The 91,948-nt window shown below is 59.5% G+C and carries 83 protein-coding genes and 1 tRNA gene; 25 read left to right on the plus strand and 59 right to left on the minus strand.

The genetic code is table 11. The features are described 5' to 3' along the window. Positions 1–118: 118 nt before the first annotated feature. Both A7K61_RS07260 and purL read right to left on the minus strand, forming a co-directional pair. Positions 119–430: an NGG1p interacting factor 3 protein, NIF3 gene (locus A7K61_RS07260; RefSeq protein WP_044268045.1), complete on the minus strand. Its 312-nt coding sequence runs from the start codon at positions 428–430 to the stop codon at positions 119–121. Positions 431–434: 4 nt separating this feature from the next. Then, positions 435–4,331: a phosphoribosylformylglycinamidine synthase gene (purL, locus tag A7K61_RS07265; RefSeq protein WP_069557273.1), complete on the minus strand. Its 3,897-nt coding sequence runs from the start codon at positions 4,329–4,331 to the stop codon at positions 435–437. A 286-nt stretch (positions 4,332–4,617) separates the two neighbouring features. Here purL and mltF point away from each other — a divergent pair, with 286 nt between their 5' ends. Next, on the plus strand, positions 4,618–6,078 hold the full coding sequence (gene mltF, locus A7K61_RS07270) for a membrane-bound lytic murein transglycosylase MltF (RefSeq protein ID WP_003193988.1): 1,461 nt from the start codon (positions 4,618–4,620) through the stop codon (positions 6,076–6,078). 136 nt (positions 6,079–6,214) lie between these two features. On the opposite strand, the gene A7K61_RS07275 is transcribed toward mltF, so the two are convergent. The 5 genes from A7K61_RS07275 to treP all read right to left on the minus strand — a co-directional run bounded on the left by A7K61_RS07275 (position 6,215) and on the right by treP (position 13,812). Continuing rightward, entirely contained in the window at positions 6,215–6,493 is a 279-nt protein-coding gene (locus A7K61_RS07275; RefSeq protein WP_069557274.1) for a PTS transporter subunit EIIB, read from the minus strand. Positions 6,494–6,495: 2 nt separating this feature from the next. Next, complete coding sequence (gene ptsP / locus A7K61_RS07280; protein ID WP_069557275.1) at positions 6,496–9,030, minus strand: phosphoenolpyruvate--protein phosphotransferase; 2,535 nt, start codon at positions 9,028–9,030, stop codon at positions 6,496–6,498. A gap of 183 nt (positions 9,031–9,213) precedes the next feature. Further along, positions 9,214–10,434 (minus strand): carbohydrate porin, encoded by a 1,221-nt coding sequence (locus tag A7K61_RS07285; RefSeq protein ID WP_044268053.1) that lies wholly within the window; start codon positions 10,432–10,434, stop codon positions 9,214–9,216. Between the two features lie 166 nt (positions 10,435–10,600). Next, positions 10,601–12,247, minus strand: coding sequence for an alpha,alpha-phosphotrehalase (gene treC / locus A7K61_RS07290; protein WP_069557276.1), 1,647 nt, complete (start codon positions 12,245–12,247; stop codon positions 10,601–10,603). A gap of 122 nt (positions 12,248–12,369) precedes the next feature. Further along, positions 12,370–13,812, minus strand: coding sequence for a PTS system trehalose-specific EIIBC component (treP, locus tag A7K61_RS07295; protein ID WP_069557277.1), 1,443 nt, complete (start codon positions 13,810–13,812; stop codon positions 12,370–12,372). A 254-nt stretch (positions 13,813–14,066) separates the two neighbouring features. Between treP and treR the strand changes: the two genes are divergently transcribed. Both treR and A7K61_RS07305 read left to right on the plus strand, forming a co-directional pair. Further along, positions 14,067–14,771: a trehalose operon repressor gene (treR, locus tag A7K61_RS07300; protein ID WP_032895407.1), complete on the plus strand. Its 705-nt coding sequence runs from the start codon at positions 14,067–14,069 to the stop codon at positions 14,769–14,771. A 14-nt stretch (positions 14,772–14,785) separates the two neighbouring features. Continuing rightward, entirely contained in the window at positions 14,786–15,556 is a 771-nt protein-coding gene (locus tag A7K61_RS07305) for an APH(3')-II family aminoglycoside O-phosphotransferase (RefSeq protein ID WP_083263060.1), read from the plus strand. Between the two features lie 219 nt (positions 15,557–15,775). Here A7K61_RS07305 and A7K61_RS07310 read toward each other — a convergent pair whose 3' ends face one another. From A7K61_RS07310 to A7K61_RS07340, 7 genes are all read right to left on the minus strand, one after another. Next, entirely contained in the window at positions 15,776–16,681 is a 906-nt protein-coding gene (locus tag A7K61_RS07310) for a LysR family transcriptional regulator (RefSeq protein WP_069557278.1), read from the minus strand. A gap of 151 nt (positions 16,682–16,832) precedes the next feature. Beyond that, the gene (locus tag A7K61_RS07315) at positions 16,833–17,606 is read right to left on the minus strand and encodes an SDR family oxidoreductase (RefSeq protein WP_069557279.1); all 774 of its coding nucleotides are present in this window, start codon (positions 17,604–17,606) and stop codon (positions 16,833–16,835) included. Positions 17,607–17,722: 116 nt separating this feature from the next. Further along, positions 17,723–19,177: a TrkH family potassium uptake protein gene (locus A7K61_RS07320; RefSeq protein WP_069557280.1), complete on the minus strand. Its 1,455-nt coding sequence runs from the start codon at positions 19,175–19,177 to the stop codon at positions 17,723–17,725. A gap of 244 nt (positions 19,178–19,421) precedes the next feature. Continuing rightward, positions 19,422–20,999 carry a glutamine-hydrolyzing GMP synthase gene (gene guaA, locus A7K61_RS07325; RefSeq protein ID WP_003193997.1) on the minus strand — a complete coding sequence of 526 codons (1,578 nt, stop codon included), beginning with the start codon at positions 20,997–20,999 and terminating at the stop codon, positions 19,422–19,424. An 80-nt stretch (positions 21,000–21,079) separates the two neighbouring features. Beyond that, positions 21,080–22,549: an IMP dehydrogenase gene (gene guaB, locus A7K61_RS07330; RefSeq protein ID WP_069557281.1), complete on the minus strand. Its 1,470-nt coding sequence runs from the start codon at positions 22,547–22,549 to the stop codon at positions 21,080–21,082. 218 nt (positions 22,550–22,767) lie between these two features. Further along, complete coding sequence (locus tag A7K61_RS07335) at positions 22,768–23,316, minus strand: sugar ABC transporter ATPase (protein WP_069557282.1); 549 nt, start codon at positions 23,314–23,316, stop codon at positions 22,768–22,770. Positions 23,317–23,453: 137 nt separating this feature from the next. Continuing rightward, positions 23,454–24,221, minus strand: coding sequence for a sulfite exporter TauE/SafE family protein (locus A7K61_RS07340; RefSeq protein WP_044268074.1), 768 nt, complete (start codon positions 24,219–24,221; stop codon positions 23,454–23,456). A 101-nt stretch (positions 24,222–24,322) separates the two neighbouring features. Between A7K61_RS07340 and A7K61_RS07345 the strand changes: the two genes are divergently transcribed. From A7K61_RS07345 to leuA, 6 genes are all read left to right on the plus strand, one after another. After that, on the plus strand, positions 24,323–25,213 hold the full coding sequence (locus A7K61_RS07345) for a LysR family transcriptional regulator (RefSeq protein WP_069557283.1): 891 nt from the start codon (positions 24,323–24,325) through the stop codon (positions 25,211–25,213). 10 nt (positions 25,214–25,223) lie between these two features. Beyond that, on the plus strand, positions 25,224–26,603 hold the full coding sequence (gene xseA, locus A7K61_RS07350; protein ID WP_044268078.1) for an exodeoxyribonuclease VII large subunit: 1,380 nt from the start codon (positions 25,224–25,226) through the stop codon (positions 26,601–26,603). A 3-nt stretch (positions 26,604–26,606) separates the two neighbouring features. Next, positions 26,607–27,428 (plus strand): M23 family metallopeptidase, encoded by an 822-nt coding sequence (locus A7K61_RS07355; protein ID WP_069557284.1) that lies wholly within the window; start codon positions 26,607–26,609, stop codon positions 27,426–27,428. A 285-nt stretch (positions 27,429–27,713) separates the two neighbouring features. After that, on the plus strand, positions 27,714–28,928 hold the full coding sequence (locus A7K61_RS07360) for a hypothetical protein (protein WP_069557285.1): 1,215 nt from the start codon (positions 27,714–27,716) through the stop codon (positions 28,926–28,928). Between the two features lie 410 nt (positions 28,929–29,338). Then, complete coding sequence (locus A7K61_RS07365; protein WP_256557719.1) at positions 29,339–33,313, plus strand: membrane-targeted effector domain-containing toxin; 3,975 nt, start codon at positions 29,339–29,341, stop codon at positions 33,311–33,313. Positions 33,314–33,678: 365 nt separating this feature from the next. Next, positions 33,679–35,358: a 2-isopropylmalate synthase gene (gene leuA, locus A7K61_RS07370; protein WP_014719812.1), complete on the plus strand. Its 1,680-nt coding sequence runs from the start codon at positions 33,679–33,681 to the stop codon at positions 35,356–35,358. Between the two features lie 200 nt (positions 35,359–35,558). Here the strand turns inward: leuA and A7K61_RS07375 are convergent, their stop codons facing one another. The 22 genes from A7K61_RS07375 to trmJ all read right to left on the minus strand — a co-directional run bounded on the left by A7K61_RS07375 (position 35,559) and on the right by trmJ (position 54,509). Further along, entirely contained in the window at positions 35,559–36,350 is a 792-nt protein-coding gene (locus A7K61_RS07375) for an amidohydrolase (RefSeq protein WP_032897777.1), read from the minus strand. After that, entirely contained in the window at positions 36,338–37,486 is a 1,149-nt protein-coding gene (locus A7K61_RS07380; protein ID WP_069557287.1) for a pyridoxal phosphate-dependent aminotransferase, read from the minus strand. Before A7K61_RS07380 ends, A7K61_RS07375 begins: the two co-directional genes overlap by 13 nt. A gap of 134 nt (positions 37,487–37,620) precedes the next feature. Next, a complete protein-coding gene (gene der, locus A7K61_RS07385) occupies positions 37,621–39,090 on the minus strand; it encodes a ribosome biogenesis GTPase Der (protein WP_003194008.1) in 1,470 nt (489 codons plus the stop codon). A gap of 21 nt (positions 39,091–39,111) precedes the next feature. Next, a complete protein-coding gene (locus tag A7K61_RS33090) occupies positions 39,112–39,285 on the minus strand; it encodes a hypothetical protein (RefSeq protein WP_153475168.1) in 174 nt (57 codons plus the stop codon). A gap of 65 nt (positions 39,286–39,350) precedes the next feature. Further along, the gene (bamB, locus tag A7K61_RS07395) at positions 39,351–40,502 is read right to left on the minus strand and encodes an outer membrane protein assembly factor BamB (protein WP_003194009.1); all 1,152 of its coding nucleotides are present in this window, start codon (positions 40,500–40,502) and stop codon (positions 39,351–39,353) included. After that, the gene (locus A7K61_RS07400) at positions 40,495–41,136 is read right to left on the minus strand and encodes a YfgM family protein (RefSeq protein WP_032895393.1); all 642 of its coding nucleotides are present in this window, start codon (positions 41,134–41,136) and stop codon (positions 40,495–40,497) included. The genes bamB and A7K61_RS07400 overlap by 8 nt, the downstream gene beginning before the upstream one ends. A gap of 41 nt (positions 41,137–41,177) precedes the next feature. Continuing rightward, positions 41,178–42,467, minus strand: a complete 1,290-nt coding sequence (hisS, locus tag A7K61_RS07405; RefSeq protein ID WP_032895392.1) for a histidine--tRNA ligase — start codon at positions 42,465–42,467, stop codon at positions 41,178–41,180. A gap of 23 nt (positions 42,468–42,490) precedes the next feature. After that, complete coding sequence (ispG, locus tag A7K61_RS07410) at positions 42,491–43,600, minus strand: flavodoxin-dependent (E)-4-hydroxy-3-methylbut-2-enyl-diphosphate synthase (RefSeq protein WP_003175952.1); 1,110 nt, start codon at positions 43,598–43,600, stop codon at positions 42,491–42,493. Between the two features lie 2 nt (positions 43,601–43,602). Beyond that, positions 43,603–44,598: a RodZ family helix-turn-helix domain-containing protein gene (locus tag A7K61_RS07415; RefSeq protein ID WP_069557289.1), complete on the minus strand. Its 996-nt coding sequence runs from the start codon at positions 44,596–44,598 to the stop codon at positions 43,603–43,605. After that, positions 44,598–45,356, minus strand: coding sequence for a type IV pilus biogenesis/stability protein PilW (gene pilW / locus A7K61_RS07420; protein WP_069557290.1), 759 nt, complete (start codon positions 45,354–45,356; stop codon positions 44,598–44,600). The genes A7K61_RS07415 and pilW overlap by 1 nt, the downstream gene beginning before the upstream one ends. Positions 45,357–45,368: 12 nt before the next feature. Continuing rightward, on the minus strand, positions 45,369–46,517 hold the full coding sequence (gene rlmN / locus A7K61_RS07425) for a 23S rRNA (adenine(2503)-C(2))-methyltransferase RlmN (RefSeq protein WP_003194014.1): 1,149 nt from the start codon (positions 46,515–46,517) through the stop codon (positions 45,369–45,371). A 29-nt stretch (positions 46,518–46,546) separates the two neighbouring features. Next, a complete protein-coding gene (gene ndk / locus A7K61_RS07430; RefSeq protein WP_003175956.1) occupies positions 46,547–46,972 on the minus strand; it encodes a nucleoside-diphosphate kinase in 426 nt (141 codons plus the stop codon). A gap of 92 nt (positions 46,973–47,064) precedes the next feature. Next, a complete protein-coding gene (gene iscX, locus A7K61_RS07435; protein ID WP_014719820.1) occupies positions 47,065–47,265 on the minus strand; it encodes a Fe-S cluster assembly protein IscX in 201 nt (66 codons plus the stop codon). A 14-nt stretch (positions 47,266–47,279) separates the two neighbouring features. Continuing rightward, positions 47,280–47,621 carry an ISC system 2Fe-2S type ferredoxin gene (gene fdx / locus A7K61_RS07440; RefSeq protein ID WP_069557291.1) on the minus strand — a complete coding sequence of 114 codons (342 nt, stop codon included), beginning with the start codon at positions 47,619–47,621 and terminating at the stop codon, positions 47,280–47,282. A gap of 3 nt (positions 47,622–47,624) precedes the next feature. After that, a complete protein-coding gene (hscA, locus tag A7K61_RS07445; RefSeq protein WP_032895387.1) occupies positions 47,625–49,487 on the minus strand; it encodes a Fe-S protein assembly chaperone HscA in 1,863 nt (620 codons plus the stop codon). A gap of 51 nt (positions 49,488–49,538) precedes the next feature. After that, positions 49,539–50,060, minus strand: coding sequence for a co-chaperone HscB (hscB, locus tag A7K61_RS07450; protein ID WP_032895386.1), 522 nt, complete (start codon positions 50,058–50,060; stop codon positions 49,539–49,541). 8 nt (positions 50,061–50,068) lie between these two features. Then, on the minus strand, positions 50,069–50,392 hold the full coding sequence (gene iscA / locus A7K61_RS07455) for an iron-sulfur cluster assembly protein IscA (RefSeq protein ID WP_003175963.1): 324 nt from the start codon (positions 50,390–50,392) through the stop codon (positions 50,069–50,071). A 28-nt stretch (positions 50,393–50,420) separates the two neighbouring features. After that, positions 50,421–50,807 (minus strand): Fe-S cluster assembly scaffold IscU, encoded by a 387-nt coding sequence (iscU, locus tag A7K61_RS07460; RefSeq protein ID WP_003175965.1) that lies wholly within the window; start codon positions 50,805–50,807, stop codon positions 50,421–50,423. 99 nt (positions 50,808–50,906) lie between these two features. Continuing rightward, a complete protein-coding gene (locus tag A7K61_RS07465) occupies positions 50,907–52,121 on the minus strand; it encodes an IscS subfamily cysteine desulfurase (protein WP_003194019.1) in 1,215 nt (404 codons plus the stop codon). A gap of 50 nt (positions 52,122–52,171) precedes the next feature. Beyond that, positions 52,172–52,663, minus strand: a complete 492-nt coding sequence (iscR, locus tag A7K61_RS07470) for a Fe-S cluster assembly transcriptional regulator IscR (protein ID WP_003194020.1) — start codon at positions 52,661–52,663, stop codon at positions 52,172–52,174. A gap of 287 nt (positions 52,664–52,950) precedes the next feature. Continuing rightward, positions 52,951–53,736 carry a serine O-acetyltransferase gene (gene cysE / locus A7K61_RS07475; RefSeq protein WP_034128028.1) on the minus strand — a complete coding sequence of 262 codons (786 nt, stop codon included), beginning with the start codon at positions 53,734–53,736 and terminating at the stop codon, positions 52,951–52,953. A gap of 2 nt (positions 53,737–53,738) precedes the next feature. Further along, positions 53,739–54,509 (minus strand): tRNA (cytosine(32)/uridine(32)-2'-O)-methyltransferase TrmJ, encoded by a 771-nt coding sequence (trmJ, locus tag A7K61_RS07480; RefSeq protein ID WP_044268108.1) that lies wholly within the window; start codon positions 54,507–54,509, stop codon positions 53,739–53,741. A gap of 145 nt (positions 54,510–54,654) precedes the next feature. Here trmJ and suhB point away from each other — a divergent pair, with 145 nt between their 5' ends. Next, positions 54,655–55,470 (plus strand): inositol-phosphate phosphatase, encoded by an 816-nt coding sequence (gene suhB, locus A7K61_RS07485; protein ID WP_005791195.1) that lies wholly within the window; start codon positions 54,655–54,657, stop codon positions 55,468–55,470. A 205-nt stretch (positions 55,471–55,675) separates the two neighbouring features. Here suhB and A7K61_RS07490 read toward each other — a convergent pair whose 3' ends face one another. The 6 genes from A7K61_RS07490 to queA form a co-directional block, all read right to left on the minus strand. Continuing rightward, entirely contained in the window at positions 55,676–56,218 is a 543-nt protein-coding gene (locus A7K61_RS07490; protein ID WP_003194023.1) for a glycine zipper 2TM domain-containing protein, read from the minus strand. Positions 56,219–56,341: 123 nt separating this feature from the next. Next, positions 56,342–57,256: a protein translocase subunit SecF gene (gene secF / locus A7K61_RS07495; protein WP_032895384.1), complete on the minus strand. Its 915-nt coding sequence runs from the start codon at positions 57,254–57,256 to the stop codon at positions 56,342–56,344. Between the two features lie 9 nt (positions 57,257–57,265). Next, positions 57,266–59,134 (minus strand): protein translocase subunit SecD, encoded by a 1,869-nt coding sequence (gene secD, locus A7K61_RS07500; RefSeq protein ID WP_003194025.1) that lies wholly within the window; start codon positions 59,132–59,134, stop codon positions 57,266–57,268. Positions 59,135–59,196: 62 nt separating this feature from the next. After that, positions 59,197–59,535 (minus strand): preprotein translocase subunit YajC, encoded by a 339-nt coding sequence (yajC, locus tag A7K61_RS07505; RefSeq protein WP_003175975.1) that lies wholly within the window; start codon positions 59,533–59,535, stop codon positions 59,197–59,199. 43 nt (positions 59,536–59,578) lie between these two features. Continuing rightward, positions 59,579–60,694 (minus strand): tRNA guanosine(34) transglycosylase Tgt, encoded by a 1,116-nt coding sequence (gene tgt / locus A7K61_RS07510; protein WP_032803964.1) that lies wholly within the window; start codon positions 60,692–60,694, stop codon positions 59,579–59,581. A 5-nt stretch (positions 60,695–60,699) separates the two neighbouring features. Continuing rightward, the gene (queA, locus tag A7K61_RS07515) at positions 60,700–61,749 is read right to left on the minus strand and encodes a tRNA preQ1(34) S-adenosylmethionine ribosyltransferase-isomerase QueA (protein ID WP_044268117.1); all 1,050 of its coding nucleotides are present in this window, start codon (positions 61,747–61,749) and stop codon (positions 60,700–60,702) included. A 108-nt stretch (positions 61,750–61,857) separates the two neighbouring features. Here queA and A7K61_RS07520 point away from each other — a divergent pair. Both A7K61_RS07520 and A7K61_RS07525 read left to right on the plus strand, forming a co-directional pair. Next, a tRNA-Leu gene (locus tag A7K61_RS07520) sits at positions 61,858–61,942 on the plus strand. Positions 61,943–62,025: 83 nt separating this feature from the next. Further along, positions 62,026–62,355, plus strand: coding sequence for a hypothetical protein (locus tag A7K61_RS07525; protein WP_069557292.1), 330 nt, complete (start codon positions 62,026–62,028; stop codon positions 62,353–62,355). Here A7K61_RS07525 and A7K61_RS07530 read toward each other — a convergent pair. Together A7K61_RS07530 and A7K61_RS07535 are read right to left on the minus strand one after the other, a co-directional pair. Beyond that, a complete protein-coding gene (locus A7K61_RS07530) occupies positions 62,326–62,964 on the minus strand; it encodes a LysE/ArgO family amino acid transporter (RefSeq protein ID WP_069557293.1) in 639 nt (212 codons plus the stop codon). The two genes, A7K61_RS07525 and A7K61_RS07530, sit on opposite strands and share 30 nt — an antisense overlap. A 26-nt stretch (positions 62,965–62,990) precedes the next feature. Next, positions 62,991–63,797, minus strand: a complete 807-nt coding sequence (locus tag A7K61_RS07535; protein ID WP_069557294.1) for a 2OG-Fe(II) oxygenase family protein — start codon at positions 63,795–63,797, stop codon at positions 62,991–62,993. A gap of 228 nt (positions 63,798–64,025) precedes the next feature. Here A7K61_RS07535 and A7K61_RS07540 point away from each other — a divergent pair, with 228 nt between their 5' ends. Next, positions 64,026–64,718: an NBR1-Ig-like domain-containing protein gene (locus A7K61_RS07540; RefSeq protein WP_032895378.1), complete on the plus strand. Its 693-nt coding sequence runs from the start codon at positions 64,026–64,028 to the stop codon at positions 64,716–64,718. An 8-nt stretch (positions 64,719–64,726) separates the two neighbouring features. Here A7K61_RS07540 and A7K61_RS07545 read toward each other — a convergent pair whose 3' ends face one another. Next, positions 64,727–65,362, minus strand: coding sequence for a LysE family translocator (locus A7K61_RS07545; protein ID WP_044268262.1), 636 nt, complete (start codon positions 65,360–65,362; stop codon positions 64,727–64,729). Positions 65,363–65,518: 156 nt separating this feature from the next. On the opposite strand from A7K61_RS07545, the gene A7K61_RS07550 reads away from it, so the two are divergent. After that, positions 65,519–65,890, plus strand: coding sequence for a PH domain-containing protein (locus A7K61_RS07550; RefSeq protein WP_044268264.1), 372 nt, complete (start codon positions 65,519–65,521; stop codon positions 65,888–65,890). A 266-nt stretch (positions 65,891–66,156) separates the two neighbouring features. Here the strand turns inward: A7K61_RS07550 and A7K61_RS07555 are convergent, their stop codons facing one another. From A7K61_RS07555 to A7K61_RS07565, 3 genes are all read right to left on the minus strand, one after another. Further along, positions 66,157–66,420, minus strand: coding sequence for a hypothetical protein (locus tag A7K61_RS07555; protein ID WP_371861806.1), 264 nt, complete (start codon positions 66,418–66,420; stop codon positions 66,157–66,159). Positions 66,421–66,667: 247 nt separating this feature from the next. Beyond that, positions 66,668–67,042 carry a cytochrome c family protein gene (locus A7K61_RS07560; RefSeq protein ID WP_044268267.1) on the minus strand — a complete coding sequence of 125 codons (375 nt, stop codon included), beginning with the start codon at positions 67,040–67,042 and terminating at the stop codon, positions 66,668–66,670. Between the two features lie 30 nt (positions 67,043–67,072). Next, complete coding sequence (locus tag A7K61_RS07565; RefSeq protein ID WP_044268269.1) at positions 67,073–67,504, minus strand: VOC family protein; 432 nt, start codon at positions 67,502–67,504, stop codon at positions 67,073–67,075. A 162-nt stretch (positions 67,505–67,666) separates the two neighbouring features. Between A7K61_RS07565 and A7K61_RS07570 the strand changes: the two genes are divergently transcribed. The 8 genes from A7K61_RS07570 (at position 67,667) to A7K61_RS07605 (ending at position 76,740) form a co-directional block, all read left to right on the plus strand. Continuing rightward, the gene (locus A7K61_RS07570; RefSeq protein ID WP_044268271.1) at positions 67,667–68,029 is read left to right on the plus strand and encodes a response regulator; all 363 of its coding nucleotides are present in this window, start codon (positions 67,667–67,669) and stop codon (positions 68,027–68,029) included. A gap of 212 nt (positions 68,030–68,241) precedes the next feature. Continuing rightward, complete coding sequence (locus A7K61_RS07575; RefSeq protein WP_044268276.1) at positions 68,242–68,856, plus strand: biliverdin-producing heme oxygenase; 615 nt, start codon at positions 68,242–68,244, stop codon at positions 68,854–68,856. Next, positions 68,853–71,081, plus strand: coding sequence for an ATP-binding protein (locus A7K61_RS07580; protein WP_069557295.1), 2,229 nt, complete (start codon positions 68,853–68,855; stop codon positions 71,079–71,081). The genes A7K61_RS07575 and A7K61_RS07580 overlap by 4 nt, the downstream gene beginning before the upstream one ends. A 141-nt stretch (positions 71,082–71,222) precedes the next feature. Beyond that, the gene (locus A7K61_RS07585; RefSeq protein WP_047711738.1) at positions 71,223–71,408 is read left to right on the plus strand and encodes a hypothetical protein; all 186 of its coding nucleotides are present in this window, start codon (positions 71,223–71,225) and stop codon (positions 71,406–71,408) included. A gap of 115 nt (positions 71,409–71,523) precedes the next feature. Further along, a complete protein-coding gene (locus A7K61_RS07590; protein WP_069557296.1) occupies positions 71,524–73,425 on the plus strand; it encodes an alkaline phosphatase D family protein in 1,902 nt (633 codons plus the stop codon). A gap of 137 nt (positions 73,426–73,562) precedes the next feature. Beyond that, entirely contained in the window at positions 73,563–74,576 is a 1,014-nt protein-coding gene (locus A7K61_RS07595; RefSeq protein ID WP_069557297.1) for a sensor domain-containing diguanylate cyclase, read from the plus strand. 109 nt (positions 74,577–74,685) lie between these two features. Next, the gene (locus tag A7K61_RS07600; RefSeq protein ID WP_069557298.1) at positions 74,686–75,939 is read left to right on the plus strand and encodes an aspartate aminotransferase family protein; all 1,254 of its coding nucleotides are present in this window, start codon (positions 74,686–74,688) and stop codon (positions 75,937–75,939) included. An 84-nt stretch (positions 75,940–76,023) separates the two neighbouring features. Continuing rightward, a complete protein-coding gene (locus A7K61_RS07605) occupies positions 76,024–76,740 on the plus strand; it encodes a hypothetical protein (protein ID WP_020302011.1) in 717 nt (238 codons plus the stop codon). Between the two features lie 49 nt (positions 76,741–76,789). Here A7K61_RS07605 and A7K61_RS07610 read toward each other — a convergent pair whose 3' ends face one another. The 3 genes from A7K61_RS07610 to A7K61_RS07620 form a co-directional block, all read right to left on the minus strand. Next, positions 76,790–78,091, minus strand: a complete 1,302-nt coding sequence (locus A7K61_RS07610; protein ID WP_256557721.1) for an MFS transporter — start codon at positions 78,089–78,091, stop codon at positions 76,790–76,792. Between the two features lie 73 nt (positions 78,092–78,164). Continuing rightward, positions 78,165–78,836 (minus strand): helix-turn-helix transcriptional regulator, encoded by a 672-nt coding sequence (locus tag A7K61_RS07615; protein WP_050499472.1) that lies wholly within the window; start codon positions 78,834–78,836, stop codon positions 78,165–78,167. A gap of 121 nt (positions 78,837–78,957) precedes the next feature. Beyond that, positions 78,958–80,040, minus strand: a complete 1,083-nt coding sequence (locus A7K61_RS07620; RefSeq protein WP_069557299.1) for a pyridoxal phosphate-dependent aminotransferase — start codon at positions 80,038–80,040, stop codon at positions 78,958–78,960. Between the two features lie 211 nt (positions 80,041–80,251). On the opposite strand from A7K61_RS07620, the gene A7K61_RS07625 reads away from it, so the two are divergent. Continuing rightward, positions 80,252–80,857 (plus strand): helix-turn-helix transcriptional regulator, encoded by a 606-nt coding sequence (locus A7K61_RS07625; RefSeq protein ID WP_083263061.1) that lies wholly within the window; start codon positions 80,252–80,254, stop codon positions 80,855–80,857. Continuing rightward, positions 80,844–81,707: a queuosine precursor transporter gene (locus A7K61_RS07630; RefSeq protein WP_044268316.1), complete on the plus strand. Its 864-nt coding sequence runs from the start codon at positions 80,844–80,846 to the stop codon at positions 81,705–81,707. Before A7K61_RS07625 ends, A7K61_RS07630 begins: the two co-directional genes overlap by 14 nt. Before the next feature lie 107 nt (positions 81,708–81,814). On the opposite strand, the gene queC is transcribed toward A7K61_RS07630, so the two are convergent. From queC to hmpA, 8 genes are all read right to left on the minus strand, one after another. Beyond that, positions 81,815–82,513, minus strand: coding sequence for a 7-cyano-7-deazaguanine synthase QueC (gene queC, locus A7K61_RS07635; protein ID WP_044268318.1), 699 nt, complete (start codon positions 82,511–82,513; stop codon positions 81,815–81,817). 153 nt (positions 82,514–82,666) lie between these two features. Then, complete coding sequence (gene cyoE / locus A7K61_RS07640) at positions 82,667–83,554, minus strand: heme o synthase (protein WP_003194050.1); 888 nt, start codon at positions 83,552–83,554, stop codon at positions 82,667–82,669. 11 nt (positions 83,555–83,565) lie between these two features. Beyond that, positions 83,566–83,901, minus strand: coding sequence for a cytochrome o ubiquinol oxidase subunit IV (gene cyoD, locus A7K61_RS07645; RefSeq protein WP_003194051.1), 336 nt, complete (start codon positions 83,899–83,901; stop codon positions 83,566–83,568). Beyond that, positions 83,901–84,527: a cytochrome o ubiquinol oxidase subunit III gene (locus tag A7K61_RS07650; protein WP_003194052.1), complete on the minus strand. Its 627-nt coding sequence runs from the start codon at positions 84,525–84,527 to the stop codon at positions 83,901–83,903. The genes cyoD and A7K61_RS07650 overlap by 1 nt, the downstream gene beginning before the upstream one ends. Before the next feature lie 3 nt (positions 84,528–84,530). After that, positions 84,531–86,549 carry a cytochrome o ubiquinol oxidase subunit I gene (gene cyoB, locus A7K61_RS07655; RefSeq protein ID WP_003194053.1) on the minus strand — a complete coding sequence of 673 codons (2,019 nt, stop codon included), beginning with the start codon at positions 86,547–86,549 and terminating at the stop codon, positions 84,531–84,533. A 3-nt stretch (positions 86,550–86,552) separates the two neighbouring features. After that, complete coding sequence (cyoA, locus tag A7K61_RS07660) at positions 86,553–87,494, minus strand: ubiquinol oxidase subunit II (protein ID WP_003194054.1); 942 nt, start codon at positions 87,492–87,494, stop codon at positions 86,553–86,555. A gap of 794 nt (positions 87,495–88,288) precedes the next feature. Beyond that, positions 88,289–88,795: a disulfide bond formation protein B gene (locus tag A7K61_RS07665; protein ID WP_047711744.1), complete on the minus strand. Its 507-nt coding sequence runs from the start codon at positions 88,793–88,795 to the stop codon at positions 88,289–88,291. Positions 88,796–89,031: 236 nt separating this feature from the next. Then, positions 89,032–90,213, minus strand: coding sequence for an NO-inducible flavohemoprotein (gene hmpA / locus A7K61_RS07670; protein ID WP_044268327.1), 1,182 nt, complete (start codon positions 90,211–90,213; stop codon positions 89,032–89,034). 147 nt (positions 90,214–90,360) lie between these two features. On the opposite strand from hmpA, the gene norR reads away from it, so the two are divergent. Beyond that, positions 90,361–91,908 (plus strand): nitric oxide reductase transcriptional regulator NorR, encoded by a 1,548-nt coding sequence (norR, locus tag A7K61_RS07675; RefSeq protein ID WP_069557300.1) that lies wholly within the window; start codon positions 90,361–90,363, stop codon positions 91,906–91,908. Positions 91,909–91,948: the final 40 nt, after the last annotated feature.

The following is a 91,948-nucleotide window of genomic DNA, read 5'->3' on the forward strand; positions in this document are numbered from 1 at the left end:
ACCGTTGGGGCGCTACAGAGTTGTGTAGATACCTATGCCGCGATGAGGCCCTTGCAGACAACAAAAAACCCGCCGGCCAAACTGGCCCAGCGGGTTTCTTGTTTATGCAGCCAGCCGATCAAAAATCCGCCAACTGCCACACCTCATACGCCGGTGTCTCATACGGGTGACTGAGTTTCAAAGCAGCCACAACAGCCGCAATCAACTCATCCGCCACCACCAGCTCAACCTTCCACTCTTCAACCACTTCAACCTGGCCCACCTGCCCGATAAACGGCTGGCTGCCGTCCAACGCGCGGAATTGGCCCTGGCCCAGCACTTGCCAGGCGCAGCTGTCGTAGTCGCCGATGCGCCCGCCGCCAGCGGTGAAGACGGCGGTTTTCACCGTCTCTACATGGCTGTCGGGCACGAAGAAGGCGAGCTTGTACACGGCCTTAGTTCACCCACACGCGGGCGTTGCGGAACATGCGCATCCAGGCGCCGTCTTCGTTCCACTCTTCCGGGCGCCACGAGTTTTGCACGGCGCGGAATACGCGCTCCGGGTGCGGCATCATGATGGTCACGCGGCCGTCGCGGCTGGTGAGGCCGGTGATCCCGCGCGGCGAGCCGTTCGGGTTGGCCGGGTAGTTTTCGGTGACCTTGCCATGGTTATCGACAAAGCGCAGGGCCACGGTGCCGGACAGGTCGGCTTCAAGCAGCGCTTCTTCGCTGCTGAATTCGGCGTGGCCTTCACCATGGGCGATGGCGATTGGCATGCGCGAACCGGCCATGCCCTGCAGGAAGATGGAGTTGGATTCCTGCACCTGCACCATGGCAACACGGGCTTCGAACTGCTCGGAACGGTTGCGCACAAAGTGCGGCCAGAACTCGCTGCCCGGGATCAGTTCACTGAGGTTGGACATCATCTGGCAACCGTTGCACACACCCAGGGTGAAGCTGTCGTTGCGTTCGAAGAAGCCCTGGAACGCGTCGCGGGCACGGCTGTTGAACAGGGCCGACTTGGCCCAGCCTTCACCGGCACCCAGCACGTCGCCGTAGGAGAAACCACCGCAGGCCACCAGGCCTTTGAACTCGTTGAGGTCAACGCGACCGGCGAGGATATCGCTCATGTGCACGTCGATCGCATTGAAGCCGGCACGGTCGAACGCGGCCGCCATTTCCACCTGGCCGTTGACGCCCTGCTCACGCAGCACGGCAACCTGTGGGCGGATGCCCTTCTTGATGTAAGGCGCGGCGATGTCCTGGTTGACGTCGAAGCTGAGCATGGTGCTCAGGCCCGGGTTGTCTTCTTCCAGGATCACGTCGAATTCCTGCTCGGCGCAGTCGGCGTTATCACGCAGACGTTGGATCTGGTAGCTGGTCTCGGCCCATTGGCGTTGCAGCAAGCGGCGCTGACCGGTAAAGACCGTGTCGCCGTTGAACGAGATATTGACTTCGCCGTTGTTGATCGGCTGGCCAATCACCGCCACGCACTCGGCCAGGCCAGCGGCGCTGAACTGCGCGAGCACGTCTGGGGTCGCGTCCTGGCGCACCTGGATCACCGCACCCAACTCTTCGTTGAACAGGATGCCGTTGATTTCGGCAGCATCCTCGGCAACGCTGTCGAGCACGATGTTCAGGCCGCAGTGACCGGCGAAGGCCATTTCGACAACGCTGGTCAGCAAACCACCGTCGGAACGGTCGTGGTAAGCCAACAGGTGGCCGTCGGCATTCAGGCCCTGGATCACGGCAAAGAAGGCTTTGAGGTCTTCGGCGTCATCGACGTCCGGGGCCTGCTTGCCGAGCTTGCCGTGGGTTTGCGCCAGGATCGAGGCGCCCATGCGGTTCTGGCCACGGCCCAGGTCGATCAGGATCAGGTCGGTGGTGCCCTTGTCCATGCGCAGTTGCGGGGTCAGGGTCTGGCGGATATCGGTGACCGGCGCGAAACCGGTGACGATCAACGACAGCGGCGACGTGACGCTCTTGTCGGTGCCGTCTTCGTTCCAACGGGTGGCCATGGACATAGAGTCCTTGCCCACCGGAATGGTGATACCCAGTTCCGGGCACAGCTCCATGCCCACGGCTTTGACCGTGTCGTACAGGCGCGCATCTTCACCCGGGTGGCCGGCAGCGGACATCCAGTTGGCCGACAGTTTGATGTCGGACAGCTTGCCGATGCGCGAGGCGGCGATGTTGGTGAGGGTTTCACCAATGGCCATGCGGCCCGACGCCGGAGCGTCCAGCAGGGCCAGCGGTGTGCGCTCGCCCATGGCCATGGCTTCACCGGTGTACACGTCGAAGCTGGTGGCGGTGACGGCAACGTCGGCAACCGGCACTTGCCATGGGCCGACCATTTGGTCACGGGCAACCAAGCCTGTGATGGTGCGGTCGCCGATGGTGATCAAAAAGCTTTTGCTCGCCACGGCCGGGTGATGCAGCACGCGTTCGATGCTGTCGGCCAGGTCCAGCGTGCTTGGGTCGAAATCATCGCCCAGTTCGCTTTCACGTACCGCCGAACGGTGCATACGCGGGGCCTTGCCCAGCAGCACTTCGAGCGGCATGTCCACCGGGCTATTGCCGAAGTGGCTGTCGGTGACGGTCAGCTGCGGCTCGGCAGTGGCTTCGCCGACCACGGCAAACGGGCAACGCTCGCGTTCGCAGATGGCCTGGAAGCGTGCGAAGTCTTCAGGGCCGACGGCCAGTACGTAGCGTTCCTGGGATTCGTTGCTCCAGATTTCGTGCGGGGCCATGCCCGGCTCGTCGTTTGGAATGTTGCGCAGTTCGAAACGGCCACCACGGTCGCCGTCGTTGACCAGTTCCGGGAAGGCGTTGGACAAACCACCGGCGCCGACGTCATGGATGAAGCTGATCGGGTTCTTGTCACCCAACTGCCAGCAACGGTCGATGACTTCCTGGCAGCGGCGCTCCATCTCAGGGTTTTCGCGCTGTACGGAAGCAAAATCCAGGTCTGCCGAGCTGGTGCCGGTGGCCATGGAAGAAGCCGCACCGCCGCCCAGGCCGATCAACATCGCCGGGCCGCCGAGCACGATCAGCTTGGAGCCAACCAGAATCTCGCCTTTCTTGACGTGTTCTTCACGGATGTTGCCCATGCCGCCGGCCAACATGATCGGTTTGTGGTAACCGCGCACTTCATCGCCACGCGGGGTGGTGATGGACTGCTCGAAGGTCCGGAAGTAGCCGGTGAGCGCCGGGCGCCCGAATTCGTTGTTGAACGCGGCGCCGCCCAGCGGGCCTTCGATCATGATGTCCAGCGCGGTGACGATGCGCTCAGGCTTGCCGTACGGCACTTCCCACGGCTGTTCGAAGCCCGGGATCTGCAGGTTGGACACGGTGAAACCGGTGAGGCCCGCCTTGGGCTTGGCGCCACGGCCGGTGGCACCTTCATCGCGGATTTCGCCACCGGAACCTGTGGCTGCACCCGGGAATGGGGCAATCGCGGTCGGGTGGTTGTGGGTTTCAACCTTCATCAGGATATGCACCGGCTCCTGCACCGCGCCGTATTGGCGGGTTTCAGGGTCGGGGAAGAAACGGCCGGCGACGAAGCCGACGATCACCGAGGCGTTGTCCTTATAAGCCGACAGAACGCCTTCGCTGTGCATCACGTAGGTGTTCTTGATCATGCCGAACAGGCTTTTTTCCTGGCTTTGGCCGTCGATGTCCCAACTGGCGTTGAAGATCTTGTGACGGCAGTGCTCGGAGTTGGCCTGGGCGAACATCATCAGTTCGATGTCGTGGGGGTTGCGCTTCAAGCCGTTGAAGGCGTTGACCAGGTAGTCGATCTCGTCTTCGGCCAGGGCCAGGCCCAGCTCGGTGTTGGCCTTCTCGAGGGCGGCGCGGCCACCGCCCAGCACGTCAATGGCGGTGAGCGGCTTGGGTTCGGCGTGGCTGAACAGGCCGGCAGCCTGTTCCAACTGGCTGACGATGATCTGGGTCATGCGGTCGTGCAGGCTGCTGGCGATCAGCTCGGCCTCGGCGTCGCTGAACTGGCCAGCCACGTAGAAGGCGATCCCACGTTCCAGGCGCTGGATTTTATCCAGGCCGCAGTTGCGGGCGATGTCGCTGGCCTTGCTTGACCAGGGCGAGATGGTGCCGAACCGCGGCAGAACCAGGAACAAGCGGCCAGTCGGCTCTTGAACGGGAACGCTTGGGCCGTACTTCAGAAGGCGTGCCAGCACTTGCTGTTCGTCGGCGGTCAAGACGCCGGTTACGTCGGCGAAGTGAGCAAATTCAGCGTACAGGCCTGTAACAGCTGGAACCTTCTGGCTCAGTTGCTCAAGGAGTTTGCTGTGGCGAAAGGCAGAAAGGGCAGGAGCGCCGCGCAGGATCAACATCTTCGGGACAGCCTCGGGAAGGGGTGTGCTTTGAGGCCGTGCATTCTAGCGTAAACCTTCGCCAACGGCACCCGAAACGCTACCGGTGGCCGCCGCCGAACGTCAGTTGGCACGCTTTGCCTGCGATCACGGCGTTATCCAGGGCATTGGGCGCAGTTATTTTAACCGTCACAAACGCTCGCCAACCCCCGTTTCTGCGGGCTGCAGCACAGTTTTGCGCTGGCTAGCAGACAAGTGCGCCGCTGTCGAGATATGGCGCCGTGAGCCGTTTGCGTATACTGCGCAGATGTTCTTCCCAACTGTTTCGCGCCTGCGATGCGTCAAATGGCTCATCGCCACCTTGCTCTTCCTGATGCTCAGTGCCTGTGTTGATAAACCCAGCACACTGGAGCGAATCAAGGAGGATGGCGTATTGCGGGTGGTCACTCGCAACAGTCCCGCGACGTATTTCCAGGATCGCAACGGTGAAACCGGCTTCGAATACGAACTGGTCAAGCGCTTTGCCGACGACCTGGGCGTGAAACTGGAAATCGAGACGGCCGACAACCTTGACGACCTGTTCAACCAGTTGAGCAAACCCAACGGCCCGGTGCTCGCCGCCGCCGGCCTGGTGAGCAGCGATCAGCGCCAGCAGCAAGTGCGCTTTTCCCACCCGTACCTTGAAGTCACCCCGCAGATCATCTACCGCAACGGCCAGTCGCGCCCGACCAACGCCGCCGACCTGGTGGGCAAGAAGATCATGGTGCTCAAGGGCAGCACCCACGCCGAACAACTGGCAGCGCTGAAAAAACAGAACCCGGCGATTGAATACGAAGAATCCGACGCCGTTGAGGTGGTGGATTTGCTGCGCATGGTCGACGAAGGGCAAATCGACCTGACCCTGGTGGACTCCAACGAAGTGGCCATGAACCAGGTGTACTTCCCCAACGTGCGCGTGGCCTTCGACCTTGGCAATGCCAGCAACCAGAGCTGGGCGGTGGCGGCCGGTGAAGACAACAGCCTGCTCAACGAGATCAACAGTTACCTGGACAAGGTCGAGAAGAATGGCACCCTGCAGCGTCTGAAGGATCGCTACTACGGGCATGTCGATGTCCTCGGCTATGTCGGCGCCTATACCTTTGCCCAGCACCTGCAACAACGCTTGCCCAAGTACGAGAAGCACTTTCGCGCCTATGCCAAGGCCGAGAAAGTCGATTGGCGCTTATTGGCAGCCATTGGTTACCAGGAATCGCTGTGGCAACCCACGGTCACGTCCAAGACCGGCGTGCGCGGCCTGATGATGCTGACCCAGAACACCGCCCAAGCCATGGGCGTGTCCAACCGCCTGGACCCCAAGCAGAGCATCATGGGCGGCGCCAAGTACCTGGCCCGGATCAAGGATGAGCTGGACGACAAGATCGCCGAGCCCGACCGCACCTGGTTCGCCCTCGCCGCCTATAACGTGGGCACCGGCCATCTGGACGACGCGCGCATCCTGGCGAAAAAAGAAGGCCTGAACCCGAACAAGTGGCTGGACGTGAAGAAGATGCTGCCACGCCTGTCGCAGAAGCAGTGGTACAGCAAGACCCGCTACGGCTACGCCCGCGGCGGCGAGCCGGTGCATTTTGTGGCGAACATCCGGCGTTACTACGACATCCTCACCTGGGTGACCCAGCCGCAGTTGGAAGGTAACCAGGTGGTGGAAGGCAACCTGCATGTGCCGGGCGTGGACAAGACCAAGCCTGCGCAAGACACTCCGCAACTCTGATCACGACAGCCCGAACACTGCAAATCCCTGTGGGAGCCGGGCTTGCCCGCGATGGCGGCCTGACAGTCAAGGTATTTAGCGCCTGACACACCGCTATCGCGGGCAAGCCCGGCTCCCACATTTGATCATCGTCGCCTTATAGGCCGGTGAGCAGGTGGGCCACGCCGCCCGGCAGTACCATCACGGCGGGTATACCCGCGGCCTTCAACGCCGACTCATCCAAACGCCCCGCCTCCCGCAACTGCACCCGCACCCGCGTGAGTGCCACGCGCTGCTGTGACGTGACGTTGCCCTCCCCGCCCAATGCACTCAGCATCTCGGCCGACAACAGACTGGGGGTCGACGCGGTAACCGTCTCGGCCACCATATCAGGCGTCAGGGCTTTCCAGAACGCCCGCTGCAATTTCTCGAACATGCTCAGTGCTCCACGACAGGTGAGGTTTCAACGGTGGCCGCGTGGTACAGGCGCAGGGCCTCGCGCACTTGGTCGGCTTCTTCCAGGCCCAGCACCTGGCGGGCGATGATCTGGCAGTCGTGCAGGTCCAGCTCGCGCACGGTGGCCTTGATGGTGGGGATCAGCGGCACACTGACCGACAGCTCATCCACGCCCAGACCGATCAACACCGGCACCGCCATGGTTTCGGACGCCAGCGCACCACACACGCCCACCCACTTGCCGTGGGCATGGGCGGCCTTGACGGTGATGTCGATCAGGCGCAGCACCGCCGGGTGAAAACTGTCGGCCTGGCTGGCCAGCCGCGGGTGGTCGCGGTCCATGGCCAAGGTGTATTGGGTGAGGTCGTTGGTGCCGATGGAGAAGAAATCCACATGGGGCGCAAACACATCCGCCATCAACGCCGCGCTCGGCACTTCGATCATGATGCCCAGCTTGGGCAGTTCGCTCAGGCCAAGGGCCTGTGCTTCCTCTTCGAGCATTTTGCGCGCCAGGTGCAGCTCCGACAGCAGGCTGACCATCGGCAACATGATATGCAGCCGCGCCAAGCCGGCGCTGGCAAGAATCGCACGTAACTGTTCACGCAACAGTTCGGGGCGTTCCAGGCACAAGCGGATACCGCGCAGGCCTAGGAACGGGTTGGTCTCGCTGTCCATCGGCACATAGGCCAAGGGTTTATCGCCGCCCACATCCAGGGTACGTACCACCAGATTTCGTTCGGTGCCGAGGGCGCGGTCAATGGCGCTGTAGGTGTCGGCCTGCTCCTCTGCGCTCGGCGCACGGTTACGTTCCAGGTAGAGGAACTCCGAACGCAGCAGGCCCACGCCTTCACCGCCCAGGGTCAGGGACTGCTCCACTTCCTGCAACGAGGCGACGTTGGCCGTGACCTCGACGTGGTGACCGTCGCGGGTGACCGCTGCCTGTGAGGCCTGTGCCACTTCACGCTGCAGCCGCAGCTTTTGCTGTTGGCGCACCGCCTGCAGTTGTTCGATTTCGGCCAGGTTCGGCTCCAGCTGCAGCTCACCTTTGTCGGCATTGAGCAGTACCCGCTTGCCGTTGGCCAAGGCCAGTACTTGACTGGGTACACCGCAAAGGGATGGCAGGCCGAGGGCCCGGGCGAGGATGGCCACGTGACTGGTAGCGCCCCCGGCGACCGTGACAAAGCCCAGCACTTTGCTGGTATCCAGGCCGGCGGTTTGTGAGGGTGTCAGTTGTTCAGCGACCAGGATGGCGCACTCCGGCAGCTCCATGGACCGCTCTGGCACGCCCAGGATCAACTTGAGTACGCGCTGGCCGACGTCGGCCAAATCCGCCGCACGCTCAGCCAGCAGCGTTTTACCCAAGCCTTCGAAGAGTCTGGCGGTCGCCACTGTGGCGGTGTTCCAGGCAAAGGCCGCGCTCTTGCCTTCGGCCAGCAGGCTATGGGCTTGCTCAAGCAGGGTCGGGTCTTCGAGCAACTCCTGATGGGCGCGGAAGATCTCGGCCTGGGCGCTGCCGGCCGCCTTGGCCTGCAACGCTTGCAACGCCTCGTTTGCCGCCCGCAGGCCACGCGCCAATGCGGTACGTTCGAAGGTTTCTCCGGCACCGGCTTCGGGAATCTCAAGCGCCGGTTCAGCCACTTGGACCACCTGGCCGAACGCCGAGCCAGGCGAGGCACAGATGCCTCGCAACACGGACGCCGAAGAAGCAGGCGCAGCGGGTTTGTTGATCGTCTCGACCGCTACCGGCAGCGTCTCGCCACAGCCGTCGAGCAACAACGCCACCAGCGCCTGAATCGCCGCCTCGGCATCTTCCCCCGCCGCGCTCACTTGCACACTGTCGCCCTGGGAGGTCTGCAGCGCCATGATCGCTACAAGCGACTTGGCATTCGCGCTCAGGGTTTGCTTGTGCAGGAAAATGCTGGAACTGAACCCCTTCGCCGCCTGGGCAAACACCGCCGCAGGGCGGGCGTGCAAGCCGCTGGCATTGGGCAGGGTCACTGGCTTGGAAAACAGCGCATTGCCCTCCTCCTCGTCCACCTCAGCTTTCATCGGCCCCGGCGAGACCTGCAACAGTGGCTGGCCGGACTCGACCAGCGCCTGACCGGCCACCAACGGCACAAACGGCTCGCCGCTCACAATGAGCATCAAGGTCAGCAGGCTGCGTGCATTGAGCGCGACATAGTCGGCATCGAACTCGATCAGCGGCTGTCCGGCCTCCACCCGTTGGCCCTCCTCGACCAGCCGGGTGAAGCCCTGGCCCGCCAGGTTCACGGTATCCAGGCCAATATGCAGCAGCACCTGCACACCGTTATCGGCGGTGACACTGACCGCATGGCCGCTGTCCTGAATGTTGCTGATCACCCCGGTCAACGGCGCGCAGAGGGTTTGCGAGGTGGGGTCGATGCACAGGCCATCGCCAATCACGCGGCCGGAAAATACCGGGTCGGGCACCTGGTCCAGCGCCAGCAAAACCCCGGACAAGGGTGCCAGCAGTTCCAGGGGTTGAGATGTGGTCATGACTTCACCTGTTTGTGTTGTTCTTTAAAAATCGTTGAGTCGATGCAAGGTTGAGGATGACGAAGGTCAGTGTGGGAGCGGGCTTGCTCGCGAATGCGTTGTATCAGGCGACACATTCACTGACTGCCCCACTGCATTCGCGAGCAAGCCCGCTCCCACATTAGCCCGCGTACTCCCTCCTGATTACTTCCACCAATATTCGACCTGCATGCCTATGTTCGAGCCATGCCGCGCCGTGCCATAGGCGCCGGTGTCGGACAACGCCGAGCCCGCCGCCAGCTCATTGGCCGCACGCTTGGCCGCTTTGTTCCAGGATGCATAGGTGTAATACAACCGCACCTCCGGCCGCGCCCAGAATTCAGGGCCTTTGGGCGACCAGGTCGGGGCGAAGGTAAATTTGCTCAATTTGCGCGTACCGCCTGTGGCCTCGACCTGATCGTGCCCCAGCTCAGTGACCAGTTTGAATTGCTCGCTGAGCGCATACGCCGGGCGCACACCCAGGGACATCCAGTTCTGGTCCTGACGCCCTGGGCGCACATCTTTCTGGTACACCGCCTCGACTTGCCCGCCGAAACGCGGCGTTACCTGCCAATCAAAGAACTCCACCGCGCGGTAACTTTTGCTGCTCTTGTCCAGCGCGGTATTGCCGGTGTAGCCCAGGCCGGTGCCGGGGCCTTCGCCGTACTGCAGGGCAAACTTGTTCTTGCCGCCCAGGAAGGCCGCTTGCACATGCTGCGCCGTCAGCGCCCAGCCGCTGTTTGTGTCACGGCCACCGGCCTTGGCGATGTAGCTCAAGCCCAGTTCCAGCTCGCCACCGGGGTTGGTCTTGAAACCTGCGACGTTGAAGTCGTGACGGGTGGCGTATTCCTTCTGGTACAGGTTGTCTTTGCGCGACAGCGCGTAGCTGTATTTCAATCCGCCGATCAGCACGTCCTCGATCCCGCCACCGGTGGCGCTCTGGTTCCAGTAGTAGAAGTCGGAGATATGGATGTCGTTACGCTTGTAGTAACGCCGCCCGGCCCACAGCGAACCGCCATTGAGGCTGGGCAGGTTGGACCACTGCGCATACATCTGTGGCATGCGCGCCGAGCCGTTGTTTTCGCCCTGGAACTTCAGGGCGCGGTCGTACTTGTTGTAGAGGGAAGCCATGGCATCGACGCTGAGCACCGAACCATCGTCAAGGGTCAGCAAATCCTGACGCAGTTCCAGCTCGGCGTACTGCTCGCATTCGTTACCCAGGCGGTATTTGGTTTGCGCACCCGGCAGTTGGAAACATTGCTGCTTGCCACTTCCGGTTGACGTGCCCACACCGCTGCGCAAATACCCGGCAAACTCCAGGGCTTGGGCGCCGAAAGGCACCGTGAGGCAGGACGCTATAAGGCCCAGCTTGATTGTTGTTTTCATGAAGCGCTCCTTTTATTTTTATTGTTTTTTCTTACGGTCTTGCGTGACGCGATCACCTGTAGGAGCGAGCTTGCTCGCGAAGAACTTGCAGCCTCCACGCAACACCTGGAGGGGCGCGTTTTCGTTGGCGATCTTCGCGAGCGAGCTCGCTCCTACAGGGGGTGTTTCAACCCGTCAGGTGCAGCACGAAGGATTCATAAGGGCGTAGCACCAGCGTGCTCGTGCGCGGTGGGCAGTCGGGGTAGTTGCTGATCAGCAGGCGTTGCTCGTTCGCGGCGTTGATCACGCCTTCGGGCAGTTGGATCTCGCACGGTGATCCATAGAAGTTGTTGACTACCAACAAGCGCTCGCCGTGACCTTCACGCAGGTACGCCCAGACCTGGAGATGGTCTTGCAGCAACGGGCGGTAAACGCCTTGCTGTATCAGCGGTTCGCGGCGGCGCAAGTCGATCAGCCTGCGGTAGTGATGCAGCACTGAATCCGGGTCATCCATCTGGCTTGCGACGTTGATCTGCGCGGCATTGGCGGGGATGCCGATCCAGGGTTCACCGCGACTGAACCCCGCGTTCGCTTCGGTGCTCCACTGCATGGGCGTACGCCCGTTGTCGCGGGACTTCTGCATGATCGCCGCCATGCTCGAGGCTTCGGACTCGCCCGCATCGCGCTTGAGCCGGAAGATGTTCAGGGTTTCCACATCACGGTACTGCGAGATGCTGTCGAAGCCGGGGTTGGTCATGCCCAGCTCTTCGCCCTGATACACATACGGCGTGCCCTGCAGAAAGTGCAGCGCCGTGGCGAGCATCTTGGCCGAGACCACGCGATATTCGCCGTCGTCACCAAAACGCGAAACCACCCGCGGCTGATCGTGGTTGCACCAGAACAACGCATTCCAGCCGCCACCGGCCTGCATGCCCATCTGCCAGTCGGAGAAAATCTGCTTGAGTTGCAGGAAGTCGAAGTCGGCCTTCACCCACTTCTGCAGGTTCGGGTAATCGACTTTCAGGTGATGGAAGTTAAACGTCATCGACAGTTCTTTAGACGCTGGATTCGAGTAGCGAATGCAGTGTTCCAGGCGGGTGGATGACATCTCGCCCACGTTGATCAGGTCATGGTCTTCAAAGACTTCGCGGTGCATTTGCTGCAGGTATTCATGCACGTTCGGGCCGTCGGTGTAGAAGCGGCGGCCATCGCTGTTGTCCTCGGGGAAATCGGCGGGCTTGGAGATCAGGTTGATCACATCCAGGCGGAACCCACCCACGCCTTTGTCGCGCCAGAAGCGCATCATCTTGAATACTTCGGCGCGCACCTGGGGGTTGTCCCAATTGAGGTCGGCCTGGGTGTGGTCGAACAGGTGCAGGTAGTACTGGCCGGTCTGCGCTTCGTATTCCCAGGCCGAACCGCCGAACTTGGATTCCCAGTTGTTCGGCTGGTCGCGCCAGATATAGAAGTCGCGGTAGGGGTTGTCGAGGCTGCTGCGCGCCTGCTGGAACCATTCGTGTTCGATGGAGGTGTGGTTGACCACGATGTCGAGCATCAGCTTGATGCCACGCTTGGCGGCTTCGCTGATCAGCAGCTCGCAATCGGCCATGGTGCCGTAGCTGGGGTCGATGGCGTAGTAGTCGCTGATGTCGTAGCCGTTGTCGCGCTGGGGCGAGCGCAGGAACGGGGTGACCCACAGAAAATCCACGCCCAGCCACTTGAGGTAGTCGAGTTTGTCCACGATGCCCAACAGGTCACCGGTGGCGTTACCCGCGTGGCTGTGGAAGCTTTTGGGGTAGATCTGGTAGATCACCGAGTGTTGCCAGGTTTGCATGGTGGGTTCCTTCAGTAGAGTTGGGGGCTGGCCCTTCTGGCCTCATCGCAGGCAAGCCAGCTCCCACATTTGAATGTGTTCACAAATCACTGTGGGAGCTGGCTTGCCTGCGATAGCGACCTTCAGGCGACCCGGTAACCAGGCCGAACGATCTTCATGCTCAACACGCACGTCAGCGCAAACGGCACGACCATCGCCACGACCATGCCAATCACGAACATCGGAATGGCGCTCGGCACAATCGAGATAAACCCGGGCAGCCCACCGACGCCGATGGCCGAGGCCTGCACCTTGTTCAACGACAGGAAAATACTGCCCAGCGCCGAGCCCAGCAGCGCGGCATAGAACGGAAACTTGAAGCGCAGGTTCACGCCGAACATCGCCGGCTCAGTGATGCCGAAGTAAGCGGAAATCGCCGAGGTCGAGGCCATGCTTTTGTCCCGCGCGTTGCGGGTCATGTAGAACACCCCAAGGGCGGCGCTGCCCTGGGCCAGGTTGGACATGACGATCATCGGCCAGATAAAGGTGCCGCCCTGGGTGGAAATAAGCTGCAGGTCGACCGCCAGGAACATGTGGTGCATGCCGGTGATCACCAGCGGCGCGTAGAGCAGGCCGAAAATCGCGCCGCCGATCATCGGGGCGATCTCGAACAGCGTCACCAAACCTTCGGTGATCAGGATGCCGAGGTGACGGGTCACCGGGCCGATGATCGCCAGGGCGAGCACACCGGTGACGACGATGGTGGTGATCGGCACGACCAGCAGTTGGATGGCATTCGGCACCCTCGCCCGCAGCCACTTTTCGATCACGCTCATGACAAAGGCCGCCATCAGGATCGGCAGGATCTGCCCTTGATAGCCGACTTTCTCGATCTGGAACCAACCGAAGATATCGAAGTACGGCAGGCTCTGGCCGTCGAGGCCAGCGACCGCCTTGCCGTAGTTCCAGGCGTTGAGCAGGTCCGGGTGCACCAGCATCAGGCCCAGCACGATGCCGAGGATTTCACTGCCGCCGAACCGCTTGGCCGCCGACCAGCCCACCAGCGCCGGCAGGAACACGAAGGAGGTGTTGGCCATCAGGTTGATCAGGCTCCACAGGCCATCCAGGTTCGGGTAGGCCTCCAGCAGCGTCTTGCCTTCGATGAACATGCCCTTGGCGCCCATCAGGTTGTTCACGCCCATCAACAGGCCCGCGATGATCAGCGCGGGCAGGATCGGCATGAATACATCGGAGAACACCCGCACCAGACGCTGCATGGGGTTGGTCTTGTCGCCGCCGGCCTTCTTGACGTCGGCAATGGTCGAGGCGGCCAGGCCGGTCAGTTCGCGCAGGGCGGCGTAGACCTTTTCCACTTCGCCGGGGCCGATCACCACCTGGAACAGGCCACCGGTAAAGAACGACCCTTTGACCAGGTCTACCTGGTTCAGCGCACTGCTGTTGACCAGGCTGGGGTCCTTGAGCGCCAGGCGCAGGCGGGTCACGCAATGGGCGGCCTGCTCAAGGTTTTCGCGGCCCCCGAGGTTGTCGAGAATCTCGCGGGCAATCGTTGAATAGTCGTGGCTCATGCTCGTTTTCCACTGTGATTGTTTTTATGGGTGGCAGTCGTTGGCAGCACGCCGAGAAGGGAAAAGTACTCGTCTGTACGAGTTAAATCAACAACTCGTCTGTACGAGTTACACTTTTGTTTATGCCTGCGAGCTTTCTGTCAGATTTTTCCCCAGCTCGCACCGCTGTCCAATGGACAAACCCCACCTCTGCCACTATGGTTCCTGCCTTGAACGCGCAGTCCACCTTCATAACGCCGGGCAAGAGCCATCCCATGAGCAAATACAACCAGATCTATACGGATCTGCTTGCCAGCATCACCACCGAACGCCTGCAACGCGGTACGCGCCTTCCCTCCGAAACCGAATTGATGGACGCCTACCAGGCCAGCCGTGGCACCGTGCGGCGCGCCATCGAGCAGTTGCAGGAACGCGGCTTTGCACAAAAAATCCACGGCAAGGGCACCTTTGTGTTGTCGCCCAACCCGATTGAGTTCCAACTGGGCGGCATCGTCAGCTTCCACGAGACCCACGCCGACCTGGGTGATGACGTACGCACCGAGGTGGTCGAGTTCACCCAGATCCCACTGGAAGGGTCACTGCTGCAACACATCGAGGCCGAGCCCGGCACCCTGATCACGCGCATCAAACGGGTACGCCGCATCGGTGGCAAACGGGTGATCCTGGACATCAACCATTTCATCAGCGACCTGATTCCCGGCCTGGACCGCGACATCGCCGAGCAGTCGATCTACGCGTTTATCGAGCAAACGCTGCAGCTGCAGATCAGCTACGCGCAACGCACCATCGAAGCCTTGCCGCGCAGCAAGGACGACCAGGCGCATCTGGATCTGGATGGGCAAAGCCATGTGATTGTGGTGAGCAACCAGACGTTTTTGCAGGATGGAAGGCAATTCGAGTACACCGAGTCGCGGCATACGTTGGATAAGTTTTACTTTTCGGATGTGGCGCGGCGCTAAAGCCAGAGACAGCGATGAATATCCCCCAAAAATGGCGTGAACAATTCCCCCATGCGCTGATTGAACAACAGGCCATTGGTGAATCGCGCGCTGACGTCTTTCGCCTGCACCAAGACAGTGGCACGGATCTGTTCCTGAAATCCGAGCCCCTCGAGGAACACGGTGAGTTGGCAGACGAAATTGATCGGCTTAGGTGGCTGCAGCACATGGGTCTGTCGGCGCCTGCGGTCTTGGATGAAGTTAAAGAGGTCCATCGCCATTGGTTACTGATGACCGCCGTACCGGGACGGGACCTGGCCAGCACCAACGAGCTTCCTGCCGGGCAAATCATTCACATCCTGGCGACCGCGCTGCGTGCTTTACACCAGTTACCCGTGGCCCTCTGCCCCTTCGATCACTCCCTTGAGCTGCGCATTGCACGCGCACGGGAGCACGTCAGTGCCGGCCTCGTGGACGAGGCAGACTTCGATGACGAGCGACTGGGGCAAAGCGCTGAGGATGTGTTTGCCGAACTGGTGGCGACTCAGCCAAAGACTCATGATCTGGTAGTGACCCATGGCGACGCGTGCCTGCCGAATTTCATGGCAGCAGAGGGTTGCTTCAGCGGCTTCATCGACTGTGGACGCCTCGGGGTCAGCGATCGGTTCCAAGACCTTGCCCTGGCAGCACGAAGTATTGAACGCAACTTGGGGCAGGAATGGGTGAAGCCATTTTTCGAGGTTTATGGCGTTGAGCCCGATGAGCAGCGTATGAAGTTCTATTGTCTGCTGGATGAGTTTTTCTGACACTGAGCGTACTGTCGATACCCTCTCTACACCCTCAGTTTAAGTCGTAGTGCCGCCACTTACAGGACACAAAGCAACCCGTGGCGAGGGAGCCTGCTCCCGCTGGGTCGCGAAGCGCCCCCTCTTTTGTTACCCCAACTGGCACAGACGGTGTTTGCGCCTGATCAAGGGACAACACCGTTCGATACGGATTTGATTCGATCACTACTTCTCTAATAATCAGCGGTCAAGGTGAGGTTGCACCAAGCCCTGGAACCACTCGAGGAATGCGTTAAGACGACGCGAACGTTGCCTGCGGTTCGGATAGACAAGCGATACCTGCATCGGCGCGGCACGACAGTCGGGCATAACCTCAACCAGTTCGCCTGCGTCGAGCAGGTGCTGAACGTCAAATCTGGGAATCTGGATCAATCCCACCCCCGAGACGCAACAGGCGATGTAGCTTTCAGCGTTGTTGACAATCACCCGACTGGGTACGACAAGCTGCCGCTCCTCACCCGACACATAGCAGTCCCAGGGAAGCTCCCGCCCTGTGGAAGGCGAGGCATACCCCACGCAAAAGTGTCCTTGCAGCAGATCATCCGGCTTGGCCGGCACACCATGCTCGTGCAGGTAGCCTGGGCTGGCGCAGTTGATCAATGCGATATGACCCAAGGGAAGCGCGACCAGACTGCTGTCGTGCAGCGCTCCAATCCGCACGGCACAGTCAACACCCTCCTGCACCAGATCAATCGCGCGATCGGTCGAACCCAACGCCAACTGGAGGCGAGGATAGCGGCGCAAAAAGCCTGGCAACGCAGGGGCAATCAGCCGACGAGCAATACGGCTAGGCACGTCCACATTCAGACGCCCCGAAATCTTGCGTTGGCTGGCATGAAATAACTGATCAATGTCTTCCGCGTCGCAAAGGAACAGACGCACCCGTTCCAACAATTGCACACCATCAGCGGTCAGCCGCACATGTCGCGTCGTTCGGTGCAGCAAGCGCGTGCCCATGGTCGATTCGAGTTGCTGCACAGCAGCCGACACCGACGCCCGCGGCACTTGCAGCGCATGGGCAGCGTTGATGAAACTGCCCATCTCGGCAACCTGAACAAATATGCGGTACTGATCGAGCCTATCCATTCATCCCTTTCCATAGCGCCCGCTCTAACTGAGGAGGCGCAACACCCCCTCATCCAGCAAAACCAAGGCATTCATCGTACTCGCACCCCGCCACCGGGGTGCTGTCCGTTGGTGATTTTTCCTTATATCGGCAAAACGGTGCCGCCGCGGCTTATTTGGTGGTGTACCCACCATTAATGAGGATGGTCTGTCCAGTAATCCACCATCCGTCGCTTACCAAGTGCCGAATAAAGGGCACTACATCCTGGATGTCGGTCAGGCCAGTTTTGCTGGATGTTGAAAGCGCCGCAGCCGTCTTGTGATACGCCACTGCATCGGCACCCTCGGCCGGATAGAAAAATGGCGTGTCCATCGGGCCTGGGCCGACCGCCGTCACCGAAATACCGCGCGCACCGAACTCCTTGGAGGCGGCGCGAGTGAAATGCTCCACGGGCGCTTTTGTGCCTGCGTAGGCGGCATAGAACGGCGTAAAAGCGCCCAGCAGCGAGGTCACTACGGTGCAGATCTTGCCGTTGTCGTTGAGGTGCTTGCCGGCTTCCTTGAGAAAAAAGAAAGCGGTCTTCGAATTGACTGCCGTCATCTCGTCGTACTCCGCCTCGCTGATTTCGGCCATTGGCTTCTTGAGCACCTTACCGACGGTATTGATGGCGATGTCGGGCTTGCCGACAGCAGCGACAGCATCGGCGAACAGTTTTTCGACGGCGCCGGCCGTTGTCAGGTCGCCCTGCAACGCCACAGCCTGCGCACCGCTGGCTTGCACTGCGGCGACAGTTGCATCGGCATCGACCTTGGACGCCGCGCTGTTGTAGTGGATCGCGACAGCCTTGGCGCCCTGAGCGGCCAGGTCGCGCGCGATCAACCCCCCAAGATTCTTGGCGCCGCCAGCGATTAGAACGACTTTGCCTCGGATGGAATGGTCTGTCATGGGGGAATCTCCTTCTTCACGATTCGATGGAGAGTTCAGCTTAGGCGGCTTCACCCAGCGCGATAAACCACCGCTGGCTGGATGAATAATCCAGAAAAACAACCTAATCCAGAATTTCAGTACCTTCTGAAAACCGGAGTTATGAGTACCAGCACCGTCAGGATTTCCAACCTTCCCAGAAGCATTCCAACGGTAAGTAACCATTTGGCCGCATCCGGCAATGATGAAAAATTGCCGGCCGGCCCAATGATGGTGCCCAGGCCTGGCCCGACGTTACACACCGCCGTGGCGGCGCCGCTCAACGCGGTTATCCAATCAAGCCCAATGAGAGCAAGGCCCAAAGCGATAACGGCAATCGTGATGGTGAAGAAAAACGAAAAGGTTAAAAGCGAGCGCACAATCTCCTCGTCGATAGGATGGCCGTTGTATTTTTTCTGAATCACGGCTCGAGGATGGATCAACTGCTTCAAGCTGCTGACCAGCAGAGCGGCAGCTACTTGAAATCGGAAGATTTTAAGACCGCCTGCCGTTGAGCCGGAACAGCCTCCGACAAAGGTTAAATAGAAAAACAGCAAGACCGCGAAGCTGCCCCACAAGGTGTAGTCGCCCACCGCAACGCCAGTGGTCGTGACCACCGAGGTCACATTGACGGCCACGATACGAAACGCATCCCACCATCCATGATCGCTGTGAACGTGCAGCCAGGTACCCACAGCCAGCGATGTGATGAGCAAGAATCCAATAAATCCGCGCACCTGGTGATCCCTGATCAACGCACGCCGATTACCTCGCAATGTTGCAACGTACAAGGTGAATGGCAGGCTGCCCAGAACCATGATGGCTACTGCCACCCAGTGAATCGCTGGTTGCGTCCAATGCCCAAGAGAGGCGTCCGAGGTTGAGAATCCTCCGGTAGAGATCAGCGACATCGCATGGTTGACCGCTTCAAATGGCGTCATTCCAGCGAGCCAGAGCGACAGGGTTCCGAGGCCCGTAAGCCCCAGATAGAGCAAAAGAATGTACTTGGCTGCCACATGGGAGCGAGGGGTCACTTTCTCAGACCAATCTGAGGACTCTGTCTGGAACAGACGCATCCCGCCGATGCGCAAAAGTGGAAGAATCGCCACAGCCATGCCGATAAAACCGATGCCGCCCAACCAATGGAGCATCGAACGCCAGATCAGCAATCCGGGAGATGCACTATCCAGACCGCTGAGTACGGTCGAGCCAGTGGTTGTGATGCCAGACATCGTTTCAAAGAAGGCGTCGGTGTAACTGATATGACTGATGAATACCATGGGTAACGCGGCGAACGTGCACACAACTACCCAGCTTGCGGTAGCCAGCAAGTACATGTCCCTTGGGCGAAGATGGCCAGTATCGGGGCGCCCTCGCACGATCAACAGAAGACCGCAAATAAGCGTAATCAAACTCGCCCAGAGGAAGGCCGAGAGATCGTCGCTGCGCTCATAGACCACCAGCGTAATCATGGGAATAGCCATGCTGACGGCCAGCGTGATCAAAAAAATACCTAAGATGAAGCCGATTAGCCGAATTGCTGCGAGTGACATCACAGTAGCGTTCCGAAATGAGCACCGCGCAGTATCGGATGCCCCCCCCAAACAGGCTGCGTAAATTCTCCGTAAAATTTTTACGCGCAATCCGTCAGGCGACGTGTGTCAAAGGGGCAGCCGCCCATACCTGGAGATGCACAAAGCGGCTGAAAGTGCCAACCCCAAAAAGCCAAAAGCCCGCAATTACGCGGGCTCCAGGGCATTTTTTGCTAGTGGGTGCCGGACAATGCCGGGCGTCCCATCATTCCCACTCAATCGTCGCCGGCGGCTTGCTCGACACGTCATAGGTCACGCGGGAAATACCTTCGATCTCATTGATGATACGGCCGCTGACCGTCTCCAGCAGTTCGTAAGGCAGGTGTGCCCAACGCGCTGTCATGAAGTCGATCGTCTCTACGGCACGCAGTGCAACAACCCACGCGTAACGGCGGCCATCGCCGACAACGCCAACCGATTTCACCGGCTGGAACACCACGAATGCCTGGCTGACCTTGTGGTACCAGTCGGCCTTGCGCAGTTCTTCGATGAAGATGTGGTCGGCGCGACGCAGCAGGTCGGCGTATTCCTTTTTCACTTCACCCAGGATACGCACGCCCAGGCCCGGGCCTGGGAATGGGTGGCGGTAGACCATGTCGTACGGCAGGCCCAGTTCCAGGCCCAGACGGCGGACTTCGTCCTTGAACAGCTCGCGCAGCGGTTCTACCAGCTTGAGGTTCATTTCCTCAGGCAGGCCACCCACGTTGTGGTGGGATTTGATCACGTGGGCCTTGCCGCTCTTGGCGCCGGCCGACTCGATCACGTCGGGGTAGATGGTGCCCTGGGCGAGGTACTTGATGTTGTCCAGTTTGGTGGACTCGGCATCGAATACGTCGATGAAGGTGCGGCCGATGATCTTGCGCTTCTTCTCCGGGTCGGACTCGCCGGCCAGGTTGTTGAGGAACTGGTCCTCAGCGTTGGCGCGGATCACCTTGACGCCCATGTTCTCGGCGAACATGGCCATCACTTGCTCACCTTCGTGCAGGCGCAGCAGGCCATTGTCGACAAATACGCAGGTCAGCTGGTCGCCGATGGCCTTGTGCAGCAAGGCCGCCACAACCGAGGAGTCAACGCCGCCGGACAGGCCGAGCAGCACGTTGTCGGTGCCGACCTGGGCGCGCACCTGGGCGATGGCGTCTTCAGCGATTTTCGACGGGGTCCACAGGGCTTCACACTCGCAGATGTCGAGGATGAAACGCGACAGGATGCGCCCACCTTGCTTGGTGTGGGTCACTTCCGGGTGGAACTGCACGCCGTAGTAGCGACGCTCGTCGCTGAACATGCCAGCGATCGGGCAGCTTGGGGTGCTGGCCAGGATGTGGAAGTCTTCCGGCATCTTGGTGACCTTGTCACCGTGGCTCATCCACACGTCGAGGCCGAACAGGCCGTCGGCGTCGATGTGGTCTTCGATGCCATCCAGCAGGCGGCTCTTGCCAACCACGTCGACACGGGCATAACCGAATTCACGCAGCTCGGAACCTTCAACCTTGCCGCCCAGTTGCTCGGCCATGGTCTGCATGCCGTAGCAGATGCCGAACACCGGCACGCCCAGGTCGAATACCGCTTGCGGGCAGCGCGGGCTGTTGGCTTCGTGAACGGACTCGGGGCCACCGGCGAGAATGACGCCTTTAGGTGCGAATTCGCGGATCGCTTCATCGTCCATGTCGAACGGGTGCAGTTCGCAGTACACGCCGATTTCACGCACGCGGCGGGCGATCAGCTGGGTGTACTGGGAACCGAAGTCGAGGATCAGGATGCGGTGGGCGTGAATGTCGAGGGCCATGAAGTCAGTCTCGTCTAATGAATCAGAAACAACTCGGGGCTGAAGAACAGCCCCGGTTACTTAACATTTTGCTGGAAGGCTCAACCTACACGGTAGTTTGGCGCTTCCTTGGTGATCTGCACGTCGTGGACATGGGACTCAGCCATGCCGGCGCCGGTGATCCGCACGAACTCTGGCTTGGTGCGCATTTCTTCGATGTTGGCGCTGCCGGTGTAGCCCATCGAGGAACGCAGGCCGCCCATCAGTTGGTGGATGATCGCGCTCAGGGTGCCTTTGTACGGCACACGGCCTTCGATGCCTTCCGGTACGAGCTTCTCGGCGCCTGCCGAAGAGTCTTGGAAGTAACGGTCGGAAGAGCCCTGCGCCTGGGACATGGCGCCCAGCGAACCCATGCCACGGTAAGCCTTGTACGAACGGCCCTGGAACAGTTCGATCTCGCCTGGCGCCTCTTCGGTACCGGCAAACATCGAGCCCATCATCACGCAGGAGGCACCGGCAACGATGGCCTTGGACAGGTCACCGGAGAAACGGATGCCGCCGTCGGCGATCAACGGTACGCCTGTGCCTTCAAGGGCAGCGGCAACGTTGGCGATGGCGCTGATCTGCGGCACGCCGACACCGGCAACGATACGCGTGGTGCAGATGGAGCCTGGGCCGATACCGACCTTGACTGCATCGGCGCCCGCTTCGGCCAGGGCCTTGGCGGCAGCGCCGGTGGCGATGTTGCCGCCGATCACCTGCACGTCAGGGAAGTTCTGCTTGACCCAACGCACACGGTCGATCACGCCTTTGGAGTGGCCGTGGGCGGTGTCGACCACCACCACGTCAACACCGGCAGCGACCAGGGCCGAGACGCGGTCACCGGTGTCTTTACCGGTACCGACCGCAGCGCCAACGCGCAGACGACCTTGGTCATCCTTGCTGGCCAGCGGGTAAGCCTTGGCTTTTTCGATGTCGTTGACGGTCATCATGCCTTTGAGGGCGAATTTGTCGTCGACGATCAGCACGCGCTCGATGCGGTGCTTGTGCAGCAGTTCGCGCACATCGTTCTTGTCGGCGCCTTCCTTGACGGTGACGAGGCGCTCTTTAGGCGTCATCACTTCGCGGACGGTGACTTCAAGGCGGTTCTCGAAACGCACGTCACGGGAAGTGACGATGCCGACCAGGTCGCCATCGTGCAGCACCGGAACGCCGGAGATGTTGTGCATGCGAGTGAGTTCGAACAGATCACGCACGGTGGCCTCAGCTTCGATGGTGATCGGATCTTTCACCACGCCGGCTTCGTAACGCTTGACCTTGCGCACTTCGGCAGCTTGCTGCTCGATGGTCATGTTCTTGTGGATGATGCCGATGCCGCCTTCCTGAGCCATGGCGATTGCCAAACGGGCTTCGGTGACGGTGTCCATGGCAGCAGAAACCAGGGGAATATTCAGCTCGATGCCACGGGTTAGGCGGGTCTTGAGACTGACTTCGTTAGGAAGCACCTCGGAATAACCGGGCACTAGGAGAATGTCGTCGAATGTCAGAGCTTCTTGGCTGATACGCAGCATCGCGGGGGCTCCCGAGCGGGAAAATGGAAGCGCGCCATTATATACATGCACCCTGCCGGGCTCAATGTAAAACTCTGACAAACTTGGTAATACTGATAGATGGAGAAAACCCACAGCTTTTTCTGTAGGAGCGAGCTTGCTCGCGAAGGAGGCAAAGGCACCGCGTTAAATCAGACTCACCCCGTTATCGTTGACGATTTTCGCGAGCAAGCTCGCTCCTACAGCTCAACTTTGACCCAGGCAATCTTCTGGTCCAACCAGTCGGCAAACTCGTCGATAAAGCTCTGCTTGAAGCCCGCCTCCGCCCAGTTGTTGAAGATAAAGCCCAGGTTGGAAAACCCGCATTCCTGCAGGAACAGGAAGCCATTGATGTCGTCTTCATGCCCACATAGCGGGCAGGTGAAGTTATCGGTGTGGCCAGGCATCCAGTCTTCCAGGCTTTCAAACAGCGCCTCGCCGACTTCCTTGAGGCACTCCGGGCAGCCAGCTTCTTCGAGGAACCCCTTGGCCGGCGTGTAGATGCAACGCTTGTAGATGATCTCCAAACCGTTGACCGGCTCGTTGAATGGCAGCGCCTCGGGGTGCAGCACCACGGCGCGGGCACCATCGGCCAGGGCATAGCCCATGCGGTTGCCGGTGCGGCCGCAAGTGGTGAGCTCTTCCTTGATGATGTTCTTGCGCACCAGCCAGCGCACGATTGCCCGGGCGCGGGGTTCGTGGACGGGTAAGGTGGAGATTTTCGGGGCAAGGATGCTTTGGGAGTTCATGGGAGTCCTGCGGTGTGGCTATTGGCGCCATCGCGGGCAAGCCCGGCTCCCACAGTTGATCGCATTCCAATGTGGGAGCCGGGCTTGCCCGCGATGACGCCCGGGAGGACGGCAGCTTAATCCCTGAAAAAATGAGGTCAAGTACTCAAATACCGCCCGATCAACGCAATACCACTGGCCAATACCAACCAGGTCACCAACCGCACGAACGCCTCACGGGACAACCGCATCGTCAGCCTGCGCCCACACCACAACCCCAGAACCATCGCCGGCAACAGACAAACCGCCAACATCAATAACGGCCAATCGGCATACACCCCGGCAATCAGGAACAGACTCAAACGCACGACCGTGCTGCAACTGATCAGCGCGCTTTGCGTAGCCCGCGCTGCGTCCTTGGGCAAACGGCTATTCAGATAGATCGCATATAAAAAGCCGCCACTGCCAAATAGCGCACCAAACAGGCCACCCACAGTGCCCATGGGAATCGACCAGCCCGCCGCCAACTGAGTCGGCCGTGCTTTCACCGCCAGGCTGTAAATCGCGTAGGCGCTGATAAACAGCCCCATCAACAACAGCAGCAGGTCCGAATGCAGGTTAAGCAAAAACACCACGCCCAAGGTGCAGCCGATGGCCATGCAGGGCAGCAACCGCAACAGTTCCGGCTTGTTCACATCGCGCCGGGTTTGCAACAGGCCGCCAAACGCCGCGACAAAGTCCAGAAGCACCAGCAACGGGATGATCTTCGACAGCGGCATGAATAGAATCAGGATCGGCCCCGCCACCAGCGCGGTGCCGAATCCGGCAATGCCGAACACGATGTAAGCCACCGTCACGCCCAGGCCGATCACCAGCCAATCAACACCGCCGAACGACCACTGGCTCATCAGCTCAACCGGGCTCATGACTTATTCCTTCTATTTCAGATGCCACTCACTTTAGCCATCGACGAGTGTTGCGACTAATATCTTCAAAGCTCGCTACCCATCTCAAAAAGGCATGACTTGTGATCTCCACTCGCCAACTGCGTTATTTCGTCGAAATCGCCGACAGCGGCAGCTACAGTGCCGCGGCCGAACGCCTGTTCGTGGCGCAATCGGCGTTGAGCCGGCAGATCAAGGCGCTGGAATCCCACCTGCAAACCCCGCTGTTCGAACGCACGGCACGCCAGCCACGGCTGACGGCCGCCGGCGAAGCCTTCTACCCACGGGCGCGCAACCTGCTGAGTGAGTTGCTCAAGGCCAGCGACCTGGCGACGCAAGTGGGCCATGGTCAACTCGGCACCCTGCGCCTGAGCCACTCGAGCACCGTGCCGATGAGCGGCGCCTTACTGCAAGGCATCAGCATGTGGCTGGAGCGCTGCCCGGGTGTGTCGATGGATATCGTCAAGCTCTCCTCCGAAGCCCAACTGGAAGAAATCGCCGAGGGGCGCCTGGACGTCGGCCTGCTGCGGTTGCCGGTGTTGCGCCAGCGCGAAGGCGTGCGCGTGGTGCCTTTGTACACCGAGCCGTTGGCGCTAGCAGTGCCGACGGGTCACCCGTTGGCACGTGGCAACGCAGCGGTCGAATTAATGCAACTCAAGGACGAGGCGTTTATTTCGATCCCCCACCCTCAGCGCGGCGGGCTGAGTTATCTGTCAGCCGAATTGTGCATGCGCGCCGGTTTTTTCCCCAAGGCTGCGCGGGTGATGTCGCGCAAGACCACGCAGTTGCAATTAATCCAGGCCGGTTTCGGTATTGCCTTGTTACCAAAATCCATGCAGGACATTGCCCCGCCCAATGTGCATTTTTTGCCCTTGGCCGACCCGGACTGCCACAGCACCGTAGCGCTGGCCTGCGCGCAAGCGCCAAACGCGCTGGTGGAGCAATTCTGTCAAACCCTGCACGAATGCCTATAAACTGCCGCCCATGATTAAAGATCCTTTTGCCCGCTTGGGCCTGGACCGCGAAGTCCTGACTGTCAGCCAACTCAACGGCCGTGCGCGGGTGTTGCTGGAAGACGTATTCACCAATATCTGGGTGGAAGGCGAGATCTCCAACCTCGCCCGCCCGGCTTCCGGTCATGTGTATTTCACGCTCAAGGACAGTGGCGCCCAGGTGCGTTGCGCGCTGTTTCGCAATAACGCGGCGCGGGTACGCCAGGCACTGAAAGACGGCCTGGCGGTGAAGGTGCGCGGCAAGGTCTCGTTGTTCGAGGGCCGTGGCGATTACCAACTGATCCTCGACACCGTGGAGCCGGCCGGTGATGGTGCGCTGCGCCTGGCCTTTGATGCTTTGAAGGAAAAACTCAGCGCCGAAGGCCTGTTCAGTGCCGAACGCAAAGTGGCGCTGCCGGTGCATCCTCGGCGCATTGGCATTATCAGCTCGCCCACCGGTGCGGTGATTCGCGACATCATCAGCGTGTTCAGCCGGCGTGCGCCGAACATTGAACTGACCCTGATTCCCACAGCAGTGCAAGGCCGCGAAGCGATCGCGCAGATTGTGCGAGCACTGAAACTCGCGGACGCACGCGGTTTCGACGCGCTGATCCTGGCCCGTGGCGGCGGCTCCCTAGAAGACCTCTGGTGTTTCAACGAAGAAGCGGTGGCCCGCGCAATCGATGCCTGCGTTACCCCTATCGTCAGTGCCGTCGGCCATGAAACCGATGTGTCCATCAGCGACTTCGTGGCGGACGTGCGCGCCCCTACTCCCTCCGCCGCCGCAGAGTTGCTCGCCCCCGACGCCAGCCACCTGGTGCGCCAGGTAGAAAACCTGCAGCGCCGCCTGGTGATGCTGATGCGCAACCGCCTGAGCCACAGCCGCCTGCGCCTGGAAGGCATGGCCCGCCGCTTGCGTCACCCTGGTGAGCGCTTGCGCCAACAGGCCCAGCGCCTGGATGACCTGGACATGCGCTTGCGTCGTGCGTTTGAGCGCAGCCTCAATACCCGTCGCGAGCGCTTGATCCGCCTGGAAACCCGCCTCGCCGGCCAGCACCCGGGCCGTCAACTGGCCCTCTTGCGCCAGCGCCTGGACAGCCTCGCCGAACGCCTGCCCCGCGCCATGCGCGAAGGTCTCAAGGCGCGGCGCCTGCAACTGCAAAGCCAGGTGCAGACGTTGCAGGTGGTCAGCCCGCTGGCAACCCTGGGCCGTGGCTACAGCATCCTGTTGGACGAGCGCGGCCAGGCGATTCGCAACGCCGCACAAACCCACACCGGTCAGCGCCTCACCGCGCGCCTGGGTGAAGGCCAATTGCAAGTGCGGGTGGAAGACAACCACCTGACACCCGTCACCCTTTCATTATTGGATTGATCGATGCCACGCCTACTGAGCCTGTTGATGCTGTTGTGCCTCACGTTTAACGCCCACGCCGACAGCTACATCACGCGAACCCTGAACAAACCCGTGCCTGGCGGCGTGGCCGTCGTCGAACTAGGCCCTTCGGCCACGGCGCCGAAAGCCACCTACCAGGGCAAGCCGGTGCTGGTGGTCAAGGAGCAGGACAACTGGCTGGCGATTGTCGGCATCCCGTTGACGGTCAAGCCCGGTAACGAGCGCATCAGCAGCGGTGGGCGCAACCTGCCGTTTATCGTCGGCTACAAGAAGTACCCGGAACAGCGCATCACCTTGAAAAACAAAAGCCAGGTCAACCCCGACCCGGCCCAGCTCAAGCGCATCGAAAATGAGCTGGCCGTGCAGATCAAGGCTTACCGCAGTTTCAGCCCGAACCTGCCGAGCAACCTGGTACTGGATAAACCGGTGAACGGGCCGTTGTCGAGCAAGTTTGGCGTGCGGCGCTTCTTCAATGGCGAAGAGCGCAACCCACACTCGGGCCTGGACTTCGCGGTGCCAGCCGGTACGCCGATCAAGACGCCTGCGAACGGCAAGGTGATCCTGGTGGGCAATTACTTCTTCAACGGCAACACGGTGTTCGTCGACCATGGCCAGGGCTTTATCAGCATGTTCTGCCATATGTCCAAGATCGACGTGAAGGTGGGCCAGCAACTGGTGCGCGGCGCAGTGGTGGGCAAGGTCGGCTCGACAGGCCGTGCGACCGGGCCGCATATGCACTGGAACGTCAGCCTCAACGAGGCCCGGGTAGACCCGGCGATATTCATCGGCGCGTTTCAACCCTGATTTTTATCCAATGCCCTGGCACAGGGCATACCTCTTTCCTTACATTTGCAGCCGGAACCAACCCAACACACCCCATCACTTACCTGGCGACTTACAAGGACCGTAACGACACCATTTCCATTAAGTGATGAGGTTGTTTCTATGCTTGCGCCAGCCAGTTCTACAGTCCAAACCCCTTTGGATCAGCATCGACCCTTTCACCAACCTGCCGGAACACCGACACCCCACCTAGAAAAAAGCCAGGCCGCCCCGTTCGTAGCGTCTTCGACCTACGCACCAGACGATTTGCCTGTACCCGATTCGCCAAGTACGCCACCTGCCGCCGTCACACCTCCACGCAATAGCAGCCTCATAGAGCAACACAACGAAGCCGCCCATGCGATACAACAGCTCTACAAAGAGCAACCGAACTTCAAGACTTTCCTGCAGCAACAACTGGCCACACTGTTTCCCGACCAGCCCCACCTCAATGTTGCAGACCTCACCTTCAAGCGTTGGCGCAAGCAAAACGATGGCAGTATAAAAACGCTGTCTGTAGAACCCTTTCTCGACGCACTGCATAAAGAAATCCAGGAACAGCTGCGTAACCCTGGGAACAAAGCAGGCGAAGGCAACAACCTATACGGAGATTTTTTCACCCGGGGCAGCACCGGTGTGCCGCCCACCCTGGTTACCCCTTCGCACTCACTGCACACGATTGCCCAGCGCATCGTCCAATACGCGACCACGCAACAGAAGTTCTGGACCACGCCTCGCCAAAGCCCGCACAACCCGCACGTGCGAACCGCACCACAGAACGAACTGTTGGCCTTGTACAAGCAGCAACTGGCAACCGTGGCCGCAGCGCGCGCCAACGATGGCACCTTGAGCCCGGCGAGCAAACAACTGATCGACACGGCGCTGCAATACCCCACCTTGGCCGCGCGGGAAAATGCCTTTGCTGACGGTGCCCGCCCTGGGGTGTACCCACTCACCGTGGATGACGGTACTGAACGGGGGAATAGCGCCAGCGGGGTGGATGGGGTATGGCAGACGCCCGCTGATGCGAAAAAGTATAAACGCGGTACGCCTACACGCGATGACGTGCTCGCTGCCGCGCAACAACATGGTATTAAAATCGTAGGTCTCGAACATGAACATATGACGATGCACATAACCCGAACGCCCATAGGTGAAGCAGGTAACGCGGCGCACACCACTGACCGGCTGCGTGAGTTCAATTACTTTGCCAGCAAGATTATTCAGCAGACCCCCCCTGGGGAAAAGTGGATCGCCGTAGTGGGAAGAAGGCACATGAACACCACCCAGGGCGTCCCCGGCATCGCTGAGCAAACCGGGGCCGTCAGCGTAGGCGTGTATGACGCACCGCAAGGCGCCAGCAGTAATGCCGTCAAAAACGCCGGCTCGCGTCCGGCACCTGAAGAAAAGTTCGCCGCCGATGCAACGGTGGGGGACTACCAAGTCCACCAGAACGTCGACCCCTACCTCAAAACGTCTTGATCAACCTGACGACGGCGCGCTGACTGAATCAGCGCGCCACGCCACACACCTGCCCGCCTTTACCATCGCCCCCTCAAAAGCGGTGACTTCGAAGCAAGCTGTTGCACACCTCTTACAGTTGCGACGGGAACCATCCGACATCCACCACCCACCTATTCCACAACTTACACGGAGCGTAATGAGCATGACCTGACCAGTGGAAATCCGAAACCTGTGAGACTCATTCTATGTACTCTCTGACCCAAGCGTTGGCAGCACGACACGCACAACAAGTCCTGATCGATTCTGCGGTTCCTGCATCCCCCGCTCTTCCCACGCCGTCTAGTACGACACAAGCGCTTGCTCGCGCTTCAACCTACGCCCCCGACACTCCCCCCGTCCCCACTTCGCCCGGCATAGCCAGCGCGCAAATGCGTTACCCCCACCTGGAGAAACATTTCAAACCCAGCAAACAATTAGCCTACACCGTTGAACACGCCCTCCTGACGGAGGACATGCAGCGCCTGCACAACCAACAGCCAAGCTTCAAAGCCTTCATACAGGCGCAACTCGAGGAAGCATTCCCCGCCGTCCGGCCTCTGGACGCCGAGACAATGAGCATCAATCGTTACCGCATTAACGGCAATGAGGTGTCACAGGAGTCATCCGAACCGCTAATGACCGCCCTGGCCAGGATGGTCCAAGACATCCTGGCTAATCCCGACAAACTGATCAGCCCTGAGCGCGACATACACACCCAATTCACTCATCGCACCAGCCTGGACGACGATCTGGCACTGCCCGCCGCCACCACGAGCACCTTGCAAACCATCGCGCGCAGCATCGCCACGCAGTACCCACAAGCCATTGAACGCTATTGGAACACCGCCAGCCCGGTGCATGAAGACCCGAGCAAGCACGAGTCGCCATTGAATCAGCTGTTGACCCTGCACAAACGCCAATTGTCGATCCTGGCAGCCTTGCGTGTCAGCGATCAAACCCTCAGTCCAGAAAGCAAAGCACTGATCGACGACGCGCTGCGATACCCCACGTTGGATGCCCGCGAGAAAAACTTCGCCGATGGTGATCGACTGGGTGTGTACCCCATCACGGTCGATGACAAAACCGAACGCGGCGCGATGTTGGCGGGCGCGTTTCTTATCACCAAAAACGACGGCTCACAGGCCCTGCCGCCTACCTGGCCGAATGGGCGCACCCTTGAACTCAACGACACTCATGGCCCCGTCGTGCTGTACACACCCGGCGAAGGATTCGAAGAGTTTGCAACGCCCGCCCAGGCACGTCAGGCACTGGCCGAGCGACTGGATCAAGGCGGCACCGCGGCCCAGCTATTGCTACAAACCCTGCCAGCGGCCCTGCAAAACCGGGCTGACGGTTTCTCCGGCGATGACCTGATGCGCAGCGCCTCGCCATCGTCCGGGGATGTGTTGGCAGAAGCCGTGGCTTGGATGGTCAGGCGCCAGCAAGCAGAAACCAAGGCCGGTTTGGACAACGCATTGGCGCCAGGCAGCACCACCAGCCCTTTGCTCGACAACGCCTCAGCCCAAGGCATCGATCACGCGGCTGACTGGTCGTATCTGCTCGATGGCAGCAATGCGATGCTGGCCCGGGATGCGAGACTGACTGACAAAAACCAACCGCAATGGTTGAAGAACCTGTCTGCGGTTCAAGAAGCGGTGTTTTTGCATTTGGAGCGTGTGCAAGAGAAAAGCCTGGAGACACTGGCGCCACTGCTCGCAAAAATCCCGTCACTGGGAGACTTCTCACGGGACAGACTGAATGCGGCCATCAAGAAGCAGTACCCGAACGCAGCGGTCGATGCTGACCAATTAAAGGTACAGATACACACCCGCACCGGCATCCAGGGTGGGCGTGGGACTGGCCAGCCGCTTTATGACAAACAGCACTCCGTCTCGCTGACCGACCTGGCGCTGGACAATCCCAGTGGTTTTCCAGCCATCGAGAGGGGCACGTTTACCGATGTAAAAATGACCCTGGCATTGCTCGACACGCAAGGCAGGCCCGTACTGGACGCGGCTGGCAAGCCGGTGATCCTGGACACCGACGCGCTTAAAAAGCTGGTCAATACCGTCGATGTCGGCGGCGAATACACCAAGCTGCTCAAACAGGAGATGGCCACTGACACCGAGGTTGGCAGCGCCGCGCAATTGCGTACAGCCTGGAAAGCCAACCTGGAAGACGCGATGGCCAAGGAGGCGTTTTTATCAGAACTCAATCCCGACGCTTACACGGAAAAAGCCCAGCAAGACACTAGCACCAAGCGTGCGGTGCAGTGGGTTGATGCGGTAGTGGACCACCCCAATCCCGTCACGCGCCCCCAAGTGGATGGAAAAAACATCGTGGCCAACAGCCTTGTCCACCGTGGGTTGGCGGTGCAAGGCGTGATGGTGATCGGCAATCAGACGGACTCGGCATTGGTGCTTTACACCCCCAAGGCTCCCGACGGCATCACCTTTCGCGAAGTGGCGGACCACAAAGCCCTGGACGCTCTTCTGGCTAAAGGTGAGTGGGCGTCCTATATCGCAAAAAGAAAATCACCCGTCAGTAAAGATGACATCGCGCAATTCAAAGAAGCCCTTAAAGAAAAGGCATACAACCCTCTGACGCTGATCTCCCCTGAACTGATCATTTCATCGGTCAAGCTACTGGGCAGTGCGATCAGCCTGAAGCCGATCGAAGGCGATGTTCAGGAACACCTGTACACACAACACGTGCAGATGGTGCTCGACCGAGCGGATCATCAGTCGGTAAGCAGCGAGGAAGTGGCGAAGCAATCCACCCTCAACAAAATCGAGTTCGGCCTCGAAGTGGCCTTGATCTTCGCGGACCTGATACCCGTGATCGGTAAAGGGGTGTCCTCAGGTGTTCGACTGGGTAAAGCCGGTGTGACTGCGCTGCGCGCCAATAGCAAGATCTTGCCGCACTTGATCAGAAAACCTGGCTTGGCACGCACGATCTACAGTGACTTCAGCCTGGCTGCCACAGGCATCTCCAATCTTCGTGCGGCCCCCATGCGACCGGTATTCAGAGCCACCGGCCAAGCCGGCCCGCTGGTGGCACGCTCGGGCCCCAGAGCGCTGCCGGCGCCCGCCATCCCTCCCACGGCAGTCGCCTCCACCAGCAGCGGCGTCACCACCGTCGCCACGCGCCCCTCGACCACGGTCGCCGTGCCAAACCGCGACCTGAGTGCTTACGCCGTAGCCGACGACGTCATCCGTGGGGCGCACCTAGGGTCCAACGGCACCTATAACGTCGGTGGTAATTGGTATATACGGTACACCGACGTTACCGGAGAAAACCGGGTTTATCAGATCCACTCAGCGTTCCACGCCTCCAGCGGGCGGGTCGATATCATCAACCCCAATGCCCCGGCGACGGCTTCCAGAAGCGAGAGGACAGTGGCGTTTCTGCAATCGGCAGGAAATGGTGAATGGCGACTCAATCAGATGACGGGTGGCGTTCAACCAGGCAATGCTCTGCCCCAAGCCCCTGAGCGATATATGGATAGAGTGCTCTCGGGGGCAGCTGCCGATGACTTTGTAAACCCAACGGATGCGACAGTCAGAACTATCCGCAGATGGCACAGGCGCGATATGAAGGCCCACTACAAAAAACTCCGAAAAGCAGGAGCGACTCAACGGCCTTCCGTACCTGCACTGACGTCCAAGAGCACCTCGCCGAAAATGGCCATTGAGAATATTCTTTCTCAACCGGGAGTACGCGGCATCGTAATCGGTGAATCACACAATGACCCTGCACCTTTTCAACTGCTGATTGATCAGATGCAAACTTTCGCCAATAGCGGTGTGACCACCATTTACCTTGAAGGCGCCCCGTTTATTGAAGGCTCTTCGAGATTAAATGCTTCGGCGTTAACAGAGGCTCATGCTCAATACCTGTCACCTCGCCACTATGACCCCGAATATACGGGCGGCCCCACGATGCTGGACGTCATCATCGAAGCCAGAAAACACGACATTAACGTCATAGGGCTCGAGCATTACGAATTGACCCTGCACTCCGGGAAGGCCGCCGCATGGAGAGCCCAACCCGGTTACCTGAACGAACGCCTTCCAGAGTTCAACTATTTCGCGTCACAAATCATCCAGAAAACCCCACCTTGGGAAAGATTCGTGAGCGTTGTGGGTAGCGCGCATATGAATAATTTTGTGGGTGTGCCGGGCATTGCGGAACAGACCGGAGCGGTCGGGATATCCGTATCATCCGCCTTGAAAGGCACCTCAAGCCGAGTTCGTCAGCCTCCCCATACCAAGCCTGCCCCGATCAAACTCACACGGGGCGGCAACTTTCGACCCGTTGGAGACGTGAACATCGAATACAACATAGATGGCCTGCTCGTCTGAGGGCTCCTTGCAAACACCACCACGCAGCCTTTGGGCTGCGTGGAGCACTATTGCTTACAAAAAACCAAACAGAGAATAAATATTAGAAAACCTGCAAATACCAACAATAAAAAACCAACAAATCAGAAAAAAATAGAAGTTATACCAATTTTTTTTCGATGCTTGCCATCCCTCAGTCTCGCGGTTAGGGTTGACTGCATGAAAACCTCTCACACCCTCATTCAGCTCCGCCAGCACCGCAGCCTGTGCCTCGTCAGCGCACGACTGCCAGGCTGAATCGATCTGCCTCGTCTTCACGTTTTATCCCCAATAACAGTACTACGGCAGGCCGCCTTTTCTCGGCCCCTACAACCAAGGATTTTCCGATGAGCATGCTCAAAGACCCGTCTTCGAAATACCGCGCGTTCCCGACCATCGACATCCCGGACCGTACCTGGCCGTCGAAAACCATTACCCAAGCGCCAATCTGGTGCAGCTCCGACCTGCGTGATGGCAACCAGTCGCTGATCGAGCCGATGGACGCGGTGAAAAAGCTGCGTTTCTGGAAGACCTTGGTAGCCGTTGGCGTAAAGGAAATCGAAGCCTCGTTCCCGGCCGCGTCGCAAACCGACTTCGACTTCGTGCGCACCCTGATCGAAGACAACCACATCCCCGAGGACACCACCATCCAGGTGCTGACCCAGGGCCGTGAAGACTTGATCGCACGCACCTTCGAATCCCTGCGTGGCGCCAAGAAAGCCATTGTGCATTTGTACAATGCCACCTCGCCGTCGTTCCGCCGCATCGTGTTCAACCAGGACAAGGACGGCATCAAGGCCATCGCGGTCAACGCCGCCAAGCTGTTCGTCAAGTACGCTGCCCAGCAGCCGGAAACCCAGTGGACCTTCGAATACTCCCCAGAGACGTTCAGCGCCACAGAGCTGGAGTTCGCCAAGGAAGTCTGCGACGCGGTGATCGAGGTGTGGAACCCGACGCCTGAGCACAAGATGATTCTCAACCTGCCAGCCACTGTCGAGTGCGCCACCCCGAACATCTATGCCGACCAGATCGAGTGGTTCGGTCGCCATATCAACCGTCGCGACAGCGTGATCATCAGCCTGCACACCCACAACGACCGTGGCACCGGCGTGGCGGCCACCGAGCTGGGCCTGATGGCCGGCGCCGACCGTGTGGAAGGTTGCCTGTTTGGCAACGGCGAGCGGACCGGTAACGTCGATTTGGTCACCGTGGCGCTGAACATGTACACCCAGGGCCTGGACCCGCAGTTGGACTTCTCCGACATTGACGGCGTGCGCAAAGTGGTCGAGGAGTGCAACCAGATCCAGGTGCATCCACGTCACCCGTATGTCGGCGACCTGGTGCATACCGCGTTCTCCGGCTCGCACCAGGACGCGATCCGTAAAGGCTTCTCCCAGCAGAAAGACGATGCCTTGTGGGAAGTGCCGTACTTGCCGATCGACCCGGCGGATATTGGCCGCAGCTACGAGGCGGTGATCCGCGTGAACAGCCAGTCGGGCAAGGGCGGCATCGCCTACCTGCTGGAGCAGGAATACGACATCAGCTTGCCGCGTCGCATGCAGATTGAGTTCAGCCAGGTGGTGCAGGCCGAAACCGACCGCGTGGGCCTGGAGATGACCGCGCCACAGATCTACGCCTTGCTGCAGCGTGAATACCTGCAAGCCAACACGCCGTATGCATTGGTCAGCCATCGTCTGCAGGAAGAGAACGGCAACAGTTTTGTCGAGGTGGAAGTCTCCGGCAAAGGCCAGGGCGAAACCAACCTGCACTGGAAAGGTAAAGGCAACGGCGCATTGGAAGCCCTGGTAGCGGGCCTGCCGATTGGTGTGGAGATCATGGACTACAACGAGCACGCGATTGGTGCGGGTACCAATGCCAAGGCGGCGGCTTACATTGAGCTGCGCGTGAACGGCGAACGCCCGGTGCATGGTGTGGGCATCGATGAAAACATCACTACCGCCAGCTTCAAGGCGCTGTTCAGTGCGCTGAACCGTTCGTTGAGCCAGTTGGAAGCCAAAGCGGCGTAGAGCTAGCGCTGCAATGCAAAAGGCCCCTGGGTAAGAATCCAGGGGCCTTTTTTGTTCGACGTCAGAGTTGTAGTGTTTGTGGGGCCGTCATCGCGGGCAAGCCCGGCTCCCACATTTGGACTGCATTTTTTCAGGTAACTCCAATCAACTGTGGGAGTGGGCTTGCCCGCGATGACGCCCTTGCAGGCGACAGATAAGCCTCAGACAAACTGAAAGCTATCGGCATCCAGGTTCGCCGGGAACCTCGTACGGTAAGCCGCCAGCTCCGCCGCATCCAGGATCACCTGAAACACCCCATCCGCCTCCCCTGCGCTCAGCAACGTCTCACCCTGGAAATCCAACACCTGGCTATCGCCGGTGTAGGCAAAGCCCTTGCCGTCGGTGCCCACCCGGTTCACCGCCGCCACATAGCACAGGTTTTCAATCGCCCGTGCCGGCAACAGCCGATTCCAATGCTGACGCCGCGCACCTGGCCAGTTGGCGGTGTACAGCAGCAGGTCCGTGTCCTGGGCATCGCGGCTCCACACCGGGAAGCGCAGGTCATAGCAGATCAGCGGACGAATGCGCCAACCCTTCAATTCGAACTGCACCTGGCGCTCGCCTGGGGTGTAATGGTCATGTTCACCGGCCATGCGGAACAGGTGGCGCTTGTCGTAATGCAACACCTCGCCATCCGGCCGCGCCCACAGCAGGCGGTTGCGGTGGCTGCCATCGGCGGCCTGGATGATCACACTGCCCGTTATCACGGCCTGATACTTTGCCGCTTGGGCCTGGAGCCAATGATGGGTGGGGCCGTTTTCCGGCTCGGCGAGGGCTGCTGATTCCATGGAAAACCCTGTGGTGAACATCTCTGGCAGCACGATCAAGTCGGCGCCTTTGGCCTGCTCCAGCAGCAACTCGAAGTGTTCGAAATTGGCCTGGCGGTCATGCCAGGCCAGGCTCGTCTGCACCAGGGCAATGTTCAGATTGGGCAATGTACTCAGATCACGCATAGTTTTTGCGCCGCATGTCGCAGCGTCTCCTCGCGTTTGGCAAAGCACAGGCGCACCAGGCGCTGGCCTTGGGGTGGGTGCTGGTAGAACACCGAAACCGGAATGGTCGCCACGCCATGTTCGCGGGTCATCCACAGGGACATGGCCACGTCATCCAGGTCTGGGCGAATCTGCGAGTAATCCACCAGTTGGAAGTAAGTGCCGGTCACCCGGGTGAAGCTCAAGCGCGATGGCGCCAGCAGGTCGCAGAACAAGTCCCGCTTGGCCTGATAGAAGGCCGGTAGTTCTTCGACATGCTCCGGGTGTTCGGCCATGAAGTCCGCCAAAGCGTACTGCAAAGGGGTGACACCGCAGAAGTTGACATATTGATGCACCTTGCGCAGTTCGGCGCTAAGGGCCGGTGGCGCGACCACATAGCCGGTCTTCCAGCCTGTGACGTGATAGGTCTTGCCGAATGAGCTGACCACGAACGCGCGCTGATACAGCTCCTCATGGGCCAATACACTGACATGGGGCACACCGTCGAACACCAGGTGCTCGTAGACCTCATCGCTGACCAGGTAGATATCGCGGTCGCGGATCAGTTCGGCCAACTGGCCCAGCTCGGCACGGCTGATCAAGGCGCCGGTGGGGTTGTGCGGGCTATTGAGGATGATCATGCGCGTACGCGGTGAAAGCGCAGCCTTGAGTTTCTCGAAGTCCAGGGCGAAGCCTTGCAGGCTCAGCTGCACATGCACGCAACGACCACCGGCCAGTTCAACCGAAGGCTCGTAGCTGTCGTAGCTGGGGTCGAACACGATGACTTCATCGCCGCTGTGAATCACTGCCTGGATCGCGCAGAAGATCCCTTCGGTGGCGCCAGGCGTGATGGTCACTTCAGTGTCGGCATTGACTGTGGCGCCATAGCTACGGGCAATCTTGGCAGCCACTTGCTGGCGCAGCGCCGGCAGGCCAGTCATGGGGGCGTACTGGTTATGGCCGAGGGCGATGTGCTTGCCCACCGCATCGAGCAAGCCTTGAGGGCCATTGAAATCGGGAAAACCCTGGGACAGGTTGAGCGCGCCGGTTTCGGCGGCGAGTTGCGACATGGTGGTGAAAATGGTCGTGCCGACGTTTGGCAGCTTACTGGTGATCATCAAAAGCCCCTGCAGGTGAGCCCCAAGTTTTAAGCTGCCTATTGCATCGGGTCAAGGCACAAACGGTCGCGCATAAAAAAGGGCTCCAAAGGAGCCCTTTTTTGCAGCGTGTCGCTTACCACTCAAAGCTGCCGTTATTTCTTGTCACGGCGCTTCTTGTCGGCCTTCTTGTGGTGAGTCATCAAACGACGCTTCTTGTTCACCTGACGGTCGGTCAGTGTGTTCTTATTGCCTTCGTACGGGTTATCGCCACCTTTGAACTCGATACGGATCGGCGTACCGACCAGCTTCAAGACACGGCGGTAGGTGTTTTCCAGGTAACGCACGTACGACTTGGGCACCTTCTCGATCTGGTTACCGTGAATCACGATAATCGGCGGGTTGGCACCCCCCAAGTGGGCGTAACGCAGTTTGATCCGGCGGTTGTTGACCATCGGCGGTGCGTGCTCGCCCACCGCGTCTTCCAGGATCTGGGTGAGGCGGTTGGTCGGCCAGCGGGTGACCGCAGACTTGAACGAGTTCTGTACGGACGCGTAGAGGTTGCCCACGCCAGTGCCGTGCAGTGCCGAGATGAAGTGGATATCGGCGAATTCGACGAAGAACAAGCGGCGTTGCAGCTCGATCTTGACGAAATCACGCTCGCTCGGCGTCATGCCGTCCCACTTGTTGATCGCGATCACCAGCGCACGACCGGCTTCCAGGGCAAAGCCCAGCAAGTTGAGGTCGTGGTCCACCACGCCTTCGCGGGCGTCCATCACGAAGATCACCACGTTGGCGTCTTTGATGGCTTGCAGGGTTTTGACCACGGAGAACTTTTCAACTTCTTCGTGGATCTTGCCGCGCTTGCGCACACCGGCGGTGTCGATCAGCGTGTACTTTTCCTCGTTGCGTTCGAACGGGATGTAGATGCTGTCGCGGGTGGTACCGGGCTGGTCATAGACGATAACGCGGTCTTCACCGAGCATACGGTTGACCAGGGTCGACTTGCCGACGTTCGGACGGCCAATGATGGCGATCTTGATACCGTCTTTTTCGCTCGGGCCAGGAATGCGCTTGGCTTCCTCGCCTTCAGCAACGATCTCTTCTTCGCCCTCTTCTTCCTCGACGTCATCCTTGGGGAAGTCGCGCAGGGCGATTTCCAGCATCTGGGTGATGCCACGACCGTGAGCACCGGCGACCGGGATCGCATCGCCCAGGCCCATCGGGCTGAATTCGGCACGCGCCGCCTCAGGATCGATGTTATCGATCTTGTTGGCGACCAGATAGGAACGCTTGTTGCGCTTGCGCAGGTGCTCGCCAATCATCTGGTCGGCAGCGGTGTAGCCCGCACGGGCGTCCACCAGGAACAGCACCACATCGGCTTCTTCGATAGCGAGCAGCGACTGCTCGGCCATCTTTTCGTCCATGCCATGCTCGTCACCGGAGATACCACCGGTGTCGACAATAATATAGGAGCGCCCTTGCCACTTTGCCTCACCGTATTGGCGATCACGGGTCAGACCGGACAAGTCGCCGACAATGGCGTCGCGAGTCCTGGTCAGGCGGTTGAACAAGGTGGACTTGCCGACGTTAGGTCGGCCCACCAGGGCGATTACGGGAACCATGCGGCTCTCCACTTCGTTATTTCAGAAAATACAAAAGCCGCTGCGGGGCAGCGGCTGGTGCTCGGGGCAGCATTTGAAATGCCACATGCCCTGCTCTGGCACTACTACTGTAGGAGCGAGCTTGCTCGCGAAAAAACCGAGAACGACGCGTTTATCCAGAAAACCCGCGTTATCGTTGACGTCCTTCGCGAGCAAGCTCGCTCCTACACAGAGCATTGAAGCAGGGCCGCCTGGGGGTTACCCCAAGCATAGTCAAACCTTTACTTGATGGTCAGGGCTTCCAGCTTGCCGCCGTTGCCATACACATAAAGCATGTTACCCACCACCAGCGGACGCGCACGCAGGCCGTCGCTGTCGATACGCTGGCGACCGACAAAACGACCGTCCACCTGGCTCAGCAGGTGCAGGTAGCCTTCGAAGTCACCGACCGCCACGTAGCTGGAGAAGACTTCCGGTGCCGACAGCTGACGGCGAGCCAGGGAGTCATTGCTCCACAGCGCAGTGGTGGAACGCTCATCGACACTTTCAACGGTGCCGGATGCCAGGCTCACATAGACGCTGCCAAACCCTTGGGCGACACCCGCATAGCTGGAAGCATCACGCTGCCAGTTGATGCGGCCGCTTTGCAGGTCCAGCGCGGCAACACGGCCCTGGTAGGTGGCGACGTAGATCGTTTCACCCGACAGCAGCAAGCCGCCGTCGATGTCTACAACGCGGTCCAGTTCGGAACGACCTTGCGGGATGGCCACACGGGTTTCCCAGGCCGGCACGCCGTTCTGGGTATTGAGGGCAACCACTTTACCGGTCGACAGGCCTGCAACGGCCAGGTTGTTGGTCACAATCGGACCACTGGTACCACGCAGGGTCAACACCGCAGGGGTGCTGTCGTACAACCAGCGTTGGTCACCGGTGGAGGCATCCAGGCCGATCACGCGGTCGTCCTGGGTTTGCACCACGACGATATCGCCGTTGGTCGCCGGTGCCGAGAGCACTTCACTGGTCACGCGAGCGCGCCATTTCTCTTCACCGGTGCTGGAGTCCAGTGCGACCACGTCACCCTTGAGGGTACCGATCAGCACCATGCCGTAGCCGACGCCCACACCGCCGGAAACCGGCAGTTCGAGGTCTTTCTTCCACTTCACGTCGCCGTTCATGCGATCCATGGCAACCACGACGCCAGTGGAATCAGTGGCCACGATGTTGTCGCCGTCAATCGCCGGCTGCAACAGGTTGTAGAGGTCGCCCTGCCCATCACCAATGGATTGGCTCCATTGTTTTTGCAGGACTACTTCTTCCTTGAAGCTGGTCAGCTCGGCAGGAGGCAGTTCTTTTTTGCTGTTGCTGCTGCAACCCGCGGCCAAAACGGCCAGAGCCAGCAATGCTGCATGTTTCCAACGGATCACGTCACGCATCCCCTTTGGCCAAGTCGTCGAGCTTGATTTGTAAGCCACCGACCGCTGCTTCATCAGACAGCGCCGCCTTGGCTTTTTGGTACGCAGCATAGGCTTCGTCGGTACGACCCAATTGGACCAACAGGTCGCCCTTGAGCTCTTCGCGAGTGGCCACGAATGCCTTGTCAGCATCGCCGTCGAGCAGTTTGAGTGCTTCGTCAGCCTTGTTCTGTGCCGCCAATACCTGTGCCAGGCGCTGACGTGCGATTTCACCCAGGGTCGGGTTGGTCGGCTTGTCGGCGATGGCCTTCAGCTCGGTGGCCGCGTCATCCAGCTTGCCGGTGTCGACCGCGACTTTCGCGACGAACAGGCTGCCGTACTGGGCGTAAGTGCTACCGCCGAATTCGTTCTTCAGCTTGCCGGCCAGGTCTGCTACCTGCGCAGGGTCAGGCTTGCCGTCCGGGGTCAGGGTAGTTTCCAGCAATTGCTGATAAACGATCGAGGCACCTTGGGACTGGTTGGCCTGATACTTGGTCCAGGCTTGCCAGCCGAACACCACCACTAGCGCCAGCAGGCCGCCTGTGACCAGGGGCTTGCCGTTACGCTGCCACCAGTCCTTGAAGTCGGCCAGTTGCTCATCATCAGTACTCGACACCCCAATACTCCTTAATCGCTAAATTCGGCTGTTCGACAGCTTCAACCCTGCACAACGCAGGTGGCCAAGTGCGCAGCGAGCGCATCAAAGGCAATGTTCTGTTGTTCGCCCTGGCCACGCAGGGGTTTGAAACCTATCACTTGCTGGGCCAGCTCGTCATCGCCGAGGATCAGTGCGTACAGCGCACCGCTCTTGTCGGCCTTCTTGAACTGGCTCTTGAAGCTACCAGCGCCGGCATTGACCTGCAGGCGCAGGCTCGGCAGTTGGTCACGTACTTTTTCGCTCAAGGCCAGGGCCGCCAGTTCGGCAGCCTCGCCGAAGGCGCATAGGTACACGTCCACCTGACGGGAAATCTCTTGCGGGACCTGCTCCAGGGTTTCCAGCAGCAGGATCAACCGCTCGATGCCCATGGCAAAGCCCACGCCCGTGGTCGGTTTGCCGCCCATTTGCTCGACCAGGCCGTCGTAGCGACCACCGGCACACACGGTGCCCTGGGCGCCGAGCTTGTCGGTGACCCACTCGAACACGGTCTTGCTGTAGTAGTCGAGGCCACGCACCAGCTTGGGGTTGATCACGTAGGGAATACCGGCTGCATCCAGGCGAGCCTTGAGGCCCTCGAAGTGCACACGGGACTCGTCGTCCAGGTAATCGGCCATTTTCGGCGCATCGACCAGCACGGCCTGGGTGTCGGCGTTCTTGGTATCCAGGACGCGCAACGGGTTGGTCTTCAGACGGCGTTGGCTGTCTTCGTCCAGCTTGTCCAGGTGGGCCGACAGGTACTCGACCAGGGCTTCACGATAGCGGCCCCGGGACTCGCTGGTGCCCAGGCTGTTGAGTTCAAGCTTGACCGCGTCACGAATGCCCAACTGGCCCCATAGGCGCCAGGTCAGCACGATCAGCTCGGCGTCGATGTCCGGGCCGTCCAGGTTGAACACTTCGCAACCGATCTGGTGGAACTGGCGGTAACGGCCTTTCTGAGGGCGCTCGTGGCGGAACATCGGGCCGATGTACCACAGCTTCTGGGTCTGGCCACCACCGGTGATGCCATGTTCCAGTACGGCGCGCACGCACGCGGCAGTGCCTTCCGGACGCAGGGTCAGGGAGTCGCCGTTGCGGTCTTCAAAGGTGTACATCTCTTTTTCGACGATGTCGGTCACTTCACCGATGGAGCGCTTGAACAGTTCGGTGAACTCGACGATCGGCATGCGGATCTGCTTGTAACCGTAGTTATCCAGCAGGCGCGCGACAGTGCTTTCGAAGTAGCGCCACAGTGGCGTCTGCTCCGGCAGGATGTCGTTCATGCCACGAATGGCTTGCAGAGACTTGCTCACATCAGATCCTTAAATTCGGTCAATCAGCCGCGAGCGATCAGCGCTGCGTCAGCGGCGACCTTCTCGGCCGCTTTCTCGCGGATCAGCTTTTCCAGCTCATCCACCAGATTGTCATTCGTTAGCTTCTGCGACGGCTTGCCGTCGATGTAAATCAGGTTCGGTGTACCACCGGTCAGGCCCACGTGGGCCTCTTTGGCCTCACCCGGCCCGTTGACCACACAACCGATCACTGCGACATCCAGCGGCACCAGCAGGTCTTCGAGGCGCAACTCCAGGTCGTTCATGGTTTTCACCACGTCGAAGTTCTGCCGCGAGCAGCTCGGGCAGGCGATGAAGTTGATACCACGGGAACGCAAACGCAGGGATTTGAGAATGTCGTAACCGACTTTCACTTCCTCTACGGGGTCTGCCGCCAGGGAGATGCGAATAGTATCGCCAATCCCTTCGGCGAGCAGCATACCGAGACCCACCGCAGATTTCACTGTGCCTGAGCGCAAACCGCCCGCTTCGGTGATGCCCAGGTGCAGCGGTTGCACGATTTCCTTGGCCAGCAAGCGGTAGGCTTCTACCGCCATGAACACATCGGAGGCCTTTACGCTGACCTTGAAGTCCTGGAAATTCAGGCGTTCCAGGTGTTCAACGTGGCGCAATGCCGACTCAACCAGGGCTGCCGGCGTGGGCTCGCCGTATTTCTTTTGCAGGTCTTTTTCCAGGGAGCCAGCATTGACGCCAATGCGGATCGGAATACCGCGATCACGGGCAGCATCCACCACGGCACGCACGCGATCTTCACGCCCGATGTTGCCGGGGTTGATACGCAGGCAGTCCACACCCAGTTCGGCCACGCGCAAGGCGATCTTGTAGTCGAAGTGAATATCGGCAACCAGTGGCACCTTGACCAACTGCTTGATACGACCAAAGGCCTCGGCTGCGTCCATGTCCGGAACGGACACCCGCACGATGTCCACACCCGCCGCTTCCAGACGATTGATCTGGGCCACGGTAGCGGCCACATCGTTGGTGTCGCTGTTGGTCATGCTCTGCACTGCGATAGGGGCATCGCCACCCACCGGCACCGAGCCGACCCAGATCTTGCGCGATACGCGACGTTTGATTGGAGATTCGCCGTGCATGACTATTGTCCCAACTTGAGGCGAGCAGTCTCGCCACTGGTGAACGGCGCCACGTCTACAGGCTGGCCGTTGTAGGCCACTTGCGCGCCACGGGCGAAGCCCAGACGCAGCGTCAAAGGAGGCTTGCCGCCCTGGTCAAGCGTATCTCCCTTACGCTTCAAACCGCTGAACAGCACTTTGCCGTTGCCATCGGTGACCTGCGTCCAGCAGTCAGCGATGAAGGTAATTTGTACGCGCCCATCACCGGCGATCAACGCAGGGCTGGTGGGAGGCGACATCGCCGGCGCTGCGGGTGCGGCTGGCGCAGGGGTCGCAGGTGCAGGTGTCGGAACCACCGGAGCCTGGGCCACGGGTGCTGCCGGAGTGCTCGGAGCAGCCGGGGCGGGTACCGCAGCCGTCGCAGCCGGGGCCGTGCCAGCGTCTGGCACCGGTTGCTCGGCAGTGGCCGGCGCTTGCGGCGCGGCTTGCCCTTCTACCACGGCCTGGTCTTCCGGCTCGTCCAGGGGGTGAATCTGGGTGGTGCCGTCGGCGCTTTCGACTTCGACATGTTCCATGGCGTTGCTGGTCAGGTCTTTGTTGCGCTGGGAGGTCTGGTCTTGCCACCAGACAAAACCGCCGCCGACCACGGCGATCAGCAACAACAGGCTGACAATCCGCAAAATGGTGTGGGAAACCCGCGTTGGCTCTTCGATACGCCCCAACCCATGGACATTACTGCCCTGGGCATCGGTGCCGGTGAACTGGTCGAACTCCTGGACCAGCACAGCCTGATCGATACCCAGCAATTTGGCATAGGCGCGGATATAGCCGCGGGCAAAGGTGTGCCCAGGCAGCTTGTCGAACGCGCCAGCTTCCAGGTTGGCCAGGGAGGTGCTGGTCAAATTGAGCTTGAGGGCCACTTCCGCCAGCGACCAACCATTGCTTTCGCGGGCCTGGCGCAAGGTTTCGCCTGGGTTGACGCGATTAGCTGCTACATCTTCCGGGTGCGCGGCTTTCATCATTGCTCCGACAGGTATTGCTGATATTCCGGCGTACCGGGATAGAGTCGTTCGAGTTGCTGGCCAAAACGTGCGGCCGTGTCGTGTTCTTCATGAACCGTCGCCAGGCGCATACCGAGCAATAGACTACGTGCATTTTGCCCGCTGAGCAGGCTAAAACGCTCGTAATAGTCACGTGCCGGCACATAATGCCTGTCTTCGTAAGACAACTCAGCCATTTCGAGCAATGCCCGTGGCTGGTGACTATTCAAATGCAGGGCTTTTTCCAGTTGCTGCCGGGCGCTGTCGCGTTGGCCGAGGCGCATCGAGGTCACACCGAGGTTCTCGAACACCCGCGAACGCTGCGGGTAGAGAGTATCGGTGGAGGCTTGCTGGAAATAACGTGACGCCAGCTCATACCGTTGCTGCTCGAACAGGAAACTGCCGTAGTTGTTCAGCAGCCGCGGGTCGGCAGGACGGGAGGCCAGGGCCTTGTGAAAATAGCGGTCGGCCAGCTCGGGCTCGGCCTGGGCCTGAAACACCAGGGCCAGCGCGGCGTTGGCATCGGCATCATCGGCGTCCAGCTCCAAGGCCTTTTTCAACGGCACCTTGGCCTGCTCGCTCATGCCTTGGCGCAGATACCCCAAGCCCAGTTGCACATAGGCAACTCGCGCCTCATCACGGCCTTTATCAGTGCGCAACGGGCTGTCATGGCCCGATGAAACGCAACCGGCCACCAGGCCGGTAAAGAGTAAAAGCAGCGCAAGGCGCAAGGGCATAGAGATCCTCTCTCAGATTCGATTCACAGCGATTTGCGGCAAATCTTCAGCGGCGTTAAGTTCGCGCACGGCGATATAACGTTCACTGCGGCGGGTGCGGTCCATCACCTGCCCAACCAATTGGCCACACGCGGCATCGATGTCTTCACCACGGGTGGTTCGCACAGTGACGTTATAGCCGGCCTGATGCAGTTGATCCTGGAAACGACGGATGGCGTTGTTGCTCGGCCGCTCGTAGCCAGAATGGGGAAACGGGTTGAACGGGATCAAGTTGATCTTGCACGGGGTGTCCTTGAGCAATTCGATCATCTCGACCGCGTGCTCCAGCTTGTCGTTGACGTCCTTGAGCATGGTGTACTCAATGGTCAACACTCGCTTCTCACCCAGGGTCGCCATATAACGCTGGCACGACTCGAGCAGCATCTTAAGCGGATACTTCTTGTTGATCGGCACCAATTGGTTACGCAATGCGTCATTAGGTGCGTGCAGCGACAACGCGAGGGAGACGTCGATGTGCTTGGCCAGCTCATCGATCATCGGTACCACGCCGGAGGTCGACAGGGTCACACGGCGCTTGGAGATGCCGTAGCCCAGGTCGTCCATCATCAGGTGCATGGCCGCAATCACGTTGTCGAAGTTCAGCAGCGGCTCACCCATGCCCATCATCACCACGTTGGTGATGGCACGGTCGACGGTCGCCGGGACGCTGCCAAAGGATTTGTTGGCAATCCACACCTGGCCGATAACTTCAGCGGCGGTGAGGTTGCTATTGAAGCCTTGCTTGCCGGTGGAGCAGAAACTGCAGTCCAGGGCACAGCCTGCCTGGGACGAAACGCACAAAGTGCCACGTTTGCCCTGGGGAATGTACACGGTCTCGACACAGCTGCCAGACGCCACGCGCACGACCCACTTACGGGTACCGTCGCTGGAGATGTCCTCGCTGACCACTTCGGGACCACGCACCTCGGCAATGGCCTTGAGCTTGTCGCGCAGGGCCTTGCTGACGTTCGTCATGGCGTCGAAATCGTCGACGCCAAAGTGGTGAATCCACTTCATTACCTGACCGGCACGGAAACGCTTCTCCCCGATTGAGTCGAAGAATTTCTCCATTTCCGGCTGAGTCAGACCCAGCAGGTTGGTTTTAACAGTCGATGTAGTCATGGATTCACCCTCACTCTTTAAGCCGATGCTTAGCGAGCGGTTACTTCAGTAGCAGCGAAAAAGTACGAGATTTCGCGAGCAGCAGCAGCTTCGGAGTCCGAGCCGTGAACAGCGTTGGCGTCGATGGACTCAGCGAAGTCAGCACGGATGGTGCCGGCAGCTGCTTCTTTAGGGTTGGTAGCGCCCATCAGCTCACGGTTCAGAGCGATAGCGTTTTCGCCTTCCAGAACCTGAACAACAACAGGACCGGAGATCATGAAGGCAACCAGGTCGCCGAAGAAGCCACGAGCGCTGTGCTCAGCGTAGAAGCCTTCAGCTTCAGCCTTGGACAGTTGCTTGAGTTTCGAAGCTACAACCTTCAGGCCGGCTTTTTCGAAACGAGTGGTGATCTCGCCGATGACGTTTTTTGCAACAGCGTCAGGCTTGATGATGGAGAAAGTACGTTGAACAGCCATGGTGTAACTCCAGAAACGGTAATTTACGAAAAATTAAACCCGCGAATTATACGCGGGTTATTGGGTATTGCCTAACTGCGTAAAAAGGCGGCTCAGTCTGCTTCTTCGATCCACAGGCCTTGAATCGCCTCCAGGACCTTCTCGCCACCCCGGTCAGGGATGTCGTCAAAATCCGGCAGCGCCATTACGAGGTCGCGCAGCTTGACGAAGTTCACGGTTAGAGGATTGACCTCAGGATGAGCTTGCGCAAGTTGTATAGCGATTTCTTGTACATCAACCCATTTCAGGCTCATGACATTTCCTTGAATCAATGCGGCGCTTCGGCCGCATGGTTGAGCGAATATTTCGGGATTTCGACGGTGAGGTCTTCAGTCCCCACTTTTGCCTGGCAACTCAGGCGCGACGTCGGCTCCAGGCCCCACGCCCGATCAAGATAGTCTTCTTCCAGGTCGTCAGCCTCATTGAGGCTGTCGAAACCTTTACGAATGATGCAGTGACAGGTGGTGCAGGCATTCACGCCGCCACAGGCACTTTCGATCTCGATATGGTTGTCGTGGGCAACTTCAAGCAGGGACTTGCCGGTCTCAGCCTCCACGACCATGCCGTCAGGGCAATGTTCGGCGTGCGGTAGAAAAGTGACCTGCGGCATCAGTTATTCCTCAATTTCGTTCAGGTTGCGGCCCGCCAGCGCGGCTTTAACCGTCTGATCCATACGGCGGGCGGCAAAGGCATCAGTCACTTGCGACAGGCGCTTGGTCTGTTGCTCGATGGCGTAGCCATCGTTGCCTTTCATCAGTTCGGCCAGTTCCTGCATCTGCAGGTCAATGACCATGCGCTCTTCGGCATCCAGCAGGCGTTCGCCATCGGCTTCAAGGGCACCCTGCACCGCTTCGAGCAGGCGCTGGGCATCCACTTGTTGCTCGCGTAATACGCGGGCGACCTTGTCGTCCCCGGCATACTGGAACGAATCCTTGAGCATCTTGGCGATTTCACCGTCAGTGAGACCGTAAGAAGGCTTGACCTGGATGCTGGCCTCAACGCCCGAGGCCAGTTCGCGCGCAGCCACGCTGAGCAAGCCATCGGCATCGACCTGGAAGGTCACGCGAATCTTGGCGGCACCGGCCACCATCGCCGGAATGCCGCGCAATTCAAAGCGCGCCAGGGAGCGGCAGTCGCTGATCAGCTCGCGCTCGCCTTGCAGCACATGAATCATCATGGCTGTCTGGCCGTCTTTGTAGGTGGTGAAGTCCTGGGCACGCGCGACGGGGATGGTGGTGTTACGCGGAATCACCTTTTCCATCAGACCGCCCATGGTTTCCAGGCCCAGGGACAACGGGATCACGTCGAGCAACAGCAATTCGCCGCCATCGCGCTTGTTTCCAGCCAGGGTATCGGCCTGGATGGCAGCGCCGATGGCGACGACTTGATCCGGGTCGATTTCGGTCAATGGTTGACGCCCAAAGGCCTCGGCGACCGCTTCACGTACGCGCGGCACACGGGTGGAACCGCCGACCATGACCACTGCACCGACGTCTTCCAACTCGATACCGGAATCACGCACAGCACGACGGCAGGCCTTGAGGCTGCGGGCGACCATCGGCTCGATCAGCGCATCAAAAGCTTCGCGGGTCAGCTGTGCCGACCAGTCACCGTAGGACACTTCAACAGAAGCAGCGTCAGTCAGCGCCTCTTTGGCCGCGCAGGCAGTTTGCAGCAGGTTGCGCTGCGCGCCTGGGTCCAGGTCGGCCGACAAGCCAGCACTGCTGATGATCCAGCCAGCAATAGCGTGATCGAAATCATCGCCACCCAGGGCGCTGTCGCCGCCGGTCGCGAGCACTTCAAACACACCGCCGGTCAGGCGCAGGATCGAAATATCGAAGGTGCCGCCGCCCAGGTCATAAATAGCGACCAGGCCTTCAGCGTGCTGATCGAGGCCGTAGGCCACCGCCGCCGCAGTCGGCTCGTTGAGCAAGCGCAGCACATTCAAGCCGGCAAGTTTCGCCGCATCCTTGGTGGCTTGGCGCTGGGCGTCATCGAAATACGCCGGCACAGTGATCACCGCCCCTACCAGCTCACCGCCCAGGGTGCTTTCTGCACGCTGGCGCAGCACCTTGAGGATATCAGCCGACACTTCCACCGGGCTCTTGGGCCCCTGGACGGTGTCGATGAACGGCATATGGGATTCACCGCCGACAAAGCGGTACGGCAGTTGGTCGCCCAATTGCTTGACGTCGGACAACCCACGACCCATCAAGCGCTTGACCGACAACACCGTGTTCAAGGGGTCTGCGGACGCGGCCAGCTTGGCCGATTCGCCCACTTCGATGCGGTCGGCGTGATAACGCACGGCGGACGGCAGGATCACCTGCCCATCGGCATCGGGCAATGGCTCGGACAGGCCGCTGCGCAAGGCAGCAACCAGGGAATTGGTGGTGCCCAGGTCAATCCCGACCGCCAGGCGACGCTGGTGCGGTTGAGGGCTTTGGCCGGGTTCGGCGATTTGCAGTAGAGCCATGGTAATCAGGTCTTATCTGTCTATCAGGCGTGCATCACGGGCAGCACTGGGTTAATCGTCGAGGCGCTCTTCTAGCTGGCGCACTTCGTAGGTGAGCTTGTCGAGGAATTGCATGCGCCGCATCAGGCGTTCGGCCTGTTCGCGTTGCGCCGCATCATCCCAACAGGCTGCGAAGCTTTCGTTGAGCTCATCCTGGGCCGCCTTCAGACGGCGCTTGAAGACCACGACGCCAGCCACATCGGCTTCGTCCTGCAAGTCTTCGAGCTCTTCGCGCCACTGCATCTGCTGCATCAGGAAGTCCGGATCATGCACGGTGACTTCCATCGGCAACTCACCGCCCTTCATCGCCAGTAAATAACGCGCGCGTTTCGGGGGGCTTTTGAGCGTCTGATAGGCTTCGTTGAGGCTGGCCGATTGCTCCAGCGCCAAGCGTTGCTCACGCTCGGAAGCGTCGGCAAAGCGGTCCGGATGCACGCCACGCGCCAACTCACGGTAGCGCGTAGCAAGCTGCTCAAGGTCCAGCCGAAAGCTCGGCTGCAGCTCGAATAAAGCGAAATGACAAGGAGTACCCACGAGTAGCCTCAGATGTTGAAGCTTTCGCCGCAGCCACACTCACCGCGCACGTTAGGGTTGTTGAACTTGAAGCCTTCGTTCAACCCTTCCTTGACGAAATCGAGTTCGGTGCCGTCCAGGTAGGTCAGGCTTTTCGGGTCGATAATCACCTTTTCGCCGTGACTTTCGAACACCTGATCCTCTGCAACCACCTCGTCGACAAACTCCAGCACGTAGGCAAGGCCGGAACAGCCCGTGGTGCGTACACCCAGACGAATCCCCTCACCTTTACCGCGCCCATTCAGGGAGCGGCGAATGTGCTGCGCAGCCGCTTCTGTCATGCTGATAGCCATCGTTGACTCCTTACTCGTCGCCAAATGCTTAGATCAAGCCTTTCTTCTGCTTGTAGTCGCGAACTGCTGCCTTGATGGCGTCTTCCGCGAGTACCGAGCAGTGGATTTTCACTGGCGGCAGCGCCAGTTCTTCGGCCAGCTGGGTGTTGCTGATGGTGACAGCCTCATCCAGGGTCTTGCCTTTCATCCATTCGGTCGCCAGGGAGCTGGAGGCGATGGCCGAACCGCAGCCGTAAGTCTTGAATTTGGCGTCTTCGATAACGCCAGCATCGTTGACCTTGATCTGCAGGCGCATCACATCGCCGCACGCCGGAGCGCCGACCATGCCGGTGCCGACATCAGGATCTTCCGCGTTCATCTTGCCGACGTTGCGCGGGTTTTCGTAGTGGTCGATGACCTTTTCGCTGTAAGCCATGGTACTGAATCCTCACTCATCAGGGCCGCTCTGGAACCCTGTAGAAACGCCTGCGTTTTCCGCCACGTTCCTACAGAGCTTGGGGGGCGGCTTCTATAGTTAGTGTGCCGCCCACTCGATCTTGGAAATATCGACACCGTCTTTGTACATGTCCCACAGTGGCGACAGAACGCGCAGCTTGTTGACGGCTTCGCAGACCTTCTGCGCGGCGTAGTCGACTTGCTCTTCGGTGGTGAAGCGGCCGAACGTAAAGCGGATCGAGCTGTGTGCCAGTTCGTCGTTGCGGCCCAGGGCGCGCAGTACGTACGAAGGCTCAAGGGACGCCGAGGTGCAGGCCGAACCGGACGATACCGCCAGGTCCTTGAGCGCCATGATCAGCGACTCGCCTTCGACGTAGTTGAAGCTCAAATTCAGGTTGTGCGGTACACGGGCGGTCATGCTGCCGTTGATGTACAGCTCTTCAAGGTTTTCGACCTGCTTGTAGAAGCGATCGCTCAGGGCCTTGATACGCACGTTTTCGGCAGCCATGTCTTCCTTGGCTACACGGAAGGCTTCGCCCATGCCGACGATCTGGTGGGTCGCCAGGGTGCCCGAACGCATGCCGCGCTCGTGACCGCCGCCGTGCATGGTGGCTTCGATGCGCACGCGAGGTTTGCGGCTCACGTACAGCGCGCCGATGCCTTTAGGGCCGTAAGTCTTGTGGGCAGAGAACGACATCAGGTCGACTTTCAGCTTGGACAGGTCGATATCGACCTTGCCGGTGGACTGAGCAGCGTCGACGTGCAGCAACACACCCTTGGAGCGGGTGAGCTCGCCGATGGCGGCGATGTCGTTGATGGTGCCGATTTCGTTGTTCACGTGGATCACGGAAACCAGGATGGTGTCTTCACGCATCGCGGCTTCGATCATGGCCGGGGTGACGATACCGTCGGTGGTCGGCTCGAGGTAGGTGACCTCGAAACCTTCACGCTCCAGTTGGCGCATGGTGTCCAGGACAGCCTTGTGCTCAATCTTGGTGGTGATCAGGTGCTTGCCTTTGGTCGCGTAGAAATGCGCCGCGCCCTTGATAGCCAGGTTGTCGGACTCGGTGGCACCGGAGGTCCAGACGATTTCGCGCGGGTCGGCATTGACCAGGTCAGCGACTTGGCGACGAGCGTTCTCGACCGCCTCCTCGGCTTTCCAGCCGAATACGTGGGAACGGGAGGCCGGGTTGCCGAAGTTTCCGTCGACCAGCAGGCATTCGCTCATTTTTTGCGCGACACGCGGATCAACCGGGGTGGTCGCTGAGTAATCAAGGTAAATCGGCAATTTCATGGACTTTCTCCTAAATCAGGCTGGCTGGCGTGCCGTTAGCTCTTCGGCTGTCACTCGACGGCGGACGCTTCGATCTTGTCCAGACGCGGCGCCTTGGTGTTGCAACGGCGCTGGTCCTGACGCTGGGCTACTTCTTGCACCTCACGGCGAGTCACAAGATCAGCCAAGCTGATACCACTCAAAAACTCATGGATCTGCAGGCTCAAGTCACACCACAAGTGGTGTGTCAGGCAGGTGTCGCCGGCATGGCAGTCACCCAAACCCTGGCATTTGGTGGCATCGACGGATTCGTTGACCGCGTCGATCACCTGGGCCACCTGAATGCCCTGCATGTCGCGGGACAACTGATAGCCACCACCCGGACCGCGAACGCTGGAAACCAGATTGCTACGGCGCAATTTGGCGAACAACTGCTCGAGATAGGACAGGGAAATGCCTTGGCGCTCGGAGATATCGGCCAGGGACACCGGCCCAGTTTGCGCGTGCAAGGCCAAGTCGAGCATGGCGGTCACCGCGTATCGGCCTTTTGTAGTCAGTCTCATGGACAAGTACCAAGGTGTTTCAGAATGGGAGCAAGTATGCGATTCCCGAGTATTTAAGTCAACTATAAGACCTAGTACTTTAGTCAGGATTACCCGTAAAAAGGGCGCGCGAATCATAGCAGGATGGGGTGGGATCGAACAGCGCAACCAGGCCTGCTGCAAGACCACCGAGCCAATGGAGATCAAATGTGGGAGCTGGCTTGCCTGCGATTGCGGTGGGCCAGCAACCTATAAGCAAGCTGATAGACAGCTATCGCAGGCAAGCCAGCTCCCACAAGAGACCGCATTCAGCCTGCCTTGGTGGTAGCGGCCTCGTCCTTGATTTCAGCAAAATCCTCTTCGCGCAGTTCAGGCAGGTCTTTGGCACAGTACGGGCTGCCCAGCTCCTTCAGCGCACCGCACATGCCCTCCAGCTTGCCGTCTACCGCCTGCAGATGATCAAGCAATTGGCCAATGGCGCGAGCCACCGGGTCGGGCATGTCCTCACTGACGCCGTAGGCATCGAAGCCAATCTTCTCGGCCATTGCCTTGCGCTTGGCCTCTTGCTCATCACCGACTTGCGGCTTGACGATGATGCGACCTGGAATACCTACAACCGTGGCACCCGGCGGCACAGCCTTGGTCACCACCGCATTGGAGCCAACCTTGGCGCCAGCACCCACGGTAAACGGCCCGAGCACCTTGGCGCCCGCCCCTACCACCACGCCATCGCCCAGCGTTGGGTGGCGCTTACCCTTGTTCCAAGTGGTGCCGCCCAGGGTCACGCCTTGATAGAGGGTGACGTCATCGCCGATCTCGGCCGTTTCGCCGATCACGATGCCCATGCCGTGGTCGATAAAGAACCGACGGCCCACCTTGGCACCCGGGTGGATCTCGATACCGGTCAACCAGCGCCCGAAGTTCGATACCAGCCGCGCCAGCCATTTCCAGCCCATGCCCCACAGGGCGCCGGACAGGCGGTGGATCCAGATCGCGTGCATGCCCGGGTAGCAGGTCAGCACTTCAAAGGCGTTGCGCGCCGCCGGGTCACGGTGGAAAACACTTTGGATATCTTCTCGCAAACGCTCGAACATTTTTAATCCTTCCGCTTAAGAAGCTCACCACGGGCCGCTTTCTGGGTTTCCGTGAGGATGCCACGCAATATGTTCATTTCAGCTCGGCTCACCGAGCTGCGGCCATACAAGCGACGCAGGCGCGCCATCAAGTGCCGTGGCTTTTCAGGGTCGAGGAATTCGATGGCGACCAGGGTTTGCTCCAGGTGCTCATAGAACCGTTCCAGCTCGTCCATGGTGGCCAGCTCGCCACTTTTGGTCGAGGCAACCTCTTCCTTTTCCACTTTGCTCGGCTGGCCGGCAGCAGCCAGCCAGGCCATGCGCACTTCATAAGTCAGCACCTGCACCGCAGCCCCGAGGTTCAGCGAACTGAACTCAGGGTCTGAGGGGATATGCACGTGGTAATGACATCGCTGCAGTTCTTCGTTGGTCAGGCCGGAGTCTTCACGGCCAAATACCAAGGCGATCTCAGCGCCGCCAACAGCCTCCTCCACCACTTTGGTGCCGCACTCACGCGGGTCCAGCAGCGGCCAAGGAATACGCCGGTCACGGGCGCTGGTGCCGAGCACCAGATTGCAGCCGACCAGGGCGTCCTCCAAGGTGGCGACCACCTGGGCATTTTCGAGCACGTCATTGGCGCCGGACGCACGGGCATCCGCCTCGTGGTGCGGGAATACCCGCGGTTCGACCAGCACCAGGCGCGTCAGCCCCATGTTTTTCATGGCTCGCGCCACCCCGCCGATGTTGCCGGGATGACTGGTATTGACCAAGACGACACGAATGTTTTGCAGCAAGGGAGGCGCTCGCGGACACAGGAAAGGGGAGCAAATCTTACAGAACCGCCTAAGGTTATGCCATGAAAGCGAACGTCGTCCTTCACCTGAAGAAAGTTTCTGCTAGAATGCTCGGCTTTCTTTAACAACCTTAGGTGACCTATCCATGCAGCCCATGCTGAATATCGCGCTGCGCGCCGCCCGCAGCGCCAGTGAATTGATTTTCCGCTCCATCGAGCGCCTGGATACCATCAAGGTCGACGAAAAAGACGCCAAGGATTATGTATCCGAGGTGGATCGCGCCGCCGAACAGAAAATCATCGACGCCCTGCGCAAGGCCTACCCTACCCACGGCATCCTCGGCGAAGAAACCGGCCTGCACAAAGGCAGCGGCGAAGGCGAAGACTACCTGTGGATCATCGACCCACTGGATGGCACCACCAACTTCCTGCGCGGCATCCCGCACTTTGCCGTGAGCATCGCCTGCAAATACCGTGGCCGCCTGGAACACGCCGTTGTGCTGGACCCGGTTCGCCAGGAAGAATTCACCGCCAGCCGTGGCCGTGGCGCCCAGTTGAACGGCCGCCGCCTGCGCGTCAGCGGCCGTACCAGCCTGGAAGGCGCTCTGCTGGGTACCGGCTTCCCATTCCGCGACGACCAGATGGACAACCTGGAAAACTACCTGGGCATGTTCCGCGCCCTGGTTGGCCAGACCGCCGGCATCCGCCGCGCCGGTGCAGCCAGCCTGGACCTGGCGTATGTAGCCGCCGGTCGTTTTGATGCGTTCTGGGAGTCGGGCCTGTCCGAGTGGGACATGGCTGCTGGCGCCCTGCTGATTCAAGAAGCAGGTGGCCTGGTGAGCGACTTCACCGGTGGTCATGACTTCCTGGAGAAAGGCCACGTCGTGGCTGGCAACACCAAATGCTTCAAGGCAGTACTGACGGCGATCCAGCCGCACCTGCCGGCTTCGCTGAAGCGTTAAGCGAGCGAGCACAAAAAAAGCACCCCTCGGGGTGCTTTTTTTTGCCTGGCATTTGGGTAATGCAGCATTTTCTGCCACAGCACATACCCAATGTGGGAGCGGGCTTGCTCGCGAATGCGGTGGGCCAGTCAAAACATCTACCGACTGACAGTACGCCTTCGCGAGCAAGCCCGCTCCCACATTTTGAACGGTGACTGCCCAGCAATTATTGCTGGTTCTGACCCAGGATCAGACGGCCTTCCTTGTCCACCGGGATCTGGCTGCCAGGGTCGCGCTCCATACGCACGGTACCTTCCTTGCCATCCAGGTTGTAACGCACGTCATAACCGACCACCTTGTCACTGATGTCGTTAACGGTGTTACAGCGAGTTTGAGTAGTGGTGTAGGTATCGCGGTTCTGCATGCCTTCCTGAACCTTGTTACCGGCGTAGCCACCACCGACTGCACCGGCCACGGTGGCCAGCTTCTTACCATTACCACCACCAATCTGGTTGCCCAGCAGGCCACCTGCGAGGGCGCCCACCACGGTACCGGCGATTTGATGTTGGTCCTGCACCGGACGCTGCCGGGTCACGGTGACGTCCTTGCAGACCTCACGCGGGGTTTTGATCTGGGTTTTCACCGGCTGTACCGCCAGTACTTGCGCATACTCAGGGCCGCTTTTTACCAGGCTGTAGGTGGCAACAGCGCCTCCGGCAGTCACACCGACAGCACCCAATACCGCACCAACCAGCAACGACTTGTTCACATGAACCTCCTGACCATCACAAGCGGACCGAAAGATCCGCGCTATACCCAGCCTTGGAGCAAAAAAAAAGGCGCGAGTTCAATACTCGCGCCTTTCTTGTAACAGCGGATCAACAAGCGCCCATCAAGGACGGTCGTCAACCTCCTTGTCGGTAGCGGCAGGAGGGATCAAGTCTTCGCTGTTGAGGTTCAGCCAGATCAGCACCACGTTGGCGATGTAGATCGACGAGTAGGTACCCGCCAGAACACCGATGAACAGCGCCAGGGAGAAGCCCCACAGGTTGTCGCCGCCGAAGATCATCAGCGCAGCAATCGCCAGCAAGGTGGAGATCGACGTCGCCATGGTCCGCAGCAGGGTCTGGGTGGTGGAGATGTTGATGTTCTCGATCAACGTCGCCTTGCGCAGTACACGGAAGTTCTCACGAACCCGGTCGAATACCACGATGGTGTCGTTGAGCGAGTAACCAATGATCGCCAGCACGGCCGCCAGTACGGTCAGGTCGAAGGTGATCTGGAAGTAGGCCAGGATGCCCACGGTGACGACCACGTCGTGGATCAGCGACACAATGGCGCCGACACCGAACTTCCACTGAAAGCGGAACGCCAGGTAGATCATGATGCCGACCAGCGCCATCAGCATGCCGAGGCCGCCCTGGTCGCGCAGCTCTTCACCCACTTGCGGGCCGACGAACTCGACGCGTTTGACCGACGCAGGGTTGTCGCCGCCCACCTTCTGCAAGGCCTCGGCTACCTGGTGACCCAGTTGCGGGTCTTCGCCAGGCATACGCACCAGCAGGTCGGTGGTGGCACCAAAGCTCTGTACCACGGCTTCGTGATAGCCGGCCTTGACCAGCTCGTTGCGCACCAGGGTAACGTCGGCCGGCTTCTCGTAGGTCAGCTCGATGAGCGTACCGCCGGTGAAGTCCAGGCCGTAGTTCAGGCCCTTATGGAACCAGCTGAACAACGCCAGAACGGTAAGGAGCACGGTGACGCCGAACGCAACGTTGCGAACGCCCATGAAGTTGATTGTACGTAACATGGCAGCCCCTTAAATCCACAACTTCTTGAAGTCACGCCCGCCAAAGATCAGGTTGACCATTGCGCGGGTCACCATGATGGCCGTGAACATCGAGGTAAAGATCCCGAGGGACATGGTCACCGCAAAACCTTTCACCGGGCCTGTGCCCATAGCGAAGAGAATCCCGCCGACCAACAGTGTGGTCAGGTTGGAGTCTAGGATCGCGGTAAATGCCCGGCCGAAGCCTTCGTTGATTGCACGCTGCACGGTCATGCCGGCGGCGATCTCTTCACGAATCCGCGAGAAGATCAGCACGTTGGCATCCACCGCCATACCCATGGTGAGTACGATACCGGCAATACCTGGCAGGGTCAGTGTGGCACCCAGCAACGACATCAGAGCCAGCAACATCACCATGTTGCCCGCCAGGGCAACGGTGGCGATCACACCAAAGAAGCGGTAGATGGCGATGATGAACAGCGACACGAACAACATGCCCCACAGCGCCGCATCGACACCCTTGGTGATGTTGTCGGCACCCAGGCTCGGACCGATGGTACGTTCTTCAGCGAAGTACATCGGTGCAGCCAGGCCACCGGCACGCAGCAGCAACGCCAGCTCGGACGACTCGCCCTGGCCGTTCAGGCCAGTGATACGGAACTGAGCACCCAGCGGCGACTGGATGGTCGCCAGGCTGATGATCTTCTTCTCTTCCTTGAAGGTCTGCACCGGCACGTCTTTCTCGACGCCGTTGACCATCTGCTTGGTGTAGGTGGTCACCGGGCGCTGCTCGATGAAGATCACTGCCATGCTGCGACCGACGTTGCTGCGCGTGGCGCGGCTCATCAGTTCGCCGCCATGGCCATCCAGGCGGATGTTCACTTCAGGCGTACCGTGCTCGCCGAAACCGGCCTTGGCGTCGGTCACCTGGTCACCGGTGATGATCAAACCACGCTCGATCAACGCAGGAGGACGGTTGCCTTCACGGAATTCGAACTCTTCGGAAGTGGCACGCGTAGCGCCTGGGTCTGCCGCGAGACGGAACTCCAGGTTGGCGGTCTTGCCGAGGATACGCTTGGCTTCAGCGGTGTCCTGTACACCCGGCAGCTCGACCACGATGCGGTTGGCACCCTGGCGCTGCACGATCGGCTCGGCCACACCCAGCTCGTTGACGCGGTTACGCACCGTGGTCAAGTTCTGCTTGATGGAGTATTCGCGGATTTCCGCGATCTTGGCCGGGCTCATCGCCAGGCGCAGTACCGCTTGACCATTGAGGTCGGCCGGTACGATGTCGAAGTCATTGAAGTTCTTGCGGATCAGCGCACGGGCCTGTTCGCGGGATGCTTCGTCAGCAAAACCAAGCTGGATGGCACCGTTGAGCTGCGGCAGGCTGCGATAGCGCAGCTTCTCTTTGCGCAGCAGGCTCTTCACGTCGCCTTCGTAGACCTTCAGACGTGCGTCCAGGGCCTTGTCCATGTCGACTTCCAGCAGGAAGTGCACACCACCGGACAAGTCCAGACCCAGCTTCATCGGGTGCGCGCCAATGCTGCGCAGCCATTGTGGCGTGGTCTGGGCCAGGTTGAGCGCGACAACGTAGTCGTCACCCATGGCCTTGCGTACGACATCTTTGGCCGGCAATTGGTCTTCTTGCTTGGTCAGGCGCAACAAGCCGCCTTTGGATCCAGCCGCCAAGGTTGCCGCTTTAACCTGGATACCCGCGTCGTTGAGCGCTTTGCTCGCACGGTCCAGGTCTGCCTGATTGACTTGCAGCGAAGTGCTGGCGCCAGAGATCTGGATAGCCGGGTCATCAGGATAGAGATTGGGAGCGGAATAAATAAAACCGATCGCCAGCACCGCCAGGATCAGTACGTATTTCCACAGAGGGTATTTGTTCAGCATCACGCCGCCCGCTTATAACGCGGGGCGCCTTGCGCGCCCCGTCGATTGGTAAAGGTTGTTACTTAGATCGCTTTGAGCGTGCCTTTAGGCAGCGTGGCGGCGATGGCGCCCTTCTGGAACTTCATTTCCACGGTGTCGGAGACTTCCAGTACCACGAAAGCATCGGAAACCTTGGTGATCTTGCCGGCGATGCCGCCAGTGGTCACGACTTCGTCGCCTTTTTGCAGGCTGCCCAGCAGGTTTTTCTGCTCTTTGGCCCGCTTGGCCTGTGGACGCCAGATCATCAGGTAGAAGATGACCAGGAAGCCGACCAGGAAAATCCACTCGAAACCACCGCCCATAGGGCCGGCAGCAGCAGGCGCAGCGGCGTCAGCCATGGCGTTAGAGATAAAAAAGCTCATTTAGCACTCCAGTTGCAAATAGTGAATCTTAGGGTCGGAAAACTCAGTCCAAGGGCGGCACAGGGAGGCCACGCTTGGCATAGAAGGCATCGACGAAGGCGGCCAATGTACCCTGTTGAATAGCCTCGCGCAAACCAGCCATCAGGACTTGGTAATGACGCAAATTGTGGATGGTATTCAACATGCTACCCAGCATTTCTCCGCACTTGTCCAGATGGTGCAGATAAGCACGGGAGAAGTTCTGGCAGGTGTAGCAGTCACAGGTAGGATCCAGCGGCGAATCATCATGGCGATGGAACGCGTTACGGATCTTCAGCACGCCTGTATCGATGAACAGATGCCCATTGCGGGCATTACGGGTTGGCATCACGCAATCGAACATGTCCACACCGCGGCGCACACCCTCTACGAGATCTTCCGGTTTGCCAACGCCCATAAGGTAACGAGGTTTGTCTGCGGGCATCAGGCCCGGCAGGTAATCCAGCACCTTGATCATTTCGTGCTTGGGCTCGCCCACCGACAAACCGCCGATGGCCAGGCCGTCAAAGCCGATCTTGTCGAGGCCTTCCAACGAGCGTTTGCGCAGGCTTTCATGCATGCCGCCCTGGACAATACCGAACAGCGCCGCCGTATTGTCGCCATGGGCGTTCTTCGAACGCTGGGCCCAACGCAGCGACAGCTCCATGGAAATACGCGCCACGTCTTCATCGGCCGGGTACGGCGTGCACTCGTCGAAAATCATCACGATGTCCGAACCCAGGTCGCGCTGTACCTGCATCGACTCTTCCGGGCCCATGAACACCTTGGCGCCGTCGACCGGCGAGGCGAAGGTCACGCCCTCCTCCTTGATCTTGCGCATGGCGCCCAGGCTGAACACCTGGAAACCACCAGAGTCGGTGAGGATCGGGCCTTGCCACTTCATGAAGTCATGCAGGTCGCCATGCTTCTTGATCACTTCCGTGCCCGGGCGCAGCCACAGGTGGAAGGTGTTGCCGAGAATGATTTCGGCGCCAGTGGCGACGATGTCACGGGGCAACATGCCCTTGACGGTGCCATAGGTGCCGACCGGCATGAACGCCGGGGTCTCCACAGTGCCACGCGGGAAGGTCAGGCGACCGCGACGGGCTTTGCCGTCCGTAGCGAGCAATTCAAACGACATACGACTCATAAGTTGTCCTCAGGGCCGCGCGGCGCCGGGTTACGGGTGATAAACATCGCATCACCGTAGCTGAAAAAACGGTACTCGTTGGCGATGGCGGCCTGGTAGGCAGCCATGGTTTCCGGGTAACCGGCAAATGCCGACACCAGCATCAACAGCGTGGATTCGGGCAAATGGAAGTTGGTGACCAGGCAATCGACCACATGGAATGGCCGCCCTGGGAAAATAAAGATATCGGTGTCGCCACTGAACGGCTTGAGCACGCCATCACGCGCCGCGCTCTCCAGCGAACGCACGCTGGTGGTACCCACGGCCACCACCCGACCGCCCCGCGCCTTGCACGCCGCCACCGCATCCACTACTTCCTGGCTGACTTCCAGCCATTCGCTGTGCATATGGTGGTCTTCGATGTTATCCACACGCACCGGCTGAAACGTCCCGGCCCCCACGTGCAGGGTCACATAGGCGGTTTCGACGCCCTTGGCAGCAATCGCATCCAGCAGTGGCTGGTCGAAATGCAGCCCGGCAGTCGGTGCGGCGACGGCGCCGAGGCGCTGTGAGTACACGGTCTGATAGCGCTCGCGGTCCGCGTCTTCGTCGGGGCGGTCTATATAAGGAGGCAACGGCATATGGCCGACACGCTCCAACAGCGGCAACACCTCTTCAGCAAACTTGAGCTCGAACAAGGCATCGTGACGCGCGACCATCTCGGCTTCGCCACCGCCCTCAATCAGGATGCTCGACCCCGGTTTGGGCGACTTGCTGGAGCGCACATGGGCCAGCACACGATGGCTGTCCAGCACCCGCTCCACCAGGATTTCCAGCTTGCCGCCGGACGCTTTCTGGCCAAACAGCCGCGCCGGAATCACCCGGGTATTGTTGAAAACCATCAGATCGCCTGGGCGCAAATGCTCAAGCAAATCAGTGAATTGACGGTGTGCGAGGGCACCGCTGGGCCCGTCCAGGGTCAGCAGTCGACTGGCGCGACGCTCGGCCAAAGGGTGGCGAGCGATCAGCGAATCAGGGAGCTCAAAAGTAAAGTCAGCAACGCGCATGATGGGGTTCGTCTAGCAGGGCCGGGAAGTCTAGCGGAAATAGTGAAAATAGACCATGAAACGTGATTGACCAACGGTAATCTCATCTCTATACTTCGCCGCCATTGAGCCCTGATGGCGGAATTGGTAGACGCGGCGGATTCAAAATCCGTTTTCGAAAGGAGTGGGAGTTCGAGTCTCCCTCGGGGCACCATCTTAAAGAAAGACCTTGAAATTCAAGGTCTTTTTTTTCGCCTGCAAAAAAGTGCCAGGCGTGGCAGTGGAGGTAGCGGGACCATGGAGTTGACGCTTGAAGCGGTTGCGTTGTTCGCGTTGAAGCTGGTGCATGAGACTGACCACGGCAGCCCATTGCTGCGCGATGATCCCGTGATGGAGGGCTATGATCGCGAGGTGTTCGGGTTGTTAGTGCGCCAGGGAAACCTGGCTGAGATCCAGTTGAAGCTCGATGAGTGCATCACCCAGGCGTTGATTGCATTGGGTGGAGCAGACAGCGTTCTCGGGCGTGAATTGCAAAGGCTATGCACCGATGTGCAAAACATCGCTCGTCTTGATGAGTTGACCTGCCCGCTGACCGTACTAAAGGGCTATCTGAAAGATGTGCAATGAATCGTTGATCAGCATAACGGCCAGGTAAACCATCAACACCGCCCCCCCTGCATCCAGCCAGCGCCAGACCGCAGGCTTGCGAAACAATACCGTCAATCGCTGACAGCACAGCGCCAACACCACGAACCACACGAGTGATGCCGTCATGGCGCCTGTCGCGAACAGCGCCTGTTGGCCCGCAGGTTTCGTGGCACCGATGGAACCAATCAACACCACGGTATCGAGCCAGGCGTAAGGGTTGGCAAAGCCGAGTATGACCGCCGAGCGCAACAGCCCTCTTTGCGAGTTGCCGCCTTGAGCGTCCGGCATGGACTGATCCCGGATACAAGCCAACAGACGTTGGCCACCAAACCAAAGCAGATAGGCAGCGCCGGACAACAGCAACAGTGCCATCACCTCAGGCCGACTTCCCAACAACGAACCTAAACCCGTGACCCCGAAAGCGATCAGGAAAATATCGGCCAATACGCAAATAGCGACAACGCCCCAGATCGGCCCGCGTCCGACACCTTGGCGGATCACCAAGGTGTCTTTCGGGCCAGGGGCAGCGAACAGTCCGATACCCAAGAGCAAACCTTCGAGGTAAAGGGCATTGAAGTGAGGAAACATGGACTGTTCGAGCCCTCCAGGACTATTTAGCGCAGTTGAATCGGTTGATTACCGAAACCGGTATGACGAGCATTCACAGTACTGCCCAGATCAATAGGTTTCTGGCGGTAAAAGGTCGTTAGCAACTGATCCGGATTGGGGTTTGCAAAGTAGATCAATGAGCTTCTGGCAACCGGTTTGCCAGGTGCAAGTACAGCATGGTAGGCGGCAGGCACGGCATGATCAGAGAGTTCTGTCAGCAAGGAGCCCGCCAGCACCGCGACCTCGTTCTCCAGAAGGCGCACCGGCTCCAATGATCGTCCTTTCATCAAAACCAGCCCTTCGCGGGTAGGCTTGATAAACGAAAGCATATGCCCGTCTTCATGAGGATCCTGGGCATATTTACGAGAACTGTCTTTGGCCTGTGGACCATAGACGCACAACTGGATGTACGATGCCGAGCGAAAGGGGGCCAAGGATTGAACGCCAAACTCCGCGCAAATGCCATCCATCACTCCCTGGGCCAACTCGCTCATCTGTCGCTCATAACTGCCGACTGCGGCAACGAAAGTACTTCGGGTGAATTCGAAAGCGGTTCTTTTTGAAGCGTGGGCGGGCCAGTAACAAAACCGCTCGCACAGGTCCGGGTGATCCTCGGCAAGGGAGTACTCGGCGCCAAAAGGGAAAAACCCATCTGTGTCCTGGGCAAAGGAAAATTCATCCTTGATGGCCTGGGGAATGGCCGAATACCCATCAATGATCTTTTTGTAGTCCTGCAACATCGCATCAGGAATTTGCAGGATGCCAAAGCCTGATCGGGCTATGGATTCGCAGCATGCTTTAAATTGAGACATAGCTATATCCAAAGATAGTTGTAAAGGAATGCAACACACCAGGTTCGCAAGCATGCGAGAAACCGCGACACTGGATATAGTCAAACAGAAAGGGACCGATCCATGTCCTTCACAACGTCGCTAGCAGGTTGCGAGTGTGCACGGTCCAATACACGCAACGGCGAGCAAGTTGTCCTTTTTGGCGAACAAGTTGACGATTTTTTTCAAGGATTGGGATCACATACGGACATGAGCATCAAAACCCGCGACACCCTCCAGGCACTGGTCATACGACGCAGTCGGGAACTGGGAAAGTCCATGACAACCCTGGCTAAGGAAGCCGGTATTTCACGAACCTATTTGTACGGATTGGCGGGTGGTATTTCAAAAGATCCGTCGGTACGCACCTTGATCAAACTGGCCAAGGCGCTGCAGGTGTCCCCCTTAATGCTGTTCCGCTACTTCGCCGATTTGTCCGGCTCGCCGGTCGATGCCCATTCAATGGCAACCACCAACCGAGCCATCGGCCTGCATGATCCTGGCGACGTTGTGGTATTCAACGCCGACGTCACCACCCCCGACCAGACCGTCGTGTTGCCAGGCGAAACATTTCAGAAAACCTGGGAGATCCAGAATGTCGGCACCCGCGCCTGGCGCGGTCGACGCTTGGTACGAGTCGACGGTGAATACGTCATCGCCCGTCGAACGGCTACAGGCGCGCCCCTGGAAGTGGTGATGGACAGCCATCTGCGCAGCCTTGACAGCGAGGTGCCGATCGCCGAAACCCTGCCTGGGCAGCCGGTGCATATCACGGTGGAGTTTGGAGCGCCGCGGGAGACCTGTACGGTCACCTCGATCTGGCGTATCGAAGATGAACACGGGCGCCCCTGCTACGGACCTGCATTCATCCTGCATGTGATCGTCAACGTCATGGCACGCTGAAAGCAGATTTAGCGCCGCCCTTCCACCGCCATCCGCACCGCCAAGCCCATCAACACCGACCCCATCAGCCAGCGCTGCAGCACCTGCCAACCCGGCCGGGTGACAAAGAACACCGCGATGGAACCCGCCATGCAGGCAATCACCGCGTTGACGCTCACGCTGATAACAATCTGCAGGGAACCCAGCGCCAGGGATTGCATCAGCACACTGCCATGCCCATTCGGGTCGATGAACTGGGGCAGCAGCGACAAATACATCACCGCCACTTTGGGATTGAGCAGGTTGGTGACCAAGCCCATGGTCACCAACTTGCGCGGGCTGTCCTTGGGCAAGTCGCGCACCTGGAATGGCGAGCGCCCACCCGGCTTGACCGCCTGCCAGGCCAGGTACACCAGATACAGCGCCCCGCCGAACCGCAACGCGTCGTAGGCAAACGGTACCGCCATCACCAACGCCGTGATACCCAGCGCCGCGCACACCATATACACCACAAACCCCAGCGCCACCCCACCGAGAGAAATCAACCCGGCCGTGCGCCCCTGGCAGATGGAGCGGGAAATCAGGTAGATCATGTTCGGCCCGGGAGTCAGTACCATGCCGAGTGAAATCAGGCCGTAGGCGAGCAAGCTGGACATATCAGGCATGGATTGGCTCCTGGTTTTTTAGGCTGCCAGCGTGAAATCCTTCGCCGACGCGGTCGTGTTGAGCGTCATGCTAGGGGCTTGCAGGCCCAGGCGTTAGATACAGATCCGCAAGTAAAACGTCATACACCGGCGGCACCACTTACCTAGGACAGGCACATGATCGACTTCAACAACAAAGGCTTCTTCAAACTCAAGCAAAACAACGAATACGCCGAACGCGTATCGGCCCTGCTGCTGGACGACGAAGAAGTGGTCGACGCGTACAAGGCCATGCGCGACGGCGTTGTGTTCACCACTAAACGCATCATCGCGGTGAACGTGCAGGGGATTACCGGCAGCAAGAAGGACTTCACCTCATTGCCGTACAAGAACATCGTGGCGTACTCGGTGGAAACTTCAGGGACGTTTGATCTGGATTCGGAGTTGGAGATTTACTTTTCTTCGTTGGGGAAGGTGAAGTTCGAATTCACCGGCAAGACCTCGATCGTGGAAATCTCCCGGCTGATTTCCAAGCATCTGCTGAGTTGACCCACATCGCTGTTCAAAAGTGAGCCACCGTTGGGGCGGAACCCTAGGTGGCCGTTACCTCAGGAATGGATATGTACTCGGTATAACTGTGTCAGCTGTCAGGCCGTCTTCGCAGGCAAGCCAGCTCCCACATTTGGATCGCAGCGCGTCAGCTAGACCAACGCCCGCTGTCAGGCCGTCACGGGAGCAAGCTCCCTCGCCACAGGTTCAGCGTCGCACAGCTCGCCTAATTTTAAGTCGCCCGTCAACCCCGTCGAAGTACACGATCATTCCCGCCCCCGACTCAAACGCCTGCCATACCAAACCGCCCCGCTCAACGCCGCTCCCAAAACCACAACCCCATTCCCAACCAACCAAAACCCAAAATTCCTGCTCTGATCGGCATCCCCTTGGTAAAACGGCCCAAAATACGCAGATACGGCCACCACCAAACCGTTAAACACTCCGAGCGCCACTACAACCACCCCGACGACAAACACCACGCCCTTAACCAGCTTCATATGACCTTCTAAAACCAGCGTATTTTTCACACGAACGTAGCAAACACTTTGCCGATAATGGCGAGGTCTGGCGCAAATCAGAACGGTCCTACTTGTGTGTAGGCTTTGGATGCAGGCTAACACTCACACTGTGCTTTTTTGTAGGAGCGAGCTTGCTCGCGAAAAACGTCAACGATGACGCGTGCTTCCTGAATGAATGCGACGCCTGTGAGCTTTTCGCGAGCAAGCTCGCTCCTACAGAGGACAGAGCGCGGTGATGCGTGTCAGCCTGGGCGCCTCACTTGGGCTGGAATGTCGCTAAGTACGCCAGGATATTTTCAATCTTCTCTTGGTCACTGATCCCCCAGAAGATCATCCGCGTGCCACTCACCACCGACTTCGGATTTTCAATGTAGGCCGCCAGTTTTTCCCGCGTCCACACCACGCCCGAATTTTTCATCGCATCCGAATACTGGTAGTCCGTTGTAGTACCGGCAGGCCGGCCAATGATGCCGTTCAGTTCCGGGCCAAAACCGCCCCGCGCGCCTTCACCGATGCTGTGGCAGCCGCCGCAGGTCTTGGTGAAGAGTTTGCCGCCCGCCTCGGCGTCGCCGGCAGCGAGCGCGGGGGCAGCGATAACGGTCAGGGCGAGGCTCAATAACACATACTTCATTCAGGTCTCCCTATCGGCTGTTGCCGTCGATTATGCCTGTTCGACCGGCCTTTCCCCCAGCCGCTCCACCAGGCGTACCAGATAACCGTCCGGGTCTTGCACGATAAACTGGCGTTGCCCGGCCTCCACGTCACCGGCTCGGTACCAGGCATCTTCAACATCGCGGAACAATGGCCAGCCGAGTTGCGCCAAGCGTTGCAGGATAGGCGCCACGGCGGGCACATCGATTTGTAGGTTGATGCCGCGCCCAAACGGTGACTGTAACGGTGCGGTGAGCCACTGGCCGGCATCGGGGTCGTATTGTTCGAGCATGATTTGCGCGCCGTGCAGGTCGAGGTAGGCAAAGCCTTCTTCTGCGCGCTGATAGGCAATGGCGAAACCTAGCTGTTCGACCCAGAACGCCAGGCTGGCGCTGAGGCGGGTGACGATCAGTTCCGGCACGAGCGGGTTACGGTTGAACATGGCATTCCTTGGAAGGCGGGGTGGCGTTCACCTTAACGGATTGTCGCGCCCAGAGTTCACAAGCAGCCAAATGACCACCCATCGTTTAAAAAACATCCAATCGAACCTATCCGGCCACCTTCCACTCCACCTTACTGAACCCCTGATGGTGGAGTAAGGATCATGGCTCAGCCATCGATTTTGGTATTGGAAGACGACGAGATCATTCGGGCGTTGATGGTGGATGTGCTGGAAGACTTTGGTGCGGTGGTGACATCGTTTGCATCGGCAGACGAAGGGATGATTTACCTGGAGCGCGGCGATGACCCGGTGGATTTGATTGTCAGTGATATTCAAATGCCCGGTTTGCTCAATGGTTATGACTTGAGCCGTGTGGTCGCCCATCGCTGGCCTGAAGTGCAGGTGGTGCTGACCTCAGGCAATACGAAAATCGCCGCCGAGTTGGGCAGTTCGGTGCGGTTTCTGCCCAAACCGTGGAGTACCGACCACTTGCTCGAGTGCGTGCAGACGGCATTGATGCACTAGGGCCTGCCCCTGCATTGATAGCAGCTCGATATCATTTCAACCGAACTTGAGGGCCCGGTCTGCGGTCATGTAATGTGCAGGGAGCGACTTTTCTGATCCGCTGGTCAGCCTTTTCGCTTCTGCGTTCAGCTGACGACAATGAGTTGTGTAGAATCGTCGCCCATTTTCACGCGTCATTCATGGCCGACAGGCCCACAGTTCGAGCTCATTGAATGCATTCACAGGCCCATGACGTTAGTGCGCCCTCCTTGTTGGAAACGTTGCGCACGGGCACGGGCCTGCTGCATGTGGCGTTGGAACAGCGCCTGCCGTTTTTTTCCGAGCGCCTGGATGCCCAGTGGTATCGGCGCTTGCTGCAGGCGTATTACGGCTTTTATCAGCCAATGGAAGCGGCGCTGTATGACAGCGGTTTGATTCCCGAGGGATATGAGTCTGCGTTGCGTGTGAAAACGCCAACACTGGTGCATGACCTGCACGCACTCGGCCTGACTGACCACGCCATCCATGCCCTGCCTCGCTGTACCCAACTCCCCGTATTAGACACACCGGCTGCGTGCCTCGGCGCCCTGTATGTCCTGGAAGGCGCCACCCTGGGCGGCCAAGTGCTGCGCCGGGAAATGGCCCTGCGCCTGGGTGTGAACGCCGACAACGGCGGTGCCTTTCTCAATGTATACGGCGCCGAGACCGGACGGCGCTGGAAAGATTTCCTCGATTATCTGGCCCGCCAGCCACTGGATACACATACCGCCGCGCGCGCGGTGATGGCGGCCCGTTCGACATTCAGCGGCTTTGAGCAATGGCTCGACAGCCAGGAGGTATTGCTATGAAACCCGAAGATTTTGAAGAGCTGCTTGCCAACTGCGCCGACGAACCCATTCGTTTTCCGGGGGCCATCCAGCCCCACGGCGTGCTGCTGACCTTGTCGGAGCCCGGCCTGAACATCATTCAGGTAAGTGCCAACGTCGGTACGTTGTTCGGCCACACCCCCGAGGCGCTGTTGAATCAACCGTTGCACAGGTTGATTGGCGAGGAGTACGCCCAGGCCGTGCAAACCATGGCCGAGGACAGCGCATTCCTTGACTCGCCGCCCCTGCTCATCACCTTCAAGGGTGAGCAGTTCGAAGGCCTGTTGCATCGCCACCAGGGCGTGTTGGTGCTGGAATTCGAACCCCGGCTCAAGGATTTCAAACCCCGTGCGCACAATGGCCGCACCAGCGACCTGGGCAAAATGCTGCATCGCCTGCAATCGGCAAAGACCTTGCAGGCGCTCTACACCATCAGCGTCAACGAAATCCAGGCCATGACCGGTTATGACCGGGTGCTCATCTATCGCTTCGAAGAAGAAGGCCATGGCCAGGTGATCGCCGAAGCTTCGGCGCCGTCCATGGAGCTGTTCAACGGGCTGTTCTTCCCCGCGTCCGACATCCCCGAACAGGCTCGCGAGCTGTACCGCACCAACTGGCTACGGATCATCCCGAATGCGTCCTACGAACCGGTACCGCTGCTGCCCAAATTGCGCCCGGACACGGGCCAGCCCCTGGACCTGAGCTTCGCCACCCTGCGCAGCGTGTCGCCGATTCACTGCCAGTACATGCAGAACATGGGCGTGTTGTCGTCCATGAGTATTTCACTGATGAAGGGCGACAAACTCTGGGGCCTGATCAGCTGCGGCAACCGCGAGCCACTGCTGGTGCCTAACGATTTGCGCATGGCCTGTCAGACCATCGGCCAGGTGCTGTCATTGCAGATCAGTGCCATGGAGACCCTGGAGCTGACCCGCCAGCGCGAAGAAAAAGTCGAAGCGCTGGCGCTGCTGGACCTGGCGATGAAGGCCTCTGCCAATAACGTATTCGACGGCCTGGCCCAGCAAGGCCGAATGCTGATGGACCTGACCCTCTCTGGTGGCGTGGCGATCATCGAAGATAAACAATTGCACCGCTACGGCAACTGCCCGGAACCGGCGCAGATACGCGCGCTGCACAAGTGGTTGCAGGGCAACGGCGCACCGGTATTTTCCAGCCATAACCTGGTCTCGGTTTATCCGCCTGCCGCCGAGTATCAGAGCGTGGCCAGCGGCGTGCTTGCCATGAGCTTGCCCAAGCCTGTGGATAACGGCGTGTTGTGGTTTCGCCCGGAAGTCAAAGAGAACATCCACTGGAGTGGCGACCCGAACAAGCCGCTCAACCTGGAAACCTGCGACGCGGGCATGCGCCTTCGCCCACGTACCTCGTTTGAAATCTGGAAAGTGGAAATGGCCGGCATCTCCACCAAATGGAGCCATGGCGACCTGTTTGCCGCCAATGATTTGCGCCGCTCGGCCCTGGAGAACGACCTGTCCCGACAGGTGCTGCGCGAGCAACAAGCGGTGCGTGCGCGGGACGAACTGGTCGCGGTGGTTTCCCACGACCTGCGCAACCCCATGACCGTCATCTCCATGCTCTGCGGCATGATGCAAAAAGCCTTCAGCTCCGATGGCCCCCACACTTCACGGCGCATCTCTTCCGCCATCGACACCATGCAACAGGCTGCCGGGCGCATGAACGTGTTGCTGGAGGATTTGCTCGACACCTCGAAAATCGAGGCCGGCCGCTATGTGGTCAAGCCGGTGGCGCTGGACGTCAGCCAGATTTTTGAAGAGGCGTATTCGCTGCTGGCGCCCCTGGCCTCGGAAAAGGGCATCGACCTGTCGTTCAATGTCGAGCCTGGCCTGCAGATCAAAGCCGACCCGGAGCGCTTGTTCCAGGTGCTGTCAAACCTGATCGGCAACGCGATCAAATTCACCCCGCGTCAGGGCAACATCGGCATCAGCGCCATGAGCAACGGCGAGGAGATTGTATTTTCGGTGCGCGACTCCGGTGAAGGCATTGCGCCGGACGACCTGCCCCATGTGTTCGATCGCTATTGGACCCAGACTGAAAACAACCCCACCGGCAGCGGACTCGGGCTGTATATCACCCAGGGGATTGTCCAGGCCCATGGTGGGCGCATCGAGGCCGAAAGCGAATTGGGCCGCGGCAGTGAATTCAGGTTTACGGTGCCTAAGCCTGCTTGAAACGCTCTCAAATCCTACAAGCCAGACATTTGGTTACCTATGGCCGGGAACGAAAAACCGGCCAGCTCCACTCAATCAGTGCGCAGTCAAAGGGAGTATTGATGCGATAACCATCCTCCAATTGAGTAAGGGGTTTTACCGATGATCGTTGGCAATTCGTTTAGCAGCTTCAGCTATAACATCCAGCAAGGCATGAAAGATAACCAGCCTCCAGCCAATCCCGCACCCACCTCTTCGCCGGTTGACAGCAACCAACAGGAGCAACACACCCAACCAAAATCCAAAAATTCGGGTCTGGACTCCATTGGAGGCGGCAAGCTGATTTAAACCGTTGCGAGCCACCGGCGACAAGTGCAGCGCACAGCGCTGCACCCTGTTAACAAAACACTGACATCCTCTGCGTTATCCTCTCCAGTTCCACTTGGTATGAGCTGCATTCTTCATGGGTCAACCCGAAATCCTGCCTGCCGTGATCACTGGCCCCTTGCTAAGACGCCTGGAGCCGCAACGCCTGGTTATCTGGTTGGTGGGCAGTCGTGCCCTGCCACTGTCCTTGATGCTGCAATTACCCTCGGGCGAGGCGCTGGATATCCCACTCGATGCAACGCACTGCCAAGTCGTGCCCGTCGGGCGCCATGCCTTTATCCACCTGATCGACATAGCCCTGAGCCACGCCCTGCCACAGGATGAAATCATCGGTTACGACCTGTTGATTGACGGCCTCGGCATTGCACAATGGGCACCACACTTGCTGTATGGCGACGCCACTACGCCCAGCTTCGTGCTGCATAGCCGCATCCACCACTTGGTGCATGGCTCGTGCCGTAAACCCCACCACCGCGCCGACGAAGGCTTGTTGTGTGTCGACCGCCTGTTGGCGGATGCTCGCACCCCGCTCGACCGCCCAGCCTTATTGATGATGAATGGCGACCAGATCTACGCCGACGATGTCGCGGGGCCCATGCTGCGCGCCATTCATGGGCTGATTGCGCGCCTGGGCCTGTTCGATGAGTACCTGGAGGGCGCGGTGGTGAGCGACAGCGCCAGCCTTTATGGGCATCACGCCAGCTATTACCACCGGGCCGACCTGCTCCCTGCGCTGGACAGTAACGAGACCTTGCGCGAACGCTTTTTCGGCGGCGTGAAGAAGCCGATCTTCACCAGCAGCACCGCCGACAATCACCTGGTGACCTTTGCCGAAGTGATCGCGATGTACCTGCTGGCCTGGTCGCCAGCATCCTGGGCGCTGATCGCGCCAGAACCGCCGCCGCTGAGCGCGCAAGAGCAACAACGCTACGCCCGCGAACAGGTTCACATCGACCAGTTCCGCGACGGTCTGCCTGGAGTGGCCCGGGTGTTCGCGCACCTGTCGACGCTGATGATGTTTGATGATCACGACATCACCGACGACTGGAACCTTAGCGCGCAGTGGGAGGAAACCGCCTACGGCCATCCCTTTTCCAAACGCATCATCGGCAATGCCTTGCTGGCGTATCTGCTATGCCAAGGCTGGGGCAACCAGCCCCAGGTATTTGGCGAACTGCTGGGGCAAACCCAGGCACTGACCGGCCAGGTACAGGCCAATCATCTCGACGCGGCGGCGCAAGACGCGTTGCTGGAGGCCCTGCTGAAATTCCAGCAGTGGCACTACGTATTGCCCACCACCCCGGCGCTGGTGGTACTCGACACCCGCACCCGACGCTGGCGCAGCGAGTTCACCCTCAAGCAACCCTCTGGCCTGCTGGACTGGGAAGCCTTGAGCGAACTGCAACAAGCGCTGCTGGACCACCCGTCAGCCATCATTGTCTCGCCCGCGCCGGTCTTTGGCGTCAAGCTGATCGAGACGGTGCAAAAGGTCTTCAGCTGGTGCGGCTTTCCCCTGCTGGTGGACGCCGAAAACTGGATGGCTCACCGCGGCGCCGCTCAAGTGATTTTGAATATCTTCCGCCACTCACGCACGCCGGGTAACTACGTGATCCTCTCCGGCGATGTGCATTACTCGTTTGTCTACCAAGTGCTCATCCGCCATCGCAACGGCGGCCCCAAGATCTGGCAAATCACCAGCAGCGGCATCAAGAATGAGTTCCCGCCGCGCCTGCTGGAATGGTTCGACCGCCTCAACCGCTGGCTCTACTCCCCGCGTTCGCCGCTCAACTGGTTTACTCGCCGGCGCACCATGCAGGTGGTGCCCTATATTCCCGAGCACGCCGAAGCGGGTGAGCGATTGTGGAACTCGGCAGGCATTGGCCAGGTATTTTTCAATGAGCAGGGCCAACCGCAGGCCATTTACCAGCACAACGCGGATGGAAGGCCTCGGACAAAGATGATGGCGCCAGAAAAATAGCGTTTCGCCACTCGTCATAAGCAGCACACCTGCCCTATTCAAAGCGCGCAAGCGCCGATGTACAGTAGCGCCAGCCACGGAGTATCGGCTTCAACCATGACTGGCCTTGGGCGCCAGCCCCCGCAGGAAGCGCGCAGATGGACGATACATCCGGCAAAGAACCGCTACGCAATGAGGTGTCCGACCTTAACGTCGACCTGTTGCACGCCATCATGGAACTGGTCAGTGATGGCATCTGGGACTGGAACGCCAACACCGGCTTCGTCTACCGCAACCCCGGCTGGTACGAAATGCTTGGCTACTCCCACCACTCCCTGGAAAACAGCGTGTTCACCTGGGAGAACGTGATCCACCCCGAGGATTACCCCCGCGTGATGGCCGGGTTCGATGACTACATCTGCCAACGCGCCCCTCATTACCGGGCCGAATACCGTTGTCGCAAAGAAGACGGTACGTACCTGTGGATCGAGGACCGTGGCTACGTCATTGCCCGCAACCCCGACGGTTCCGTGGCGCGCATGGTGGGCGCACACCGCGATATTCATACGCGCAAATGCTCTATCGAACAGCTGCAAAAGCGCAACCAGTCCCTGGAAGCACTAGTCGCGGAGCGCACCCTTGAGTTGTCACGCGTCAACCAGCAACTGCAATTGCAACTGGACGAAAACCGCTCTTTGGCCGAGCGCGACGCCCTGACGCGCATCGCCAACCGGTACCGCCTGGAAAAAGTGCTGCTGGAAGAATGCGACCGTGCCGAGCGCTTCCGCCTACCCTTGGCACTGGTGGCCATGGATGTCGATGACTTCAAACCGATCAATGACCAATACGGCCACGGCGTCGGCGACCAGACCCTGATACGGGTAGTGGAACAGCTGGAAGCCTGTGTACGTAAAAGCGACTTGCTGGCGCGCTGGGGCGGCGATGAATTTATGGTGGTGCTGCCCAAAAGCAGCCTGGACACGGCCAAAGAGCTGGCCGAAAGGATTCGCCATAAAATCAAGGAGGCAGCCCCCGTGGGTGCCTTGAACGTTACCCTGAGCCTGGGCGTAGTAGAGCGGCGCATGGGGGAATCCCCGGCTGCGCTGATGGCGCGGGCCGATCAAGCCTTGTATCGGTCCAAGGCGGCGGGCAAGGATGGGGTGTCGGAATAGCCGCAGCTCCTTCCAAGGTGGAATGACCCGGCAACTTTATTTCGTTTGCGGCAAGGCCCGGCGCGCAGCTTAGATAAGCTCCCGCACGCCACCGCAGAGTCTTCCCGTCATGAGCCACGCCACCATCAGTCAGTCGATTTCCATCGTTCATCCCATCAGCCTGAGCCACGGTAAAAACGCCGAAGTCTGGGACACGGCGGGCAAGCGTTACATCGACTTTGTCGGCGGTATCGGTGTACTCAATCTGGGCCATTGCCACCCGGCCGTGGTGGCGGCGATTTGCGAGCAAGCCACCCGGCTTACTCATTACGCGTTCAACGCCGCACCGCATACGCCCTACATCGAGCTGATGCAACGTCTCAGCGCTTTTATCCCGGTGGAATACCCGGTCAGCGGCATGCTCACCAACAGCGGCGCCGAGGCGGCCGAAAACGCCCTGAAGATCGCCCGTGGTGCCACCGGGCGCACGGCGGTGATCGCCTTTGACGGCGCCTTCCACGGGCGCACCCTGGCAACCCTCAACCTCAATGGCAAGGTCGCGCCCTACAAACAGAAGGTGGGCGTACTGCCCGGCCCTGTGTATCACCTGCCCTACCCCAGTACCGATAACGGCGTGACCTTCACCGAAGCGCTGAAGGCCATGGACCGTCTGTTCAGCGTGGAAATCGACGTAAACGATGTGGCCTGCTTCATCATCGAGCCGGTGCAGGGCGAAGGCGGTTTTCTCACCCTGGATACTGATTTCGCACAGGCTCTGCGGCGCTTCTGCGACCAGCACAACATCCTGCTGATCATTGATGAAATCCAGTCGGGTTTCGGGCGCACCGGCCAGCGTTTCGCCTTCTCGCGCCTGGGCATCGAGCCGGACCTGCTGCTGCTCGGCAAAAGCATCGCTGGCGGCATGCCACTGGGGGCGGTGGTCGGGCGCAAGGCGCTGATGGACAACCTGCCCAAAGGCGGCCTGGGCGGTACGTACTCGGGTAATCCCATCGCCTGTGCGGCGGCGCTGGCGACCCTTGAGGTGATGAGCGATGAACATCTGAACGCGTGGGGCGTCGCGCAGGAGGCCGCGATTGTGGGCCGCTATGAAGCCTGGCGCGCGCAACAACTGTCGCCCTACCTGGGCCGCCTTACCGGTGTCGGCGCCATGCGGGGCATTGAACTGGCCCATGCCGACGGCACACCCGCCCCCAAGCAACTGGCGCAACTGCTGGAGCTGGCGCGCAAGGCGGGCTTGCTGCTGATGCCCAGCGGCAAGTCGCGGCACATCGTACGCTTGCTGGCCCCGCTGACCATTGAGCCTGAGGTGTTGGAGGAAGGCCTGGATATTCTCCAGGCGTGTCTCACACAGTTGGACGAATAGCGGCCTGCCTTGACCTGATCCCCTCACCCGCTGAAAATGCCCGACGTTTTTTTGTCTCTCCGCATACTACGCAGTGAAATTTTAATGTCTGATTCCTACACCGAAAAATCCGCCGAAGAATCCGTAGTCGCCCTGCACGCCAAAGCCGAATACGAAAACGCCATCAATCTTTCACAGCATGTGCCAGCCGCCAAGATCATCAGCGAGATGGTGCTGGACGCGTTTCACACCTCCAAGGAAAGCGACCAGATCCGCGAGCTGCGCGTTGCCATCCGCCAGGCCCATGATGCCTTTGACGATGACAAAGCCTATGAGCTGATGGGCCAGCTCAAGCAATTGAAAGACGCCGAAGCCGCAGACAACGCCGCGCTGGAACACCTGAGCAGCCAGTTCTCGATCAGCCGCATCCTGTCCAGCTTCAAGGACGACCCAGAGTTTCAGGAACTGGTCTACGGCCTGGCCCTCAAGGTGCTTAACCAGTCGCACCAGGCCATCAGCAACCCGAGCGCCGGCAAGGGCAAGGCTGCACGCGCCAAGAAAGACACCGAAGTGTTTGTGATCAGCAAGGATGGCATCAGCGTCACCCTGCCGCTGCGCACGCCGCGCTCCAAGCTCAACGTGGACCGCGAAGCGCTGGAGTTCCTGGGCTTCACCTTTGTGGGCGAAGGCAGCGAGGCGGAGCTTGCGAGCGAAACCTTCATCGACAACAGCGGCGCCGAGCAGCCGGTCACGCGCAAGAGCATCGTGACCGCGCTGCAACAGCAAAGCGCGTTTGACGGCTACGCCATCGCCGCCCAGTAAATAGCTGACGCAACCCGGCGCGCGTGCAAGGCGCAGCGCCGGTTGCCGTCTACGCCGATTTGTTCCACAACACCCCCGAGCTTTTCATCATCCCCACGGCGATTGCGAACAGCACCAACACGCAGCCTGTCAGCAGCCACGGTGATGGCAAGGTTGGCCGGGCCAATAACATGAACGCCAACGAGGGCGCGATCATCACGCCGATGTTGACGCCTGCCGAGTAATATCCAAGGTTGCGGCCCACGCTGTCGCGGCTGGAAATGCTGCTGACATAGTGGGTGATCGCGGGGAACACAATCATCTCGCCAAGGCTCCATAACACCGTAGCAAGCATCAACAGCGCGCCGACCTGACCAAAGCCCATCAAGAAGAAACCGCTGCCTGCCAGCAAGAAGCCGATGATCAGCGAGCGGCTGCTCGACAAGTGCGCCATGCGCAGGTTGATCGGCACTTCAAACACAATCACCAGCAAAGCATTGATAAAGAAAATGATGCCCACGTAATAGGCCGGCAATTGGGTGTAGTTGATGATGTACGCCGACAGAAAAGTCGGCGGCAGTGCGTATGCCACGTGCACCGGCAGCGCCGCCAACAGGATCACCAGCAGTCGCGAACGCTCATGAGCCGCCACCTCGGGCAAGCCCTCGCCCTTGCCGGCGACGGGCGCGTCTTGGGTGGCTGGCCGGGGCCGTCCGAACCGCAGGCAGGCGGCGAAGGCCAGCAAGGACAACACGGCATTGATGTAGAACACCGCATCGGCATTGCGCAGAAAGATCAAGCTGCCCAGCAACGGCCCGATGGCCATGCCGATGTTGATCGCCAGCCGGTTGCACGAAAACGCCACTTTGCGTGACTCAAGGTTGCTGTGAGCCACCGTCTCGGAGAACGCGGCCGGTGTGAAGGCTTCGTAACAAGCGCCCCAGAGAAACGACAACAGGAACAGCGCGAGCAGGTTTTCCACCGAGGGAATGACCAGCAGCAACACCGCGTTGAACACCAACGAACCGAGGATGACCCGGTTGGCCGAAAACCGCTTGATCACGGCGCCGATGACCAGGTCGGTACACAGGGCGCCCGCGCCATATACCCCGACCAACAGGCCAGCCGTGCCCGCCGATATCGCGTGTTGATGAATCAGGTACGCCGCGTAGAAAGGAAACGCCAGAGTGCCCATGCGGAACACCAGCGTGATCATGAACAGTGCTTGCAACCGCGCATTAAGGCCGCGCAAGGCGTGAAAAGTGCCCATCAGCGCAACACGCTGGCACAGGTGTGGAGCAAAGCTACAGAGCGGCTCATCCGAATGTCCTTTGGCAATGGCGGCGCCGGTGTGTCCGACGCCAAACTCCATAGCTGGGCAACCTAATGCAGCACTGTGCGGCGAACAAGCTACCCATTTGGACAGGTAGGTGCTGATTGCGACCTCAGGCCGGGTGGCGGATATAGCCCAATTGCAGGGCCTTGCCGATTGCTGACTTGCCGTTGGTGACCTGCAATTTGCCGAAGATATTCTTCATGTGAAACTTGACCGTATGGGAGGTCATCGAGGTCAGGAGCGCCACTTCGTTGTAGGTCTTGCCCAGGCTGACCCAGGACAATACTTCGGTTTCCCGTGGGGTCAGCACCGTCTGTTGAGCGACCGGCGCGGCGTGATCTTCCAGGGCCTCGTCGTACATCGAGACCAACAGCATCTGCAGTTCACTTTGATGGGCCAGCACGGTCTCGCGAAATTGCTGGTCGTCGCCGAAACTGCACAGATTGAGCACCGAATAGAAGCCGCGATTGCCATGCACGATAAAACTGGCGCCCTCGCCAACGGGTTTGTAGGGGCCCGGCACCGGCACCGCTTCATCGGCCACGGCCAGCAGGTGTTCATCACTCCAGAAAAACGGTTTGATCCGGGTGCGGGTCAATGAAACCAGCTCGCCACGCCGGTAGAAATCGTCGGCCGTGTCGGAAGGCTCCATGGCCTCAGGGTAATTGGACACAATCTGCGCTTGGTCCATCGGCGGCCCACACTGATAGACCTCAAAGTGCCCCAGGCCACGGCGGCTCAGCTCGGCATCGAGCAAGCGGCGCATCTCCTCGGGCAGCATGGGCGATTTCTTATCGGGTTGGCCATTAGGTCCCACGGGTATCTTCCTTGAGCATTCGACCCGGTCGAGCATGAAGCATGCCTGGCTTACCTGTCCAGGCAGCGGATGACAAACACTGGGCCTAGACCTGCGCCGCGAACGCCTCGCGAAAGCGCTGCATCTCCTGCGGGTTGCCCACCGTCACCCGCACCCAATGCGGCCAGTCCTTCCACACCCGCCCAACCAGCACACCCTGTGCCGCCAACTGCTCAATCACCTGCTCAGCCGGGCGTTTCACGTCGATCATGAAACAATTGCTGTGGGAAACGGTGCAGGTAAAGCCTCGGCCCTTGAGCCAAGCGATCGTCTCATCGCGCAACCTGGCATTGCGCGCTTTGCGTTGGCCCACCAGTTGCGCATCTTCCAGGCTGGCACGGGCGGCCAGCAAGCTGGCGCCGGCCGGGACGTTGTCGCCGCCGAACACCGCCAACCGCTCCAGCAGCGCCGGGTGGCCGATCGCCAGGCCCAGGCGCGCACCGGCCATGCCGTAGATCTTGGAGAACGTGCGCAGCACCAGCAGGTCGTCGTGGTCGTTGACCCAGCTCACGCAACTGGGGGCATCACAGAAGTCGATATAAGCCTCGTCCACTACCAGCACGCTGCCCTTGGGTTTGTGCGCCAGGGCTTGGCGGATGGCCTCGGTCGAGGTGAGCGTACCGGTCGGGTTGTTGGGGTTGCACAGGTACAGCATGCCGGCCTGTGGGTCCGCCGCGAGCATGGCAGGCACATCGTGGGCATGCTGGGCGTCGAGGCTCACTTCTTGCACCGGCGCCTTGATCGACTCGGCCGCCTGGCGCGGTACTTCGTAGGACGGCGTGGCCATCACCAGGCCGCGGGTCTGGCTGGTGAACGCCAGCACCGCGTAACGCAGGGCGGCCATCGAGCCGGCAAATACCCCGACGTTTTCTTCGGCTATGCCCTGTTGTTGGGCGAACAGCGCGGCCAATGCGTACATATCGCCGTAAGGGTAACGTCCGGACGCCGCTATCGCGCGCTGCATCGCCTGGCGAGCCGCGTCTGAAGGACCGTAGGGGCTTTCATTGTAATTGAGCAGCACCTTGTCAGATTTCGTCGGCGCCGGGCTGGCGACGGCCCAATTGAGCTGCCCCATCACAGGCAGGGCCGCGCCCAGGGCGAGAAGGGATCGACGACTGACACGCACCATGGTGACTACTCCTTGTAGAGGCGCGAGGGATTCGCGCAGGCCGTTCAGAAGAGTATGACGAGAAAGCCGTTGCCGGATTTACCACCAAGGCGTATCCCTGCACTCAGTACTTTATTGTTATAGCGGGCGCATGCAACACTTTCACTGCACCAAACCCGCAACATTGGGTTGTGCCGGCATGGACTGATGACTAAATGGAAGTGGTGAGCACTTGATACACAGACGGGAAAAAACCGAGCACTTGAAGAGCAACATCAAGTACTTGATCAAGAGTCGTGGCGAAACCCAGCTTTCGCTAAGCAGTGCCGCCGGCCTGACCAGGACGACTATCTACAACATCCTGGAAGGCAAGGTCGTTAACGTACAGCAGTCGACGATTCGCAAGATCTCGGACTTCTTCGGCGTCTCCTACGAAGAAATCGAGACCATCAGTTTTGAGGCCAAGGAAGTCATCGAGAGCAACGTTTCCCCACTGGGTAACAAGAACCCCGCGGCAGTGCCTGTGCTCAAGGAAAGCCTGCTCATGCAGAACCTGGGCAAGCGCATCGGTGAACTGGCCACGCTTCATCCACTGACCTACTACTTTGGCAGCGCCTGCAACCTGATCGGCGTGCGCCTGGAGCACGGAATTCCCGGCCTTAATGAGCCTGGGGACTTGCTGATCGTGCAGAAAGGCTCGTCGAGCGACGATAAAGAAAAGCTGGTGTACGACCGCGCCACCAAGAAGCTGTTCATCACCCTCGAACCCTGTGGGAACTCAGAGCGGTTGTGTGTCATCGGCGACATCCTTGAGGAGCGCTTCAATGACACCATCTGAGGGCGCCGTTGAAAACAGCAAATACAAGTTGCTGGGCTTTGAAAATGACAAGCGCCTGGCGGTGATCATGGTGATCGCCACCGGCAAGGTCCTCAAGATCAAGCTGAGTGAAGTGCTCAGCAGTGAAATGATGGACAACTTCAACAAGATGGAAATCAAGAACCTGTACAAGAAGTTCTATTCCCAAGGCGGAGCACTGACCGCTTACGAGATAAACGACCGCAATGAAAACTCCTGGATGATCTACATCATCCTGAACTTGCTGCTGTTCACCTTCTATATCTTCACCAGCATTGCCGCGACCAAGCCGATTTACCTGGAGTCCTTGGGCATCATCGTCACGCCGGGCACGTTCCTGTACCCGCTGACCTTTTTGATCGTGGACTTGCTCAACGAAAATTTCGGCTTGCGCCTGGCCAGGCGAGCCATTCTGTTTGCGTTTGCCAGCAACGCGATGATCATCATCCTGCTGTATGGCTCCACGTTCCTGCCGGGGCTGCCGGGCTGGAAGCTGGATGGGCCTTATACCGACGTGATCCTGCAAGTGTCGTCGGTGCTGGTGGCCTCTTCGGTGTCGTTCCTGGTGTCGGAGAACATAAACTCCTACCTGCTGTGCAAGATCAAGGAGCTGACCAACTCCAGGTACCTGTACCTGCGGATATTCCTCAGTACGTTCTTCGCGGTGATTATCGACAGCTTCCTGTTCTGCTTCATTGCCTTCTACGGGGCGATGCAGACCAGCGATATCCTCAGCATGATTTATGTGCAGATCGCGATCAAAGTCGGCTTTGCGTTCTTCAATATCCTGCCCGCCTATGGCGCACGCTCATTGTTCAAACGCTATCAATAATCCTGTAGGAGCGAGCTTGCTCGCGAAGAACGTCAACGATCACGCAGCGCATCGGGTGGAACGCGGCGCTCTCAGGTTTTTCGCGAGCAAGCTCGCTCCTACAAGGGTTATTTGAGTTGCAACTTGTGCTTGAGGCTCTGCATGACAGGTGTCTTGTTCTGCAGGTAGTCATTCAAGCCCCGAGCGCGCAGGTTGCACGCATCACACTCGCCACAGCCGGTACCGATGATGCCGTTGTAGCAAGTCAGTGTTTGCTCGCGCACCAGCTCCAGTTGCCCGTGGTAATCGGCCAGGGCCCAGGTCTCGGCCTTGTTCAGCCACATCAACGGCGTGTCCAGGCGCACGTCATATTCCATGCCCAGCTTGAGGGCCTGGTTGAGCGCTTTGACAAACTCATCCCGGCAATCCGGGTAGCCCGAGAAGTCGGTTTCGCACACGCCGGTGATGACGGTCTCGGCCTTGACTTGGTAGGCGTAGATCGCAGCCAGGGTCAGGAACAGGATGTTGCGCCCCGGCACAAAGGTGCTCGGCAGGCTTTCGCCCGAGCTGTTCACGGTCGGCACCGGAATGTTGTCACGCGTCAGGCTGCTGATCGCCAGCTCATTGAGCAGGGACACATCCATCACTTTGTGCACAGTGGCACCCAACTGCTTGGCCAACTTCTGGGCCACTTCGATTTCTGCCACATGGCGCTGGCCGTAATCAAAGGTGATGCAGTGCACTTCGTCATACAGCGGCAGGGCCTGGATCAGGCAGGTGGTCGAATCCTGCCCGCCACTGAAGACCATTACGGCTTTTTTACTCATTGCATTGCTTCCTGCATTCGAAGAATTAGGGTGTAGGAGCGAGCTCGCTCGCGAAAAACGTCAACGATAACGCAGCGTATCCGGTTTGGCGCAGCGCTCAATAAAAAACCCCGCGCGACTTTCGAAGGCGGGGCTTTTTTACTGCAAGACCACTCAGTGAGCGTAGGTCAGCAACAGCTCTTTCGGCACTTGGAAATCCAGGGACATCATCACGCTGAGCGCGGTGATGGTGAAGATCGAGAACACGAACAGCTTGCGCGCCCAGACGGTGTCGTCCACCGCCTTGTAGCCGGTCCAGGCCATGTACAACCAGTACATGCCCATGGCGGCGGCAACAGCGAGGTAGCTCATGCCGGCGTAGCCACTGAAGGTCAACATCAAGGTCGCCACGAGGAAGGCCAGGATGTAGAGCAGGATGTGTTTCTTGGCCACCTGGATGCCACGCTTGACCGGCAATACCGGAATCGACGCAGCCAGGTAGTCATTGAAGCGGAAAATCGCAATGGCGTAGGAATGCGGCATCTGCCACAGGCTGAACATCACCAGCAGCGTCAGCGCGGCCATGTCGAAGCTATTGGTCACAGCCACATAACCAATCACCGGCGGCATCGCCCCCGACAGACTGCCCACCAGCGTGCCGTGAACCGACTTGCGCTTGAGGTACAGGCTGTAGAGGCCGACGTAGATGACAAAACCGATCACGGCAAACAGCGCCGCCAACGGGTTGGCCACCTTGTACAACAGGGCCACACCGGCAACACCCAGGACGGTCGCGTAGATCAGTGCCAGCTTCAGGGAGATAAGGCCCTGGACCAGCACGCGATTCTTGGTGCGCTCCATCTTGATGTCGATGTCACGGTCGATGCAGTTGTTGAATACGCAACCGGAAGCAACCACCAGGGACGTACCGATCATTGCCGCCAGGAAGATGGCCAGATCGACATGTCCCTTGGAGGCCAGGAAGAAACCGCCCGCCACAGAAAGCACGTTACCGAAAATGATCCCCGGTTTGGTGATTTGGATAAAGTGCTTAAGCGACATCGGGTCTTACCTCACTTCGCCATCATGTAGGTGTGGATGCTGAACATGATCCACAGCGACAGACCAACCAGCAGAACGATCACCAGGCCTGCGAACACAAACGCGATCACGTTCTCGCGCTGCTCTTTGGAGCGGTCCAGGTGCAGGAAGTACACCAGGTGAACCAGCACCTGAATCACCGCGAACGCCAAGACAATCATCAAGGTGATCGACTTCGGCAAGGTTGGGTACATCACCAGGCCGAACGGGATCAGAGTCAGGATGACCGACAGGATGAAGCCGATGGCGTAAGACTTTACGCTGCCGTGGCTCGAATCGTGGCTGTCATGGGAGTGTGCATTAGCCATTACAGAGTCCCCATCAAGTAAACGACGGTGAATACGCAGATCCAGACCACGTCCAGGAAGTGCCAGAACAGGCTCAGGCAGCTCAGGCGGGTCTTGTTGGTGTTGGTCAGGCCGTGCTTATTGACCTGATACATCATCACCGCCATCCACAGCAGGCCAGCGGATACGTGCAGACCGTGGGTGCCGACCAGCGTGAAGAACGCCGACAGGAAACCGGAACGGTGCGGGCCGTAGCCTTCGGAGATCAGCAGGTGGAACTCGTTGATCTCCATGCCGATGAAGCCCAGGCCGAACAGGAAGGTCAGGCCCAGCCAGCTCAGTACGCCTTTCTTGTTGCCCTTGTAGAAGGCCAACATGGCGAAGCCGTAGGTGATCGAACTGAACAACAGCAAGGCGGTTTCGCCGAGCACGTAAGGCAGTTCGAAGATGTCGTGGCCCGACGGGCCACCCGCTACGTTGTTTACCAGTACCGCGTACACCGCGAAGATCGACGCAAACAAGATGCAGTCGGTCATCAGGTAGAGCCAGAAACCGTAGACGGTTATCGGCCCCGAGTCGTGGTGGTGGTCATCGTGCCCATGGTCATCGACATGGGCGTGTCCAGCATTGGTCACTAAGTTCGACATGGTTTAAGCCTGTTCCAACGAGGTTTCTACACGGTTGGCCGGGATCTTCTTCTCGGCTACCAGGCGAGCGTGCTGCTCGGCTTCGATGCGTTCGATCGTTTCGACCGGCACCATGTAGCCTTGATCATCACGGGCAGCGTGAATGATGAAGTAACCGATAGTGCCCACCAGGCTCGCGATTGCCAGCCACCAGATGTGCCAGATCATCGCGAAACCGAACACGGTCAACAGCGCGCCCATCACCACGCCAGTGGCGGTGTTGTTTGGCATGTGGATCGGTTCGTAATGCTTGGGCTTCTGGTACGCAGTACCGTCTTCCTTGGCTTCGGTGAACGCATCAATGGTGTTCGCAGTAGGGATCACGGCGAAGTTGTAGAACGGTGGTGGCGACGAGGTCGACCATTCCAGGGTGTGGCCGTTCCATGGGTCGCCGGATTCGCACATGTTCTGCTTGCGATCACGCACGCTGACGTACAGCTGGATCAGCTGGCAGGCGATACCCACAGCGATCATCACCGCACCGAACATGGCAACGTACAGGTACGGTACCCACTCAGGGTTGGTGGTGGCGTTCAGACGACGGGTCATGCCCATGAAGCCCAGTGCATAGAGCGGCATGAACGCGACGAAGAAGCCCGAGATCCAGAACCAGAACGCAGCCTTGCCCCAACCTTCGTGCAGCTTGAAGCCGAACGCTTTCGGGAAGTAGAAGCTGAAACCAGCGATGTAGCCGAATACCGCACCACCGATGATCACGTTGTGGAAGTGGGCGATCACGAACAGGCTGTTGTGCAGCACGAAGTCAGCACCTGGGATGGCCAGCAGTACGCCGGTCATGCCGCCGATGGCGAAGGTCACCATGAAGCCCAGGGTCCACAGGACCTGGCTGGTCATGCGCAGACGACCGTGGTAGATGGTGAACAGCCAGTTGAATAGCTTCACCCCCGTCGGGATGGAAATCAGCATCGTCGCCAGGCCGAAGAAGGCGTTGACGCTGGCCCCCGAACCCATGGTGAAGAAGTGGTGCAGCCACACCATGAAGCCCAGTACGGAGATCGCGCCAGAGGCGTAGACCATCGAGTGGTGACCGAACAGGCGCTTGCCGGTAAAGGTCGAGATCACTTCGGAGAAGATACCGAACGCTGGCAGGATCAGGATGTACACCTCAGGGTGACCCCATGCCCAGAACAGGTTCACGTACATCATTGGATTGCCACCAAGTTCATTGGTGAAAATGTGGAAATCCAGGTAACGGTCAAGCGACAGCAGCGCCATGGTAGCGGCCAGGATCGGGAACGAAGCCACGATCAGCACGTTTGCCCAGGTGCAGGTCCAGGTGAAGATCGGCATGTCCATCAGTTTCATGCCAGGGGCGCGCATTTTCAGGACGGTGGCCAGGAAGTTGACCCCCGTCAATGTCGTCCCGAGCCCTGATAACTGTAGCGCCCAGATGTAGTAGTCCACACCCACGCCCGGACTGTACTGCAGCCCCGACAATGGCGGATACGCAACCCAACCGGTCTTGGCGAATTCGCCGACGCCCAGGGAAACGTTGATCAGCACCACGCCGGATACCAGCAGCCAGAAGCTCAGGGAGTTCAGGAACGGGTAGGCAACGTCACGCGCACCGATCTGCAGCGGCAAGGCAAGGTTCATCAAGCCGGTGAAGAAAGGCATCGCCATGAAGATGATCATGATCACACCGTGGGCGGTGAAGATCTGGTCATAGTGTTCAGGTGGCAGGTAGCCAGGCGAACCCTCGGTGGCCATGGCCAACTGGGTACGCATCATGATGGCGTCGGCAAAACCACGCAGCAGCATGACCATGGCAACGATGACGTACATGACGCCGATTTTCTTGTGGTCGACCGAGGTCAACCACTCGGTCCACAGGTAGGACCACTTCTTGAAATAGGTGATACCCGCAACCAGCGCCAAACCACCCAGCGCGATCATGGCGATAGTCACCATTACGATCGGCTCGTGGAATGGGACCGCGTCCCAACTTAATTTACCAAACATCGTTTACTCCTCTGCCCCAGCAGTTGAATGCGCGCCCGTATCAGAACCTTCAACCACGGCCACTTCTTTCTTCTCGTGCTTGACCGGCTTGCCTGGCTTCATACCTTCGTACTTGTCGACGATTTTCTGAAACAGGTCCGGCTCATACGCGGAGTACAAGGCGACAGGGTTGTTCTGGCTCGGTTTGGTCAGAGCGTCGTATTCAGCTTGATCAAGCTGTTTAGGTGCGGCCTTGACTGCAGCTACCCAGGCGTCGAAATCTTCCTGGCTTGTCGAGATCGCTTTGAATTTCATGCCGGTGAAGCCAGCGCCGCTGTAGTTGGCGGAGATGCCTTCCATTTCAGCTTTCTGGTTGGCGATCAGGTGCAGGCGGGTCTGCATGCCTGCCATCGCGTAGATCTGGCCACCCAGTGCAGGGATGAAGAACGAGTTCATCACGGCGTCGGAGGTGATCCGGAAGTTAAGCGGGGTGTGCTCCGGGAAGCGGATCTCGTTGACAGTGGCGATACCCAGGTCCGGGTAGATGAACAGCCACTTCCAATCCAGCGCGACCACTTGGATGTTCACAGGCTTGACGTCGGATTCCAGCGGACGGTACGGGTCCAGCGCGTGGGTCGACTTATAGGTGATGTAACCCAGGGCGATGATGATGAGGATCGGAACCAGCCACACCGCGATCTCGATCTTGGTGGAGTGCGACCACTTCGGCGCGTAGGTAGCGCTGGTGTTGGACGCGCGGTATTTCCAGGCGAAGGCGAAGGTCATCACGATCACAGGCACCACAACCAGCAGCATCAGCAGGGTAGCGGTGATGATCAGGTTTCGTTCATCCAGACCGACCTGTCCTTTTGGGTCGAGCAAGGTCCACTTGCAGCCTCCCAGCATTAACATCATGCCAAGCAGCGGCAAAAAGCCTAGTAATCGGGGGTACCTGTTTTTACTCATCTCACGACCTCTAAAGCAGCTTGCGCAATGCAGTTGGGTTTTGATCGCCAACACTTCACCCTGCCAAGGGTTGGCATTTCTTTTCGATTGAATAAGAGCCTGCCCGACACGTCATGACTGTACGTTTCACGGACCTGCAGTGAGTTCTTATTCGATTTCGTGGCTAAAGGCCTTGTTACAGACCAATTCCATTTGGTGCGGATAGTTGAAAGGCTGCCGGAACCTGGGGTCGCATTGAGCCTTCCATCTGCTCCTCGACCGCTCCAATGCTCAAATATTGAACAGCACCGGACATTCAGTGCGGGCGATTGTAGTTAGCTAGCGATGTATAAACCATGTCTTATAAAGAAATAATTTTTATCGATTCCAGCAACAATCCTTCACCAAAGTTGCAAAGATTCGCGATCTTATCGTGTTCGATTCTCAACAAAAACCACAAAAATTGCCGTGTTATTGGGCACAGTGCCACTTCCCTTACGGCTTGTAAGGGCATGCGGATGCCGTCCAAGTCCCCATAAAACAAGGCATTCATAGAGGCTGCAGGGGTTGGGGCCGCACACAAATCGGGCCACCGCACGAACCACGAACTGACAGCACAATTTGTGCGCCGGGTGCAAATTTAAGGGCCGATTTGGCGGGTCAGAAACGTCCTGCGACAGCGTCCGTGTGACAACATGTCGCACGCTGCGCGCACCTTCCGTTGCCCCTCGTCACGGTGCTTTCACAAATCCCTACAAACAAAAACGCTCCGGCCTTCATTCAGAAGGAACGGAGCGTTTGGCAACCGCAGTGACTCAGGCTTTGGGGTGACGGTTGCGATAGATGCACAGGGGCACCAGGATCGCCGTCAGCACGAATGCCACCAGCGCCCATTGGGCCAGGGACAGGCCGAGGACCGGCGGGTAGGGGGTGCTGCAGAAGCCGTCGACCTGGAAGCCCAGGGGAAACACTTTGGCCAGGGGCAGGTCATCGACGATCGGCTGCAACACATCGATGCCGCAACTGACCTGGGGGAAGAACTGGGTGTACACATGATGGCCGGCCGCAGCCACGCCACCCAAGGCGCTGAGCACCACCAACCCTTCGAAGAACGTCAGCGCGCCCTTGGTACGCATGGCGGCGCCAATGAACGCGAAGAGCGCAATCAGCAGCAAGGCGTAGCGTTGCAGAATGCACAGCGGGCACGGTGCTTCGCCCAGCACCACTTGCATGTACAGCGCCCCGCCAATCAGCGCCAGGCAGATGATGCCCAGCAACACCAGAAAGCGCCGCTCCCTGCCTAAACGCATGTCGTCAATCATCCCCGTCTTTCCCTTTCTCTGATTATGGTTGTGCCTGATGGCAACAAGTTTACACACAGGCAGTGGTTAAAACAGAGAGGGGTTAACTGCGGATTAATCGTGAGCAATAGAGGGCCAAATGTGGGAGCGGGCTTGCTCGCGAAGGCGGAGCATCAGAGACACATGTAGTGACTGACACACCGCTTTCGCGAGCAAGCCCGCTCCCACATTTTGGACAGTGTTGTTGCTAGGGGGGATTATTCCAGCGCCGCCGCCGGACCAAAGAACTCATAGCGCGCCTGCTCCTGCGGCACACCCAGCGCCTTGAGATGCCGCTTGATCGCCGCCATGAAGCCCTTGGGTCCCAGGAAATAAGCATCAATGTCGCGCTGCTCGGGCAACCAGGCTGCCAGTTGCTCCTGGTTGAGCATCCCGACCTTGTCTGCCGCCGGGCTGATGCCGTCATCCTCGGCGTAGCAGTAGAAACGCTTGAGCTGCGGATGCTGGGCCGCCAGGGCGTCCACCCAGTCACGGAACGCATGCACCCCGCCGTTACGGGCGCAATGGATGAAGTGCACCGGGCGTTCGGTTGCCAGGGCGGCTTCGAGCATCGGCAGTGTGGGCGTAATGCCTACCCCACCGCTGATCAGCACCAGCGGTTTATCACTGGCGGCCAGGGTGAACTCGCCCGACGGTGGGAACAGGTCAATGGTCGCGCCGACATGCATCTGGTCATGCAGGTAATTGGAGACCCGCCCACCCGCTTCGCGCTTGACGCTGATGCGGTACAGGCCAGTGTCGGTGAGGGCCGACAGGGAATAGTTGCGGCGCACTTCCTCGCCATCGAGCACCAGTTTCAGGCCGATGTACTGGCCGGGGGCTGCGGCCAGGATCGGGCCGTTGTCCACCGGTGCGAAGTAGAAGGAGATGATCTCGTCGCTCTCCTCCACGCGCTTGACCAACAGGAACGCCCGCGCACCCCGCCAGCCGCCGGGCGCCTGGGCTTTTTCGTCGTAGATGGCCGCTTCGGCGCCGATCAGAATGTCTGCCAACTGGCCGTAGGCCGCGCCCCAGGCACTCATGACCTCGGGGGTGGCAATCTCGCTGCCCAGCACTTCAGAAATAGCCCGCAGCAAGCACGCCCCAACGATAGGGTAGTGTTCCGGCAAGATCTGCAAGGCCACGTGCTTGTTGATGATCTTGGCCACCAGGTCGCCCAATTGGTCCAACTGGTCGATATGCCGCGCGTACATCAGCACGCCATTGGCCAAGGCGCGAGGCTGGTCACCGCTGGCCTGGTGGGCCTGGTTGAACAGCGGGCGCACCTCGGGGTACTCGGACAGCATCATGCGATAAAAGTGGGTGATCAGCGCTTCGCCGCCGCTTTCCAGCAGGGGCACGGTAGATTTGATGATTGCACGGTCTTGGGCACTAAGCATGGGAGACTCCTAGGTCTTCTTACTGATTGCCTTAAAGCAGTCAGTAATCATGCCAACTTATAAATCCTTTATTTTCAACAAGTTAAATATTCTGTAGTCAGTATGACCTCCTACAGTTTATAGTCATAAGGACTACAAGGAGTCATTATGACTGCACAACCCCTACTCACCACCTTGCTGCCGTTGGTCGCTGACCTGTCCCGGGACTTGCCCGAAGGCGAGCGCTACCGACGCCTGCTGCAAGCCATGCGCGCCCTGCTGCCCTGCGACGCCGCCGCGTTGTTACGCCTGGATGGCGAGTGGTTGGTGCCGTTGGCGGTGGACGGCTTGAGCGCCGATACCTTGGGCCGACGCTTCAAGGTCAGCGAACATCCGCGCTTCGAGATCCTGCTGAGCAGCCCCGGCCCTACCCGCTTCGACAGTGACAGCGAATTGCCCGACCCTTATGACGGCCTGGTCGCCGGCTTGCACGGCCACTTGGAAGTGCACGACTGCATGGGCTGCCCGCTGTTTATCGACGACCAGCCCTGGGGCCTGCTGACCCTGGACGCCCTCGATACCGAGCGGTTTGAACGGGTCGAGCTGGACGCCCTGCAAGCCTTCGCCAGCCTTGCCGCGGCCACCGTCAACGTGGCTGAACGCATCGAGCGCCTGGCGCTGCGGGCCGAAGACGAGCACCAGCGCGCCGAGATCTATCGCCAGGCCAGCGGCCAGCAGCACAAGGAAATGATCGGCCAGAGCAAAGCGCACAAGCGCCTGGTGGAGGAAATCAAGCTGGTCGGCGGCAGCGACCTGACCGTGCTGATTACCGGCGAAACCGGGGTCGGCAAGGAGTTGGTGGCCCAGGCGATCCACGCCGCCTCTTCGCGCGCCGACAAACCGCTGATCAGCCTCAACTGCGCCGCCCTGCCCGAGACCTTGGTCGAAAGCGAACTGTTCGGGCATGTGCGCGGCGCCTTTACCGGCGCGCTGAACGAGCGCCGAGGCAAGTTCGAACTGGCCAATGGCGGCACCTTGTTCCTGGATGAAGTGGGGGAGTTGTCGTTGACCGTGCAGGCCAAGTTGCTGCGCGTGCTGCAAAGCGGCCAGTTGCAGCGCCTGGGCTCGGACAAGGAGCACCAAGTGGATGTGCGCCTGATTGCCGCCACCAACCGCGACCTTGCCGAAGAGGTACGCAATGGCCGCTACCGCGCCGACTTCTACCACCGTTTGAGCGTCTACCCGCTGCAAGTGCCGGCGCTGCGCGAGCGCGGGCGTGATGTGCTGCTGTTGGCAGGCTTCTTCCTCGAACAGAACCGTTCGCGCATGGGCCTGGGCAGCCTGCGCCTGACCGGCGATGCCCAGGCAGCCCTGCTGGCCTACAACTGGCCGGGCAATGTGCGCGAGCTGGAGCATTTGATCGGGCGCAGCGCGTTGAAAGCCCTGGGCAACTGCCGCGAGCGCCCGAAGATTCTCAGCCTGAGCGCCCTGGACCTGGACTTGCCCGACGTGAGTACGGCGGTGGCCGAACAAGCACCGACCCAAGCCCTCCCGGTGGTCAGCGGCGACCTGCGCCAGGCCACCGAGCATTACCAGCGCCAACTCATCAGCGCCTGCCTGGAACGCCACCAGCACAACTGGGCCAGCGCCGCCCGCGAACTGGGCCTGGACCGCGCCAACCTGGGGCGCATGGCTAAGCGGCTGGGCCTCAAATAAAGCAGGCACCTCAGTCAAATGTGGGGGCTGTAGCAGCCAA

Origin of the sequence: Pseudomonas sp. AP42, assembly GCF_001728935.1 — a bacterium.
GTDB lineage: Bacteria > Pseudomonadota > Gammaproteobacteria > Pseudomonadales > Pseudomonadaceae > Aquipseudomonas > Aquipseudomonas lactis.

Excerpts from the sequence above, each read along its gene's own strand:
- cyoB (WP_003194053.1), bottom strand. The coding sequence starts at position 86,549 with ATGTTTGGTAAATTAAGTTGGGACGCGGTCCCATTCCACGAGCCGATC.
- ndk (WP_003175956.1), bottom strand. The coding sequence starts at position 46,972 with ATGGCTGTTCAACGTACTTTCTCCATCATCAAGCCTGACGCTGTTGCA.
- iscR (WP_003194020.1), bottom strand. The coding sequence starts at position 52,663 with ATGAGACTGACTACAAAAGGCCGATACGCGGTGACCGCCATGCTCGAC.
- der (WP_003194008.1), bottom strand. The coding sequence starts at position 39,090 with ATGGTTCCCGTAATCGCCCTGGTGGGCCGACCTAACGTCGGCAAGTCC.
- mltF (WP_003193988.1), top strand. The coding sequence starts at position 4,618 with ATGTTCTTCCCAACTGTTTCGCGCCTGCGATGCGTCAAATGGCTCATC.
- A7K61_RS07605 (WP_020302011.1), top strand. The coding sequence starts at position 76,024 with ATGTCTGATTCCTACACCGAAAAATCCGCCGAAGAATCCGTAGTCGCC.
- A7K61_RS07285 (WP_044268053.1), bottom strand. The coding sequence starts at position 10,434 with ATGAAAACAACAATCAAGCTGGGCCTTATAGCGTCCTGCCTCACGGTG.
- A7K61_RS07465 (WP_003194019.1), bottom strand. The coding sequence starts at position 52,121 with ATGAAATTGCCGATTTACCTTGATTACTCAGCGACCACCCCGGTTGAT.
- treR (WP_032895407.1), top strand. The coding sequence starts at position 14,067 with ATGAGCAAATACAACCAGATCTATACGGATCTGCTTGCCAGCATCACC.
- tgt (WP_032803964.1), bottom strand. The coding sequence starts at position 60,694 with ATGTCGTTTGAATTGCTCGCTACGGACGGCAAAGCCCGTCGCGGTCGC.
- iscA (WP_003175963.1), bottom strand. The coding sequence starts at position 50,392 with ATGGCTATCAGCATGACAGAAGCGGCTGCGCAGCACATTCGCCGCTCC.
- hscA (WP_032895387.1), bottom strand. The coding sequence starts at position 49,487 with ATGGCTCTACTGCAAATCGCCGAACCCGGCCAAAGCCCTCAACCGCAC.
- A7K61_RS07375 (WP_032897777.1), bottom strand. The coding sequence starts at position 36,350 with ATGCGTGATCTGAGTACATTGCCCAATCTGAACATTGCCCTGGTGCAG.
- norR (WP_069557300.1), top strand. The coding sequence starts at position 90,361 with ATGACTGCACAACCCCTACTCACCACCTTGCTGCCGTTGGTCGCTGAC.
- A7K61_RS07310 (WP_069557278.1), bottom strand. The coding sequence starts at position 16,681 with ATGGATAGGCTCGATCAGTACCGCATATTTGTTCAGGTTGCCGAGATG.
- A7K61_RS07570 (WP_044268271.1), top strand. The coding sequence starts at position 67,667 with ATGGCTCAGCCATCGATTTTGGTATTGGAAGACGACGAGATCATTCGG.
- guaA (WP_003193997.1), bottom strand. The coding sequence starts at position 20,999 with ATGGCCCTCGACATTCACGCCCACCGCATCCTGATCCTCGACTTCGGT.
- iscU (WP_003175965.1), bottom strand. The coding sequence starts at position 50,807 with ATGGCTTACAGCGAAAAGGTCATCGACCACTACGAAAACCCGCGCAAC.
- A7K61_RS07585 (WP_047711738.1), top strand. The coding sequence starts at position 71,223 with ATGATCGTTGGCAATTCGTTTAGCAGCTTCAGCTATAACATCCAGCAA.
- A7K61_RS07620 (WP_069557299.1), bottom strand. The coding sequence starts at position 80,040 with ATGGTGCGTGTCAGTCGTCGATCCCTTCTCGCCCTGGGCGCGGCCCTG.
- purL (WP_069557273.1), bottom strand. The coding sequence starts at position 4,331 with ATGTTGATCCTGCGCGGCGCTCCTGCCCTTTCTGCCTTTCGCCACAGC.
- rlmN (WP_003194014.1), bottom strand. The coding sequence starts at position 46,517 with ATGACTACATCGACTGTTAAAACCAACCTGCTGGGTCTGACTCAGCCG.
- cyoA (WP_003194054.1), bottom strand. The coding sequence starts at position 87,494 with ATGAGTAAAAACAGGTACCCCCGATTACTAGGCTTTTTGCCGCTGCTT.
- A7K61_RS07600 (WP_069557298.1), top strand. The coding sequence starts at position 74,686 with ATGAGCCACGCCACCATCAGTCAGTCGATTTCCATCGTTCATCCCATC.
- yajC (WP_003175975.1), bottom strand. The coding sequence starts at position 59,535 with ATGAGCTTTTTTATCTCTAACGCCATGGCTGACGCCGCTGCGCCTGCT.
- ptsP (WP_069557275.1), bottom strand. The coding sequence starts at position 9,030 with ATGACCACATCTCAACCCCTGGAACTGCTGGCACCCTTGTCCGGGGTT.
- suhB (WP_005791195.1), top strand. The coding sequence starts at position 54,655 with ATGCAGCCCATGCTGAATATCGCGCTGCGCGCCGCCCGCAGCGCCAGT.
- cysE (WP_034128028.1), bottom strand. The coding sequence starts at position 53,736 with ATGTTCGAGCGTTTGCGAGAAGATATCCAAAGTGTTTTCCACCGTGAC.
- A7K61_RS07275 (WP_069557274.1), bottom strand. The coding sequence starts at position 6,493 with ATGTTCGAGAAATTGCAGCGGGCGTTCTGGAAAGCCCTGACGCCTGAT.
- A7K61_RS07665 (WP_047711744.1), bottom strand. The coding sequence starts at position 88,795 with ATGATTGACGACATGCGTTTAGGCAGGGAGCGGCGCTTTCTGGTGTTG.
- A7K61_RS07560 (WP_044268267.1), bottom strand. The coding sequence starts at position 67,042 with ATGAAGTATGTGTTATTGAGCCTCGCCCTGACCGTTATCGCTGCCCCC.
- A7K61_RS07365 (WP_256557719.1), top strand. The coding sequence starts at position 29,339 with ATGCGTTACCCCCACCTGGAGAAACATTTCAAACCCAGCAAACAATTA.
- secD (WP_003194025.1), bottom strand. The coding sequence starts at position 59,134 with ATGCTGAACAAATACCCTCTGTGGAAATACGTACTGATCCTGGCGGTG.
- treP (WP_069557277.1), bottom strand. The coding sequence starts at position 13,812 with ATGAGCCACGACTATTCAACGATTGCCCGCGAGATTCTCGACAACCTC.
- A7K61_RS07335 (WP_069557282.1), bottom strand. The coding sequence starts at position 23,316 with ATGAACTCCCAAAGCATCCTTGCCCCGAAAATCTCCACCTTACCCGTC.
- queC (WP_044268318.1), bottom strand. The coding sequence starts at position 82,513 with ATGAGTAAAAAAGCCGTAATGGTCTTCAGTGGCGGGCAGGATTCGACC.
- A7K61_RS07535 (WP_069557294.1), bottom strand. The coding sequence starts at position 63,797 with ATGTCTCAATTTAAAGCATGCTGCGAATCCATAGCCCGATCAGGCTTT.
- A7K61_RS07320 (WP_069557280.1), bottom strand. The coding sequence starts at position 19,177 with ATGTCACTCGCAGCAATTCGGCTAATCGGCTTCATCTTAGGTATTTTT.
- A7K61_RS07530 (WP_069557293.1), bottom strand. The coding sequence starts at position 62,964 with ATGTTTCCTCACTTCAATGCCCTTTACCTCGAAGGTTTGCTCTTGGGT.
- A7K61_RS07355 (WP_069557284.1), top strand. The coding sequence starts at position 26,607 with ATGCCACGCCTACTGAGCCTGTTGATGCTGTTGTGCCTCACGTTTAAC.
- hmpA (WP_044268327.1), bottom strand. The coding sequence starts at position 90,213 with ATGCTTAGTGCCCAAGACCGTGCAATCATCAAATCTACCGTGCCCCTG.
- A7K61_RS07575 (WP_044268276.1), top strand. The coding sequence starts at position 68,242 with ATGCATTCACAGGCCCATGACGTTAGTGCGCCCTCCTTGTTGGAAACG.
- A7K61_RS07590 (WP_069557296.1), top strand. The coding sequence starts at position 71,524 with ATGGGTCAACCCGAAATCCTGCCTGCCGTGATCACTGGCCCCTTGCTA.
- A7K61_RS07540 (WP_032895378.1), top strand. The coding sequence starts at position 64,026 with ATGAGCATCAAAACCCGCGACACCCTCCAGGCACTGGTCATACGACGC.
- A7K61_RS07650 (WP_003194052.1), bottom strand. The coding sequence starts at position 84,527 with ATGTCGAACTTAGTGACCAATGCTGGACACGCCCATGTCGATGACCAT.
- leuA (WP_014719812.1), top strand. The coding sequence starts at position 33,679 with ATGAGCATGCTCAAAGACCCGTCTTCGAAATACCGCGCGTTCCCGACC.
- pilW (WP_069557290.1), bottom strand. The coding sequence starts at position 45,356 with ATGCCCTTGCGCCTTGCGCTGCTTTTACTCTTTACCGGCCTGGTGGCC.
- xseA (WP_044268078.1), top strand. The coding sequence starts at position 25,224 with ATGATTAAAGATCCTTTTGCCCGCTTGGGCCTGGACCGCGAAGTCCTG.
- bamB (WP_003194009.1), bottom strand. The coding sequence starts at position 40,502 with ATGCGTGACGTGATCCGTTGGAAACATGCAGCATTGCTGGCTCTGGCC.
- ispG (WP_003175952.1), bottom strand. The coding sequence starts at position 43,600 with ATGCACGGCGAATCTCCAATCAAACGTCGCGTATCGCGCAAGATCTGG.
- iscX (WP_014719820.1), bottom strand. The coding sequence starts at position 47,265 with ATGAGCCTGAAATGGGTTGATGTACAAGAAATCGCTATACAACTTGCG.
- A7K61_RS07580 (WP_069557295.1), top strand. The coding sequence starts at position 68,853 with ATGAAACCCGAAGATTTTGAAGAGCTGCTTGCCAACTGCGCCGACGAA.
- cyoE (WP_003194050.1), bottom strand. The coding sequence starts at position 83,554 with ATGTCGCTTAAGCACTTTATCCAAATCACCAAACCGGGGATCATTTTC.
- queA (WP_044268117.1), bottom strand. The coding sequence starts at position 61,749 with ATGCGCGTTGCTGACTTTACTTTTGAGCTCCCTGATTCGCTGATCGCT.
- A7K61_RS07380 (WP_069557287.1), bottom strand. The coding sequence starts at position 37,486 with ATGATCACCAGTAAGCTGCCAAACGTCGGCACGACCATTTTCACCACC.
- A7K61_RS07595 (WP_069557297.1), top strand. The coding sequence starts at position 73,563 with ATGGACGATACATCCGGCAAAGAACCGCTACGCAATGAGGTGTCCGAC.
- A7K61_RS07565 (WP_044268269.1), bottom strand. The coding sequence starts at position 67,504 with ATGTTCAACCGTAACCCGCTCGTGCCGGAACTGATCGTCACCCGCCTC.
- A7K61_RS07550 (WP_044268264.1), top strand. The coding sequence starts at position 65,519 with ATGATCGACTTCAACAACAAAGGCTTCTTCAAACTCAAGCAAAACAAC.
- A7K61_RS07610 (WP_256557721.1), bottom strand. The coding sequence starts at position 78,091 with ATGGAGTTTGGCGTCGGACACACCGGCGCCGCCATTGCCAAAGGACAT.
- A7K61_RS07315 (WP_069557279.1), bottom strand. The coding sequence starts at position 17,606 with ATGACAGACCATTCCATCCGAGGCAAAGTCGTTCTAATCGCTGGCGGC.
- fdx (WP_069557291.1), bottom strand. The coding sequence starts at position 47,621 with ATGCCGCAGGTCACTTTTCTACCGCACGCCGAACATTGCCCTGACGGC.
- A7K61_RS07615 (WP_050499472.1), bottom strand. The coding sequence starts at position 78,836 with ATGCTGCCCGAGGAGATGCGCCGCTTGCTCGATGCCGAGCTGAGCCGC.
- guaB (WP_069557281.1), bottom strand. The coding sequence starts at position 22,549 with ATGCTGCGTATCAGCCAAGAAGCTCTGACATTCGACGACATTCTCCTA.
- cyoD (WP_003194051.1), bottom strand. The coding sequence starts at position 83,901 with ATGGCTAATGCACACTCCCATGACAGCCACGATTCGAGCCACGGCAGC.
- A7K61_RS07340 (WP_044268074.1), bottom strand. The coding sequence starts at position 24,221 with ATGAGCCCGGTTGAGCTGATGAGCCAGTGGTCGTTCGGCGGTGTTGAT.
- A7K61_RS07415 (WP_069557289.1), bottom strand. The coding sequence starts at position 44,598 with ATGAAAGCCGCGCACCCGGAAGATGTAGCAGCTAATCGCGTCAACCCA.
- treC (WP_069557276.1), bottom strand. The coding sequence starts at position 12,247 with ATGCAAACCTGGCAACACTCGGTGATCTACCAGATCTACCCCAAAAGC.
- secF (WP_032895384.1), bottom strand. The coding sequence starts at position 57,256 with ATGTTACGTACAATCAACTTCATGGGCGTTCGCAACGTTGCGTTCGGC.
- A7K61_RS07545 (WP_044268262.1), bottom strand. The coding sequence starts at position 65,362 with ATGCCTGATATGTCCAGCTTGCTCGCCTACGGCCTGATTTCACTCGGC.
- A7K61_RS07525 (WP_069557292.1), top strand. The coding sequence starts at position 62,026 with ATGGAGTTGACGCTTGAAGCGGTTGCGTTGTTCGCGTTGAAGCTGGTG.
- A7K61_RS07305 (WP_083263060.1), top strand. The coding sequence starts at position 14,786 with ATGAATATCCCCCAAAAATGGCGTGAACAATTCCCCCATGCGCTGATT.
- A7K61_RS07630 (WP_044268316.1), top strand. The coding sequence starts at position 80,844 with ATGACACCATCTGAGGGCGCCGTTGAAAACAGCAAATACAAGTTGCTG.